The 112,653-nt window shown below is 62.2% G+C and carries 113 protein-coding genes, 1 tRNA gene, 4 pseudogenes and 1 other annotated feature (2 of these 119 running past the window's edge); of the genes and pseudogenes, 53 read left to right on the forward strand and 65 right to left on the reverse strand.

Features of this window, described 5'->3' with window-relative positions; translation table 11 throughout:
- Both DNK59_RS10915 and DNK59_RS10920 read right to left on the reverse strand, forming a co-directional pair.
- Nucleotides 1–381: the start of a Gfo/Idh/MocA family protein gene (locus tag DNK59_RS10915; RefSeq protein WP_110723350.1), read on the reverse strand. The gene continues 588 nt to the left of window position 1, outside the view; only the first 381 of its 969 coding nucleotides appear in the window; it begins with the start codon at nt 379–381; its stop codon lies off the left edge, out of view.
- 17 nt (nt 382–398) lie between these two features.
- Nucleotides 399–1,286 (reverse strand): Dyp-type peroxidase, encoded by an 888-nt coding sequence (locus DNK59_RS10920; RefSeq protein WP_110723199.1) that lies wholly within the window; start codon nt 1,284–1,286, stop codon nt 399–401.
- A 443-nt stretch (nt 1,287–1,729) separates the two neighbouring features.
- Between DNK59_RS10920 and DNK59_RS10925 the strand changes: the two genes are divergently transcribed.
- A complete protein-coding gene (locus tag DNK59_RS10925) occupies nt 1,730–3,355 on the forward strand; it encodes an NADP-dependent glyceraldehyde-3-phosphate dehydrogenase (protein WP_092313575.1) in 1,626 nt (541 codons plus the stop codon).
- Nucleotides 3,356–3,473: 118 nt separating this feature from the next.
- Complete coding sequence (locus DNK59_RS10930; RefSeq protein ID WP_092313572.1) at nt 3,474–4,517, forward strand: FUSC family protein; 1,044 nt, start codon at nt 3,474–3,476, stop codon at nt 4,515–4,517.
- Between the two features lie 146 nt (nt 4,518–4,663).
- On the opposite strand, the gene glp is transcribed toward DNK59_RS10930, so the two are convergent.
- The gene (gene glp, locus DNK59_RS10935; RefSeq protein WP_110723200.1) at nt 4,664–5,869 is read right to left on the reverse strand and encodes a gephyrin-like molybdotransferase Glp; all 1,206 of its coding nucleotides are present in this window, start codon (nt 5,867–5,869) and stop codon (nt 4,664–4,666) included.
- The gene (moaB, locus tag DNK59_RS10940; protein ID WP_092313565.1) at nt 5,866–6,405 is read right to left on the reverse strand and encodes a molybdenum cofactor biosynthesis protein B; all 540 of its coding nucleotides are present in this window, start codon (nt 6,403–6,405) and stop codon (nt 5,866–5,868) included. Before moaB ends, glp begins: the two co-directional genes overlap by 4 nt.
- A 225-nt stretch (nt 6,406–6,630) precedes the next feature.
- Here moaB and mobA point away from each other — a divergent pair, with 225 nt between their 5' ends.
- The 3 genes from mobA to fdhD all read left to right on the forward strand — a co-directional run bounded on the left by mobA (nt 6,631) and on the right by fdhD (nt 9,133).
- The gene (mobA, locus tag DNK59_RS10945; RefSeq protein ID WP_177431232.1) at nt 6,631–7,248 is read left to right on the forward strand and encodes a molybdenum cofactor guanylyltransferase MobA; all 618 of its coding nucleotides are present in this window, start codon (nt 6,631–6,633) and stop codon (nt 7,246–7,248) included.
- 109 nt (nt 7,249–7,357) lie between these two features.
- Nucleotides 7,358–8,248 (forward strand): LysR family transcriptional regulator, encoded by an 891-nt coding sequence (locus DNK59_RS10950; protein WP_060840021.1) that lies wholly within the window; start codon nt 7,358–7,360, stop codon nt 8,246–8,248.
- Between the two features lie 57 nt (nt 8,249–8,305).
- Nucleotides 8,306–9,133, forward strand: coding sequence for a formate dehydrogenase accessory sulfurtransferase FdhD (gene fdhD / locus DNK59_RS10955; RefSeq protein WP_092313559.1), 828 nt, complete (start codon nt 8,306–8,308; stop codon nt 9,131–9,133).
- A gap of 162 nt (nt 9,134–9,295) precedes the next feature.
- Here the strand turns inward: fdhD and moaE are convergent, their stop codons facing one another.
- Genes moaE through moaA form a run of 5 tightly spaced genes read right to left on the reverse strand, consistent with a single transcriptional unit; the run spans nt 9,296 to nt 12,455 of the window.
- The gene (gene moaE, locus DNK59_RS10960; RefSeq protein ID WP_110723202.1) at nt 9,296–9,751 is read right to left on the reverse strand and encodes a molybdopterin synthase catalytic subunit MoaE; all 456 of its coding nucleotides are present in this window, start codon (nt 9,749–9,751) and stop codon (nt 9,296–9,298) included.
- 3 nt (nt 9,752–9,754) lie between these two features.
- Nucleotides 9,755–10,006, reverse strand: a complete 252-nt coding sequence (locus DNK59_RS10965; protein WP_060840024.1) for a MoaD/ThiS family protein — start codon at nt 10,004–10,006, stop codon at nt 9,755–9,757.
- Nucleotides 10,003–10,485, reverse strand: coding sequence for a cyclic pyranopterin monophosphate synthase MoaC (moaC, locus tag DNK59_RS10970; RefSeq protein ID WP_110723203.1), 483 nt, complete (start codon nt 10,483–10,485; stop codon nt 10,003–10,005). The genes DNK59_RS10965 and moaC overlap by 4 nt, the downstream gene beginning before the upstream one ends.
- A 26-nt stretch (nt 10,486–10,511) precedes the next feature.
- A complete protein-coding gene (locus DNK59_RS10975) occupies nt 10,512–11,411 on the reverse strand; it encodes a bestrophin family protein (RefSeq protein WP_110723204.1) in 900 nt (299 codons plus the stop codon).
- Nucleotides 11,412–11,456: 45 nt separating this feature from the next.
- Nucleotides 11,457–12,455: a GTP 3',8-cyclase MoaA gene (gene moaA, locus DNK59_RS10980; protein ID WP_092313548.1), complete on the reverse strand. Its 999-nt coding sequence runs from the start codon at nt 12,453–12,455 to the stop codon at nt 11,457–11,459.
- A 458-nt stretch (nt 12,456–12,913) separates the two neighbouring features.
- Here moaA and DNK59_RS10985 point away from each other — a divergent pair, with 458 nt between their 5' ends.
- The 4 genes from DNK59_RS10985 to DNK59_RS11000 all read left to right on the forward strand — a co-directional run bounded on the left by DNK59_RS10985 (nt 12,914) and on the right by DNK59_RS11000 (nt 17,947).
- The gene (locus DNK59_RS10985) at nt 12,914–15,238 is read left to right on the forward strand and encodes an FdhF/YdeP family oxidoreductase (protein ID WP_092313545.1); all 2,325 of its coding nucleotides are present in this window, start codon (nt 12,914–12,916) and stop codon (nt 15,236–15,238) included.
- Nucleotides 15,239–15,365: 127 nt separating this feature from the next.
- Nucleotides 15,366–16,787: a cytochrome ubiquinol oxidase subunit I gene (locus tag DNK59_RS10990; RefSeq protein WP_092313542.1), complete on the forward strand. Its 1,422-nt coding sequence runs from the start codon at nt 15,366–15,368 to the stop codon at nt 16,785–16,787.
- A 16-nt stretch (nt 16,788–16,803) separates the two neighbouring features.
- The gene (cydB, locus tag DNK59_RS10995; RefSeq protein WP_110723205.1) at nt 16,804–17,820 is read left to right on the forward strand and encodes a cytochrome d ubiquinol oxidase subunit II; all 1,017 of its coding nucleotides are present in this window, start codon (nt 16,804–16,806) and stop codon (nt 17,818–17,820) included.
- Nucleotides 17,807–17,947, forward strand: a complete 141-nt coding sequence (locus tag DNK59_RS11000) for a DUF2474 family protein (RefSeq protein WP_092313536.1) — start codon at nt 17,807–17,809, stop codon at nt 17,945–17,947. Before cydB ends, DNK59_RS11000 begins: the two co-directional genes overlap by 14 nt.
- Before the next feature lie 56 nt (nt 17,948–18,003).
- Here DNK59_RS11000 and DNK59_RS11005 read toward each other — a convergent pair whose 3' ends face one another.
- From DNK59_RS11005 to DNK59_RS11015, 3 genes are all read right to left on the reverse strand, one after another.
- Entirely contained in the window at nt 18,004–18,978 is a 975-nt protein-coding gene (locus DNK59_RS11005) for a Dyp-type peroxidase (protein ID WP_092313533.1), read from the reverse strand.
- 201 nt (nt 18,979–19,179) lie between these two features.
- Nucleotides 19,180–21,453, reverse strand: a complete 2,274-nt coding sequence (locus tag DNK59_RS11010; protein ID WP_110723206.1) for an FdhF/YdeP family oxidoreductase — start codon at nt 21,451–21,453, stop codon at nt 19,180–19,182.
- Nucleotides 21,454–21,701: 248 nt separating this feature from the next.
- Nucleotides 21,702–22,595, reverse strand: coding sequence for a DMT family transporter (locus tag DNK59_RS11015; protein ID WP_110723207.1), 894 nt, complete (start codon nt 22,593–22,595; stop codon nt 21,702–21,704).
- 132 nt (nt 22,596–22,727) lie between these two features.
- On the opposite strand from DNK59_RS11015, the gene DNK59_RS11020 reads away from it, so the two are divergent.
- From DNK59_RS11020 to gspM, 17 genes are all read left to right on the forward strand, one after another.
- Complete coding sequence (locus DNK59_RS11020) at nt 22,728–23,165, forward strand: Lrp/AsnC family transcriptional regulator (protein WP_016963354.1); 438 nt, start codon at nt 22,728–22,730, stop codon at nt 23,163–23,165.
- A gap of 302 nt (nt 23,166–23,467) precedes the next feature.
- On the forward strand, nt 23,468–24,109 hold the full coding sequence (locus DNK59_RS11025; protein WP_060840035.1) for a response regulator transcription factor: 642 nt from the start codon (nt 23,468–23,470) through the stop codon (nt 24,107–24,109).
- Nucleotides 24,110–24,140: 31 nt separating this feature from the next.
- Nucleotides 24,141–27,785, forward strand: a complete 3,645-nt coding sequence (locus tag DNK59_RS11030) for an ATP-binding protein (protein ID WP_110723208.1) — start codon at nt 24,141–24,143, stop codon at nt 27,783–27,785.
- Between the two features lie 199 nt (nt 27,786–27,984).
- On the forward strand, nt 27,985–29,541 hold the full coding sequence (gene gbpA / locus DNK59_RS11035) for an N-acetylglucosamine-binding protein GbpA (RefSeq protein WP_110723209.1): 1,557 nt from the start codon (nt 27,985–27,987) through the stop codon (nt 29,539–29,541).
- Between the two features lie 318 nt (nt 29,542–29,859).
- On the forward strand, nt 29,860–31,398 hold the full coding sequence (gene gbpA, locus DNK59_RS11040) for an N-acetylglucosamine-binding protein GbpA (RefSeq protein ID WP_110723210.1): 1,539 nt from the start codon (nt 29,860–29,862) through the stop codon (nt 31,396–31,398).
- 66 nt (nt 31,399–31,464) lie between these two features.
- Nucleotides 31,465–31,971, forward strand: a complete 507-nt coding sequence (locus tag DNK59_RS11045; protein WP_110723211.1) for a cytochrome b/b6 domain-containing protein — start codon at nt 31,465–31,467, stop codon at nt 31,969–31,971.
- Between the two features lie 44 nt (nt 31,972–32,015).
- Nucleotides 32,016–32,516: a type II secretion system protein N gene (locus DNK59_RS11050; RefSeq protein WP_158288748.1), complete on the forward strand. Its 501-nt coding sequence runs from the start codon at nt 32,016–32,018 to the stop codon at nt 32,514–32,516.
- Nucleotides 32,513–34,432 (forward strand): type II secretion system secretin GspD, encoded by a 1,920-nt coding sequence (gene gspD / locus DNK59_RS11055; protein ID WP_110723213.1) that lies wholly within the window; start codon nt 32,513–32,515, stop codon nt 34,430–34,432. Before DNK59_RS11050 ends, gspD begins: the two co-directional genes overlap by 4 nt.
- Nucleotides 34,429–35,922, forward strand: coding sequence for a type II secretion system ATPase GspE (gspE, locus tag DNK59_RS11060; RefSeq protein WP_110723214.1), 1,494 nt, complete (start codon nt 34,429–34,431; stop codon nt 35,920–35,922). Before gspD ends, gspE begins: the two co-directional genes overlap by 4 nt.
- Before the next feature lie 2 nt (nt 35,923–35,924).
- The gene (gene gspF / locus DNK59_RS11065; RefSeq protein ID WP_110723215.1) at nt 35,925–37,142 is read left to right on the forward strand and encodes a type II secretion system inner membrane protein GspF; all 1,218 of its coding nucleotides are present in this window, start codon (nt 35,925–35,927) and stop codon (nt 37,140–37,142) included.
- A gap of 16 nt (nt 37,143–37,158) precedes the next feature.
- Nucleotides 37,159–37,593: a type II secretion system major pseudopilin GspG gene (gspG, locus tag DNK59_RS11070; RefSeq protein WP_092313500.1), complete on the forward strand. Its 435-nt coding sequence runs from the start codon at nt 37,159–37,161 to the stop codon at nt 37,591–37,593.
- 3 nt (nt 37,594–37,596) lie between these two features.
- On the forward strand, nt 37,597–38,091 hold the full coding sequence (gene gspH / locus DNK59_RS11075) for a type II secretion system minor pseudopilin GspH (RefSeq protein WP_167365648.1): 495 nt from the start codon (nt 37,597–37,599) through the stop codon (nt 38,089–38,091).
- Nucleotides 38,075–38,461 carry a type II secretion system minor pseudopilin GspI gene (gspI, locus tag DNK59_RS11080; protein WP_256596333.1) on the forward strand — a complete coding sequence of 129 codons (387 nt, stop codon included), beginning with the start codon at nt 38,075–38,077 and terminating at the stop codon, nt 38,459–38,461. Before gspH ends, gspI begins: the two co-directional genes overlap by 17 nt.
- The gene (gene gspJ / locus DNK59_RS11085; protein ID WP_110723216.1) at nt 38,458–39,057 is read left to right on the forward strand and encodes a type II secretion system minor pseudopilin GspJ; all 600 of its coding nucleotides are present in this window, start codon (nt 38,458–38,460) and stop codon (nt 39,055–39,057) included. The genes gspI and gspJ overlap by 4 nt, the downstream gene beginning before the upstream one ends.
- Entirely contained in the window at nt 39,050–39,937 is an 888-nt protein-coding gene (gene gspK / locus DNK59_RS11090; RefSeq protein ID WP_158288750.1) for a type II secretion system minor pseudopilin GspK, read from the forward strand. Before gspJ ends, gspK begins: the two co-directional genes overlap by 8 nt.
- Before the next feature lie 6 nt (nt 39,938–39,943).
- Entirely contained in the window at nt 39,944–41,083 is a 1,140-nt protein-coding gene (gene gspL / locus DNK59_RS11095; protein ID WP_110723217.1) for a type II secretion system protein GspL, read from the forward strand.
- A gap of 3 nt (nt 41,084–41,086) precedes the next feature.
- On the forward strand, nt 41,087–41,587 hold the full coding sequence (gspM, locus tag DNK59_RS11100; RefSeq protein WP_092313491.1) for a type II secretion system protein GspM: 501 nt from the start codon (nt 41,087–41,089) through the stop codon (nt 41,585–41,587).
- A 75-nt stretch (nt 41,588–41,662) separates the two neighbouring features.
- Here gspM and DNK59_RS11105 read toward each other — a convergent pair whose 3' ends face one another.
- Nucleotides 41,663–42,334 (reverse strand): Bax inhibitor-1/YccA family protein, encoded by a 672-nt coding sequence (locus DNK59_RS11105; protein WP_011062013.1) that lies wholly within the window; start codon nt 42,332–42,334, stop codon nt 41,663–41,665.
- Nucleotides 42,335–42,457: 123 nt separating this feature from the next.
- On the opposite strand from DNK59_RS11105, the gene DNK59_RS11110 reads away from it, so the two are divergent.
- From DNK59_RS11110 to DNK59_RS11115, 3 genes are all read left to right on the forward strand, one after another.
- Nucleotides 42,458–42,545: transfer RNA gene (locus DNK59_RS11110), tRNA-Ser, on the forward strand.
- Between the two features lie 579 nt (nt 42,546–43,124).
- Nucleotides 43,125–44,117, forward strand: a complete 993-nt coding sequence (locus DNK59_RS31635; RefSeq protein ID WP_146249901.1) for a hypothetical protein — start codon at nt 43,125–43,127, stop codon at nt 44,115–44,117.
- A gap of 504 nt (nt 44,118–44,621) precedes the next feature.
- Nucleotides 44,622–47,024, forward strand: a complete 2,403-nt coding sequence (locus DNK59_RS11115; RefSeq protein ID WP_110723218.1) for a membrane-bound PQQ-dependent dehydrogenase, glucose/quinate/shikimate family — start codon at nt 44,622–44,624, stop codon at nt 47,022–47,024.
- Nucleotides 47,025–47,296: 272 nt separating this feature from the next.
- Here DNK59_RS11115 and DNK59_RS11125 read toward each other — a convergent pair whose 3' ends face one another.
- The 23 genes and pseudogenes from DNK59_RS11125 to DNK59_RS11240 all read right to left on the reverse strand — a co-directional run bounded on the left by DNK59_RS11125 (nt 47,297) and on the right by DNK59_RS11240 (nt 64,285).
- Nucleotides 47,297–47,818: a lysis system i-spanin subunit Rz gene (locus tag DNK59_RS11125; protein WP_110723220.1), complete on the reverse strand. Its 522-nt coding sequence runs from the start codon at nt 47,816–47,818 to the stop codon at nt 47,297–47,299.
- A complete protein-coding gene (locus DNK59_RS11130) occupies nt 47,815–48,366 on the reverse strand; it encodes a glycoside hydrolase family 19 protein (protein WP_110723221.1) in 552 nt (183 codons plus the stop codon). Before DNK59_RS11130 ends, DNK59_RS11125 begins: the two co-directional genes overlap by 4 nt.
- Nucleotides 48,367–48,417: 51 nt before the next feature.
- On the reverse strand, nt 48,418–48,855 hold the full coding sequence (locus tag DNK59_RS11135) for a tail fiber assembly protein (RefSeq protein WP_110723222.1): 438 nt from the start codon (nt 48,853–48,855) through the stop codon (nt 48,418–48,420).
- Nucleotides 48,839–49,930, reverse strand: coding sequence for a hypothetical protein (locus DNK59_RS11140; protein ID WP_110723223.1), 1,092 nt, complete (start codon nt 49,928–49,930; stop codon nt 48,839–48,841). Before DNK59_RS11140 ends, DNK59_RS11135 begins: the two co-directional genes overlap by 17 nt.
- Nucleotides 49,931–50,539 carry a YmfQ family protein gene (locus DNK59_RS11145; protein WP_110723224.1) on the reverse strand — a complete coding sequence of 203 codons (609 nt, stop codon included), beginning with the start codon at nt 50,537–50,539 and terminating at the stop codon, nt 49,931–49,933.
- Nucleotides 50,527–51,567 (reverse strand): baseplate J/gp47 family protein, encoded by a 1,041-nt coding sequence (locus tag DNK59_RS11150; RefSeq protein WP_110723225.1) that lies wholly within the window; start codon nt 51,565–51,567, stop codon nt 50,527–50,529. The genes DNK59_RS11145 and DNK59_RS11150 overlap by 13 nt, the downstream gene beginning before the upstream one ends.
- Nucleotides 51,557–51,955: a phage GP46 family protein gene (locus tag DNK59_RS11155; protein ID WP_110723226.1), complete on the reverse strand. Its 399-nt coding sequence runs from the start codon at nt 51,953–51,955 to the stop codon at nt 51,557–51,559. Before DNK59_RS11155 ends, DNK59_RS11150 begins: the two co-directional genes overlap by 11 nt.
- Nucleotides 51,956–51,957: 2 nt before the next feature.
- Nucleotides 51,958–52,464 (reverse strand): phage baseplate assembly protein V, encoded by a 507-nt coding sequence (locus tag DNK59_RS11160; RefSeq protein ID WP_110723227.1) that lies wholly within the window; start codon nt 52,462–52,464, stop codon nt 51,958–51,960.
- Complete coding sequence (locus tag DNK59_RS11165; protein WP_110723228.1) at nt 52,461–53,576, reverse strand: phage baseplate assembly protein; 1,116 nt, start codon at nt 53,574–53,576, stop codon at nt 52,461–52,463. The genes DNK59_RS11160 and DNK59_RS11165 overlap by 4 nt, the downstream gene beginning before the upstream one ends.
- 3 nt (nt 53,577–53,579) lie before the next feature.
- Entirely contained in the window at nt 53,580–54,830 is a 1,251-nt protein-coding gene (locus DNK59_RS11170; protein ID WP_110723229.1) for a DNA circularization protein, read from the reverse strand.
- A gap of 4 nt (nt 54,831–54,834) precedes the next feature.
- Nucleotides 54,835–56,889 carry a phage tail tape measure protein gene (locus DNK59_RS11175; RefSeq protein WP_110723230.1) on the reverse strand — a complete coding sequence of 685 codons (2,055 nt, stop codon included), beginning with the start codon at nt 56,887–56,889 and terminating at the stop codon, nt 54,835–54,837.
- 130 nt (nt 56,890–57,019) lie between these two features.
- On the reverse strand, nt 57,020–57,316 hold the full coding sequence (locus tag DNK59_RS11185) for a phage tail assembly protein (protein WP_110723232.1): 297 nt from the start codon (nt 57,314–57,316) through the stop codon (nt 57,020–57,022).
- Nucleotides 57,313–57,660: a phage tail tube protein gene (locus tag DNK59_RS11190; protein WP_110723233.1), complete on the reverse strand. Its 348-nt coding sequence runs from the start codon at nt 57,658–57,660 to the stop codon at nt 57,313–57,315. Before DNK59_RS11190 ends, DNK59_RS11185 begins: the two co-directional genes overlap by 4 nt.
- Nucleotides 57,661–57,717: 57 nt before the next feature.
- Nucleotides 57,718–59,214: a phage tail sheath subtilisin-like domain-containing protein gene (locus DNK59_RS11195; RefSeq protein ID WP_110723234.1), complete on the reverse strand. Its 1,497-nt coding sequence runs from the start codon at nt 59,212–59,214 to the stop codon at nt 57,718–57,720.
- Nucleotides 59,214–59,414: a DUF2635 domain-containing protein gene (locus tag DNK59_RS11200; RefSeq protein ID WP_110723235.1), complete on the reverse strand. Its 201-nt coding sequence runs from the start codon at nt 59,412–59,414 to the stop codon at nt 59,214–59,216. Before DNK59_RS11200 ends, DNK59_RS11195 begins: the two co-directional genes overlap by 1 nt.
- Nucleotides 59,411–60,001 (reverse strand): hypothetical protein, encoded by a 591-nt coding sequence (locus DNK59_RS11205; protein ID WP_110723236.1) that lies wholly within the window; start codon nt 59,999–60,001, stop codon nt 59,411–59,413. The genes DNK59_RS11200 and DNK59_RS11205 overlap by 4 nt, the downstream gene beginning before the upstream one ends.
- A gap of 57 nt (nt 60,002–60,058) precedes the next feature.
- Nucleotides 60,059–60,595 (reverse strand): hypothetical protein, encoded by a 537-nt coding sequence (locus DNK59_RS11210; protein WP_110723237.1) that lies wholly within the window; start codon nt 60,593–60,595, stop codon nt 60,059–60,061.
- A 75-nt stretch (nt 60,596–60,670) separates the two neighbouring features.
- On the reverse strand, nt 60,671–61,228 hold the full coding sequence (locus tag DNK59_RS11215; RefSeq protein WP_110723238.1) for a hypothetical protein: 558 nt from the start codon (nt 61,226–61,228) through the stop codon (nt 60,671–60,673).
- 94 nt (nt 61,229–61,322) lie between these two features.
- The gene (locus DNK59_RS11220; RefSeq protein WP_110723352.1) at nt 61,323–62,378 is read right to left on the reverse strand and encodes a linear amide C-N hydrolase; all 1,056 of its coding nucleotides are present in this window, start codon (nt 62,376–62,378) and stop codon (nt 61,323–61,325) included.
- A gap of 44 nt (nt 62,379–62,422) precedes the next feature.
- Nucleotides 62,423–63,367 (reverse strand): hypothetical protein, encoded by a 945-nt coding sequence (locus tag DNK59_RS11225; protein WP_218281272.1) that lies wholly within the window; start codon nt 63,365–63,367, stop codon nt 62,423–62,425.
- A 119-nt stretch (nt 63,368–63,486) separates the two neighbouring features.
- A pseudogene (locus tag DNK59_RS11230) lies at nt 63,487–63,786 on the reverse strand (transposase domain-containing protein); the annotation flags it as partial.
- 22 nt (nt 63,787–63,808) lie between these two features.
- Nucleotides 63,809–64,024 (reverse strand): annotated as a pseudogene (locus DNK59_RS11235) (acyl-CoA thioesterase); the annotation flags it as partial.
- Nucleotides 64,025–64,045: 21 nt separating this feature from the next.
- A complete protein-coding gene (locus DNK59_RS11240) occupies nt 64,046–64,285 on the reverse strand; it encodes a hypothetical protein (protein ID WP_092313299.1) in 240 nt (79 codons plus the stop codon).
- A gap of 307 nt (nt 64,286–64,592) precedes the next feature.
- Here DNK59_RS11240 and DNK59_RS11245 point away from each other — a divergent pair, with 307 nt between their 5' ends.
- Entirely contained in the window at nt 64,593–65,354 is a 762-nt protein-coding gene (locus tag DNK59_RS11245) for an SDR family NAD(P)-dependent oxidoreductase (protein ID WP_110723239.1), read from the forward strand.
- A gap of 77 nt (nt 65,355–65,431) precedes the next feature.
- Here DNK59_RS11245 and DNK59_RS31640 read toward each other — a convergent pair whose 3' ends face one another.
- On the reverse strand, nt 65,432–65,830 hold the full coding sequence (locus tag DNK59_RS31640) for a hypothetical protein (protein WP_146249902.1): 399 nt from the start codon (nt 65,828–65,830) through the stop codon (nt 65,432–65,434).
- A gap of 594 nt (nt 65,831–66,424) precedes the next feature.
- Here DNK59_RS31640 and DNK59_RS11255 point away from each other — a divergent pair.
- Complete coding sequence (locus tag DNK59_RS11255) at nt 66,425–66,694, forward strand: hypothetical protein (RefSeq protein ID WP_016963335.1); 270 nt, start codon at nt 66,425–66,427, stop codon at nt 66,692–66,694.
- A 327-nt stretch (nt 66,695–67,021) separates the two neighbouring features.
- Here the strand turns inward: DNK59_RS11255 and DNK59_RS31805 are convergent, their stop codons facing one another.
- From DNK59_RS31805 to DNK59_RS11265, 3 genes are all read right to left on the reverse strand, one after another.
- Nucleotides 67,022–67,426, reverse strand: coding sequence for a hypothetical protein (locus DNK59_RS31805; protein ID WP_158288751.1), 405 nt, complete (start codon nt 67,424–67,426; stop codon nt 67,022–67,024).
- 43 nt (nt 67,427–67,469) lie between these two features.
- Nucleotides 67,470–68,306: a bifunctional allantoicase/(S)-ureidoglycine aminohydrolase gene (locus tag DNK59_RS11260; RefSeq protein WP_092313290.1), complete on the reverse strand. Its 837-nt coding sequence runs from the start codon at nt 68,304–68,306 to the stop codon at nt 67,470–67,472.
- A gap of 187 nt (nt 68,307–68,493) precedes the next feature.
- On the reverse strand, nt 68,494–69,378 hold the full coding sequence (locus tag DNK59_RS11265) for a LysR family transcriptional regulator (RefSeq protein ID WP_092313287.1): 885 nt from the start codon (nt 69,376–69,378) through the stop codon (nt 68,494–68,496).
- A gap of 219 nt (nt 69,379–69,597) precedes the next feature.
- On the opposite strand from DNK59_RS11265, the gene DNK59_RS11270 reads away from it, so the two are divergent.
- On the forward strand, nt 69,598–69,792 hold the full coding sequence (locus DNK59_RS11270; protein ID WP_092313284.1) for a hypothetical protein: 195 nt from the start codon (nt 69,598–69,600) through the stop codon (nt 69,790–69,792).
- 107 nt (nt 69,793–69,899) lie between these two features.
- Here the strand turns inward: DNK59_RS11270 and DNK59_RS11275 are convergent, their stop codons facing one another.
- The 13 genes and pseudogenes from DNK59_RS11275 to DNK59_RS11330 form a co-directional block, all read right to left on the reverse strand.
- Entirely contained in the window at nt 69,900–71,306 is a 1,407-nt protein-coding gene (locus DNK59_RS11275; RefSeq protein WP_110723240.1) for an aldehyde dehydrogenase family protein, read from the reverse strand.
- A 9-nt stretch (nt 71,307–71,315) separates the two neighbouring features.
- Entirely contained in the window at nt 71,316–72,359 is a 1,044-nt protein-coding gene (locus DNK59_RS11280) for a homoserine dehydrogenase (protein ID WP_092313278.1), read from the reverse strand.
- A 458-nt stretch (nt 72,360–72,817) separates the two neighbouring features.
- Entirely contained in the window at nt 72,818–73,219 is a 402-nt protein-coding gene (locus tag DNK59_RS11285) for a hypothetical protein (RefSeq protein ID WP_110723241.1), read from the reverse strand.
- A gap of 208 nt (nt 73,220–73,427) precedes the next feature.
- A pseudogene (locus tag DNK59_RS11290) lies at nt 73,428–74,632 on the reverse strand (IS3 family transposase).
- Nucleotides 74,238–74,354: a sequence feature (AL1L pseudoknot), on the reverse strand. It overlaps the preceding pseudogene by 117 nt.
- A gap of 541 nt (nt 74,633–75,173) precedes the next feature.
- Nucleotides 75,174–75,425, reverse strand: a complete 252-nt coding sequence (locus DNK59_RS31645; RefSeq protein ID WP_146249903.1) for a hypothetical protein — start codon at nt 75,423–75,425, stop codon at nt 75,174–75,176.
- On the reverse strand, nt 75,400–75,714 hold the full coding sequence (locus DNK59_RS11295) for a papain-like cysteine protease family protein (protein WP_110723242.1): 315 nt from the start codon (nt 75,712–75,714) through the stop codon (nt 75,400–75,402). Before DNK59_RS11295 ends, DNK59_RS31645 begins: the two co-directional genes overlap by 26 nt.
- Nucleotides 75,715–76,593 (reverse strand): VENN motif pre-toxin domain-containing protein, encoded by an 879-nt coding sequence (locus tag DNK59_RS11300; RefSeq protein ID WP_371920277.1) that lies wholly within the window; start codon nt 76,591–76,593, stop codon nt 75,715–75,717.
- A gap of 132 nt (nt 76,594–76,725) precedes the next feature.
- Nucleotides 76,726–76,986 (reverse strand): hypothetical protein, encoded by a 261-nt coding sequence (locus DNK59_RS11305; RefSeq protein ID WP_110723244.1) that lies wholly within the window; start codon nt 76,984–76,986, stop codon nt 76,726–76,728.
- A gap of 251 nt (nt 76,987–77,237) precedes the next feature.
- Complete coding sequence (locus DNK59_RS11310) at nt 77,238–77,675, reverse strand: Lrp/AsnC family transcriptional regulator (RefSeq protein WP_060840062.1); 438 nt, start codon at nt 77,673–77,675, stop codon at nt 77,238–77,240.
- A gap of 22 nt (nt 77,676–77,697) precedes the next feature.
- Nucleotides 77,698–79,074: a threonine synthase gene (thrC, locus tag DNK59_RS11315; RefSeq protein WP_110723245.1), complete on the reverse strand. Its 1,377-nt coding sequence runs from the start codon at nt 79,072–79,074 to the stop codon at nt 77,698–77,700.
- Nucleotides 79,075–79,090: 16 nt separating this feature from the next.
- The gene (locus DNK59_RS11320) at nt 79,091–79,981 is read right to left on the reverse strand and encodes a LysR substrate-binding domain-containing protein (protein ID WP_092313272.1); all 891 of its coding nucleotides are present in this window, start codon (nt 79,979–79,981) and stop codon (nt 79,091–79,093) included.
- A gap of 41 nt (nt 79,982–80,022) precedes the next feature.
- Entirely contained in the window at nt 80,023–81,459 is a 1,437-nt protein-coding gene (locus DNK59_RS11325; RefSeq protein WP_110723246.1) for an amino acid permease, read from the reverse strand.
- A gap of 152 nt (nt 81,460–81,611) precedes the next feature.
- Entirely contained in the window at nt 81,612–82,886 is a 1,275-nt protein-coding gene (locus tag DNK59_RS11330; RefSeq protein ID WP_110723247.1) for a cystathionine gamma-synthase family protein, read from the reverse strand.
- Nucleotides 82,887–83,125: 239 nt separating this feature from the next.
- Between DNK59_RS11330 and DNK59_RS11335 the strand changes: the two genes are divergently transcribed.
- From DNK59_RS11335 to DNK59_RS11350, 4 genes are all read left to right on the forward strand, one after another.
- Entirely contained in the window at nt 83,126–83,662 is a 537-nt protein-coding gene (locus tag DNK59_RS11335) for a DinB family protein (RefSeq protein ID WP_110723248.1), read from the forward strand.
- 118 nt (nt 83,663–83,780) lie between these two features.
- A complete protein-coding gene (locus DNK59_RS11340; RefSeq protein ID WP_092313259.1) occupies nt 83,781–84,101 on the forward strand; it encodes a YceK/YidQ family lipoprotein in 321 nt (106 codons plus the stop codon).
- Nucleotides 84,102–84,164: 63 nt separating this feature from the next.
- Nucleotides 84,165–84,419 carry a YceK/YidQ family lipoprotein gene (locus DNK59_RS11345; RefSeq protein WP_371920278.1) on the forward strand — a complete coding sequence of 85 codons (255 nt, stop codon included), beginning with the start codon at nt 84,165–84,167 and terminating at the stop codon, nt 84,417–84,419.
- A gap of 61 nt (nt 84,420–84,480) precedes the next feature.
- Complete coding sequence (locus DNK59_RS11350; RefSeq protein ID WP_256596335.1) at nt 84,481–84,870, forward strand: YceK/YidQ family lipoprotein; 390 nt, start codon at nt 84,481–84,483, stop codon at nt 84,868–84,870.
- Between the two features lie 36 nt (nt 84,871–84,906).
- On the opposite strand, the gene DNK59_RS11355 is transcribed toward DNK59_RS11350, so the two are convergent.
- Nucleotides 84,907–85,683, reverse strand: a complete 777-nt coding sequence (locus DNK59_RS11355; RefSeq protein ID WP_110723250.1) for an EAL domain-containing protein — start codon at nt 85,681–85,683, stop codon at nt 84,907–84,909.
- Nucleotides 85,684–85,933: 250 nt separating this feature from the next.
- On the opposite strand from DNK59_RS11355, the gene DNK59_RS11360 reads away from it, so the two are divergent.
- Nucleotides 85,934–86,935, forward strand: a complete 1,002-nt coding sequence (locus DNK59_RS11360) for an AraC family transcriptional regulator (protein WP_110723251.1) — start codon at nt 85,934–85,936, stop codon at nt 86,933–86,935.
- A 56-nt stretch (nt 86,936–86,991) separates the two neighbouring features.
- Here DNK59_RS11360 and DNK59_RS11365 read toward each other — a convergent pair whose 3' ends face one another.
- On the reverse strand, nt 86,992–87,510 hold the full coding sequence (locus DNK59_RS11365) for an SgcJ/EcaC family oxidoreductase (RefSeq protein WP_047305201.1): 519 nt from the start codon (nt 87,508–87,510) through the stop codon (nt 86,992–86,994).
- 172 nt (nt 87,511–87,682) lie between these two features.
- Between DNK59_RS11365 and DNK59_RS11370 the strand changes: the two genes are divergently transcribed.
- From DNK59_RS11370 to DNK59_RS11385, 4 genes are read left to right on the forward strand one after another with little or no spacing between them, the layout of a single operon-like run.
- Nucleotides 87,683–88,843 carry a sensor histidine kinase gene (locus tag DNK59_RS11370; RefSeq protein ID WP_110723252.1) on the forward strand — a complete coding sequence of 387 codons (1,161 nt, stop codon included), beginning with the start codon at nt 87,683–87,685 and terminating at the stop codon, nt 88,841–88,843.
- Complete coding sequence (locus tag DNK59_RS11375; protein WP_110723253.1) at nt 88,840–89,508, forward strand: response regulator transcription factor; 669 nt, start codon at nt 88,840–88,842, stop codon at nt 89,506–89,508. Before DNK59_RS11370 ends, DNK59_RS11375 begins: the two co-directional genes overlap by 4 nt.
- Nucleotides 89,505–91,832: an ATP-binding protein gene (locus tag DNK59_RS11380; protein ID WP_110723254.1), complete on the forward strand. Its 2,328-nt coding sequence runs from the start codon at nt 89,505–89,507 to the stop codon at nt 91,830–91,832. The genes DNK59_RS11375 and DNK59_RS11380 overlap by 4 nt, the downstream gene beginning before the upstream one ends.
- Entirely contained in the window at nt 91,829–92,281 is a 453-nt protein-coding gene (locus DNK59_RS11385; protein WP_092313235.1) for a response regulator, read from the forward strand. Before DNK59_RS11380 ends, DNK59_RS11385 begins: the two co-directional genes overlap by 4 nt.
- Before the next feature lie 146 nt (nt 92,282–92,427).
- Here DNK59_RS11385 and DNK59_RS11390 read toward each other — a convergent pair whose 3' ends face one another.
- Nucleotides 92,428–93,225, reverse strand: coding sequence for a helix-turn-helix transcriptional regulator (locus tag DNK59_RS11390; RefSeq protein WP_110723255.1), 798 nt, complete (start codon nt 93,223–93,225; stop codon nt 92,428–92,430).
- Between the two features lie 85 nt (nt 93,226–93,310).
- On the opposite strand from DNK59_RS11390, the gene DNK59_RS11395 reads away from it, so the two are divergent.
- From DNK59_RS11395 to DNK59_RS11415, 5 genes are all read left to right on the forward strand, one after another.
- Nucleotides 93,311–94,309: a bile acid:sodium symporter family protein gene (locus tag DNK59_RS11395; RefSeq protein WP_110723256.1), complete on the forward strand. Its 999-nt coding sequence runs from the start codon at nt 93,311–93,313 to the stop codon at nt 94,307–94,309.
- Nucleotides 94,310–94,405: 96 nt separating this feature from the next.
- Nucleotides 94,406–95,434, forward strand: a complete 1,029-nt coding sequence (locus DNK59_RS11400; protein WP_110723257.1) for a hypothetical protein — start codon at nt 94,406–94,408, stop codon at nt 95,432–95,434.
- 166 nt (nt 95,435–95,600) lie between these two features.
- Nucleotides 95,601–96,284, forward strand: a complete 684-nt coding sequence (locus DNK59_RS11405) for a hypothetical protein (RefSeq protein ID WP_110723258.1) — start codon at nt 95,601–95,603, stop codon at nt 96,282–96,284.
- A 93-nt stretch (nt 96,285–96,377) separates the two neighbouring features.
- Nucleotides 96,378–97,100, forward strand: coding sequence for a CPBP family intramembrane glutamic endopeptidase (locus DNK59_RS11410; protein ID WP_110723259.1), 723 nt, complete (start codon nt 96,378–96,380; stop codon nt 97,098–97,100).
- A gap of 100 nt (nt 97,101–97,200) precedes the next feature.
- Nucleotides 97,201–97,821, forward strand: coding sequence for a LysE family translocator (locus DNK59_RS11415; protein WP_110723260.1), 621 nt, complete (start codon nt 97,201–97,203; stop codon nt 97,819–97,821).
- 12 nt (nt 97,822–97,833) lie between these two features.
- Here the strand turns inward: DNK59_RS11415 and DNK59_RS11420 are convergent, their stop codons facing one another.
- Nucleotides 97,834–98,712 (reverse strand): LysR family transcriptional regulator, encoded by an 879-nt coding sequence (locus DNK59_RS11420; protein ID WP_102881744.1) that lies wholly within the window; start codon nt 98,710–98,712, stop codon nt 97,834–97,836.
- Between the two features lie 101 nt (nt 98,713–98,813).
- Here DNK59_RS11420 and DNK59_RS11425 point away from each other — a divergent pair, with 101 nt between their 5' ends.
- The 3 genes from DNK59_RS11425 (at nt 98,814) to DNK59_RS11435 (ending at nt 103,143) form a co-directional block, all read left to right on the forward strand.
- On the forward strand, nt 98,814–100,205 hold the full coding sequence (locus tag DNK59_RS11425) for an aldehyde dehydrogenase family protein (protein ID WP_110723261.1): 1,392 nt from the start codon (nt 98,814–98,816) through the stop codon (nt 100,203–100,205).
- A 268-nt stretch (nt 100,206–100,473) separates the two neighbouring features.
- Nucleotides 100,474–100,722, forward strand: coding sequence for an Arc family DNA-binding protein (locus DNK59_RS11430; RefSeq protein ID WP_092313208.1), 249 nt, complete (start codon nt 100,474–100,476; stop codon nt 100,720–100,722).
- Between the two features lie 234 nt (nt 100,723–100,956).
- Nucleotides 100,957–103,143 (forward strand): TonB-dependent siderophore receptor, encoded by a 2,187-nt coding sequence (locus tag DNK59_RS11435; RefSeq protein ID WP_110723262.1) that lies wholly within the window; start codon nt 100,957–100,959, stop codon nt 103,141–103,143.
- A 162-nt stretch (nt 103,144–103,305) separates the two neighbouring features.
- Here DNK59_RS11435 and DNK59_RS11440 read toward each other — a convergent pair whose 3' ends face one another.
- The 5 genes from DNK59_RS11440 to DNK59_RS11460 all read right to left on the reverse strand — a co-directional run bounded on the left by DNK59_RS11440 (nt 103,306) and on the right by DNK59_RS11460 (nt 106,452).
- Nucleotides 103,306–103,590, reverse strand: a complete 285-nt coding sequence (locus DNK59_RS11440) for a DNA-binding transcriptional regulator (protein ID WP_015636246.1) — start codon at nt 103,588–103,590, stop codon at nt 103,306–103,308.
- Nucleotides 103,580–103,897, reverse strand: coding sequence for a transcriptional regulator (locus tag DNK59_RS11445; RefSeq protein ID WP_110723263.1), 318 nt, complete (start codon nt 103,895–103,897; stop codon nt 103,580–103,582). Before DNK59_RS11445 ends, DNK59_RS11440 begins: the two co-directional genes overlap by 11 nt.
- A gap of 347 nt (nt 103,898–104,244) precedes the next feature.
- Nucleotides 104,245–104,727, reverse strand: coding sequence for a DUF4265 domain-containing protein (locus DNK59_RS11450; RefSeq protein ID WP_110723264.1), 483 nt, complete (start codon nt 104,725–104,727; stop codon nt 104,245–104,247).
- Between the two features lie 70 nt (nt 104,728–104,797).
- Entirely contained in the window at nt 104,798–105,484 is a 687-nt protein-coding gene (locus tag DNK59_RS11455) for a hypothetical protein (protein WP_110723265.1), read from the reverse strand.
- Nucleotides 105,484–106,452 (reverse strand): hypothetical protein, encoded by a 969-nt coding sequence (locus tag DNK59_RS11460; RefSeq protein ID WP_110723266.1) that lies wholly within the window; start codon nt 106,450–106,452, stop codon nt 105,484–105,486. The genes DNK59_RS11455 and DNK59_RS11460 overlap by 1 nt, the downstream gene beginning before the upstream one ends.
- A gap of 309 nt (nt 106,453–106,761) precedes the next feature.
- Here DNK59_RS11460 and DNK59_RS11465 point away from each other — a divergent pair, with 309 nt between their 5' ends.
- The gene (locus DNK59_RS11465) at nt 106,762–107,043 is read left to right on the forward strand and encodes a fructose-bisphosphate aldolase (RefSeq protein ID WP_110723267.1); all 282 of its coding nucleotides are present in this window, start codon (nt 106,762–106,764) and stop codon (nt 107,041–107,043) included.
- Nucleotides 107,044–107,088: 45 nt separating this feature from the next.
- On the opposite strand, the gene DNK59_RS11470 is transcribed toward DNK59_RS11465, so the two are convergent.
- The gene (locus tag DNK59_RS11470) at nt 107,089–108,132 is read right to left on the reverse strand and encodes a restriction endonuclease (RefSeq protein WP_110723268.1); all 1,044 of its coding nucleotides are present in this window, start codon (nt 108,130–108,132) and stop codon (nt 107,089–107,091) included.
- Between the two features lie 554 nt (nt 108,133–108,686).
- Here DNK59_RS11470 and DNK59_RS11480 point away from each other — a divergent pair.
- From DNK59_RS11480 to DNK59_RS11490, 3 genes and pseudogenes are all read left to right on the forward strand, one after another.
- Nucleotides 108,687–109,079 (forward strand): DUF6124 family protein, encoded by a 393-nt coding sequence (locus tag DNK59_RS11480; protein WP_110723270.1) that lies wholly within the window; start codon nt 108,687–108,689, stop codon nt 109,077–109,079.
- A gap of 19 nt (nt 109,080–109,098) precedes the next feature.
- Nucleotides 109,099–109,305, forward strand: a pseudogene (locus DNK59_RS11485) (DarT ssDNA thymidine ADP-ribosyltransferase family protein); the annotation flags it as partial.
- Nucleotides 109,302–110,390, forward strand: a complete 1,089-nt coding sequence (locus DNK59_RS11490) for a macro domain-containing protein (RefSeq protein WP_110723272.1) — start codon at nt 109,302–109,304, stop codon at nt 110,388–110,390. The pseudogene DNK59_RS11485 and the gene DNK59_RS11490, both read left to right, overlap by 4 nt.
- 83 nt (nt 110,391–110,473) lie before the next feature.
- Here DNK59_RS11490 and DNK59_RS11495 read toward each other — a convergent pair whose 3' ends face one another.
- Both DNK59_RS11495 and DNK59_RS11500 read right to left on the reverse strand, forming a co-directional pair.
- A complete protein-coding gene (locus DNK59_RS11495; protein WP_110723273.1) occupies nt 110,474–112,507 on the reverse strand; it encodes an LTA synthase family protein in 2,034 nt (677 codons plus the stop codon).
- Between the two features lie 49 nt (nt 112,508–112,556).
- On the reverse strand, nt 112,557–112,653 hold the 3' portion of the coding sequence (locus tag DNK59_RS11500) for a hypothetical protein (protein ID WP_110723274.1). 515 nt of this gene lie beyond the right edge of the window; 97 of the gene's 612 nt are visible here — the last part of the coding sequence; its start codon lies off the right edge, out of view; the stop codon is at nt 112,557–112,559.

A 112,653-nucleotide genomic window follows, 5' to 3' on the forward strand; every position in this document is an offset into this window, starting at 1 on the left:
ACGCCGGTAATAGGCGACGAACAGGTGCAGCCCGGCCTGCTGGAATGCCTGCTGCATGGCCTGGCTCTGCCCGGCATGCAAGGCCATGGGCTTTTCCACGCAGCAATGCTTGCCGGCGGCGGCCACTTGCAGGCTGTAGGCGTAATGGCTGTCGGGGGGCGTGGCGATGTACACCGCGTCCACCTCGGGGTCGTCGATCAGGGCCTGGGCATCGGTGTAGCTGCGGGCAATGCCGTGGCGCTGCGCGTAATCGCGCACCGCCTCGGCGCGGCGGCCCATCACCGCCACCAGCGCCGAACCCGGAACCTTGTAGAAGGCCGGGCCACTCTTGCGCTCGGTGACGCTGCCGCAACCGATCATGCCCCAGCGCACGGTGCGCAGCGGCCCGGCCCCGGTGTTCATTTCGCCGCTTGCAGCGCGCGCAGGTCGAGCCGGCCGTTGTGCAGCGGCGGGCACCAGTAATAGCCACCGGTGAGCGGCCGGCTCATGCGGTACAGACCGTCGACGATGCCATCTTCCAGGCCGCTCATGCGTCGCAGTTGGACTTCGAAGGCGTTCAGGCTGTGACCGAAGGCGAGGAACATCAGGCCGCCCTGCTCACCTTCGATCCAGGGCATCGAACGGCGCACCATGAAAGCCTCCGGGGTGAAGCTTTCCTGGGCGGTGCGCTTGACGTGGGCCGATTCCGGCGCGTCGTCCAGTTCTTCGTTGTCGCTCAGGCGCCGGCCGATGATGTGGTCGCGCTCTTGCTGGTGCATCGCGGCAAAACCCTTGAAGTCGTGCTGCCACTGCTGGATCGCGGCAAAGCTGCCACCGCGCAGGCCGTCTTCACCCTCGGCCAATGCGGCGGCCGCGGCGGCTTCATCCTGGGGGTTTTCGGTGCCGTCTTCGTAACCGGTGAGGTCATGGCCGGTCTTGTGGCGGAAGGTTTCGTTCATCGCCACCAGGCGCAAGGCCGGGGCCAGGGCCGCCTCCAGCTCGTTGCTGCGGTGCAGCAGCTCGCCGCGATCATCACCGTGCAACCAGACCCACAGCGCATGCTGGGTCGAAGGGTTGTCGACACCAACGCCGGTCAGTGCCGGGAACGCCTTGAGCCCTTGCACCCGGCCACCCAGGGCCTTGACCAGCGAGGCGCCAAAACCCGCCACCGCCGTGGCGCCATCCACCCGCGCCAGCAACTGGTCGAGGGCCTGGGGCAATGCCTCAAGGGACTCAAGAGCAAAGAACAAATGACGGGCCTGGGATGGAACGGGGGCAGCGAGGATGCCGGACTGGTAGTAACTCATGGGAACTCCTGAATAAAGGCGAGGGAGTTTACCGCCAAGGGCCCGCGGCGTCAGCGTTGCAACCGTCACAGCAGGTGTGGCAGCGACAGACAACCTCGATCCGCGGCGGGGTAGCCGCGGTCCCAGGCGGCGAACACTGGCTCAGGGCTGGCGAGGACCTTAAGGCCAGCGCGGCGATCAGCCGCCCGGAGCGACGCAAGCCAGCAGGCAAGATCAGCCTCAGCGCACCCGGAATCGACTGTTGCCCGATACAAGCTGAAACGTTTAATCTCAAGTCGCGATCGCTGATCCGCCAGCGGCCCGCCGTCCCGCGCCATGAGCCGCCGCGTCCGGCGCCCGAGCGTACAAAGCGCTAAAACCGCAGCCCATTCAGGCGTATAAACCTGGGAGCGATGGCGCCACTGTCATCCGCGCCGCCGCCATTTCCAACACGGGGTAGAGTCATGACCACAGCCAATGTCCTCACCAACCTGTTTCCCGCTGCCACCGACATCCCCGAAGCCTATCGCCTGCCCGATCCGGTGGAGCAGCGCGACTACCTGGTGGACGGCGAGCTGCGCACCTGGAACGGCCCCCTGGCCCAGGTTCGCAGCCCGATCTACCTGAGCGGCGCCGACGGCGACCGGCAAGTGATCCTCGGCAGCACCCCGCTGCTGGACGCCGACACCGCCCTCACCGCCCTGGACGCTGCCGTGCGCGCCTACGACCGTGGCCAGGGCATCTGGCCGACGATGCGCGTGGCCGAGCGCATCCAGCACGTGGAAGCCTTCCTGGCGCGCATGCGTGAACAGCGCACGGCGGTGGTCAGGCTGCTGATGTGGGAAATCGGCAAGAACCTCAAGGATTCGGAGAAAGAGTTCGACCGCACCTGCGACTACATCGTCGACACCATCGGCGCGCTCAAGGAACTGGACCGGCGTTCCAGTCGCTTCGAACTGGAACAGGACACCCTCGGCCAGATCCGCCGCGTGCCCCTGGGCGTGGCCCTGTGCATGGGCCCCTACAACTACCCGCTGAACGAAACCTTCACCACCCTGATCCCGGCGCTGATCATGGGCAACACCGTGGTGTTCAAGCCGGCCAAGCTCGGCGTGCTGCTGATCCGCCCGCTGCTCGAAGCCTTCCGCGACAGCTTCCCGGCCGGGGTGATCAACGTCATCTACGGCAGCGGCCGCGAGACCGTCAGCGCGCTGATGGCCAGCGGCAAGATCGACATCTTCGCCTTCATCGGCACCAACAAGGCCGCCAGCGACCTGAAGAAGCTCCACCCCAAGCCCCATCGCCTGCGCGCGGCCCTGGGCCTGGACGCGAAGAACCCGGGGATCGTGCTGCCCGACGCCGACCTGGACAACGCGGTCAGCGAGGCCGTCACCGGCGCGCTGTCGTTCAATGGCCAGCGCTGCACCGCGCTGAAGATCCTGTTTGTCCACGAAACCGTGGTCGAGCGCTTCATCGAACAGTTCAACGCCAAGCTCTCGGCCCTCAAGCCGGGCATGCCCTGGGAACCCGGGGTGGCCCTGACGCCGCTGCCGGAAAACACCAAGGTCGACTACCTGCACGCCCTGGTGGCCGATGCCCAGGCCCACGGCGCCCAGGTGGTGAACCCCCATGGAGGCGAGTCGCGGGCGTCGTTCTTCTACCCGGCGCTGCTGTACCCGGTGACCCCGCAGATGCGCGTCTACCACGAGGAACAGTTCGGCCCGGTGGTGCCGATCGTGCCCTACAACGATCTGGACACGGTGATCGACTACGTCCTGGAATCGGACTTCGGCCAGCAACTGAGCCTGTTCGGCAGCGACCCGGCGGTGATCGGCCGGCTGGTGGACACCTTCGCCAACCAGGTCGGGCGGATCAACATCAACGCCCAGTGCCAGCGCGGCCCGGACACCTTCCCCTTCAACGGTCGCAAGAACTCCGCCGAGGGCACGCTGTCGGTGCATGATGCGCTGCGCACCTTCTCGATCCGTACCCTGGTGGCGACCAAGTTCCAGGAGCGCAACAAAGCGCTGATCAGTGACATCATCCGCAACCGCGACTCCAGCTTCCTGACCACCGACTACATTTTCTGAAGCACCCTGCCGGGGCTCGCCACGCGGCGAGTCCCGGCCACTGCGGCAATCACTCGAACCACTGGGAGAAACCTGTCTGGGCCCGTTCAACCTCCTACGGGGCATCACCCTGCCCCCCTTGCTGCGCCGCCTGCTGCGTCCCGTGCTGGACCCGTACCGGCGCTACCGTCACGCCCGGCTGATCCACGCGGTGCGGGTCGCCCTCGGCCTGATCGCCACCATCCTCCTGACCACCGGCCTCAACCTGCCCCACGGCGAATGGGCCTCGGTGACCATGCTGGTGGTGATCGGCGGCCTGCAGCACCACGGCAACATCGGCAAGAAAGCCGCCGAGCGGGCCATCGGCACCCTGGTGGGCGCCGGGGTCGGCCTGGTGCTGGTGGTGCAGCAGGCGTACTTCGGCCAGCCCTGGCTGACCTACCTGGGGATGTCGGCGGTCTGCGGCTACTTTTCCTATCACGCCATCGGCAAGGGCGGCTACACCGCGCTGCTGGCGGCGATCACCGTGTTCATCGTCGCCGGCCACGGTGACAACCAGGTCAGCGACGGTCTGTGGCGCGCGGTGGACATCCTCATCGGCATTGCCCTGGCCCTGGCGTTTTCCTTCGCCATTCCGCTGTACGCGGTGTACTCCTGGCGCTACAACCTGGCCAGCGCCCTGCGCGACTGCGCCCAGCTGTACGGACGGATCGTCCAGGGCCAGTCGGTGACCGACGACGAACACCTCAAGCTGCTGGGCCGGGTCAACGCCGCCATGCTGCAACTGCGTTCGCTGATGCCGTCGGTGTCCAAGGAAGTGCGCATCTCCATGACCGAACTGGACGCCATCCAGCGCAACCTGCGGATGTGCATCAGCACCCTGGAGATCCTCGGCAACACCCGCCCCGACGCCAGCGACCGGCAGGCCATGGCGCAGATGCAACTGGCGCTCAAGGCCGAGCACCGGCAGATTCGCGTGCAACTGATCGGCATGGCCCGGGCCCTGCAAACAGGGGTCACCCAGCGCCTGGAAAAAGCCGTGGAAGGCAGCCCCGAGAACGCCCTGGAAGCGCCGGTGTATTCGGCGCTGGATGGCTACCGGCTGCTGACTCGGCAGCTGGCGGCGACCCTGGGCGAGATGCGCCAGCGCCTGGGCAAGAGTGCCCGGCATTGGAAGATCTAGGCCCTAGGCTTTGTACGAAAAGCCTTGATACTCGGTGATGCTGCGTTGAAAACGGTCTCGGAATGCTCATTTACAACCCGTAAACTCCGCTTCCTCGACCGTTTTCGCCTTGCCTGACCTTCGTCTCAAAACTTTTCGCACAGAGCCTAGAACAGCTCGCTGAAGGGAATGAAGCGCGCCGGGTCACCCACTTGCAGGGTGTGGCCCTCAAGCACCTCCACCAGGCCATCGGCCCAGCTAGCCCCCAGCAGCACCCCGGAGCTCTGGTTCGGATAGAGCACGGCACGCCCCTGTTCCAGGCGCGCCCGTAGGTATTCCCGGCGGCTGCCGGCCTTGGGCCAGGCGAAGGCCACCGGCACCTCGACGCTCAGCGGCGCCACCTCCTGTACCCCTTGAATCCGCAGCAAATAGGCCCGGGCCAGCAGGCCGAAGGTCACCAGCGCCGAGGCCGGGTTGCCCGGCAGGCCGATCATCGGCACCTGGCCAAAGTGGCCCACGGTCAGCGGCTTGCCGGGCTTGATCGCGAGCTTCCAGAACAGTGGCCGACCGTTGCTGCGCAGCACCTGGCCAAGGCAGTCGGCGTCCCCCGCCGAGACGCCGCCGGTGCTCAGGATCAAGTCCGCGCCGTGCTGCAACTGCTCCAGCCGCAGCCGGGTCTGCTGCGGCTGGTCGGGCAGAATCCCGGCGTCGATGACCTCGCAACCCAGGCTGTCGAGCCAGTGGCGGAGCAAGGTGCGGTTGCTGTTGTAGATGCAACCGGGGCGCATCGACGTGCCCGGTTCCAGCAGCTCATCACCGGTGGACAGCAACGCCACCCGCGGACGGCGCACCACGTGCAGCTCGGTGCAGCCCTGGGCCGCGGCCACCGCCAGTTCGAAAGGTCCCAGGCGCTTGCCGGCCTGCAACAGCACCTGGCCGACACGGTTTTCCTGGCCCTGGGGGCGGATGTTCTGCCCCGGTTTCAGGGTCTGGGTGAAACGCACCCGGCCATCCTCCAGCAGCTCGACGTTCTCCTGCATCTCCACGCAATCGGCGCCGGCCGGCAGCGGCGCGCCGGTGAAAATCCGCGCACAGCTGCCCGGCGGCAAGGGGTCGCCGGGCTGCCCGGCGAAGATCGTCTGCGACACCGGCAGTGGCTGGCCATCCCAGTGCTGCAGGTTCAGGGCGTAGCCGTCCATGGCGCTGTTGGGCCAGGGCGGCAGGTCCAGGGTTGCCACCAGGTCAGTGGCCAGCACCCGTTGCCGGGCTTCATCCACGGCGAGGGTTTCACTCTCCGGCAGGCGCTGGGCATCGGCCATGGCCAGCAGGCTGGCCAAGGCATCTTCCAGCGGCATCAGGCAACCCTGGCTCATCCGCGCGACTCGCAGGCCTGCACCGGCTTGAGGTGCGGCACGAAATTGCACGGCCGATGGCGGGCATCCAACTGCTCGGCGAGGATGCCTTCCCAGGCGGTGCGGCAGGCCCCGGTGGAGCCCGGCAGGCAGCACACCAGAGTGCCGTTGGCCAGTCCGGCCAGGGCCCGGCTCTGCACCGTGGAGGTGCCGATATCGAGAATCGAGATGGCGCGGAACAACTCGCCGAAACCGTCGATGTGCTTGTCCAGCAGGCAGCTCACGGCTTCCGGGGTGCTGTCGCGGCCGGTGAAGCCGGTGCCGCCGGTGATCAGCACCACCTGGATGCGCTCGTCGGCGATCCAGGTCGCCACCTGGGCGCGGATCTTGTACAGGTCGTCCTTGAGCAGGTTGCGCTCGCTCAGGGTGTGACCGGCTTCCAGCAGGCGACTGACCAGCAGTTGCCCGGAGGTGTCCGTGGCGTATTCACGGGTATCGCTGACTGTCAGCACGGCTATGTTCAAGGGTACAAACAACGCATCCGACTTCACGCTCATGTCATTCTCCGACCGGCAAGATAAAAACCATGGGCTCAGGCTAAGGGCGCCAAAGCGCGGCTGTCTAATCGTTCTGGCTGACCGGATTATCGATCCGCTCTATCGTCGCCAGGACCTGGCGGCCCGTCCGATAAGCCGGATCGATCGGCCATTCGATACTTGCGATTGGACGTGCTCGAAAGACAATGCGATGGTTTGCGCCACCCACCGGATATGCACCCGAACATGACCCCGACCCGCCCTGCCCCGACCCTCTGCGCACCCTGCTCGATCCTGCTGCTGGCGGGGGGACGCGGCGCGCGCATGGGCGGTCGCGACAAGGGCCTGGTGGCGTGGCAGGGCCGGCCCTTGATTGCCCATGTACAGGCCACGGTGCGGCCCTTCAGCGATGACCTGATCATTTCCTGCAACCGCAACGCCGAGCAGTACCGGCCCTATGCCGATCGCCTGGTGGCGGATGAGCAGGCGGACTTTCCCGGCCCCATGGCCGGCGTGCTGGCGGGCCTGGCAGTGGCCCGGCACCCCTGGCTGCTGGTGCTGGCCTGCGACGCGCCGCGGATCGACGGCGCGCTGATCCAGGCGCTGCTGGATGCCCGCCCGGCGGACAGCCCCGGCCCGTTGATGGTGCAGCAGGACGGACAGTGGCAACCCATGTTCAGCCTGATACCCACGGCCCTGGCAGCCGACTTGCGCGCCGCCTGGGAGCGCGGCGAGCGCAGCCTGCTGCGTGCCCTCGCCGCCCACGGCCTGAAGCCTCTGCCCTGCGCCGCCGACGATCCGCGGCTGAGCAACTTCAACACCCCTGAACTACTGTCTGAAACAGACCCCGGGCCCTTGGCTTGAATGCCGACGGTGTGCCCCGAGGGTTCGGCCCGGGAGGATTGAACGTCTTTCCACGGACCGGACTCCTGCGTTAATACTGACTCCGATTCCCTTCACCACAGGTGCCATTGTGGACATCAAGCAACTCAAGTTTCTGATCGCCCTGGAGCAGACCCGGCACTTTGGCCAGGCTGCCGCGCGCTGCCACATCACCCAGCCGACCCTGTCCATGCGCCTGCGCAACCTGGAGGACGAACTGGACCTGATCCTGGTGACCCGCGGCCAGCGTTTCGAAGGTTTCACCGAGGCCGGCGAGCGGGTCCTGGCCTGGGCCAAGACCCTGCTGGCGGCCCATGACGGACTGTTCGCCGAGGCCGCCGCCTGCCGCGGGCAACTGGTGGGTAACCTGCGCCTGGGCCTGGTGCCGCTGAGCGGCTTCAATCCCATCAGCTATGTGCAGAAGCTTTCGGCGAGCTTTCCCGAGCTCAAGTTCAGCCTGTCGTCCGCCAGTTCCGACCGGATCATCGAGGACATCGGCAACAACCAGCTGGACCTCGGGGTCTGCTACCTGGACCACGTCAACCCCAACTACCTGGACTTCTTCGAGATCGGCGAGACCCGGGTCGGCCTGCTCTACGACACCCGGCACTTCCATTTCGAAGGCAGCGAGATGAGCTGGGAAGATGCCGCCGAGCTGCCCCTGGGCATGCTCAGCACCGGCATGCACTATCGCAAGTCCATCGACCTGAGCTTCCGCAGCCGTGGCCTGAACCCGACGCCGATCCTGGAAAGCGATTCCACCTACCAGCTGTTCCAGGCGATCCACGAGGGCTTCTGCTGCTCGATCATGCCCCTGGACAGCGGCCTGGATTCGCCCATCGACAACCTGGCCTTTATCCAGCTGCCGGATGCCAGCGTGCTGGCGCCCCTGGGGCTGGTGATGCGCAAGACCGAGCCGCGCTCGGCGATTGCCGAAAAGTGCTTCGCCGAAGCCAGGAAGCTGTTTGCGCTCAAAGACTGAATGAATGCCCCGGGCCGCCCGTGGCCCGGGGCGAATCGACTGTATCGAGGTGTAGTCATGGTGTGCCGGATCGAACAACCGGAGCAACAACCCGAAGCCAACGCGCCGGCGCCGGCGCCGCAGCGCGTGGCCTATCGCGAATACGGCCCCGACGGCGTGGTGGCCGAGGCGCCGCTGGCCGCCGAGATCGCCCTGGCGATCACCTACAACGGCCTGAGCCAGGCGGTGATGATGGTGTCCCCCGGTAACCTGGAAGACTTCATTCGCGGCTTCAGCATCACCAACGACATCGTCAGCGACCTCAGCGAAATCTACGATATCCGCCTCAGCCACTTTCCCCAGGCCTGCCAGGCCGACGTGCAGATTTCCAGCCGGGCCTTCTGGGCCCTCAAGGACCATCGTCGGCAGATGGCCGGCACCAGCGGCTGCGGATTATGCGGCGTCGAAGCCCTGGAACAGGCGCTGCCGCAACTGCAGATCCTCGAACCTTCGCCCCTGCCCCCGGCCGAGCACCTGCAGGGCCTGCGCGAGCGCATCGAACAGGCCCAGCACATGGCCCGCAGCAGCGGTGCCCTGCATGCAGCGCTGTACTTCGACGCACAGGGCGAGGTGCGCCTGTGCCAGGAAGACATCGGCCGTCACAACGCCCTGGACAAGCTGATCGGCGCGCTGTTGAACGCCGGGATCGACGGTCGCCAGGGCTTCACCGTGGTCACCAGCCGCTGCAGCCTGGAGCTGATCCACAAAGCCGTGCGCGCGCGCCTCGGCACCCTGGTCAGCCTCTCGGCGCCCACCGCCCTGACCGTGCAATGGGCCAACAAACACCACCTGAACCTGATCCACGTGCCCCATCGCAATGCCCCGCGGATCTACAGCCCGATCTGAAGTGGCGAGGGAGCTCGCTCCCGCTCGGGCGCGCAGCGGCCGCCAAGCCTGAATCCGCAATCCACCTGACAAACCACGGATTCAGGCCCTGGGAAGGCTAAGCCTTCCAGCGCCAGCAAGCTCGCTCGCCACTGGCCTTGTACGACCGCTTTCGGCTGCCCTTCAGGGCCGGACCCAGCGTTGAGCGGCTTGCCGGTCGCTCTCGCGCCCGTCGATCCAGCGTTCGCCGCCAGGGGTGACTTCGCGCTTCCAGAACGGCGCCTGGGTCTTCAGGTAATCCATGATGAAGGCGCAGGCCTCGAACGCCGCTTGCCGATGGGCACTGGCCACGCCGACGAAGACGATGGGCTCGCCCACCTGCAGCAACCCGACCCGATGCACCAGGCGCACCCGGTTCAGCGGCCAGCGCGCCTGCGCCTGTTGCACGATGCCCTGCAGCGAGCGTTCGGTCATGCCCGGGTAGTGCTCCAGGAACAGGCTCTGTACCGCCTCCCCCAGGTTGAGGTCGCGCACATAGCCAACGAAGGTCACTACGCCACCGACACTGGAGTCGCCGGCCTGCAGCCCGGCATTGAGTTGATCCAGGTTGAAGGCCTGGGTCTGCACCTGAATGTCCATGCCTCAGCCCCCGGTCACTTGGGGAAAGAAGGCGATTTCATCGAAGTCCTCGATCACCGCGTCGAGCTTGCACAGGTCCTGGTTCAGCGCGCACATCAGGCTGTTCTCCCCCAGCACCGCGGCCCAGGTTTCTCCCCGGGCCATCAGCCGCCGACGCAGGTCATCGACGGTGCGCAAGCCGGCGTCCAGCGGCAGCTTCTCGCCGCCGCTGCCCAGTTGTTCGCGGTAGCGGGCAAAGTAATTGACCAGAATCATGGTGCGTCTCCTGCGATGAAAACCCCTGACTTGCCGCCCTGCTTGCTCAGCAGGTGCAGGCCCTCGATGAGCATGCCGCGATCCACCGCCTTGCACATGTCGTAGATCGTCAGCGCCGCGACGCTGGCGGCGGTCATGGCTTCCAGTTCGACCCCGGTGGCGCCGTTGAGCCGGCAGCAGGTGGTGATCTGCACCCGGTCCGGCGGCAGCGCCTGCAGCTCGACGTGGATAGCGCTGAGCAACAACGGGTGGCACAGGGGGATCAGCTCGTGGGTCTTCTTCGCCGCCATGATTCCGGCGATGCGCGCCACGGCGAACACGTCGCCCTTGGGATGCCCCTGGTCCTGGATCAGTTGCAGGGTGCTCGGGTGCATGCGCACCCAGGCCCGGGCCCGGGCCTCGCGCTCGGTGGCCGGCTTGGCAGTGACATCCACCATGCTGGCCCGGCCCTGGGCATCCAGATGAGTGAGTGGGTTCATGTGCAACCTCGGATAAGGACAGTGGTTCAGCTCAGGACATAGTCCACCGGCAACAGCACCGGCGGCAGTTCGGTGGCCCCCTGGGCCTCGAGAATCTCGCGCTCGATGTTGCGCACGATGGCGTTCAACGGCAGGTCGTTCTCGTCGTGGCCAAAGGGGTCTTCCAGCTCGTCGCCAATGGCGTCCAGGCCGAAGAAGGTGTAGCTGACGATGGCGGTGAAAATCGGCGTCAGCCAGCCCAGGGGCTCGGCCATGGCAAAGGGCAGGAGGATGCAGAACATGTAGCTGGTGCGGTGCAGCAGCAGGGTGTAGGGAAACGGCAGCGGCGTGCTCTTGATCCGCTCGCAGGTGGTTTGCGCGCCGGTCAGCGTCGCCAGGTGATTGGCCAGCAGCTGGTAGCGCCACTCGCTGATCCGGCCCGCCAGGGCCTGGTCCGAACACTGGCGCGCCACCTGGCGCAGGAGACTGTCCGGCAGGTTGCTGGTATTGGCCGGCGGCAGCTGGCTGAGCCAGGTTTCGGCGGCGCCCAGTTCATCTTCCTGGCGCAGCCGGGCCTTGAGGGCGTGGGCGAAACCGCAGAGGTCGCCGAGGATCGCGCGGCGCGCTCCGGGCTCTTCCAGCACCTGGGTTTCGCGGATCAGCGAGCGCACCTCGGTCACCACCGTGCCCAGGGCCTTGCGCGCCTCGTACCAGCGGTCGTAGCAGGCGTTGTTGCGAAAGCTCATGAAGATCGACAGCGACAGGCCGAGCAGGGTGAAGGGCGTGGCGTTGACCTTGGAAAAGTACGCCGGGTGCAGAGTCTCGATCAGCACGATGGCCGAGGCCAGCAGGGTCACCAGCAGGCTGCGCAGGGCGATGCGCTTGGCAATCGAGCCCTTGAGGGAAATCAGTACGCTGATCAGGTTGGGTTTGGATCTGACGATCATCGGGGCGAAACCTGTGCACGAAGGAAAACGGCAAAGACCGGTGCTTCAACCGCCGGTCATGTTCATGAAGCGCACCACCTGCACCTCGTCGTTGAGTTCGAAGTGGTGGCGGTAAGGCTTGAGTTTCATCGCCTCGACCACGGCCCGCCGCAGGCGCTCGGAGTCACCGGGATGGGCCCGCAGCACGGCCTTGAGGTCCACCGAATGCTCGTTGCCCAGGCACAACAGCAAGCGCCCTTCCACCGTCAGCCGTACACGGTTGCAGGTGCCGCAGAAGTTGTGGCTGTGGGGCGAGATGAAGCCCAGGCGGATCTGCGGCGCCTCGGCCAGGCGCCAGTAACGCGACGGCCCCTGGGTCGACTCGGCGGACTCCATCAGGGTGTAGCGCTCGGCGATCCGCTCGCGGACCTGGGCGCTGGAAAAGAACGCGTCGCGACGGCTGTGCTCGCTGATGCTGCCCAGGGGCATCTCCTCGATGAACGAGAGGTCCAGGCCGCGGTCGATGGCGAAGGCCACCAGCTGATTGATCTCGTGGTCGTTGCGGCCTTTCATCACCACGCAATTGAGCTTGGTGCGGACAAAACCCGCGGCCAGCGCCGCGTCGATGCCGGCGATCACCTGGCTCAGCTCGCCGGTGCGGGTCAGCTGGCGAAACAGCCCCGGGTCGAGGCTGTCGAGGCTGATATTGAGGCGCTTGACCCCGGCGTCGAACAACGGCGCGGCGAGCTTGCCCAGCTGCGTGCCGTTGGTGGTCATGCACAGCTCCCGCAACCCGGGCAATTGCCCGATGCGTTGGCACAGTTGCACCACCCCGGGACGGATCAACGGCTCGCCACCGGTGAGGCGGATCTTGCGCGTACCCAGGGCGACGAAACCCGCGGCCAGCTGGTACAGCTCCTCCAGGGTCAGGATGCGTTGGCGCGGCAGGAACTGCATGTCCTCGGCCATGCAATACACGCAGCGCAAATCGCAGCGGTCGGTCACCGACATGCGCAAGTAGTCGATCCGTCGGGCAAAGCCATCCACCAATACTTGATCTGACATCACAGCCTCTGTCGACGGTTAGGACCCTGGGGTCTTAGTTATTGTTTGTGGCCATGAACGGCCATTGAACAAGTTGTTGGCGGCAAGACTAAGAGTGATTAAAAGTGGCGTCCAATCGCTATTAACAACCGATTGATCAATGCAATCTATCAGATGAAAAAGCCCCCTCTCCCGACATGAATATTTAAATACAAACCATTGATTCATATCGAGTTAAAGACTTGATAGAGGCTTTCGATCAACCGGTCATTAATTGCGATTAGACAGCCAATACAGGCGCCGAATAGGCTTTATTCGTGGCCCATAGAAAGGGCCTTATAAGTGATTCCGTTACCCCAAGCAGATCCGAACTTGAACGGCTTCACCACAAAACCGCATTTAGCCTGTGCAGTTAAACAATCACTGACATCGATTATTGGTCGGGCGGTTGCCTGCGTGCGCTGTATTGGAGAAATATCATGAGCGAAGTTGATCGATATAAACCCTACAAGGGGGCGGCCGCCGGTTGGGGGGCACTGATCGCGGTGACCAGGAACTGGCTGGGCAGCGAGAACGCCTTCAAGAACATCCGCGCCATGCTCAAGACCAACCAGAACGGCGGCTTCGACTGCCCGGGCTGCGCCTGGGGCGAGTCGCCGGAAAACGGCATGGTCAAGTTCTGCGAGAACGGCGCCAAGGCGGTCAACTGGGAAGCCACCGGGCGCCTGGTCAACCCGGCCTTCTTCAACAAGTACACGGTCTCGGCCCTGGCCGCGCAGAGCGACTACTGGCTTGAATACCAGGGCCGCCTGACCCACCCGATGCGCTACGACGCCACCCAGGACCGCTATGTGGAAACCACCTGGGACGAAGCCTTCGAGCTGATCGCCAGCCACCTCAAAGGGCTGGACTCGCCGAACCAGGCGGAGTTCTACACCTCGGGCCGGGCCAGCAACGAAGCGGCCTACCTGTATCAGCTGTTCGTGCGCGCCTATGGCACCAACAACTTTCCCGACTGCTCGAACATGTGCCACGAGGCCAGCGCCGTGGGCATGTTCGAAAGCGTGGGCGTGGGCAAGGGCACCGTGGTGTTCCATGACCTGGAAGAAGCCGACGCGATCTTCGTCATCGGCCAGAACCCCGGCACCAACCACCCGCGGATGCTCGAACCGCTGCGCGAGGCGGTGAAGCGCGGCGCCCAGGTGATCTGCTTCAACCCGCTGAAAGAGCGCGGGCTGGAGCGTTTCCAGCACCCGCAGCACCCGCTGGAGATGCTCACCAACGGTTCCGAACCCACCTCCTCGGCCTATTTCCGCCCAGCCCTGGGCGGCGACATGGCGGCCTTTCGCGGCATCGCCAAGTTCCTCCTGCGCTGGGAACGCGAAGCCCTGGCCAGCAACGGCGAGCCGGTGTTCGACCGGGCCTTCATCGCCGAACACACCTCGGGGCTGGACAGCTACCTGGCCGAGGTCGATGCCACGTCCTGGAACCATATCCTCGAACAGTCGGGCCTGAGCATGGCCGACATCGAGCTGGCGGCGCGCATGTACCGCAAGGCCAAGCGCACCATCATGTGCTGGGCCATGGGCCTGACCCAGCACACCCACTCGGTGCCGACCATCCAGGAAGTGATCAACGTGCTGTTGCTGCGGGGCAACATCGGCCGCCCCGGCGCCGGCCTGTCGCCAGTGCGCGGCCACAGCAACGTGCAGGGCGACCGCACCATGGGCATCAACGAACTGGCGCCCACCGAACTGCTGGACGCCCTGGAGGCGCGCTTCGGCTTCAAGCCACCGCGCGAGCACGGGCACAACACGGTGATGGCGATCTCGGCCATGGAACAGGGCCGGGCCAAGGTGTTCATCGGCCTGGGCGGCAACTTCGCCCAGGCCACCCCGGACACCCCGCGCACCCACGCCGCCCTGCGCAACTGCGAGCTCACCGTGCACATCGCCACCAAGCTCAACCGCAGCCACCTGGTGACCGGGCGCGAAGCGCTGATCCTGCCGTGCCTGGGCCGCACCGACATCGACATCCAGGCCAACGGCCCGCAAGGCATCACCGTGGAAGACACCTTCAGCATGGTGCACATCTCCCACGGCCAGCTGAAACCCAAGTCGCCGCACCTGCGCTCGGAACCTTCGATCATCGCCGGCATCGCCAACGCCACCCTGGGCCCACGCCCCATCGACTGGCTGTGGGTGGTCGAAGACTACGGGCGCATCCGCGACCTGATCGCCGACACCATCCCCGGGTTCGAAGACTTCAATCTCAAGCTGCTGCACCCCGGCGGCTTCCACCTCGGCAACGACGCCAGCCAGCGGCGCTGGAACACCGCCACCGGCAAGGCGCGCTTCATTCCCAGCGTACTGCCGGAACACCTGGTCAGCGCCGGGGTGCGCAAGCTCAAGGTCAAGCCGGACCTGATCCTGCAGACCATGCGTTCCCACGACCAGTACAACACCACCCTGTATGGCCTGGACGACCGCTATCGCGGGGTCTACGGCATGCGCGAAGTGCTGTTCGCCAACGAGCAGGACATTCGCCAGCTGGGCTTCGAACCGGGACAGAAGGTCGACATCGTCTCGCTGTGGGATGACGGCCGCGAGCGTCGGGTCAGCGGTTTCACCCTGATCGCCTACGACATTCCCGCCGGCCAGTCTGCCGCCTACTACCCGGAGACCAACCCCCTGGTGCCCCTGGAAAGCTATGGCGACCGCACCTACACGCCAACGTCCAAGTTCATCGCCATCCGCCTGGAGCCGGCGGCGGCCAGCAACCTGATCCAGTCCGTCGGCGTTTGATCCGGCCGGGGCGGCCAAAGCGCCGCTCCAGCCCGCCCCGCGCAGCCTCCTTCGGTGCGCCGCGAACCCAGGTTCGTGGCGGCCGCACGGCGCCTGCACGGCCACCAGCCATCACGAGGGTTTCGTCATGTTTCATCTACAGGCGCTCGACCTGGCACGCATCCAGTTTGCGTTCACGGTTTCGTTCCACATCATCTTTCCCGCCATCACCATCGGCCTGGCCAGTTTCCTGGCGGTGCTCGAAGGCCTGTGGCTCAAGACCCACAACAACACCTACAAGGACCTGTATCACTTCTGGTCGAAGATCTTCGCCGTCAACTTCGGCATGGGCGTGGTCTCGGGGCTGGTCATGGCCTATGAGTTCGGCACCAACTGGAGCCGTTTCTCGGACTTTGCCGGAAGCATCACCGGGCCCTTGCTGACCTACGAAGTGCTCACCGCGTTCTTCCTCGAGGCGGGCTTTCTCGGGGTCATGCTGTTCGGCTGGAACCGGGTCGGCCGCGGGCTGCATTTTTTCGCCACGGTGATGGTGGCCATCGGCACCCTGATCTCGACCTTCTGGATCCTCGCTTCCAACAGCTGGATGCAGACGCCCCAGGGCTTTTCCATTGTCGACGGGCGAATCATGCCCATGGACTGGCTGGCGATCGTGTTCAACCCATCGTTCCCCTTCCGCCTGATGCACATGGCGATCGCCGCCTTTGTCGCCACGGCGTTCTTCGTCGGGTCCAGCGCCGCCTGGCACCTGCTGCGGGGCAACCACACGCCGCCGGTACGCAAGATGCTGTCGATGGCGCTGTGGATGGCGCTGATCGTGGCGCCGATCCAGGCGGTAGTCGGTGACGCCCATGGCCTCAACACCCTGGAACATCAACCGGCGAAGATCGCCGCCATCGAAGGCCACTGGGAAAACCACGGCAACGAGCCGTCGCCCCTGGTGCTGTTCGGCATTCCCAATATGGACACGGAGAAAACCGACTACGCCGTGGAAGTGCCCTACCTGGGCAGCCTGATCCTGACCCACAGCCTGGACAAGCAGATCCCCGCGCTCAAGAGCTTCCCCAGGGCAGACCGGCCCAACTCGGCCATCGTGTTCTTCAGCTTCCGCATCATGGCCGGCCTGGGCATGTTGATGATCCTCACCGGCTTGCTGGGCCTGCTGCTGCGGCGCAACGGCGCGCTGTACCGCAATCGCCTGTTCCTGCGCCTGGTGCTGTGGATGGGCCCCAGCGGCCTGATCGCCCTGCTGGCGGGCTGGATCACCACCGAAGTCGGGCGCCAGCCCTGGGTGGTGTACGGCCTGCTGCGCACCAGCGACGCCGCGTCCAACCACAGCGTGGCGCAACTGAGCATCTCCCTGGCGCTGTTCGTGGCGATCTACTTCTCGGTGTTCGCGGTGGGCATCGGCTACATGATGAAGCTGGTGCGCAAGGGCCCGCAGCCCCATCACGAACATCCGCCGAGCGGCCCTTCCAGCCAGGAGCCGACCCCGCGCCGTCCGCTGTCCGCCATCGCCGAGACCTTTGCGTCCAGCGACCACCACCACTGAAACAAGGGATATCGACATGACGATTCAAGGCATAGACCTGTCGTTGATCTGGGGCGTGATCATTGCCTTCGGGGTGATGATGTACGTGATCATGGACGGCTTCGACCTGGGGCTGGGGATTCTCTTTCCGCTGATCCCCGATGCCCGGGAACGGGACGTGATGATGAACACCGTGGCCCCGGTCTGGGACGGTAACGAAACCTGGCTGATCCTCGGTGGCGCGGCGCTGTACGGGGCCTTCCCCCTGGCCTACTCGGTGATCCTCGAAGCCCTGTACCTGCCGCTGATCTTCATGCTGGCGGGGCTGATCTTCCGCGGCGTGGCCTTCGAGTTCCGTTTCAAGGCGAGCCCCGAACAGCGGCCTATCTGGGACTGGGCGTTTATCGGCGGCTCGCTGCTGGCGACCCTGTGCCAGGGCATTGTCATCGGCACCTACATCAGCGGCATCCCGGTGCTCAACCGGCAGTTCGCCGGCGGCGCCCTGGACTGGCTGGCGCCCTTCCCGCTGTTCTGCGGCCTGGGACTGATCGTGGCCTACGCACTGCTGGGCAGCACCTGGCTGCTGGTCAAGACCGAGGGCATGCTCGAAGCGCGCATGCGCCACTACACCCGGCCCCTGGCGTTCGCGCTGATGGCGGTGGTGGCGGTGCTCTGCGTCTGGACCCCAGTGCTGCACCCGGACATCGCCACCCGCTGGTTCAGCCATGCCCATGTGGTGATCTTCGGCGCGTTGGCGGTGCTGGGCCTGCTGGCGTTGTGCGGGCTGCTGGGGACCTTGCGCCAGCATCATTCCCACTGGCCGTTCGTGTTCACCCTGGTGCTGGTGTTCCTCGGCTACATCGGCCTGGCGTTGAGCATCTGGCCAAACATCGTGCCGCCGTCCATCAGCCTGTGGGACGCGGCATCGCCCCTGACCAGCCAGCTGTTCATCCTGATCGGCACCCTGTTCATCCTGCCGATCATCCTGATGTACACCTGCTGGAGCTACTACGTGTTCCGCGGCAAAGTGAGGATTGGCGATGGCTACCATTGATCGAGCAAAGACCCTGTCGCGCCTGCTGTGGATGCTCGGCCTCTGGCTGGCCAGCGTCCTCGGCCTGGGGCTGGTGGCCGGCCTGCTGCGCCTGCTGATGCAGGCTGCCGGCATGCACAGCCACTGAGGATGGGCGCTCACCGCTGAAACCCCGGCCCGCAGCAGCGGGTCGGGGTTTTGCGGTTATTGGCCGGTCGGCGCGCGCTCGGCCAGCTGTTCCAGCAGATCGGCGGAAGGCACGAAGAACAGCCCGCCGGTGACGGCCGTGCTGAAGTCCAGCAGGCGATCGTAGTTGCCCGCCGGGCGACCGACGAACATGTTTTCCAGCATCTGCTCCACAGGGCGTGGCGAACGGGCGTAGCCGATGAAGTAAGTGCCGAACTCGCCGGCCCCAGGACGGCCAAAGGGCATGTTGTCGCGCAGGATCTTCACCTCCTCGCCGTTCTCTTCCAGGGTGGTCAGCGAGCTGTGGGAGCAACTGGGCTTGACCGACTCATCGAGCTCGATATCCGACAGCTTGGTACGGCCGATGATGCGTTCCTGGGCTTCCACCGTCAGTTGGTTCCAGGCCGTCATGTTGTGCAGGTACTTCTGCACCAGCACATAGCTGCCATTGCAGAACGACGGATCCTCGTCGCCGATCAGGGTGAAATCCACCGCCTCGCGGCCTTCCGGGTTCTCGGTGCCGTCGACGAAGCCGACCATGCTGCGCATGTCGAAATAGCGAAAGCCCTGGACTTCGTCCACCACCGTGACCGCCTGCCCCAGGGGCTTGAGCAGTTGCGTGGCCAGCTCGAAGCACAGGTCCATCTGCTCGGCGCGGATGTGCAGCAACAGGTCACCGGGGGTCGACGGCGCGCGCCGCCCCTCCACGCCCACCTCCATGAACGGGTGCAGCGACGCCGGCCGCGGACCGCCGAACAGCCGGTCCCAGGCTTCGGAGCCAAACCCGCAGACACAGGACAGATTGCCCCCCGGCACGCGCTTGCCCACCGAACGGGTCAGCGCGGCGACGTCGGCGCACCAGTCACGCAGGGTTTGCGCGGCAGCGGCACCGGGGGCCAGGGTGGCGACGATGAAAATTGCACTGCGGGTGATGGGATTGCAGATGGCTTGCGGCTCGGGCTTGCGCTCGGCCAGGGAGGAAGACTGGGTCATTGTGGGTTCCACGGGCTGCGGTCGGAAAAATCACCGACAGGAAAATAGCAGATTGCGCCGCCCCCGCGGCAACCATGATCTGGCCTGCATCACCTCGTCGTCCGTGGAGTCGCGGCCGAGGCGGCACCAAGGTCCGCAGGACAGTGCCTGAGGACCTCCCGCCGCACACCCGCACCCTCACCCGGCCCCTCGTGGAGCCGGTCAGCCCAGGGTCGAGCGCATCACCCGCACCGGCACCGATTTGTAGGACGGCGTGCCGCTGTCCACATCCAGGTAGTCCAGGGGCACCAGGCGGTTGGCCTCGGGGTAATAGGCGCCCACGGTGCCCGGGGCGATCTTGTACTCGATGGCGGTGATGTTTTCGTAGCGCAGCCGACGCCCGCCGATGACCGTCTCGATGTCCACCAGGTCACCGTGGGCCAGGCCACGGGCGGCCAGATCTCCGGGGCTGATGAACAGCACGTCGCGACGGCCGAACACCCCGCGATAGCGATCGTCCAGGGCGTAGATGGTGGTGTTGTACTGGTCATGGCTGCGCAGGGTGATCAGCCGCAGCACATCGGCGCCGTCCACTTCCTTGTCCTCGTGCAGCCCGGGGAAGACGAAGAACTCGGCCTTGCCCGAGGGTGTCAGCCACTGCCGTTCGGCCGCCGCCAGGGGCATGCGGAAGCCGCCTGGTACGCGAATGCGGGCGTTGTAGTCGTCGAAGCCGGGCACCGTCTGTTCGATCAGGTCGCGGATCTTGTCGTAGTCGGCCACCAGTTCCAGCCAGGGCACGCGGCTGCCGGGCAGCGTGGCCTTGGCCATGCCGGCGACAATCGCCGGTTCCGAGAGCAGCAACGGCGACGCCGGGGTCAGCTTGCCCGCCGAGGCGTGGACCATGGACATCGAGTCCTCCACGGTGATGGCCTGGCGCAGGCCGTCCTGCAGATCCAGCTCGGTGCGGCCCAGGCAGGGCAGGATGAAGGTCTCCCTGGCCACCAGCAAATGGCTGCGGTTGAGCTTGGTGGCCACGTGCACGCTCAGGTCGAGCCGGGCCATGGCCGGGAAACACTGGCCCGGGTCCGGCAGGGCCACGGCGAAGTTGCCCCCCAGGCACAGCAGCGCCTTGGCCCTGCCGTCGATCATCGCCTGCATGGCCTGCACCGCATCGTGGCCATGGGCCGAAGGCGGCGTGAAGCCGAAGGTCTGCTGGAGCTTGTCGAGAAAGGCCTGCGCCGGCTTCTCGGTGATGCCCACGGTGCGGTTGCCCTGCACGTTGGAGTGGCCGCGCAACGGACAGATGCCGGCCCCCGGCTTGCCCAGGTTGCCGCGCAGCATCAGCAGGTCGCAGATCAGCCGCACATTGGCCGTGCCTTCGTTGTGCTGGGTGATGCCCATGCCGTAGGTGACGATGGTGGCATTGGACTTGGCGTAGGCCGCGGCGACCATTTCCAGGTCCGCCTGGTGCAGGCCGCTGGCCTGCTCGATGTCCGCCCAGGCGGTGGCGTGCAGGTCCGCCGCCAGGGCCTCGAAACCCTGGGTGTGCTCGGCGATGAACGACTTGTCGAGGACTTGCCCGAGGCTGTCCTCCAGGGCCAGCAGGGCCTTCATGATGCCCTTGATTGCCGCCGCATCGCCGCCGGCCTTGACCTGGAAGTAGGACGAAGCGATGCGGGTCGAGCCGTAGGTGGCCATTTCCACCATGTTCTGCGGGTCGGCGAAGCGCTCCAGGGCGCGCTCGCGCAGCGGGTTGAAGACCATGATCGGCACTTTGCGCCGCGAGGCTTCATGCAGGGTGCCCATCATCCGCGGGTGGTTGGTGCCCGGGTTGTGGCCGATGGAAATGATCAGCTCGCAAAGGTCGAAATCCTCCAGGGACACCGTGCCCTTGCCGATGCCGATGGAGCGGGGCAAACCGACGCTGGTGGGTTCGTGGCACATGTTCGAGCAGTCGGGGAAGTTGTTGCTGCCGTATTCCCGAGCGAACAGCTGGTACAGGTAGGCCGCTTCGTTGGAGGCGCGGCCGGAGGTGTAGAACTCCACCTGCTCGGGCTGCAGGCCCTGCAGGATCTGGCCAATACGCTCGAACGCCGCCTGCCACGCCACCGGCTTGAAGGTGTCGCTGGCGCGGTCATAGATCAGGGGCTCGGTGAGGCGGCCCAGGTCTTCGAGCTGATAGTCGGAACGCTGCAGCAGCGAAGTCAGCGGATGCTCGGCGAAGAAGGCCGGGGTCACCCGTTTGTTGGTGGCTTCCCAGGTCACCGCCTTGGCGCCGTTTTCACAGAACTGGAAGGTCGACTTGTGCTCCTTGTCCGGCCAGGCGCAGCCCGGGCAGTCAAAGCCATCGGGCTGGTTGGTGCGCATCAGGGTCAGGGGCGCCTTGAGCGCGTCCATCTGTTCGCGCACCGCCGTGGCGGTGGCCTTGAGCGCGCCCCAGCCACCGGCGGGACCATCGTAGTTGCGGATTCCGGGAACCTTGCGTCGAGTGCTCATGATCGCTCCAGGGCCGACCCGGCACGACGCGAGTCGGTGGTTGCGGATGGTCGAGGCGTACCCGGGCGGGCTGCCAGGGGCCTGGATCACAGGGGGGTAGTGCGTGGCAACTGTGCCGACACTGGATAAAAGCTAGCGCTGCGCCCCGGCCTGTCAAGCTCAGGCGCCGACCGGCACAGACGCGACGCGGGCGCCCGGGCCAGCTGGCGTGCAAGCCATTGCCGGCCCCCGCCCTGCCGCCCCGCTGCTCATTGCAAAACCCTGCGCCGGCGCTTGAGGGTCCAGCCCTGCTGCATGCCGGCGGCGGCCAGCAGAATCGCGGCGACGCCCAGCCACTGCAACAACCCCAGGCGATGCCCGAAGGCCAGCCAGTCGACCAAGATCGCCGCGATCGGATAGATGAAGGACAAGGCGCCGGTCAGCGCCGTTGGCAGTTTCTGGATCGCCCCATACAACAGCACATACATCACCCCGGTATGCACGATGCCCAGGGTCAGCAGGCTGGCCCAGGCCGTGGCCTGCTGGGGTGGCTCGGCCAGGTTGGCCCAAGGCGCCAGCAGCAAGACTCCGGTACAGACCTGGATCAGCGCGATCAGGTGTGGCGGCGTACCGCTCAGGCGCTTGATCAGCAGCGCGGCGAAGGCATAGAGCAACGCCGCGCCCAGGGCCAGGGCGATGCCCAGCAGGTAGTCGCTGCCGGCTTCGCCTGCGCTGCCATGGGCGCTGACGATGGCCAGCATCCCGGCAAAGGACAGGCTCAGCCAGACCAGTTTCTGCGGGGTGATCTTCTCTCCCAGAAACAACGCGCCCAGGGCCACCAGAATGAACGGCTGGACGTTGTACACCGCGGTGCCGATGGCGATCGAGGCCCGGGAGTAGGAGCCGAACAGCAGCACCCAGTTGCCGACAATCGCCACGCCGCTGAGCACCGCCAGAAACAGGCTGCGTCGAGTCAGAATATTCCTTCGAAAAAAACCGAAAGCGCCGCAAATCAGCAGCAACGCGCCGGCACCGAACAGGCAACGCCAGAACACCACGTCCAGCACCGGTTGTCCGGACACCAGGACGAACCAGCCAATGGTTCCGGAAATCAGCATCGCGGCGGTCATTTCCAGTGATCCGCGACGGGTCAGTGCATCCATCATCAATCTCCTCTGACAGTGGCCAAATTATGCCCAGCGGCACACGGCCATCGCCAGTTCAAAACCTGGGCTAGTATGCATTCAGGCCTTTTTTATCAAGGCATAAACGCCCATTCACCTAACGAGGTTGCCATGCTCGACGCCATTGACCAGGCCCTGATCAGTGCCCTGATGCAGGACTCCCGCCGCTCCCTCAAGGCCCTGGCGCAGATCAGCGGGCTGTCCGCCCCCAGCGTGGCCGAACGCTTGAAAAAGCTCGAAGAACGCGGCGTTATCACCGCCTATACCCTGGAAATCGACCCCAAGTCCCTGGGCTATCAATTGCAGGCGATTGTCCGGATTCGTCCGCTGCCGGGCCGCCTGCAGGAGGTGGAGCGGCAGATCCTGGCGATTGCCGAGTTCACCGAATGCGACAAGGTCACCGGTGACGACTGCTTTATCGCTCGCTTGCAGGTACGCTCCATGGAACAGCTGGACCGCTTGCTCGACCGTCTCAACCATGACGCCGAAACCAACACCGCGATCATCAAGAAATCGCCGATCAAGCGACGTTTGCCGCCCATGAATTAACCCCGTGAAAGGGGCTTTTTCACCCTGGAAAATGCCCCTGGAACAGGCCTGGAACTGTGGGATGAAAAGGCCGTTCTAGAGGCTTTTCTTACAAAAAAACACCTGACTTCCGGGCCTCTTTTCAGAAAGTTTCCCCTTAGGCATAAGACGATTCTTAAAATCCCCCGGACGTCTTTTTGGCGTCAATTTCAGTGATACCCTGCGAATCCTCTGACGACCCCACTAGCAAAATGCCTGCTCCTTTGCGGAAGCTGCGCATTGTCGTGGGCTCATGCCTGTCGAAAAGCCGAGTACAAGAACCCATGCCGATCCGCGTGCAGATAGCCGATGACCATCCCTTGACCCTGATTGGGATACATACCCTGCTGGAAAACCGCGCCGAACTGGAGATCGTTGCCCAGGCCCACAGCGTGGAAACCCTGTTGGAGAACCTGCAGCGCCAACCCTGCGACCTGCTGCTGACCGACCTGATGATGCCCGGCGGCGATCAGGTGGATGGGATTCGTCTGATCAGACGCCTGCGTTCACGCTACCCGGAGTTGGCCATCGTGGTGATCACCATGCTCGACAACCCGGCGCTGATCAGCAGCCTGCTCAAACTCGGCATCCAGGGGCTGGTGAGCAAGCGTGGCTTGCTCAACGACCTGCCCAAGGCGATTGCCGCCAACCCGCGTGCGCCCTTCGTGTCGCCGTCGATCCAGCATCTGCTGGACACCAGCACCGCCCTGCATGGCAAGCCGCTGCTGCAGCCCGAACAGTTGTCGGCCAGGGAGATCGAGGTGCTGCGCCTGTATGGCACCGGCATGAGCATCGGCGCCATCGCCCAGCACCTGTGCCGCAGCAAACAGACGATCAGCACGCAAAAGAGCAGCGCCATGCGCAAGCTTGGCCTGGACACCTCGGCCAGCCTGTTCCTGTACATCCAGGAACATGGCCTGAGCTGAGCGGTCCTCAAAACTCCGGAGCTTCCCCCCTATGCCCCTGATTTCCCGTCCCCCCCAGTTCTGGAGGCTGATCCGTGTCTGCCTGCTGTTCAGCTTCATGGTCCTGGTCAGCCTGTTCTTCAGCCTGCCCGCCCACTGCACCGAGCCGCAGGAGCCGGGCAATCCGTCGCTGGCCCGGCTGCTCGACATGCGCAGCACCCTGCCCCACAAGGTGCTGCGGGTAGCGACCATCGTGCCTCCCGAGCGGCCCCTGGAAAGTGCCGGTAACCAGGTGCTCAAGGTGATCTCCGACGAGTACCTCAAGCTCATCGGCAAGCAGTTGGGCCTGCGCTTCGAGTACGTCGAGCTAGCCTCGCCCCAGGACGCGATCCGGGCCCTGCTCGAACACCGTATCGACCTGCTGCCCCGGGCCACCGCGCTTGAAGCGCAGAACCCCGGCCTGGCCCTCAGCCGTCCGTACCTGAACAACCAGCCGATCATCGTCGGGCGCATCAACGACAAGAGCCTGCCACCGGACCTGGAAGGCAAGCGGGTCCTGGTGCTGGACAACTACCTGGACCTTGAGACCGTCCGCAAGACCTATCCCCGGGCCGACATCAGCGGCGTGCACACCACTGCCCTGGCCCTTGAGCAACTGGCCGGCAAACAGGCCGACGCCTTTATCAGCGATCGCTTCCGCACCACCCTGTACATGCAGGCCCGCCCGGACCTGCGGCTGCACAGCAAGTTCTATCCACAGCTGCCCGACGCCGGCTTCGCCTTCGCCGTGCGCCATGAGGACGCCACCCTGCGGGCACTGATCGACTACGTACTCAACGCCATTCCCGAGGAGCACAAGCGGCGGATCCAGAACCAGTCGAGCCAGGAGCCCTTTCCCTTCGCCCCGACCGAGTCCTTTTCCCTGACTCCCGGCGAGCTGAACTGGCTCACCGCACACCGGCAGATCAATCTGCTGGCCGAGGAAGCGCCGCCCTACATCTACCGCAATGCCGAGGGCCAATGGGCCGGACTGAGCATCGATATCCTGCGCACCCTGGCCAGCTCGTTCCGCCTGCAACTCAACATTCAGCCCAGTCTTTCCCGGGCCGGCGACCTGGAACAGCTGGCCGCCGGCAGCGCCGACCTGACCACCCGCGACCTGGGTCTGCCCGACAACGCCCGGGGCATCGGCCTGAGCCAGAGCTACGGCACCCGCAACTGGGCCTTTGTGGTGCGTCATGGCGACAGCTCTCCCAGCTCCCTGGACGCCATGCTGGGGCGGCAACTGGCGCTGCCGCGCAACCACCCGCTGCTCGAACACCTGAAACAGCGCTACCCGGACATCCATCTGCTGCTCACCGACGATCATCGCCAGGCCCTGAACCTGGTGCTGCAACGTCAGGTCGATGCCACCCTGGACACCCCGGTGGGCACCGAAGCGCTGTCCGGCTCCGGGCTGCAGTTCGGTCTGGCCTTCGACGCCCTGCCCACGCCCCACCGCTTTGCCGCGGCCCCAGGCTCCAGGGAGTTGCTGAGCGTGCTCGACAAGCTGCTCGATTCCATGGCCAGGAACCCGCAAAGCGACATCCAGCTGATCGCCGAACAGCAGTCCAGCGCCGCGCTCTGGAGCTGGGTCGCCGAGCAGGCCTGGCATGTGGGCGTGGTGATCCTGATCATCTTCGTGCTGTCGCTGATCTGGAACTGGCGCCTGAAGATCCAGGTGCGGGAAACCATCTGCGTGCAGACCCGCCTACAGGACAAGCTGGCCTTCCAGTTTTCCCTGCTCAACGGTCTGCCGACGCCGCTGTATGTCTGCGACCTGGACGGCCGGCTGAGCACCTGCAACCGCGCCTACGAGGAGTTCTTCGCCACCTCCCAGGAACAGGTCGAGGGCTGCCTGCCCACCGAGCAGCCGAACATGCCGCGAGACTTCGCCGAAGTGCTGCAAGAGGAACATCAACTGCTGCTGGCCAATCACCGGCCACGCTTTCTCGACACCAGCCTGTGGATCAAGGAGCAGCAGTACTGCCTCTATCAGTGGCTGGTGCCGTTCTACAACGCCCGCGGGGTGCTGCAGGGGTTGCTGGGGGGCTGGCTGGACATCTCCGAGCGCAAGAACCTGGAACTCAAGTTGCGCGAGGCCAAGCAGATCGCGCAGAAGGCCAGCGCCGCCAAGAGCGAGTTTCTCGCCTCCATGAGCCATGAGTTGCGCACCCCGCTCAATGCCCTGGTGGGCCTGCTGGAGCTGGAAACCAGCGCCAGCCAGACACCCTCGCACAACCTGCGGGTGGCCCAGCAATCGGCGACCTCGATGATCGACCTGATCGGCAACATCCTGGACCTGGACAAAATAGAGAGTGGCCTGATGCAACTGGCACCCCACCCCACCGCCCTGGAACCCCTGCTCGCCAATGGCCTGGGACTGTTTGCCGTACAAGCCCGGGAGAAACGCCTGCAGCTGAATTTCGACTATCAGGCCAGCCCCAGCCGGCTGTACTGGGTCGACTCGCTGCGCCTGCAGCAGATTCTGCACAACCTCTTGAGCAATGCCTTGAAGTTCACCGACCGCGGCCACATCCAGGTCACCCTGCGCGAAACCCATGTGCAGGGCGACAGCAGCCTGCTGACCCTGAGCGTGCGCGATACCGGCATCGGCATTCCCCTGGCCAACCAGGCGGGGATTTTCGAGCCCTATCGCCAGGCCACCGCGCGCACCGCCCACCTGTACGGCGGCTCGGGCCTGGGCCTGAGCATCTGCCATCAGCTGGTGCAACTGATGGGCGGGCGCATCTGGCTGGAAAGCGAGCCCGGCCAAGGCTGCTGCATCCACGTCGAACTGCCGGTGAGCTGGCAGACGACCAACGTGGAAGTGGCGCAGACACCGGAAGTGCCACCGATCACCGGCAAAGCCTTGCGGGTGCTGGTGGTGGACGATGTCTCTACCAACGGCCTGGTACTGACCCTGCAGCTGGAGCGCATCGGCCACTTTGCCGAACACGTCAGCAGTGGCGAAGAAGCCCTGCAGCTGCTGCGCCACCGCCATTACGACGTGTTGATCAGCGACTGCAACATGCCGGGCATGGACGGCTACAGCCTGGCCCGGGCGGTGCGAGAAGCCGAACAACAGAGCGGGGCCAAGCCGCGGCTGATCGTCGGCTACACCGCCAGCGCCCTGAGCAACGAAGCGACCCAATGCTCCAACGCCGGGATGAACGACCTGATGATCAAGCCGGTGACCCTGGCCCGCCTGCAGGAAGTGCTGGGCAGTCACACCGGGGCCGGCGAAGAGCGGGTGCGCGCCTTCGACATCGACCACCTCAAGGACCTGGGAGAAAACAGTCCGACCCTGCATCGGCGCATCCTCAACGAACTGACCAAGAACCTGCAGCAGGAAATCGCCGAACTGCGCACCTGCGTCCTGGCCAATACCCCGCACCTGATCAACGACCTGACCCATCGCCTGAGCGGCGTGGCCTGCCTGATCAACGCGCCGGACATGACCAGAACCTGCGAGGCCCTGAGAAAGGTCGACCCCGGCCATCCAGCGTCGGTGCGCAGTTGCCAGCAGGCACTGCTCAATGCCATGGAGCAGGTGTACGCCGAGGCCCGACAGCAGCTGGCCAGCTTGCGCGAAGCATCCGACGCCGACAGCGACCCCCAGCCCCAGACACCCCAGGCCCAGGGTTCGCCGCCCTGAAGCGGACGCCGGTGCCGGGCTGCCCGCCCCGGCCCCGGCGCCACTCTCGTACTTGTCTCATTCAACCGCCGCCCCCTGCTGCCTAACCTTGCGCCGGCTTTCGAGCACTGACAGTCAATGGCGCCAGACTCCCGATGAGTCGCTACGCCAGCTCTCGATTGCTTGTTGAATCCAATAACGTCCAATCAGGGAACAATCGATGATCACGCGGCATACCTTCCATTCATTCCTCAAGCTTCCGCTGGCGATGGCCATCGGCATGGCGGCGCTCAGCGCGCAACAGGCGGCGGCGCACGGCTATATCGAAAACCCCAAGTCCCGCTCGTACATGTGCAGCGCCAAAGGCGGCAACCTGAACAGCAACTGCGGTTCGGTGGCCTACGAGCCACAGAGCGTCGAATACCTGGCCAACGGCAGCCGCGACGGCTTCCCCAGCACGGCCCAAGCCTGCCACGGCGCGTTCACCCAGTGCGGCCCCGCCAACGGCACCATTGCCTCCGGTGGCCTGCGCAACTTCGCCGCGCTTAACGAGCAGACCGCCAGCCGCTGGACCAAGGTCAATATCAAGCCCGGGCTGAACACCTTCGACTGGCGCTACACCGCAGTGCACGCCACCCGCAACTGGCAGTTCTACATCACCAAGAAAGACTGGAATCCCAACCAGCCGCTGACCCGTGATTCGTTCGAAGCGGCGCCGCTGCTGACCGACAACTGGAACAACACCCTGCCGACCAAGACCGGCGGCATCACCAGCCACAAGGTCAACATTCCGGCCGACCGCAACGGCTATCACATCGTCCTGGCCACCTGGATGGTGGGCGACAACACCAACACCTTCTATCAGGTGGTGGACGTGAACATCGAGAACAGCGAAGTCGCGCCGTCGAGCTGGAAGAACATCGGTGCCGTCCAGCCCGAGCCCCTGAGCATCGGCGACAAGGTCATGACCCGGGTGTTCAACGACCAGGGCGAACTCGCGGCCAAGCAGGTCACCCTGAACATCGACAGCGCGGAGCTGGCCAAAGACAGCGTCTGGCCCAAGGCGCTGGCGGAAAAGGTCAACCAGGCCAAGCTCGGTTACCAGATCGGTGAACTCAACGACAAGGACCAGGTGGTGCCGCAGTTCGGCAAGAACAGCATCTTTGTCAACCAGAACAGTGACATCAACAGCGTGCTGATCGCCAAGGAACAGGCCGCCAAGCCGGCTGAACTGAAGGTTTCCGGCATGCAGCCCGAGTACAGCCTGAAGGACGGCAAGGTCGACCTGCACTTCAACGCCATCGCCCTCAACGGCGACTTCACCATCACCGCCAGCGTGCTCAATGCCAAGGGCGAAACCGTCGCTCACCAGCAAGCCGACAGTGGCAACAATGCGCCGCACTTCAGCCTCGCGCTCAAAGGCGTGACGGCGGGCCAGTACGATCTGGTGGTGGTGGCCAAGTCGAAGAAAGGCGAGCTGCTGCAAGAGACCATCAGTTTCAAGCTCAAGGCCGAGCCAGAGGTTGAGGAAACCCCGGGCGGCGGTGGCAACGAGGGCGGCACCACCCCCGAGACGCCAGCCAAGTACGACCACGTCTTCCCTGAGGGCCTGAAGTCCTACAAGGCCGGCACCCTGGTGCTGCAACCCAAGGACGGCAAGACCTACCAGTGCAAGCCGTTCCCGTACAGCGGCTACTGCGTGCAGTGGAAGGCTGGCGCGACCCAGTACGAGCCAGGCACCGGTTCTCACTGGCAGATGGCCTGGAACCTCAAGTAAGCCAGCAACTCCCCAGTTGCTCCTTGGGGCGTGACGCGCAAGCGTCACGCTCATTTTTTTTGCTGGCCAGGCCGCGCCGCACAAGGCGCAAAAGGCTCACCCGAAGTGCCGCACGAGCCGCTGTCGAACCCACCAAATGCTTGTTCTAGAGCCTTGCGACTCTCGTACTCGTCCCATGTGAACACCCGGGAGCAGCACGTAGCCTGTGCTCGCTGGCAAGGCTGCCGGAGCAGCGGACATCCAGGGTGTCCCACTGCCCCATCACCGGCCCCTCGCAGCGCTGCAACACTCATTTTTCAATTGCTCAAGGCATACACAATGATCAACTCCAACCGGACTCGTTCCTTCCTCAAACTGCCAATCGTCATCGCCATGGCCGCCGCCGGACTGGCCGCCCAGCAAGCCTCCGCCCACGGCTACATCGAAAGCCCCAAGTCCCGCGCCTTCATGTGCCATGCCGATGGCGGCAGACTGAACGCCAACTGCGGTCCAGTGATGTACGAGCCACAAAGCACCGAGTACATCGGCGTGCCTGGCCGTAACGATCTCGAGCACTTTCCAAGCAACGCCCAGGCCTGCACCGGCGACTTCAAGGTATGCGGCCCAGCCAACGGCACCATCGCCGCCGCCGGCCTGGTGCGCTTCTCCCAGATCAACGAGCAGAGTGCTACCCGCTGGGCCAAGACCACCATCAAGCCGGGCCCGCAGAACTTCACCTGGCACTACGAAGCCGGTCACGCCACCCGCTACTGGCAGTTCTACATCACCAAAAAAGACTGGAATCCGAACCAGCCGCTGACCCGCGACTCGTTCGAAATGACCCCGCTGCTGGATCAGCCATGGCCGTCCGGCACCGTCCCGGCCCCAGCCAAAGGCAAAACCCATCACACCGTGAACATCCCGTCTGACCGCTCCGGTTACCACGTGCTGCTGGCCACCTGGAAAGTCAACGACACCGACGCCACCTTCTACAGCGTGGTCGACCTGAACATCGACAATGGCGCGGTCATCCCTTCGAACTGGGACACCGTTGGCGCGGTACAACCTGAAGCCCTGAGCATCGGCGACAAGGTCAAGACTCGCGTCTTCAACGCACAGGGCGAGATCAACGCCAAGCAAGTGGTGCTGAACATCGATAGCGCCGAACTGGCCAAGGCCGACGTCTGGCCGCACGAGCTGGCGAAGAAGGTCAATGCCGCCAAGCAGGGCTACCAGATGGGCCTGCTCAACGACAAGGACGAAGTGGTGCCGAACTTCGGCAGGAACGAAATCCTGGTCAAGAAAGGCAGCGACATCGTCAACGTGATGATCGACAAGGAACAGGCCGCCAAGCCGGGCGAGCTGTCCATCACCGGCATGCAGTCCGAATACACCCTGAAAGACGGCAAGACCGAGCTGCACTTCAACGCCATCGCCAAGAACGGCGAATACACCGTGAAAGCCACCGTGCTAAACGCCAAGGGCGAAAGCGTGGCCTTCCAGCAGGCGCCGGCCGGCAACACCCCGCACTTCTCCATGCCGCTGAACAATGTCAGCGCCGGGGTCTACGACCTGGTGGTCGTGGCCACCTCGAAGAAAGGCGAAGTGCTGCAGCAATCCGCCCGCTTCACCCTCAAGGCCGAAGCCGGCGGTGGTGAAGGTGGCAACGAAGGCGGCAACGGCAAGTACGACTACGTGTTCCCCAATGGCCTGAAATCCTACAAGGCCGGCACCGTGGTCCTGCAACCCAAGGATGGCAAGACCTATGAGTGCAAGCCTGGCGCCGTCGCCGGCTGGTGCACCCAGTGGACCAGCGGCTCCAACGCCTACGAGCCGGGCGTAGGTTTCGCCTGGCAGTCGGCCTGGAACCTCAAGTAAGTCATAGCGTCAACCACCCGAGCGTGGCGCCACGGCGCCACGCTCCTTGTTAGCGGTCAAGCCCCCATGAGCTCAACCCCCTATTCAAGAATCCACGTGCTGCTGCACTGGACCTTCGCCGCGATCATTCTCTGGGCAACGCTCAGCGGTTTCGGCAACGCCCTGTTCGACCTGCCAACCGGTATCGCCGAGGGCATCGGCTTCATCAATGTGTCGTTGACCTTCATCCTGATTCCGCTGTTCGTACTGCGCATTGTCTGCGCCCTGAACCATCAGCGCCCCGCATCGCGCCAGCCCCTGGCAGACCTGCTGGCCAAGGCCGGGCACCTGGCGCTCTACGTCGTGACCGGAGTCGTGCTGGTGACCGGCGTGCTGATGATGGAGCGCCCGATCGACCTGTTCGGCCTGCTGCAGATCAGCCAGCCACTGCATGAGCCAGTGCTCACCGGCTTTTTCAACAGCACTCACCGCTATGCCTGCATCGCCCTGGCCCTGTTGGTCGCCGGACACATGGCGGCCGTGGTGCTGCACCACTGGCGAGGTGAAAACCTGCTAAGGCGCATGTCCTTGTGAGTTCCCTTCGCCCCTCGCTTCGCGCTGGCCTCATGGCCGGCGTCTTGTTGTTTCTGAGTGCCTGGCTGGCCTGGCTGGCCCATGACAGCTGGCAGTTGCGGCAAGGCTTGAACGCGGCCACTCACCAGGCGCCCTCCGCCGTGGAGTTGCCGGCTCGCGCCCAGCCCGACCCGCAAGCCATCGCCCGGCTGTTCGGCGTCCAGCTGCAGGAACCCAACAGCGATCAACCCCGGGTGCCCCTGGCCCTGCTGGCCAGCCTGGTGGCAGCCCAACCGGAGCTGTCCCGGGCCCTGATCGAATCCCCGGAAGGCCGCCGCTTCTATGGCATCGGCGAGCCCCTGCCGGGCGGCGGCAGCCTGCGCCAGATCGGCACCGACCAAGTGCGGGTGCAACGCTTCGGCGAAGAGCTGGTCCTGAGTCTGCCCCTGCACGAAACGCCGTTGCTGACCCCGCAGGCAGAGGATGCCGCCACAGCCCAACCCCATCCGCAGCCAGGCAGCGGGAGCCTGCTGCAACCGTCTCTGCAATCCCCTGGAGCATCATGAATCGAGCCTTTATCGCCGGGTCCCTGCTGACCCTGGGCACCCTGATCAATCCCGTGCATGCCACGGAAAAAGCCACCGCCGCCCAGCAGTGGACCCTGAACATGAAGGACGCCGAGCTGCGCGACCTGGTCAACGAAGTGGGCCAGATCACCGGCAAGACGATGATTCTGGACCCTCGCCTGAACGGCAAGGTCACGGTGCAATCCAGCACCGCCATGGATCAGCAGGGCATCTATTCGCTGTTTCTTACCGCCCTGCGCAGCCAGGGCTTTGTCGCCATGGACCAGGGCGACCGGGTGCTAATCCTGCCGGTGGCCGAAGCCAAGACCAAGGCCCACGCCGAGCCCAGTGGTGCCAGCGAAGAGTTCGTGACCCAGGTCATCGAACTGAACAATGCCAACGCCAGCGAGGTGGCCAGCGCGGTGCGCCCGCTGGTGGCTGCGGACGCCTACATGGCGCCCTCCACCACCTCCAATGCCCTGGTGATTTCCGACAGCGCCAACAACGTCGAGCGAGTGCGCCTGGTGATCAACGAGCTGGATAACGCCGGTGGCCGGCAGTTCAGCATCGTGCAACTCAAGCACGCCTGGGCCACCGAGGTGGCCAAGACCCTGACCGACAGCCTGGCCGACAGCAACAGTGCCATGACCAGCGCCAAGGCCATTGGCGACTCGCGCAGCAATCGCCTGATCCTGGTCGGCCCGGCGCCGGTTCGCCAGCAGATGCAGCGTCTGGCGCAAAGCCTGGATGTGCCGACCAATGTCGGCGACACCGCGCGGGTGCGCCGGCTCAACCACAGCGATGCGAAGAAGCTCGAAGAACTGCTCAGCGGCATTGGCAAGCGCATGGAATCCGGCAACCGTGGCGGCGACAGCCAGAAGCCCGACAGCCCGGTACTGGTCAGCGCCGACACCAGCCAGAACGCCCTGGTACTGATGGCCTCGCCGGCCCAGCTGGCAACCTTCGAAAGCATCATCAACGAGCTGGACCGACCCCGGGCCCAGGTGCTGGTGGAAGCGGCGATCGTCGAGGTCAGCGGCGACATCAACCAGGCCCTCGGCGTGCAATGGGCCGGCAACCGCGGCAAGCTGTCCGCCGCCAGCAATTTCAACAGCGCCGGCCTGTCCATTGGCACCCTGCTCAACAACCTGCAGGACGACAAGCGCCCGAACCTGCCCGATGGCGCGATCATAGGCATCGGCGGCAGCAACTTCGGCGCGCTGATCACCGCGCTGTCCAGCGACTCCAACAACAACCTGCTGTCCACCCCGAGCCTGCTGACCCTGGACAACGAAGCGGCGGAAATCCTCGTCGGCCAGAACGTGCCGTTCCAGACCGGTTCCTACACCACCGACACCGCCGGCGCCAGCAACCCCTTCACCACGGTGGAGCGCAAGGATGTGGGGATCACCCTCAAGGTCACCCCGCATATCAACGAAGGCAACTTCCTGCGCCTGAACGTCGAACAGGAAAGCTCCGAGCTGGCCGCCGCGCCGCCGGGCATCAACACCAGCGACGTGATCACCAACAAGCGCTCGGTCAAGAGCACCATCCTGGCCAACGACGGGCAGATCATCGTCCTCGGCGGGCTGATCAAGGACAACGTCAAGGTCCAGGTCAGCAAGGTGCCGCTACTGGGGGACATTCCCTGGGTTGGCCGCCTGTTCAGCAGCAGCAAGGAAGTCAACGAGAAGACCAATCTGATGGTGTTCCTGCGTCCGACCCTGTTGCGCAGCGCCGCCAGCACCGAGCAGATGAGCCAGCACAAGTACAACAACATGCGCTCGCTGCGCGCCCCGGACGGCAAGAGCGGCGGCCAGTTGCCTGCCGACGCCAACCGCCTGTTCGACGCCAACCGCCAGGGCGATGCGGACCTGATCGACATGCGCGCCCCGGGCGCCCAGCGCCAGCCATGATCGCCAGCCCCGAAGACGCGCGTCTGGCCTTTGCCTACGCGCGCCGCCACGGCGTGGTGCTGGACCCTCAGGAAGGTGGCGCGGTGCTGTATTGCCGCGCCAGTACGCCATTGTCGGTGGTGGCCGAAGTGCGCCGTTTCAACGGCTCGTTGCTGCGCAGCGAGGTGCTGGACGACGAGGCCTTCGCCCAGCGCCTGGCCGCCCACTACCGCGACGGGCAGAACGGCGCCAAGCAGGTGGCCGACGGCCTGGGCGAGCAGTTCGACGAAGAGTTCGATCTCAACAGCCTGGCCGAGCAACTGCCCAGGACCACCGACCTGCTGGAACAGGAAGATGACGCGCCGATCATCCGCCTGATCAACGCGATCCTCAGCGAGGCGGTCAAGAGCAAGGCCTCCGACGTGCACCTGGAAGCCTTCGAGGAACACCTGTCGGTGCGCCTGCGGGTCGACGGCCTGCTGCGTGAAGTGCTGCGCCCACGGCGGGAACTGGCGACCTTGCTGGTGTCGCGGATCAAGGTCATGGCCAAGCTGGACATCGCCGAAAAGCGCATTCCCCAGGACGGCCGGATCGCCTTGCGCATCGCCGGTCACGAGGTGGATGTACGGGTTTCGACCCTGCCCTCCAGCCACGGCGAGCGAGTGGTGATGCGTCTCCTGGACAAGCAGGCCGGGCGCCTCAACCTGAGCCACTTGGGGATGAACGAGACGGTGCGCCAGCGCCTGGAGATCGCCCTGCACAAACCCCACGGCATTCTCCTGGTCACCGGCCCCACCGGCTCCGGCAAGACCACCACGCTGTATGCCGGGCTGGCCAGCCTCAACAGCCTGGAACGCAACATCCTCACCATCGAGGACCCGGTGGAGTACCACCTGACCGGGATCGGCCAGACCCAGGTCAACGCCAAGGTCGACATGACCTTCGCCCGGGGCTTGCGGGCCATCCTGCGCCAGGACCCGGACGTGGTGATGGTGGGCGAGATCCGCGACCGCGAAACCGCGGAAATTGCCGTGCAGGCGTCCCTCACCGGGCACCTGGTGCTCTCGACCCTGCACACCAACAGCGCCATCGGCGCGGTGACCCGGCTGGTGGACATGGGCATCGAGCCCTTCCTGCTCTGCACCTCGCTGCTGGGGGTGTTGTCCCAGCGCCTGGTGCGCCTGCTGTGCCCGGAGTGCAAGGAGCCCCACAGCGCCGATGCCGCCGCCTGCGAACGCCTGGGCCTGAGCGCCGATACCGCGCCGCAGCTGTACCGGCCCAAAGGCTGCAGCGCCTGCCAGCACTCGGGGTATCGCGGGCGCCGTGGCATCTATGAACTGGTGCTGTTCGACGACACCTTGCGCCAGCTGATCCACACCGGCGCCGGCGAGCATCAACTGCTGGAGCATGCCCGCAAGCACAGCGCCAGTCTGTTCGACGACGGCCAGGCCATGGTGTTGCAAGGGCAGACCAGCCTGGAAGAACTGCTGCGCGTGACCCAGAGGGACTGATCATGGCCGCTTACGAATACCTGGCCATGTGCGCCGCCGGCAAAAAATCCACCGGCGTGGTGGAAGCCGACAGCCCGCGCCATGCCCGGCAACTGTTGCGCGAGCGCCAGCTGGTGGTCCTCAAGGTCAGCGCCGCGCAGAGCAAGCGCGTGCGTGGCAAAGGCTTGCTGCAGGTGTCCGGCGGCGGCTTGAGCAGCGCCGAACTGGCCTTGCTCACCCGCCAGTTGTCGACCCTGGTCCAGGCCTCGCTGCCCCTGGAGGAAGTACTGGCGGCGGTGGCCGCGCAGTGCGAGAAGCAGCGAATCAAGAGCATGCTGCTGGCCATCCGCTCCAAGGTACTGGAAGGCTACAGCCTGGCCGTGGCGCTGGCGGCCTACCCTCGGGCCTTCCCCGATCTGTACCGGGCCACGGTAGCCGCCGGCGAGCGCTCCGGGCACCTGGGCCAGGTACTGATGAACCTGGCCGACTACACCGAAGCCCAGCAGGCGGCCCGCCAGCAGATCCAGCTGGCCATGCTCTATCCGAGCATCCTGATGCTGGCGGCGGTGAGCATCGTCGGCTTCCTGCTGGGCTTCGTGGTGCCCGATGTGGTCAAGGTGTTCATCGATAGCGGTCAGGAACTGCCGCTGCTGACCCGGGGCCTGATTGCCAGCAGCGCCTTCCTGCAAGACTTCGGCCTGCTTCTGCTGCTGTTGCTGGCGGCCCTGGTGCTGGCCGCCCGCGCCGCCGTCCGCAACCCGGCCACCCGCGAGCGCTGGCACGCCCTGGTGCTGCAATTGCCGCTGCTGGGAAGGCTGATCCGGGCCAGCAACTGCACGCGTTTCGTCAGCACCCTGGCGATTCTCGGGCGCAGTGGCGTGCCGCTGCTGGACGCCCTGGGCATCGCCAGCGAGGTGGTGGCCAACCAGAAAATTCGTACCGGTCTGAAAGACATCGTCCGGGGGGTACGCGAAGGTATCAGCCTGACCCGGGCCCTGGAACTCAACGGCAGCTTCCCGCCGATGATGCTCTACATGATCGCCAGCGGTGAGCGCTCCGGCGAGCTGGACAGCATGCTCGAACGCGCCGCCAAGCAGCAGGAAGAACAACTGGCCAACCGCATCGCCCTGCTGGTGGGCCTGTTCGAACCGGCGATGCTGGTGTTCATGGGGGCCTCGGTGCTGATCATCGTGCTGGCGATCCTGATGCCGATCCTCAGCCTGAACCAACTGATTACCTGAATCCGGAACCCCCTACGTGCAGACTCAGAACAAGCAACGCGGTTTTACCCTGATTGAAATCATGGTGGTGGTGGTTATTCTCGGGGTCCTCGCGGCCCTGGTGGTACCGCAGATCATGAGCCGCCCCGATCAGGCCAAGGCCGCCGCCGCCCAGAGCGACATCAAGGCCATCGCCATGGCCCTGGACATCTACAAGCTCGACAACCACCAGTACCCCAGCAGCCAGCAAGGGCTCGAGGCCCTGGTCAGCAAGCCCAGCGGCAACCCGCCGGCGCGCAACTGGAACCCCGACGGTTACCTCAAGCGCCTGCCCATCGATCCCTGGGGCAACGCCTATCAGTACCGCCTGCCGGGCACCCGCGGCAGCGGTTATGACCTGTTCTCCTTCGGCGCCGACGGCAAGCTCGGCGGCGACGGCCTGAACGCCGAGATCGGCAACTGGGACCGCTGAGTGGTGCAACGCTCCCACAACAAGGGCTTCACCCTGATCGAAGTGCTGGTGGTGGTGCTGATCATCGCCCTGTCCGCGGGCATGATCGGCCTGATCAACCCCGACTCCGCCAGCCGGCAGGCGCGTCGTGAAGGCGATCGCCTGCTGGCGCTGCTGCAACTGCTGCGCCAGCAGGCGGTGTTGAGCAACAGCGACTACGGCCTGCGCATCGAACCCGACGCCTACTCCGTGCTGCGCCTGGATGAACAAGGGCAATGGCTGGCCGACCGTGACTGGCGCAGCCAGACCCTGCCCGCCAACCTGCGCCTGCGCCTCGAAGTGGCCGAAGCCGGCCCGAGCCTGGGCCAGGCCGGCAGCCGCAGCGCCATGCCCCAACTGCTGGTGTTGTCCAGTGACGAAACCAGCGCCTTCAGCCTGTGGATCGAGCACCGCAACACCCCGCTGCTGGTCCTGTCCAGCGACGGCCTACAGGAGCCCCGACTTGAAACCGCGAACTGAACGGGGCTTCACCCTGCTGGAAGTCATGGTGGCGCTGGCGATTTTCGCCACGGTGTCGATTGCGCTGTTCAGTGCGATCCAGCATGTGGCGATCAACAGCGGCAACCTGGCCGAACGCACCCAGGCCACCTGGATTGCCGACAACTACCTGAATGAACTGCGCAGCGGCATGCAGCCGCCCAGCGTTGGCCGCCAGCAACGCCAGGTCGAGTTTGGCGGGCGCAGTTGGTGGCTGTTCAGCGAGATCGAAGCGGCGCCGGACTCGCGGCTGCTCAAGGTCAACCTGCGGGTTTCGGCCGAGCAGGACCCGCAACGGGCCCGGCAATACAGCCGCGCGCAGTTGCTGGGTTACATCGAGGCCAACCCATGAACCAGCGCGGCTTCACCTTGCTGGAGGTGGTGGTAGCGATCGCCATATTCAGCCTCCTGGGGCTGGCGACCTATCAGTTGCTGGACCGGGTGATGCGCAGCGACCAGCGCATCCAGACCCAGGAGCTGCAATTGCGCCACCTGCAACGGGCCCTGAGTCTGCTGGAGCGGGACCTGGTGCAGGTGCAGCGCCACGCCCTCAAGGACGACCATAGCCATAGCCAGGCGCTGATCAGCCAGCCCCAGGGGCTGCGCCTGCTGCGCGGCGGCTGGCGCAACCCCCTGGACTATCCGCGCAGCGAGCTGGTGCAGGTCAGCCACCGCTTCGGCGACGGCCAGTGGCTGCGAGAAAGCCAGGGCCTGGAACAAGGCAGCATCAGCCAGGCGCAACCCTTGCTCGCTGGTGTCGAGCTGATCCACCTGCGCTTCATCGACGCTGCGGGCCAGCCCCACGACAGCTGGCCCATCAGCGGCGAAGCCCTGAGTCTGCCGGCCGCCGTGGACATCGAGCTCAGCGCCCCGGGCTTCCCGAATATCCGTCGGGTCATCCTGTTGCCGGGCGGCGCCGAAGCGGACGAGGACGCACCCGGTGAATAAGCCTCGCGCCCAGCGCGGCGTCGCCCTGCTCAGCGTATTGCTGATCACCGCCCTGGTGACCCTGGTGGTGAGCAATATGCTTGCCCGCCAGCGGCTCAGCCTGGCCAGCAGCAGCCACCTGGTGCAGCACCAGCAGCTCTGGCAACTGGCCCTGAGCGGCGAGAGCTGGGCCCGCAGCCAATTGCGGGAGGATGCCCGTAGCGAAGGCGGCCTGCTGGTGACCCATCTGGGCCAGCACTGGGCCCGGCCGGCTCCGGCGTTCCCGATCGACGGCGGCAGGCTCAGGATTCACATCAGCGATCTAGGCTCCCGACTCAACCTCAACAGCACGCTGGTGCAGGATGATGTGATTCCTCGCGCCCGCTACCAGCGCCTGCTGGCCCTGGCCGAGATCAAGCCCCACGACCCGGCGGCGCTGCTGCGCCCCCGGGACCGCCTGGGCCGCCCTTTGCCCCTGAGCGACATCAGTGAACTGCGGCCACTGCCGGAGGTGGGCCCCGACACCCTGCAACGCCTGGCGCCGCTGGTGGCGGCCTACGAGCCGGGATACATCAACCTCAACACCGCCGATGCCCTGGTGCTGGCCAGCATCGAAGGCATCGATCTGCCGACCGCCCGGACCCTGGCCCAGACCCGCCCGACCAAGGGCTACCCGACGGTCGCCGCGTTTCTCGCCAATCCCATGCTTCAGGGCCGGGACATCACCGCACGCGGGCTGAGCGTCAACAGCCGCCAGTTCCGCGCCACCATCGATGTTGAGCTGCATGGCCGACGCCTGCGCCTGGTCAGCGACCTGCGGGTCATGAGTGCCGACCAGGTCCGCGTGCAACAGCGCACCTTGCTACCCGCGCCGCTCAACGACCCTTCGCTTACCGAGTAACCCGTGATGAGCCATTGGCTTTACCTTTCACCCCATACCCCGGGCGACCGCCCCTGGCATTGCCACTGGTGGTCTGTCGACAGCGCCCCTCTGGAAGGCGATCTGGAGCAGGCCGCCGAACACTTGCGCGGGCATGCCTTCGCCCTGCTGCTGCCGATGGAAATGGCCAGCTTTCATCAGGTCAGCGTTCCGGCCCGCAGCGGTCGCTGGTTGCGCCAGGCTCTGCATAGTGCCCTGGAAGAACAACTGATCGACGATGTCGAGGATCTGCATCTGGCCCATGGCCCCTTGCGCGAGCGACGTCACTGCGCAGTGCTGGTCATCCACCGCGAGCGCCTGCAGCGTTGCCTCAAGCGTCTGGCCGAGCACGGGCTGCAACCGTCGCGCATGCACATCGACGCCGACTGCCTGCCCCAGGACCGGCCACGCGCCCTGGCCTGGGACGGCCGCTGGCTGCTGGGCGGCGGCGCCGCGCTACGCCTGACTCTCAACCCGCAGGAGCTCGGCGAACTGGGTCGACTGTTGCCGGATGGGCTGCTGTGGCAAGGCGCCGAGCCCCCGGGCATCGACGGCCTGGAGCCGGAGCACTGGCAAGCCGAAGAGCAGCCCTGGCAAGTGCTCAGCCAGGGCAGCCTGCAGGCGATCGACCTGTGCCAGGGGCAATTCCAGCGCCGCACCCGCAAAGCGACGCCCTGGCGCCTGGCGCTGCTGGTGCTGGCGATTGCAAGCGGCGCGCAACTGCTGCAGAACGTCGGACACCGGCTGTACCTGGAGCAGCGCAGCGATCAGCTACACGCGGCCAGCCAGAGTCTCTGGCAAGAACGCTTCGGCGATGAACCGGCCAGCGCCGACCTGGCGCATCAGGTGCGGCTCAAGCAACGTCAACAGGTGCAGGAAGCCCCAGGCGTGGCCCTGCGCCTGTCGCAACTGGCGGAGCAATGGGCCGCCAGCGGTGGCGCCCTGTCACAGATCCAGCGCCTGGATTACCAGGCCGAGGAAGGCTGGAGCCTGCAAGTCAGCGCCCCGGCCTTTGCCGATCTGCAACTGCTGCGCGAGGGCCTGATCAACCAGGGCCTGAACGTCAGCACCGACTCATCCGTGCGTGACGCGCAAGGCGTCTCCGCGCGCTTTCAAATCAAGGAGTAAGCGATGAAGCTTCCCATCGCCTCGATCCCGGCCCGAAACGCCCTGACGAACCCACTCCGGCACCGCTGGCAGCGCTTGGCAAAACGCGAACAACGGGCGCTACAGGCCCTGACCGTGTTTGCTGGCCTGACCAGCCTCTACCTGCTCTGGCAACCGCAACAACAGGCTCTGGCCCAGGCCGAGCGCCGCTATACCGAGGAAACGCAATTGCTTCACGATCTGCAACAGCTGCCCGCCAGCACCTCTTCCCTCCCAGGCCCGGTCATTTCCGGCGATGCCCTGCCGGGCCTGCTGGCACGCTCCAGCAGCCAGGCCGGACTCAACCTGGAACGCATGGATCAGGAGGATGAAGGACGGGTCAACCTCAGTCTGGAGGGGCCTCTCAACGGCCTGATCACCTGGATCGACCAGTTGGAACAGCAGCACGTCTCGGTCCTGTCGTTCTCCATCGAGGTCAACAAGGACGCCATGGCCAGCGCACGCTTGCAGCTGCACAGCCCTTGAACCCCTGTCACGCCGGAAACCCGGACAACAAAAAGCCCGCCGAAGCGGGCTTTTTCATGGGTTCAACAACCGGGATCAGTCGTCGCGACCCATGATGCCGAACAGCTGCAGCAGGCTGACGAACAGGTTGTAGATCGATACATACAGGCTGATGGTGGCCATGATGTAGTTGCGTTCGCCGCCGTGGATGATGGCGCTGGTCTGGAACAGGATGCACACCGAGGAGAACAGCACGAAACCGGCGCTGATCGCCAACTGCAGGCCGCTGATCTGGAAGAACAGGCTGGCCAGCACGGCGCCCATCAGGACGAAGAAACCGGCGGTGATGAAACCACCGAGGAAGCTCATGTCCTTGCGGGTGATCAGCACATAGGCCGACAGACCGCCAAACACCAGGGCGGTCATGGCGAAGGCCGAGCTGACCACTTCAGCGCCGCCCTGCATGCCCAGGTAACGGTTGAGGATCGGACCGAGCAAGAAGCCCATGAAACCGGTCAGGGCGAAAGCCGACACCAGGCCCCAGGCCGAGTCACGGAGTTTGTTGGTGAGGAAGAACAGACCGTAGAAACCGATCAGCACCACGAAGATATTCGGGTAGCCGACCCGCATCTGCTGAGCCACATAAGCCATGACACCGCTGAACGCGAGGGTCAGGGCCAGCAGGCCGTAAGTGTTGCGCAGGACGCGGCTAACCTCTAGCTGCTCGGCCTGCACGCCGTTGTTAACTGCGTAATCCTGTTCGCGCATGGCGACACTCCTGTTGGGGGAAACATTTAGTGGCAAGGATAATAACAGAGGCTCTGTAACTCGCGACGCAGAGAGTTTGACAGTGTGTTTCATTCGGGTATTATGGCGCCCGCAATGCGATCTGGAGGTGTGGCCGAGTGGTTTAAGGCAGCGGTCTTGAAAACCGCCGACTGTAACAGGTCCTAGAGTTCGAATCTCTACGCCTCCGCCAAATCTCAACGAGAAAGCCCTGATTTTTCAGGGCTTTTTTGTGCCCGTCAGTCACAGAGGTCTGCCATCAACAGCTGGCCGTTTCCGCATCTTTTCTTTAGTTTCCGCAACCGCCCTCCTGCGGCACCCTGCCGACAGAATGCCTAAATTTGTAGTCCGACATGGGTGCTGTCCTGGATTCTGCTAACCTCAGGATGGCCGATTCTGGCCACACACCACCGCCAACAGCTACTGGTCGGAAGTAGTTGCTGTATCGCTCCGATAATGGATTGGGCGCACTCTAGTTAAAACCCTCTAAATTCAAGGCCTACAGACATGCAGCCCCTTATCCGGACCATCCACAACTGATGCATAAATCTTTTCCCCTTGACACTCTCTTAGGGCACCGTGATACCAATCGCAACCGACCTTGCTCAAGCAACCGTTGTAGCCGATCAGTTCAATCTATTGCATAATACGGCTTGTCATGACAAGGACCACTTTCAGTCCCTGCATCATTAAGATAAAACTTGTTAACCGTGATAGCACCGAAAATCTGCTTAGACAGGCGGTGCGAATTGATATAATGGACGAGTAAACTGTGAAGGACTCTGTAAAGATAGCCCTAATAACAGCCGGCCTTACTGGTGTATTCACAGTAGCTGCAAGTTTTGCTACGTACTGGCTCACTAATAAGTCGCCAGAAATGGTATACACCCTTGTTGGCGGACCAAGCTTCAGCAGCCCAGATGGGGCCAAACGTATTTTCGTCCTAGAGGTGAACAATAAAGGGTCGAAAGAAATAAAAAATGCCTTCATCCAAATTAGACTTCCAAGTGGAGAGCTGAGTGAAGTCGCAGCCGATGCAACGGCAGGGGTTAAAATTGACGAAACAAGATCAAAATCAACATTCGAGTTGAATGCAGATATCTTGAACCCTGAGGACACTATAAAAATATCGCTTCTGACCACCCAGCAAAATAACAACTCCGCTCCCGTAGTAGTTGCCAGGGCGCCCGGAATCAAAGCCACAGACGTCAGCAACAAGACCGAAAAAACAAGTTTTGATTACATCTTCGCAGCCATTACATTAATAGCTGTACTAGCTCAACTGCTTAGCAGTTTTGTCACTAGCCGCTACAAAAAGAAAGCCCCAAAATCATTTTCTTCAAATATCGACCCTAAAGAACAATCATGCTTTATTTTTGGTGCATGCGGCTTAGCAAACGAAACCCCCAAGCTTGGAACTTCCTACCGAAGCACAGCAGACCTTCTCTACTTATTAAGCAAACAATCTGAGAAGCACCAAATCCAAGCGATGATCGCACTTAAAGCCCACTTATTTATAGGGAACATTGCCGACGCTTCATTACATCTCTTTCGAGACTATATAGAAAAAATAAATCACGCCCCGCTTACGGAGGCAGATTATAAAAAAATCAGAGATGCGGCAACAGAAGAAAGGAGCGACCCTGTAAAATGGAGAAATACTATATCTAGCTTCATCAAGGCAGAACTACTCGACCACTCTTCCCAGCTGCCAGATGAAGTTTTTACAGAGTTCGCAGAACAAAGCATTATCAACAAGCTTTGAAGCCCAGAACCACTACACCTATAAACCACCTGGCAAGACAGCCGATTGTTTAAGTTATATGTAGCTGTACTGCTGAGCCCACTCTACAAACAGGGCTACTGCAATAGGATTAAGAGAAGGCACCTACGCCTCTGTATAGGAGGTGTTGGACGCCTTTTACATGCCGGTACTCACACACATAGAATAGCGCCCGATTTTCCTAATGATTGCCAATATATATCAGCACGATGATGGATCGGGCACATCAAAAATATAAATCCTTATATTTCATTAACTTAATTAAATTATCATGCTTGCTGTAGCAAAAATTCAGCAAAGAAAAATGAAAGAACACCGAACATTTCGCACTGGAATAATTTGTTAATAAATTTCGCATCTAACGCAAATTGTCTTCCTTCGTGAAAACACACTAATCAAAATACTGACTGTGACGTTCAGTACCACTTCTTACCTCAACCGGTAGTGCGCTCAAAGACCCTCGCTGCCGGTTACAGAGATCACTTAATGAAAAATGCTAAACAAGAGGCCAATGCCTCCCGAGGAAAATCTTTGATTGTGGCGGTGTTCGGGACCCTACTTGGACTCAGCGGATTATTTCTGACTGTAAAAGGCTGGCAACTGATTACCCTAGACGGTTCCTGGTACTACCTGCCTGCAGGGCTGGGCATGGCTGTTTCAGGCGTGCTTTACCTGTGTAGAAAACCCGTCGCCACAATAATCATATTCGCAATATTTGTAGCCACAGTACTGTGGTCTGTCTGGGAAGTTGGCTTTGCGTTCTGGCCAATGGTGCCGCGCATTGCACCGTTCCTTGTGATCGGCTTGCTGGCCTCGCTGTTACACCCGTGGCTGGTACAAGGGCGCAATCGAGCCGTCAGCTATGGCAGCGCAACGCTGTTTGCAGTGGCGTTGGTAGCAGGTATATACGCAGCGTTTATCCCACATGGTGTTATTGAAGGTGAGCCGGCTGCGCAAACGAAAAAACTGGAGAGTGATTCTGTTGCCGACTGGAGCCATTACGGCAGCACACCGGCAGGCACACGCTTCTCCCCACAAACTCAGATCAACAAAGACAACGTAGATCAATTACAGGTCGCCTGGACCTATCGCACCGGCGAAATCGCCAGAGGTGCGTCCGAGTACCAGAACACTCCTATCCAGGTCGGCGACACTCTCTATACCTGCACACCAACCAGCAAAGTCATTGCCTTGGATGCCGATACCGGAAAGCAGCGTTGGGTGTTCGATCCCAAGCCAAGCAATATCAACATCTGGAACCGTTGCCGTGGCGTGAGCTATTACGAGCCAGCCAAGGTCGAGCATCCGCTGGTGTTCACTGATCTCAAACCTGTGGCGGCTGCGAAAGACAACAGCTGCGCCCGGCGCATCGTGCAAGTAACAATGGATGCGCGCTTGCTGGAAATCGATGCCGACACCGGCAAGCCCTGTGAAGCGTTCGGCGACAAGGGCTCGGTTGACCTGACTACCGGCCTTGGCGAAATAACCAAGGACAGTGTGACGTACTACGCCTACACATCGGCCCCCACCGTATCGCGCAACTTGATTATTCTCGGCGGCTGGGTCGTTGACGGTCTTTCCACCGACGAACCCTCTGGCGTCGTGCGTGCGTTTAGTGCAGATACTGGCCAGCTGGTCTGGGCATGGGACTTGGGCAACCCGACCATCACCAAACTACCGCCGGAAGGCGATACCTATACCCGCGGCACCCCCAACATGTGGTCAACGCCTGCGTTCGACGACGAGTTGGGCCTGGTATACCTGCCCACCGGCAACCAGACACCCGACTTCTGGGGTGGTAATCGCCCGGAGCTGAGCGAGAAGTACTCATCAGCAGTGGTAGCACTAGACATGGCCACCGGTCGAGAACGCTGGACCTTCCAGACCGTCCACCACGACATCTGGGACTACGATCTTGCGGCTCAACCCACGCTGTACGACGTGCCTGACGGAAAGGGCGGCAAGGTCCCAGCACTGATCCAGCTGACCAAACGCGGGCAGATCTTCATGCTCGACCGCCGCACCGGCAAACCGATTGCCGACGTAGTCGAACGAACCGTACCTCAGGACGTAGCCACCGGCGACTGGGTCGCCAAGACTCAACCCTACTCGGTGGGCATGCCGTCATTCGGCGCGCAGCCGTTAACTGAAAGAGACATGTGGGGTACAACCTTTTTTGACCAGTTGCAGTGCCGTATCGACTTCAAAAAACTAAACTACAAGGGTGAGTTCACCGCACCGAGCACCCAAGACACGCTGATTTATCCTGGCTATTACGGAGGATTCAACTGGGGCGGCGGTGCCATCGACGAGAACACAGGTTACCTGTTCATCAACGATATTCGCATTCCCCAAGTAGTAAGGCTCCAGCCTCGTGAAACGGCCAAACCGCAGCCTAGGTCCATCCATACCGTTGGCACCACCCCAATGGAAGGTACGCCGTTTGTGATCGACCACAAAAACTTCAACTCAGTGCTAGGTATCCCGTGCCAAAGCCCTCCCTGGGGCGTGTTCGCCGCCATTGACCTGAACACCCGCAAGAAGGTTTGGGAGCGTCCTGCCGGTACCACGCGAGACATCGTGGTTCGCCGTGTGCGCCCCCACCTGCCGATACCGTTGGGCATGCCAACCCTGGGCGGCGGCGCGGCTACAAGCGCAGGTCTTGTATTCTATGCTGGGACTCAGGATTACTACCTACGGGCTATGGACATGGCAACCGGCAAGGAAATCTGGAAAGGTCGGCTGCCAGTCGGTGGGCAAGCCACACCGATGACGTATCGCTCACCCAAGAGCGGTCGCCAATACGTGGTGGTGGTCGCTGGCGGGGCGCGCCTGTCTCCGGACCGAGGCGACTACGTAATAGCGTACGCACTCCCCAAGAAAGAGTAGCCAAAATATCGCAGTTGCAGCCCGCGCATCCTCCTATCCCCAGCCGGAGCGAGAAAAAGCGGCGCAAACTGCTCACCATTTAACAGCCAGCTGTTTCTGCAGCAAGGCTCCGACTGCCTCAGCAAGGACGCCATCGTAGCGACAGCCCAAGGTTCAAAGGCCATGGTCTATCGGAACTTCGACAGCAAGAAAGCTTTGGCTGGACTTGCAGGAGCACTCTGCGGGTCGGCGGGTCGGTGGATGTTGTCGCACCCCACCGGCCCGCTCCTCTTTCACTTCGTTGAAACCATTTCTTTGACGTAGCTCTGGCAGGCCGCCAGCGCGCTCAATCCTTGGTCACCGTCTCCGGCGATGGTGATAATTCGTTGAGCAGCCGCTGGGTCAAGTTCGGCTCGCGCTCTTCCATGAACCACGCCGCAGGTGCCGGCTGTGGCTGGCAACCCACCGCCACCACCCGAGGCGGCGGGGTTGAGTAGGACTGACAGCCGCAGGTCAGCAGTAGCAAGCCGATCACGCAGGCGAGCTTGATTCGTCTGAGCATCACGCAGTTCCTTGTAATGGGTTTCGTCATTCGCCTGCAGGCGGTCCTCCAGAGCCCGGCGGGCGTCCTGCTGAGTTCCCTGCCAGTTGATCACTGCCGTGGCGGCCTGCTCGCGGTCCGTGCTGTACGCCTTGGCCTGGTCAGCCAGAGCCTTGCCGTAGGTGTTGGCCTGCCACGTCCAGGCCAGCCAACCACCCAGGGCGAACCCCAGTACCAGGGCCAGGACCGGCAACAGCCAGCCCGGGGACTTCAAGACAGCACCTTCAACGCACTCTCATACAGAGCCTCGCGATCCGCCAGGCCATTGGTGCCACCGTTGATGCGCTTGGTGATGGTGAGAAAGTCGCCCTTATCGGCCAGGGTGTTCAACCCCGCCCGCTGCCAGAACCACCCTGCAGACAGCGCTGCATAGACTGGGTTTTCCAGTAGTTCGGGGGTGTTGAGCAATCGAGCATCGCTGAACAGAGCGTCACTGCAGGCTTCATAGTTGGCCCGACCGGTGATCTGAATCAGCCCCCGGCCCCGATACTTCTGGCCATCGCCATCCGCTTCGGGGGTGTTGCCCAGGCGCTTGGCCAGATTGCCGGTGTCGTACTTGCTCAAGTACTGATTGCTGCCCAGCTCGCGCACCCATTGCAACTGGCCGGACTCATGGCCGATCTGCGCGATGAATGCCGCCATGCGCAGGCGGGTGACGATGCCGTACTTGCTCATGGCCGCGTTGAGAGCAGGAACAAAAACGCCGGCTTTAGCGCCGGCGTTGGGGAGGATCTGCAGCAACTGCTGCTGTGTGATAGGCATAGGGAAAACCTCATAGGCCGTAAATGAAAACGCCCCGTAAATGCGGGGCGTTTATTGGTCAGTGCCAGAGTCTGGCGATAGTGGCCAGCCGATAGCGGTGGGGAATCCTTTTTGCTGCTCAATCCGCATCAAGTCAATGCGGTAGCCCTTCCATTGCAGCAAGCTCGCAGCCTCCTCTTCGGTAGCACGCCCTACGTCTACAGCATCCTGCAGAGGTCCAATGCGCAGTGCGGCGATGCTCAGCTCTCGATCACGCTGTAAAAGCGCCGCTTGGCGAAACTGCTCCACCGTGGGCGGCGGTCGATCAACCAGAACCGGCCTGTCTCCACTGAAGTCGATTGCCTTACCAGCCGCTACGCCTGCATACAGGACGGCATGCTCAAGCGCACTAATAACTTGGGCGTCATCTGGCAGAGCTGAGCTCAAATTATCATCAATGAATGTCAGCTCTTTTTTACTGAAAAAAATCAATTTAGAACCCCCAAGCATTATAAAAAACCGTTGATGGTCCCGAACCGCTGGCGGTGAGAGAGGCGAACGAAAGAGAGGACTTTGTAGAGGCGGGAATATCGACGCCGATAGCCGTGTTAGTCAGCCTCGAAGGAGCGCTAACAGTGCCGGAAAGAATCCCATTGGGGAATTGAATCGGTAAAGGTATAGCAACAGACTGAGCGCCGACTGCGGTATAGGTAAAAATCCCCCACTGGTGGATCTTTCCGCCAGGCGTTCTGTCATACCCTGCCGCCTGAATAAGGGACTGCCCACTCGTAAACAACTGCGCGACTGCCTGCGCAACAAAATTGTAGGTGCAATCAACCGAGATAACCCAGTTTGAGGTGCCATCCGACGTGCAAACGACAGAGTCACCACTGCGCATCACCCCGGCAGGCACCATAAACTGCAGCATCCCTGACAAAGTGTCGCCCGCTACAGCCCTCAACGTGTTGGTACCCGCAACAGCACTGGCAGCGTGGATGGTGATAGACGCACCCGCTCGCACGGTGTTTGCTTTCGGTAGCGTCAGTGAGCCACCACCAGAGCCACCAAACACCACCAGCGAACCAATATCCGCCGCAGCCAATGCCACGTTTGCGTTGCTCAGATCCTCTGTCCGAATCCCGCTTAACCCCAGGCCTGCAGCTCGGTGCTTTTTCGGCGTGACAAATGTCGCATCGTCGGTGCCAGCAGCCATTTGCACCGATGTCGCACTCTTTGCAATGCCACGTACACTCTCGGACGCCTGCGGGACCGCTTTCGCAATAGCTTGAAAGACTCTAAGTGCACTCATTACTTTTACTGTATCAATACCTGCCTCTGCATCTTCCTGACTTGCAAAGACTAAAGGGTCAGTTTCGGCCAGCTTTTTGATAGCAGCCACCAACTGACTATGATCAGCCTCGGCAGGAACAATGCCAGCCGCACGAATAACGTTCAGCAGCTCATCAGTAACAGCGTTCCCCCAAACTGAAGGAATCAAAGAACCGACTTGCCCGGTCGCGGTGTTTTCGTCAACAAACTTGCCGTTGACCAGGCCCACGTTCGGTACGCTTTTCGGATAGTCCATCTACACACCCACCCCATAGTTGATTGATTCCAATGCATGCGCCGGAGCGCTGCGACGAATGACGCACTCCAGGGCGCCGCTCGGGTTGACCCCGAAGCGCTCACCCCAATAGCTGGCACCGAAGCGCCGACCCAGGCGGCGGCGCGGCCCCGTGTTGAGCGTCCACATAAACTGAGCGGACCAGGTACCGAAGTGGGCGGCGCCAAATCGGGAGCGACCAAACCGCGGGGCCCGACGCTCTGTGATGGTGGCCTCGGGGTAGCCGAGGCGCACCGCGATCTCGATGAAGTAGCCACAGGATTGCCCGCCGACTGCCGTCAGCCGTTGGCGCACTGCCAGACGGCGATCCTCAAATACGGGCTCAAGCCCAATGCAGGGATCCGGCAGCCCCATGACCCGCTCCCAATCCGGCACCAGCTCATTCACGCCGCCGGCATCCATCTCATTCAGCAAGGCGAAGGCCCGTGCTTCGATGCGCGCCAGCTCCTGCGACAAGCCCGTTAGAACTAACGCCAACTCAGGCACGCGCTCAGGTTCCCAGGCCGGGCCCGCGGGGAGCAACGCCCTCAACTGGGCTCGGTACTGCTGCGCCGTTCTTAAGCCAGCCATAGGCAGCCCCCATACGTCAGCAGCTCGTTAGGCTTGGCTGCTACGTCAGCAACGGGTGCCACCAGTTGGTGGTCCCACTCACCAGCGGATCCACTGATGGCCTCGGCGATATGAGTCAGCAAAAGGGACTCACCCAGTGCCGCCTCCCGCGCATGCAGGTCACGCAATTGCGCCTCGACGGCCGCCCGGACAGCAGAGGTATCCGGATTCAGCCGGATGCTGTACACCACCGATTTGCGCGTGGGGGCCAAGACATACACCTCAGCCGTTACCGGTCGCCGGGGCTCGATGTACTGCTTCACCTCGGCCAGCTGTTCGACCGTTGGCACCGGATCGGTATCGTCGTCACGCATTACGAACACCGCCACCGTACCCGGCCCCATATACAGCCGCCGGGTCCAGGCCCGGGTAATACCGGGGCATTCCAACGCCCAGGTTTCATAGTCATCCGCCGAGCCGCCATGAGGTACCACGCGATAGGACTGAATGACCCGGGCCCGCAATGACTCAACGCTTTCCTGGGCCACACCGCCCAACAGACCGGGAGCCAGGACAGTGAACGAGTCCGCCACTCCCTGGACCGGCTGAACGAGGTTTAGCACCAGGCCGGCGTCCGCGTTGCCCAGCGTTCCAGCGTCCACCGCTTCAAGCGTCGCGGTGTTGGTACCAGCAACCGTGGTCACTCCTGCAGTGACGCGGTAGGCCCGGCCATCCCTGGCCTGCAATACGGTGTCAGCGTCCAGCACAGCGCCTGCAGCTGCGGTAAAACTGGCAATACCTTGGGTCGGCTGGGCAGCTTTCCTTGGCTGATTGAGGCGAAGGGAGGCGATCCGCTCCAGCGTTTCGACTTCAGCCGTGTCCGGCAGAATCTGCTCGGCGATCCAGCCCAGGTAACCGTACAGGCCGAAGGCAGCACCGCTCAGCGCTCGGGCCAGCACCTGAGCATCGGAGCGCCGCAACGCATCGCCGGCCAGGTCGCTTTGTGTGCGATTGACAAGCACGGGAAGCGTAGGAGTTTCAAACGGCATAAATCACCTGCCATAGCTCTGTTGGGTGGATCTCCAGGCGTTCGCCGGTGGAGATGGTCAGGATTACACCGAGGTTCAGGCGGCTGTCCGTGGCCCGCTCGCTGCGGATCTCGATGCGAATCACATCGCCATCATCGAGCAGCCATTGCAGAGCCTCCCGGGCATAGAACTCGGCATCGAGCTGGGTTTCTCGGGTGAGCTTGACCCGGCGCAACAGCCACAGGCGGGAGCCGATCCGGTCATCGACCACCTCCGGGAAGCTGTCACCCCACCAGCCGAAGCGCTCTTCATCGTCAATCGGGTCATCGGTCGCGGCGCGGCGCCAGGTAAACAGGCTAATCACCACCGCCCGAATCAGCGAGGTTTCAAGGGTTCCCGATATGATCATCGTCAGCCCCCTGGAACAGGCACAGTTGTCTGGCCCGGGCCCGGCATGACGCCGCCGTGAACGTGATTAATCTGGCTGACCCCGCCGGCTATCTGGTCACCCTGTGAAACGATCTTCCCTGTCTGGGTGAGCAGGGGTGTATCGATGTTCACGGCGCTACTGGCAGTTATGTTCAGCGTCTCTGTGACAACCTCGATCACCCGTCCACGCTTGAGGTGCACCTTGTCGCCTTCGTCGCTGTAGATGGCGACCTCGCCGGGCTTCAACTCCTGCACCCGGTAGCGACGATCCGAGGCCACCAGCACCACCCCATGGGACCGATCCCCACCGAGGAACGCGGTCAACACTTCAGCCCCCGCCAGCGGGTTACTGGTGAGGCCATAGGGTTCGAAGTGTTCAACCTTGTCCTTCACTTCTCCAGCCGTCAGCCGCACCTGCAGGGTTTGCAGCTTCTTCGCCGCGTCAGCCAGTACCACCGTGCCGCGGGCAAGCATCTTCATCAGGCTCATTTTTTAGGCTCATAGTCAGCGGGAATCAGGTATTCGAAGTTGTCGCCCTTGCCGCCCTTCTTCAGCTTGCGGTTCTTGTGGGAGTCGTCCGGCTCGGGCTCGAAACCATCCGGCGGGCCGACCAGCATTTTCGTGGTCATGCCCTGGTCGCTCAGGCTGTAAGTGATCTCGGCGATCAGCATGTCGCGGTCGAAGCCAATGATCGGATCCACAACACGGACGATCATGTTGTGCTTCCACAACTGGCCGTTCGATTGCCGCCAGCCCTGCACCGTGTAGGTCGCGGAAAGCGCCTTGCCCATCCGCGTGCTGCGCTCCCAGTTCGCCCGGGCCTGGGCCAGCTCCTGGGTGACCTGCCCCGACTCCTGAATGATCTTCACGCGCCGCCGAGTCGTTCGTTCGTCCGTGACCTTGGCCGACACTTCCGCCGCAGCTTCGCCGAACTCTTCATCGGTACCGGTCTTTTGTCCCAGCACCTGGTACTCCGAATACACCCCAGAGAAGTCGAGCGGCGCATCGCCCGCCTTGATGTTCCGCCCCGCGGCCAGCGCATCGAAGGCCCGCCCCTCGCTACCCGGTTTGGCGAGCACCGCCATACCGCGGGCGTCATCGGTGGAGAACACCCGGAACAGCGTCAGCAGCCGGTCAATGGACTCAAATGCCGACTCGCCGGGCTCGATGGTGTGGTCGGACAGCTTTGAGCTTTCGGGGATCTCGCTGCGCACGGCGATCTTGTAGGGCGCGGCCAGCGCCTTGACGATCGACAGCACGCCCTGGCTGTTCCACTGCCCGGGCTTGTTCACCGCGGCGCAGTCCACCAGATCCGCCGGCAACGACCGCCCGGTGACCGACCGAGTAATCTGCTTGTCGTCATAGCTGATCGGCGTACCGAACACCCAGCCGGTCAGCACCAGGTCATCACCGATGCTCACCTGACACTTTGCGCCCTGCTTGATCGGCCCCTCGATCTTCTGATCCCCCCCCTCCCAGGTAATCCCCGGGTTGAAGCCCGGGGCCGGGCGCCCCAGCCCCGCCGATATTTCCACTGATTTCCAGCCGCTGTAATCCACACCGTCAACCGTGAGGCTAACGACGTTCTGTGTATCGAGCATGGGTTACTCCCGAGCGATCTTGAGCGGGACCGGCGGCACAAAGCCGGGGTGCTGAATGCGGTTGCGCTGCACAACCTCCCCCGCCCGCGTGGCGTCGCCGAAGCGCCGGTAAGCCAGCACCAGGGCCGGCAGCGCTTCGGCGGGGGTGATCTCCACCAGGCGCACGCCAGACTGGGCGACGGCGGTCAGGTGCTTCACCAGCGTCTGGCGAAGGTTGGTCAGGGCCTGATAGTGCTGCGGGTCGGCCTTGAGGGAGGCCTCATAAATCGCCTCGCTCAGGCTGTCCCGCAGTTCAATGACATCATCCGCCACAGGTACCTCGGGCCGTTCAACCGGCTGCACAGCCTGCTGATCAACCGATGGGGTGGAGTCGTTCGATACTGGCTGACTCGCCACCGGCATCTCACTGACGATCAGCGCCACCTGTACCAGCAGAGCGTCCTGCACCAGATCAGCCGTAGCCTGTGCGGCTGCGTTCGTGTCAGCCCCTGCGGCCTGGCTCACCGTGTTGATGCCCGTCACCGCTTCGCTGTGCTGCGTCGCCGAAGCAATGGAACCGCGATAACTGGATCCAGGGCTTGAGAAGTCCAGGCCGGTGAAGTCGCTGAAGTAGCTGGAGAACAGCGCCCCCAGCGCTCCGGGCGAATTGATCAGCGACTGCACAAAACCACTGAGGTTCGTGAACAGCCCTACCAGCGGCGCGAACTGCTGCTGAATCACGCTGTAGACGCTCGACAAGCTATTGCGCAAACCGATAATGCCCAGGCGGGCCTGATCAACTTTCGCCATAGCCGCCTTGTACCGGGCCAGCGCGGAGTCCAGCAGACCTTCCGACGACTTGACCACCTGCTGCTGGGTGTTGACTCGGGCCACCGGGAATTGCAGCGGCTTATCCGGATAAAACACCACGTCGAAGGCGACCAGGCCACCCTCGCGCCGGCTGTGGTTCATCTCACATTCGCCGGCCTTGACCTGCATTCGCCCGAGCCAGGGGTGCACCAGCTCGCCAGCGCCCCGGGTCTGGACTGCCTCAAGAAACTTGTCACGCCGCTCGAAACAGTCGTCACCGATGATCCACACTGTCAGGGCGTGAACCTGCGACTGCCGGCCCAACTGCTCAAAATACGGATCATCCCGCTGGGGGAATTCGTGCAACTGGCCTTTCATGCCCACCAGCACCGCGGCCCGGTCAACCAGAAAGCTGATGCCCCTGAATGACGCCGGCAGCAGTTCGTCGCGCCATGTCCTTTCCATTCTGCTACCTCTCTGCGCCGACAGTGCGCCGCCCAACGTTCGGCTTGATGTTCAGGCCGCGCTGGTTGCTCTTCGACTCTTCGACCGTGGATCCGGGCGGCGCGCCGTTGAGGTTGATATCGATCTGGCCCTTCAGGCTTTGGGCGTTGGCTGCGGCAGTCTGCTGCAGCAGGCTACCCGGCGGCGGAACCTGGCCCGGCGCCCGCAACAGATCGCCGGCACTGGCTCCGCCCTGGGTCTTGTTCAAGAACGATTGCCGCTCTTGCATGACCTTTGCAGCGTCCGAGCGCAGGAAGTCACCGGTACCGCCCCCCTCCCCCGCATTGCGCTTGCGCTGTTCTTCAGCGAAGGCGTTGGCCTTGTCCGTCGCGGACTTGATGATTCCGTCGCCACCCTCCCCCGCGCCCATGAAGTTCAGGATCGGCTCAATGATGGGTTTGATTTTTTCCCACACCCCCTTGAACCAAGCGGTGATTGGCTCCCAGTTCTTGATGATGATCCCCAACGGGGACCAGTCGAACATGTGCTTTATGAGATCCCAGGCCGGGCCAGAGATCGCAACCAACACACCCCAGATGGCCTTGAAGAACTCAGTCAGCGGCCCCCAGTTTTCGATCACCAAGCCCAGCGGAGTGAAGGCGAAGGCTTGTTTAAACCAGCCCCACAACACCATCGCCGGCCCCTTGATCTTCTCCCACAGTGCCTGGAAGTAAGGCCCGACGGTTGACCAGTTGGCGATCAACAACCCCGCCGCCAACGCGATACCCCGCACGATCAGCCCCACGGGAGAAATGGACGTCACGGCGCCGAACACCTTCATGGCCACCGTACTGGCCAACACCGCCAAGCGAAGGACGCCAAAGGCAATACCGGCCCCGAGAACGCCCTTGATCACCTCGGGGTGCTCCGCCGCCAGGGCGGACACTTGAGAAATCAGCGGGCCGATGGTGGTCAGGACATCATTGAGCGGCGGCAACAGTACGCTGCCGATCTCAATACCCAAACGGGTCACCTTGTTTTGCATGAGCAGCAGGGCGTTGGCGGTCGTCTTGGATCGCGTCTCATACTCAAGCTGCATCGAGCCAGCGAACTTGCCCTCTTTCCCTACCGCAGCAAAGCTGGTTTTCAGCAAATCCAGATTGGTCAGCATGGGCGCAATCGCCGACACCGACTCTGTGCCGAAAAGCTGCGTGAGCAAGCCAGCCTGCTTTGCTGGATCAACCTTCGCGATGCGATCAAGAACGTCCTGAATCGTGCCCTGGGCGTCTTTCTGCATGCCCTTGGCTACTTGCTTCACATCGAGGCGCAACGACTTGAACGCCTGGGATTGCTGCTTGGTTGCCGCGCCGCCCTTGGTCAGGGCGAGCATGAAGTTCTTCATCCCTGTTGCGGCAACTTCACTCGGCACACCCACCCCCGCCAGGGTGGCACCCATGGCAGCGATCTGACCCGAGGAAAGCCCCGCGATGCCACCCAGCGCGCCAATGCGGGTCACGATTTCCGCGACCTGCTGCGCCGATGAAGGCCCTGTGTTGCTCAGGTAGTTGATCTTGTCGGCCAGGGCTACCACTTCCGGCTGAGTCATTTTGAAAGAGGTTCGCCACTTGGCCATCATGTCGCCGGACTGGTCGGCGGTCTGGTCAAAGGCTACCCCCATCTTTACCGCGTCTTCAGCAAACTGCTTCAGCTCTTCCCGAGCAAAGCCGGCCTGCCCGCCTGCAGCAACAATCGCGGCAATGCCGCTCGCCGCCATCGGCATCCGCTCAGACATCCCGAGCACATCCTGGCCCATCTGCTTGAACTGTTCCGGGGTGTCGAAATCCACCACCTTGCGCACGTCCGCCATGGACGACTCAAAGTCGATGGCCGCCTTCGCCCCAGCAACAAAGGGCGCGGCGAATGCCCCGCCCTGCAGCAGATCCCGAAAGCCAATCTTGCCCAGGCCGGAGCTTTCCATCTGTTTGCGAAAGCCCGCGACGTTCTTGCGGATCCCAGTGAGCGTTGGCGACAGCTTGTCAACGCCCGTAATCAACGCCTTGAGCTGGAACTTATCCGCCATCACTGCACCTGCTGGGATTGGTTTATCCGCTGGGCGTGGCTCAGCGATTCAAGAATGAGGTCCAGGGGCCTGGCCATCATCTGTTCGGGATCGATCTTCCAGAACCAGGCCAGGTCGTAGGCCAGTGCGATCAGGTCGGCGACGGCGTGGACGCCGCAGTCATGAAAAAACCGGCCACCGCCCAACTCAAAGCGTTCAGATCGACCAGGTCCAACTGATTGACCGACGAAGGCGGGATACCTGCACACACCGCGATATATTTGGCGGCGACATCCATGTCGAGGCCGACCTCTTCGCTTTTGTCGATCTTGTAGGGCAGCGCCTTGATGGCCCGCACCTCCTGCACCGTCGGGCGGCGCAGGGTCAGCTCGACCAGCGTTTCACCGTGGGCCTCAATCGGCGCCTGCAGCTTGATTGCTTGACTCATTGCCAGGTCCCCTTGATGCCGTTGAACTCGAATTCGGCGGTGCCGTCGTCACCCTTGTAGGAGGGCTCACCGACCAGATAGGCCCCCGCCAATACGTACACCTTGCCGTTCTTGAACTCGCAGGTGACCGTCATGTCACGCCCGTTGGCGATCTTCTTGAAGTCCAAATCCGGGGCCAAGATGGCCGTCATCTTCAGGTACGCCGGCAGGTCTTCTTCCTTATAGAAACCCGGTGCGACCGTTTCTCGCTTCACCGCCATCAAAGGTGCCTCAGCCCCACCGGTGACCGTGAACTGAGCCCCGTCAACTTTGACGTAGGTGGTACCCGCAACTAATTGACCCATGGTCTTCTCCCGAATGAAAAAGCCCGCTCATGGCGGGCTGTAGGTGCAATGGCTCCGTTACGCCGCCGCGTCGTACTGCAGACGGAACTGATTGAGCAGCGCGAAGATGCGCAGGCCGTTGATGTAGTCCGGCGGGAACAGGACGTTTACGCGGCTCGGGTCACGCGAATCACGCTCGACCACCAGGTGCTCGGCAAACAGCTCGGCGTTCTCCACGTGCCCTTCCAGCTCCAGCTTGGCGTACTGGGCAATCAACTCACCGCGGATAGTGCTCGGCGTGACAATCGGCTGGCCGGCGCCGAACCGGGTACCGTCGTTCGCCAGCTTGTGGCGCCCATATTTACTGGTGATCACGCTTTGCATCCGGCGGATGATGAATGCCGACTGATGCATGGTTTCGCTGTCCAGGTAGGAGTTATCCGCCTGGCCGTAGGCGTTCTTCTGGTAGGTGGTGATCGAGCGCTGAATGCGCACATAGCCCCCCTCGTAGTACGCCGTGGCGATCCCATAGCTCAGCAGCGACTGACGCTCAGTGAGGGTGAAACGCTCACTGGCCGGGGCCGGATCCAGGCCCGGCAGCGAACCGCTTTGAGTGGGGCGACTGGCATCGGCAGAAATGAAGACTGACGTTCGTGCCGCCAGAGCCGCGGCCTGGACCCACACCGGCTGCGGCACACCGTTTTCCAGGGCCTGGATGGTGATGTGCTGATCGTTGCGCGCCTGACCAGCGGCCACCAGGGTACCGACAGTGCCACGCTTCGCGCTGTACACATGACCGAACAACTGCTTGGCCCAGCTCCAACGCCCCACATTGTCATCCATGACCGCCTGCCACTGATTCAGCGTTGTGGTATCGGACCAGGGCACACAGATAAATTCGAAGGGCTCATCACCCAACGCGGCAATGGCGTCTACCTGATCTGGAACACCCGCACCGCCCAGCATCTGGGTCAGCTCAACGGTCAACCCCGCCGGGGTAAACTCGCCATTGGTCTTGCCCAGGCGGTTCAGGACGATGCTGATGTCGTTGCCGCTCTCGCCCGACCATTTACAGGTCAGCGTCACGACACCGGCAGTAGCAGCCGCAGTCACTGGCAGATCTGCAGCTGCGTTGATTTTTACCGCAAGTGCCGAGGCAGCCACCGCGGCAGTTGCTGCCGCTGTGACGGTGGCCTGAACACGAACACCGCCGACATACAGGCTCAACAGACCAGCCTCGGTGGCAGTGCCGGACAGAGTGACCTTGGCTGCCGCCTTGACCCCCTCAGTGCTCAGCAGCGGCAAACACCAGATCTCGCCGACGGGATCGGCCTTGCGCCAAGTGTCGTACATCGCAGCAAGCATCGACCCTTGGCCGCCGATGCTTTTCGCCAATGCCACGCTGGGCACCAGCACCAGCTTGCCAGCACCTTCGCTGGGTGCGTTGTCGTTCACCTGGGCGACGATCAAGCGGCGCATGGCCGAGGCCGCGGTATTTGCTGCGGAGTTGTCCATTTCCGCATAGAACAGCGGAACGCGGATATCCGCGGGGATGTTACTGAATCCAATAGCCATTACTTCGGCCCCTCTTTAGTCGCCGCGGCGACGGCCTTGGCGGGTTTGGTTGGCTTGAGCGTCACGTCGTCATCCAACAAACGGCGGCGCCACCAGGCGTTATCCGGAACTTCCCGCCCCTCAGCCGACAACAGATCGCCGGCTTCTGGGTCAGGCACTGCACGGCCCGGGGCCGGTACCACTGTGATGCGCTGGGTCATGGTGTTGCGTCTCCTGAAAATTTGACTTCAATGCGCCCATCCGGGCCGGGCTGGCGCAGGTTGGGATCCGCCGGATCGATGCAGTCCATGTTGAACGTCGCCCCCTCAAACGGCACTAGGCCATCCGCCGCCAGCTCGGCCCAAGTTTCGGCAGGCCCCTGGGGAAGATTGCGGCCAAGCTGGAAGGCCGCGACGAAGGTCATCTGATACACAACCCGAGCGCGGCTGATGTGGAGCAAGGCGCCCTTGCCATACTCCAGGGGCGTGTACTCGGGCGCCGGTTTCCAGCCAATCAGCGAACGCCACAACTCGGCCCTGATGTCGTGCAACAGGTCGTTGGCTTCCTGCCCTCGTTCGTCCGTGGCCTCAAGAACAACGACAACGGCGAACTGGTCCGTGATTCGCTGAACCACCGTGTTCTGCGCCTGGTTATCGTCTGCCGCATCGGCGGATGCGATCACGTAGGCGGCAGGCAAATCCAACTTCGCGCTTTCCGCCACAGCATCCCAATCAATGCCGCCCGTGACCCGATGGGCAAAGGTCGGACAGGTCGCCCGCAACTGAGCAACAACAGGGTTTAATTTCATGTGGGATATTCCAGGCATAAAAAAGCCCCGCTTGTGCGAGGCTCTTTTGAAAAACTGTTATCGCCGTCCTGAAAAATCTGAAACCTCTCCAAGAGCATTCTCAGGATTGCTTACAAATTGAACTTCAACAGTCTGCAATGTTTTTTGAGTCTGTAAGAATTCCTTTTCTTCCTGTTGCTGGTCACTCTCTTGGTGCTGTTTGGAATTAGCTTTGTATGAAATCAGTGCCCCAAAAAGCTTCATGACGTCCAGTCCGGTTCCACCTCCTTCAAACTCAGCAGGCAGCGCATTAACACTTGGCGACTCCCGTTCTCGCTGTAAGCGCTCCTGAGCCTCCAACTGCCGAACGCCCTCGCGGTAAGCCTCGTAATCAAGCGCATAAGGTGCCGCCATCATACAAACCAGCGTAGCTGCCACACCCGCAACCCCGCCCGCCAACAGATTTGCCCAAAAGATCGGAATGCGGCCACGGAAACGAATGATCAGCATTGTGACCATAACCCCAACCCAGACAAACAGCTGAAATGGGATAGAAGTTATTGCAAGTGATTCCCAAACCTCCCAATTGAGCAACATCCACAACGTCTGTAACACCGATAACTCTCCAGAATCTAAAAGCCGAAGAAACCCAGAGTCCGCTGGATTTACTTTTCAACCGAGCCGCAAACTTCAGTAGACGTTCATCTCAAAGGGCACGTACTGGGTTTTGATCTTGTTGAAATAGAAGACCATTTCAAATGGCTTTTGCTTTGACAAAGTCCACGCTTGGGAGGAGCTTTTCAGAGCAGCTTCAGACGACTCCAGTTCAGGCTGCAAAGTGCGCATAACGGCGTAGGTCGAGCACATCATGAGACGAAGTTCGGGATCGTCCTTTGCTCCCTTGCTACCCAGGAACTTGGCATTACCTACCTTTCCAGCACTGTTGATTTCAACAAACATCTCCAGTTGTGCCCCCTTCAAGCTCAAGGTTTGGTAAATCACCTCATCATTCTTCATGGCTTGGGCCTTACCAAACGCAACGCCTGAACACTGCGGAACCTCCTTGAATCTCTTTTTCATTCCAGACTCAAGTTCCTTCGAAGTCAGTGGCAAGCCGCCGGCAGGCTTAGCCTCGTCTTTTTTCGAATCCCAGTCCTCCGGGATCAAATACTCGACTTCATCCTTTGCCGCGAGTGCAGGCACCACTTGCGCAGCCAGAAGAGCGCACACAGCTAAACGACCGATCATTCCTTTTGACCTCCTTCCAATGGACCGCGGATCGTAGCGCATCTTCAGAGCAGGCATCACTCGCTTTCGAAATACTACGAGTCTTGGCTGAGGTTCATTCAACGGCCATAAAGTCGAACGGCTTTTCCGTAACGAATTGGCCTGATGCCTCCCCGGTAAGAATACGGTCCATGTCCACACCGAGGTCGAGTTTGCGGACAGGTGCACCTTCAGAGAAATCGAGCTTCTTCAGATCCACCCAGAAAATGTTGGGTGAAGTTGCCGACTCACCATAGAAAAGCATGCCTTTCTGGTCAGCCACCACACGCCAGCGGGTCGTGGAAAGGTTCGGTGATTCAGGAAGGCTTACGCCGTAGGGTACCGAAGCGTTGCGAATAACGCTGAACACTGCGGCGGCGGAGATCCGGGGATCGTCGCTTTGGGTCACTGCATTAATGTAAAAACCGGCGCGTAGGTAACGGTCTTCGGAGCGGCCACTACCGGGAAGGAAACTGAGAGGGTCTACCGCGCTCCAATATTTCTGGTTAGCGAGTTGACTGTCGTAGGGTGGGTCGTTCGTCACTACTTGATACTTGCGATCATGATGAATGCTCAGCTTCCCGCCGATCCACTCCAGTACAGCACTGTCGCCAGAAGCATCGGAGAGCGTCAAATGCAGCGGCGCTAGGCTGCCGGGTCGACCGGGTACTTCACCACTTACGACCTGCACGGGATGGCTGCGCGTATATTCGACCGCCTCTGACACCGTCGCGAATTGATCAAGATAGAACTGTGCCCAGATCGAGAGCGACATGCGAGGCGTCTTCCCGTCGTCCTTGGGAAACTCTGTGGCGTTGAGCCAAAGCAGGCTGGCATTGAGGCCGGCTTCATTCATGCCGTCTACCGTCGAAATGTCATAGCCAGACACGGCCAGGCTGCCGAATTTCGATGTCCATTCAAGTGAGCGCGAACCGGCGGCTCCATTGCGCTTCATCCCGCGAGGGAAGACCCAGAAGTTGCTAACCATGGCGTCCTTGAAGTCCATATTGCGGCCGGTGATATTCCTGCCGTCAGGGCCATGATAAACAGCCCTTGTACAGGCCTGGACTTCGGCGCCCAGCAGAGCGACGGCTGCAGTTAAGGTGGCGAGCGTGAGTACGAATTTAGACATAGTGAGTACCAATCCTTGGAACGGCTGTGCGAAGCCTTTGCTGATCAAAACCGATAGGTCATTCCGAGTGCCGGGCCGCTGAGGCGCGTGTCGTAGACATGGCCGTTGTAATCGTAATCGACGTCGAGCAACTTATAGCCTACGGAGGTGGAAAGGTTGTCTCTGAAAGCATAATTGACGGTAACCAGGGTCGACCATGTGAAGTCGGAGCCTGCACCAAACCCACCGATATCGGCCTGCCCCTGAACGGAGAGCTTTTGCGTGATGGGAAGGAACGCACGCAGGCCGACCAGCGGGTCGACCCAGCCAAAGCTTTCGTGATAGCTGACAGACTTGCTTAGGCCGCCAAGGCTCCCGGTAACCTTCACCCTGTTGGAGATGTGCCAAACGCGGGCACCGGCCAGGGCATCGAGGCTGAACCCAGGTGCATCGATGACCCGGTAGCCGCCCATGAGTGTTGCGGTGAATTGTTTCGTGTCGACCTTCGCATCGATGTTGCCTCCCGGCGGTATTACACCAAGGCCGGGAATCGAGAATGCAGGCAGCGGGCCGACATCATGGATATCTGTCGTATCGACATACATGATGTCGCCCGAGAGAACGAAGCGCTCGTAGCGTCCCCAAATATTTATGAAGCCACCAAAGTTCAGATCATCCACCACGTCAGAGAACGGCTTCTCGACGCTAATTGTTGGGCCTCGCTGGAATGGCGAAACGCGACCATCCAGGCGGGCAGCCCAAATATAAGGCGTGACCTGCAATGCCGAATTTTGCTGTTCCAACGGGGCATGCTCTGGCGCCACGTCGAGGGAGGCACCCTCACCATGCGCGGCATGTGCGCTACCGATGGACAAGGCAATGACGACGGCATACCCCGACGATAGAGCCCTGCCGACGCAGGTGAAAATCGCCTTACCTTCAGCCCTGTGACGGGGGCTGTGCCGACGATGGAGCAGACTGCGTAATGGGTTGCCGTATCGAAATGGCATGATGCCTCCTTTTTGCATCTGCGTTAGCTAAACGCCTAATGCTCCTTGGTAAATCAGCGATGTCGAACACTATAGTTTCGAGAAAGCGGTCATACGTCGTGGCATCACGCCTTGCGTGATTAAATCGCTTGCCACTTATACGGCAACAACCAATCGAACTCACTCGGCCGATGTGTCGGCAGGCGCGCGAGGACGTCCTTCAAACAAGCATATGGATCATGCCCATTCATGCGCGCCGACTGGACCGGGCTCATGATCGCCGTCGCCCGCCTGCCTCTGCGCAAAGCCCCGGCAGACAACCAGTTCGAACTTCAGAGTGCCCATGGTCGTATCTGGCTCTCGACCTGATTGTTGTCGATGGAACTGTAATCAAGGGCTTTGGCCATGGCTGAGCCGTTGGACAGCAGATCGCGCTGGGCCCTGTCCAGGCAACTACAGCTCTCAAGACAGGAGTAGCGCCCTCAGTTGCCCGGGAACCTCAATCACTTCTCTGGTAACCGGCGAGACGCAAACGTGCGTAAGGCTAGAAGTAAATGCCATGACATCTGGCGCTACATAACCCTCGACTTGAAATGTGAACGAGTGAAGCCCAACACTGGAAACACTTACTTTCATCGAAAGTTCTTCATCCCAAGTGACCGGACGAAGAAACTCCAACGGACGGTAAGCGAAGCCGCGTTAGCGTAATTCAGCCGGCGCCTTCATGAGTTCTGTCAGTGGCCGAACAGGATTGGCCTGCGCGCGTTCAAAAATGGGTGGGGTTTCACCTCTCATTCGATAGATGCACGCCTTGATCAGTCGCGCCTGTCTGTCGTCCTTCGGTAGCTCAATAAAATGCCCGAATGTGCAGTTTTTTTCGTTAACGACATAGGCGGGGTCCTCCGCCCAGAGCGAGAGAACCATCACTAGCAGAAACATTGATTGCAGTCCTTGGCGACACTTTGGGCCGGCTTTTTAACAGTCGTCGCCTTCAGCGGCAAGCCTGCCCCACCTTTGCGCATTTAGGGCTCCGACAACCTGCCCAACGGACAGGATGCTGGACTCGGAATCGGTAGCCCTTATCATACGACGCTCTACTCAGCCCTCAGGGAAGTAGACGCTGATGAACAAGGCGCATTACTGGTTACGCCCAATTGCCTCGATGCCCATCGTCACCACCTGACGCCGAACTTGCCCGTTTGACACTAGGGTGACGGTTTTCCAGCAACCCATCAGAGAAGTCCATATGAACTCCAATCCGACAATCGATAACGGATTACGCGTCGCGTTGGTTACAGGATCCACTTCCGGTATCGGTGCAGCCATTGCGCGTGCACTAAGCCAGGCAGGTTATGCAGTAGTGCTCCATTCGCGAAGTTCTGCGGATACGGGACGCGCCATGGCTGCTGAAATGAAGCAAGCTGTTTACGTACAAGCCGATCTTGCTGTCGAAGCGGACAGGGTCAGGCTTGTCAACGAGGCGATCGCCGCGTGGGGGCAACTCGACGTATTGATCAATAACGCTGGCATTAGCAGAGTCATTCCCCACGGCGACCTTGCCTCGGCCAACTCGATGGTGTGGCACGAACTTAACGAGGTGAACGTCGTGGCACCGTTCCACCTCGTCACATTGACCGAGTCGGCATTGCGCGACGCCGCCCGTCACCGGCGAGCCGGTTGTGTCGTCAACATCAGTTCGCATGCCGGTATCCGTCCTAAAGGCGCATCGATTCCCTATGCGGTGAGCAAAGCCGCGCTTAATCACATGACCCGCTTGCTCGCGTTATCGCTGGGGCCGGACATTCGCGTAAACGCTGTGGCGCCAGGCCTGGTCGACACGCCCATGACCGCAGAGTGGGCCGATGCCCAAGAGGTGTGGCGAACTCGCGCCCCTATGCGCAGGGCTGCCAGCCCAGGCGACATCGCCCATGCTGTGGTGATGCTGGTCGAGTCGGACTACTTGACCGGCGAGATACTCCTTTCGGACGGCGGGTTGAATCTGACCTAGGCTCCTCGTACAGAGCCCAGGTTTAGCGTCGCCACTCGACGCTTGATTCAGGCAATTGAAAATTCATTTTTTTCAGATCAGCCCTCAAACTCATAAACCTCAATATCACGACCAATAATATACAGATCTCCATCCTGTCGTATTTCATCAACCGATGCTGGATCAGCATCCAAAGCGTAATTCCCATCAATATCGACACACCAATAATCACCAAACTTCAACAACCGAACCCCTGAACAAATTGAATTAAATTGATAGCCTCTAACTTTCGCACTCAACTCCTCAACACCATTGACAACTACTTTAACCTTCTTCCACACATTGCCATCAGCCCGATGATCTCTTGCATGAAATAAAACCTGCGCTGCAAGTTTCTCTCCTGGCACGTAATTAAATTCAAATGACAATAGCAACCCGTCTTCAAAACGATGAAAAGCTTGCAATATCTCACTTATTCTTTCTGCAGACTCTGACATTCTCATTTACCTGTAGGTATCGAAGGTTGTATGCCGCCCGGTATCTTCGCCCACCCTTTGGGAACCTTACATGGTTCAAGGCGGACGTCTCGTTTCTGCCTTCGTTTCTCCCTGCCATGGTTGCGTCCGCTTACCAGGCAGCGGGGAAGCAATCAGGAATGGCCCCATGGAAAGCTCTGGCTGTCACGCCCTTGCTGTCAGTCAGCATTAAAGTCTCGGCCTATGAAATACATGAGCCTGAGGAAAGGACTCCAGTGGCTACACGCTCGCTCCTAGCTTCCTCGTCGTAGCAACCAAGGGGCTCACCTCACTTGCTTCGCAGAGCCTAAAGTCCGCCTCGGCATCAATCTTTGGACTTGGCTAGTCCCCTCCCCCTTCCCCTTCCCTGCCTTGATCCTCCTTGTTCCTGATCTACACTCCCCCGGGCCGGCAGTAGGCTCGTATCGGTGTTTTCCCAAGCACCCGGGTTCACAGTAAATAGGAGTAGGGATGCTAGGAAAACCATTCAGGAAATGGATTCCGGAAACCATTCAATAGACGGGGCGAAATCCGAAAAGCCAGACGAGTAGGAATTTAAATATGGAGATTTAATTCATGACTGCTCAAGAACATCTTGTTGGTGGATGGACCGCTTACCACAAACTGACCCCAAAGGATCAGGAAGTCTTCAAAGAGGCCTTGGCCGGGTTCGTAGGTGTTAACTACACACCCGAACTGGTTTCGACCCAGGTAGTCAATGGCACCAACTATCGCTACCAGACCAAAGCAACGCTACCGGGCTCGTCCAGCAGCTGGCAAGCGATCGTTGAAATCTACGCGCCCATTAACGGCAAGCCGCACATCACGCAGATTCACCGCATCTAAGTAAGCTACAAGCCCTTCGGGTCCGCAGCAGTTGCGAGACCCGAAGACTGTCCACAGCGCCCTCTTCCAAACCTTGTTCTCGCGGCCTTCGCCACTGCGCTTCCCGCCCCCCTCCAGTCATCGACGCTCCGCCACGCCAGGCCCGCAGACCTCCACGGGTAACGCGGTCAATGCCCAGTACCTGAAACCCGCCACGGTATTCGGTCTCTGTGGCACCGGCTGGGGTTAGGAGGTGATCGAAGAACGTTTCGACAAAAGAGGAATGCTCCTGGTCCAACCAGCAAAGTCCTGTAGCTAGCGGCGACTGCTATCCGTTACGCCGGCTCATCAGGAACCTTTTCCCGGAACAGGGATCAGTGCTGCACACGCCCCCATCCACCCTTCAGCGGGCACCGGCATGATCTTGAGAAAATCGATTCTATACACGGCCTTGGTAATGGCAGGCTTCCTCGCCGGGTACAGCGCGAAACCCAGCAATGGGCTCCAGGTCACCGCGGGGCAACTCATCAGCTGCGGCAAGAGCACCATGCCGACCATCGAGATGTGATGGCGCTGCAACCAGGCTCGCTCTTGCATCGCTGCCGGTTTCAGAAAGCCCGCAACGATCCTGGACGTGAAGGGGATTGAGCAAGGCAAAGATGAGGCCTGTTGCGGCGCTGAATATTCCCGGCGGGCGCAGCCCGCAGAAAAAAGAAAACCGGCGAATGGTCGCCGGTTCTCGTGATTGGCCATCCAGCCATGCAGAGGCCTTAAGCGCCCCTGCCCTGTCGTTGGATCAATGCGGCGCGTTGAGGGTCAGGCGCATCTGGCGGTTCACATCCTTGTACAGCAGGTAGCGGAAGCGACCCGGGCCACCGGAGTAGCAGGCCTGCGGGCAGAACGCGCGCAGCCACATGAAGTCGCCGGCCTCGACCTCGACCCAGTCCTGGTTCAGGCGATACACCGCCTTGCCTTCCAGCACATACAGGCCGTGTTCCATGACATGAGTCTCGGCGAAGGGAATCACGCCGCCCGGCTCGAAGTTGACGATGTTGACGTGCATGTCGTGGCGCATGTCGCTCATGTCGACGAAACGGGTGGTGCTCCAGCGACCGTCGGTGTCCGGCATCACACGTGGTTCGATGTCCTGCTCGTTGGTGACGAACGCGTCCGGGTACGGCACGCCGTCGACTTTCTGGTAATGCTTGCGGATCCAGTGGAAACGCGCCTCGGTGCCGCTGGTGTTGCGCAGCTTCCAATCAGCCGCCGGCGGGATGAAGGCGTAACCGCCGGGCTTGAGGACGTGCTCCTGGCCCTTCAGGGTCAGGTTGACTTCGCCTTCGACGACGAACAGCACCGCTTCGGCGTTGGGGTCCTGCTCGGGCTTGTCGCTGCCGCCATTGGCGCCGACTTCAACGATGTACTGGGAAAAGGTTTCGGCAAAACCCGACAGCGGACGGGCAATCACCCACATGCGCATGTTGTCCCAGTGCGGCAGGTGGCTGGTGACGATGTCGCGCATCACGCCCTTGGGGATCACGGCGTAGGCTTCGGTGAACATGGCACGATCGGTGAGCATTTCGGTCTGCGCCGGGTGCCCGCCGTGGGGTGCGTAATAAGTGGTTTTGGACATCGAGACTCTCCTCATTGTTGTTTTGCTGCCCCGTGCAGCAGTGCCGCCGGGGTGAACAAAGCTGCGGGTCGACGCACCACGGAGCGCGGCGCGGACCACGGCTGGGCACCACGATATCCAGGGCCGCCTTCATGCACAAATTAAATACCAAAATCCGGCATATTCATTTATCAAATACCAAACAGGCTCAGCCCCGGGTGTCCTGGGCCAGTACCCGAGACAATACCCGGGCCAGCTCCTTGACCATGGGATCCGCCGCCGGACGGTGCAGCAACGCCACCTCGAACACATCCACCGATGGCAGCCCGGTGCTGCGGGCCAGCACCTGATGCCCCGCCGTCACCGCGCGCAACGGCAGCAGGCCGATGCCCATGCCATCGGCAATCGCCGACTGCAGGCCACTGAGGCTGGAACTGGTGAAACTGATGTGCCAGCGCCGTCCGATGGACTCCAGGGCATTGATCATTTCATCGCGGTACACCCCACGCGGCGGGAAGGTGACGATAGGCAGCGGGTCGAGGTCGATGCAGGGGTTTTTCGCGCTGTCCACCCAACGGGTCTTCTCCGGCCAGCAGCCGAGGGCCTCGCGGCTGTTGCGCAGTTGCTTGAGCACCACCAGGTCGAGTTCGCCGCGGTCATAGCTGGCGCTCAGGTCGCGACTCATGCCGCTGGTGACTTCCAGCTTGACCTGGGGATAGCGGCGGTTGAAAGCGGCCAACTGCTCGGTGGTGCGCCCGGCGGCAAAGTCATCCGGCACGCCGATCCGCACCGTCAGCGCCACCGTCGCGCCGGACAGCGCCTCAAGCATCTCGTCATTCAGCGCCAGCAGGCGCCGGGCATATCCCAGCAGCGTGGCGCCGGCATCGGTGGGCAGCACGTCGCGATTGCCGCGTTCCAGCAGCCTATGCCCGGCCATTTCCTCCAGGCGGCGGATCTTCTGGCTGACGGTGGATTGGGTCGAGTGCAGGCGACTGGCCGCCGTGGTGAAACTGCCGCAATCGGCCACCGTGACAATGGCTCGCAGCAAGTCGAGGTCGAACAGGCGGCTATTGGGTTTCTCGATGTTGCTCATACCGGTATCTATTTTCTGAATGCGTTGCGCCTTTCTACCGGGTCTCGCCCGGGGAAACAATTCCATGGGCTACAAGAGGCACGCCGGGCAAAAAAGCAGCCGACGGCTGCGAAAAGTATTTTTCGGGCCGGCATCATTGGCAATCTGTATCAGTATGTAACAGAGTAAGATGACGTCCTACTTGGATCGATCCGTGGTTCTGGTCTGGAGATGCTGAAAATGAAGTTGAGCTGCCTCAAGGTGCTGCTGGTCAGCGCCACCCTTCTGCTGGGCGCCTGCTCCAGTGCGACAACCCACAGCTGCTATTCGGACAAGTGCCGGCTTGGCGGTGGCGTGAGCAATCTGAACCCCAATGGCAACACTGCCCTGGGCAATAGCTTCAACCAGTACGGCTCGACCCTGCTGCACGACTGAACAACGCTCCCCGGGCCTGGACGCCGCACCGTGGCCAAAAAAAAACACCGGGCAGGTGACCAAACCTGCCCGGTGCCCGACGACCTGTCGTGTTGCTGCAATCGACCTCAGCTCAGGCGGTTGAGGCACACCACCTTGGGCTGGGTCATTTCCTCATAGGCGAAACGCACCCCTTCGCGGCCCAGGCTGCCGTACTTGAAACCGCCAAACGGCATGGCATCGAAACGGTAATCGGACGAATCGTTGATCATCACCCCGCCTGCCTCGATCCGCCGCGCAGCGTCCATGGCGGTGCGCAGATCGTTGGTGAAAATCCCCGCATGCAGGCTGTATTCGGGCTGGTTGGCCAAGGCGATGGCCTGATCCAGATCGTCGAACGGCTGCAAGACCACCACCGGCGCAAAGACCTCGTCCTGCCACAGCCGACTGCCGTGGTCGACATTCTCCAGCACCGTGGCGGCGTAGCAGGAACCCCGACGCTGATGCCCGCAGAGCAGCCGCGCGCCCTGCTGCAGCGCTTCATCCACGACCTTCTGCGCGTTCTGCGCCGCCTGCAGGCTGATCATCGGCCCGATATCCGTGCTGTCGGCCAACGGGTCGCCGCTGACCTGCTCCCGGGCCAGGCGCACAAAAGCCTCGCGAAACGCCTCGTAGATCGAGGCCTGGACCAGCAGGCGCTGGGTGCCGATGCAGTTCTGCCCCGCCGCCCAAAAAGCGCCGGACACGCAGCTTTCCACCGTCGCCTCCAGGTCGCAGTCGGCCATGACGATCACCGGCGCGTTGCCCCCCAGGTCCATGGCCAGCTTCTTCAGGCCGGCGCTGCGGGCGATCTGCTCGCCGGTGACAAAGCCGCCGGTGAAGGAAATCATCCGCACCTCGCGGGCCGCCAGCAGGGCCTTGCCCAGCTCCGCGCCGCCGGTGGCCAGGGTCACCACCGAAGCCGGCAGCCCGGCATCGCGCAAGTAGTCCAACAGCTTGATCGCCGACAGCGGCGCCAGCTCCGACGGCTTGAGGATCACCCCGTTGCCCCCGGCGATGGCCGGGCCCAGCTTGTGCGCCACCAGGTTCAGCGGATCGTTGTAAGGGGTGATCGCCAGGATCAGTCCCAGAGGTTCGCGGGAGAACCAGCCCTGACGGTTTTCCGAACCTTCATAAGCATCGAAGGGCAGCACCTCGCCCGCATTGCGCTTGGCCTCCTCGGCCGACAGCCTGAGGGTGTTGACGCAGCGCTTGACCTCCTTCTGCGCCTGTTTCAGGGTCTTGCCCGCTTCATCGACGATCAGCCGGGCGAAGTGCTCGGCATCGCGCTCGATGTTCAAGGCCGCCCGCTCCAGAATCCGTGCCCGCTGATAACGCGGCAGCGCCGCGCAGTCGCTGACGCCCTGGCGGGCCTGCTGCAACAGGTAGGGCACGGCACCGGCCTCGAGGCGTGGCACGCTCCCGATCAGCCGACCATCGAAGGGGCTGCAAACGTCAATCGAATCGGCGACCGGCGCCAGGCGTGACAGGTTCATGGGAGGCTCCTAGCGGCAGGTGCGCGACTGATGGATGTGGATGATGTCCGAGAGCAAGGCAAAGGCCGTCTCGATGCGCCCGGCGCCCGGCCCGGACACCGTCACCGCGCCCAGCAGTTCGGTGTTGAACGACACCGCGTTGATCGCCCCGCCAATCCCCGCCAGCGGATGGGCCAGGGGCAACAGCCGCGGCTCGACACTGGCCTGCAGCGAGCCATCGGCCAGGCGTTGGGCCGACCCGATGAGCTTCCAGCGCGCGCCCTCGGCCCGAGCCTGCTCCAGGTCCGCCGCCGTCAGGCCGGAGATGCCGCGGCAACTGACGTCGCTGACGGTCAGCTGTGCACCGAGCAGTTCGTTGGCCAGGATCACCACCTTCAAGCGCACGTCAAAACCTTCGACATCCGCCGTCGGATCAGCCTCGGCATAGCCCAGGGCCTGGGCCTCGGCCACCGCCTCGGCAAAGCCCAGGCCGGCGTCCATGCGGGTCAGCACAAAGTTGGAAGTGCCATTGAGAATCCCCTCGAAACCCGACAGCTCGCTGCCCGCCAGGGACTGCTTGGCCATGCGGATCACCGGAGTGCCGCTCATCACCGCGCCTTCGTACTCGAACGCCGCCTGATTGCGCTGGGCCAGGGCCTTGAGCTCGGCGCCGTGCAGGGCGATCGGCCCCTTGTTGGTGGTCACCACATGCTTACCCTGCTCCAGAGCCCAGCGGCAGAAGGTGCTGGCCGGCTCGCCGTCCACCGGATTGGTGAAGGTGGCCTCGGCGATGATGTCGGCGCCGGAATCCTTGATCACCTGCTCGTTGAGCGCCTCCACCTGGCCGCCCGGCAGTTGCGCCAGGGCACCTTTGGTTGCCGGCAGCTTGCTCAGCAGACCAGCATCCAGCCCCTGGGGAGCGACGATGGAACCGAGGAACAGATCGCTGATGCCGACGATTTTCAGGCTGAAGCCCAGTTGTTTTTTCCATGCCTGATTGCGCTCGGCAATCAGTTGCGCCAGGGCCCGATTGACCCCGCCGAAGCCCACCAGGGCAATGTTGTATTCAGTCATTTTTGTTGTGTTCCATCCGGGTTGAAAGCTGATGGACACAAGGTTAGGGGCCCGGGCCGGGCAGTGAAATATGCCGTTTTGCTGTATTTGCTGAGCATTTTGCTCAAGCCTGGAGCCAGGTGAGCGGGCATGGAACATGGGGGGTAGTGTAGTGGTCCAATGAAACCGGACACCCATTTAGGCGAGAGTGCTCGCCATATATGGAGTTCATTCCTGGCTGCCAGTAATAGGTCTTGGGCAAACCTATTACGCCAGGTATCTCAGCCATATAAAAAAGTGGGGCGCCGGCAAGCAAGTAGTCTACCGCCTTAGGGAAAATCGCCTGATCCAGGTCGTGAACACTCCTTACGGCGGACACCATCAATATATAGCCAATGTTTCCTCAGACTAAAAAAGACCACACAACAATCAAACCAGCTCAACTCTATTGAAACATACACTCAGCCAGCATTTATAACTTACCACTCCACACCAAACTCTTGATAGCGACCACTCACTTGAGCATAGGAAAGCAACTCGTCATTTACATCATACAAGATCGAGTTCCATTTTTTTCCAAAAACAAAAGCAACCCACAAGTAGAGAAGCTTAGCGCGAGGACTATGATCCAGGCGCAGTTCCACAATAATCTGCGGTGCCGCCCCTAACTTCGCCTCCCACTCAGCGACATCCCTGTCACTGTACATTTCATGAATCATATCTTCATCCAACAGCCCCAGCCATACACTCGACTCCCCCTTATCAACTCCTCCACGCGAAGCTCCCAAGTGCGGGATATAACCACCTACACCCTTAACAAAATTACAAAACTCCTCAGTACTTACAATTTCAGACGAAATAATCATGGCCGAATCACTCATACTCAAAACCCACCTTTGTTCGCTGCATACTCGAAAAGTTGCTCCATGTTACTTACCACTTTTACCCCTAACTTCTCGTACGTCTTTATCTGCTGCGAACTTGACATATTTGGCGCAAACAAAACAACCTCCTTACGATCAGGATTAAGCAATGTATTGTTCTTCAAACTGAATCGCCCCGGCCTTTGTGGAGGCTGTTTCATTTAAGTCAGGCCGCCATGGCCTGACCTGTTTGTTGCTGGTAGAAGTTTGCCTCAGCCTCCGCAGGCGGGATATAGCCGATTGAACTTAGCAACCGTTGGTAGTTGTACCAGTGCACCCATTTCAGGGGCGCCATTTCTACAGCCTCGCGGCTCTTCCATGACTGACGGTCAATCAACTCAGCCTTGTACAGACCGTTGATGCTCTCAGCCAAGGCGTTGTCGTAGCTGTCGCCCTTGCTGCCAACAGAAGGCTCGATGCCGGCCTCCGACAGCCGCTCGGCGTAACGAATCGAGACGTACTGGCTGCCACGGTCGCTGTGGTGAATCAGACCACCCATACGATGTGACTGACGGGCATACAGGGCTTGTTCCAGGGCATCCAGTACGAAGTCGGTCTTCATGCTGGTACTGACTCGCCAGCCGACGATACGGCGTGCTAAGACGTCGATCACGAACGCCACGTACAGCCAGCCCTGCCAGGTCGACACATAGGTGAAGTCCGACACCCACAGCTGGCTTGGGCGGTCGGCATGGAACTGACGCCGGACACGATCCAGCGGGCAAAGGGCCTTGTCGCCAGCCACCGTTGTCCGCACAATCTGGCCACGTCTGATGCCCTGCAATCCGGCCCGACGCATTAAGCGCTCCACCGTGCATCTGGCGACCTCAATGCTTTCTCGCCGCAACTGCTACCAGACCTTCACCGCGCCATAGCACTGCATGTTGGCATACCACACTCGCTGGATTTCCGGGATCAATGTGTCGTCGCGCAGTGCTGGGTTACGAAGTTGGGCCGCATGCCTGCGGTAACCGGACGGGGCGATCTGCAAGACGCGGCAGATCGACTCGACCCCGAGACGGTCACGATGCTGATCGACAAATGTCCTCAGGACTTGGTGCGGCGGTCGAGCTCCGCCTGGGCAAAATACGCACTGGCCAGGCGCAGGATCTCGTTTGCCTTACGCAGTTCGCAGTTCTCGTGCTCCAGGGTCTTGATGCGTTCACGCTCTTCGCTGGTTGGCCCAGGACGTTGACCGGCATCAGTCTGGTGGCGACGAATCCAGCCATGCAGCGTTTGCGGAACACAGCCGATCTTCGGCGCAATGGCCTCAATGGCTGCCCACTCGGAGGAGTAATCGTTCAGGTGCTCCAGAACCATGCGCACGGCACGTTCACGGATTTCAGGGGAGTAGGTCGTGGTCTTTTTCATAGCCTCATCTTCTCAAGAGTTGAGGCCTCCACGAAACTCGGGGCGATTCATACGTTGTTTTTAGAGTTCAGCATATAAACCCCCTCAACACTTCTCAGGTTACCCACCCTTTCCGGAGCCCCGAAAGTATCTTTGTTCTTTACAAGGTTGCCTGAGCTGTAGACCCGTTTGAATCCACGACCAAGATCAGCACCAAGATCTCCAACGCCCGCCACAGTAATCCTTACTACACTTTTCCCAAGATCTTGTGCGATTGCCTTTTGCAAAGCTCCGTTGTTTCGCACCGCTTGACCCGCAACTACTAACAAATCATCGCTATGAAAAGCTGACGAGAGCGGCGGTACGGAAGGCCCTACATTTGCAACCGGCTTAATCGCCGATTTTGCACGTTAAATCAGTTCTCCATCTGTAACGCTTCCTCCATGTACCGATATTGCATGAGCATTCTTGTGACTGGTAACAAGCAGCCAGCTGCTTGGGGTCAATTGGCGCTTTGATGCCTGCGGCATCATTCGCAACTTTAATTCCCCCCTCAGCCTAACTAAAAATCACCGACATAAAAAGGGAAAGTCACATCCTCCCCACGATAAATCTCAAACACCAATCGATGCATACTTTTCACACTCTCTGCATTTTTATGCAATACCTCCTGAAGATCTAAACCATACTCAACAGATAACACGACACCTTGACACACCTTTACTTCATCTAAAAAAGACTGCTCTCCATATTTTAAAAAAAACGAATACACTCCTTTATCTTTTGCCTCACAACCAATAACCATTAATTTCATAATCTACTGCCCCCCAGATTGAATAACCATTCCACGTCCTTTGAAATTCTTTCATATCCATTTTGTAGCTAGTTCCTTTCCACGGATCACGAATCATCACACGCCCGCCGCTATCCAAGCCATCTACCACAACCCAATGCCCAATTTTACTACCTCTTTCCCAAAGCTGAGCAGCCCACGCCCCTGTTGAACTCAACCCATGAAAAGTCCCAATATCGTCCGCATCAACACCAGACCCAACCCACTTACGAGAGCCAGAAGAGTCTAGTTTATTCAGTACAGATGCCAACTATGTCTCATAAGTTTCCCCGTCACCTACAAGTTCTGAAATAACACTTTGAGAAGCATTAATTTTTCGATCCCCAAGCATCATTGCAACACAGGCCTGTCCGCAACTAAGACTATTAACTTGCTTAACTACAGAAGGATCCACCACCTCATCTATAACTTTCCAATTACCGCCCGCGCCACCTAAAGTTTTTTCTGAGGTCGATAAACCATCAATACTCCCCCCCTTTCCGGCCAGTGTAGGAGCATCAGGTTTGCCAGTTGTTTTCCCCAAAGCAACAGACAACGCCTCAGAGCTCACCTGTTTCCCAGTCTGCTTTTGCAGCTCCATCAGCGCTCGGACGTCGCTGAGTTGCTCCGCTGTCAATTTGGCCGCTCCACCGGCGACCAATCCGGCTGGTAGTGCCTCACTCGCCACAAATTCGGCTAACCAAATATTGACTTCGTTGACGCACAGCACCGGATTAGCCTTGCAACCAGCCATGGAAGCACGGGCAAGAGCAATGACTTCAGGAGTCGCTGCAGTGGCGGTTAAAGCCACTAACATAGCAGCAGAAAGTACCAGACCACCGCCAGCTCCTTGCTGCGCAATCTTGCCTTTGCACTCGATGTCACACTCTTTGTTATTGGATAACCAAAGCGCGAGGTTAGTGCCAACATCCATGCCCATGGCGTTGTTCTCGGCAGCATTCTTGGCGGTTTCTCCACCTGCCACCGCGTTGGCTAGATCGCCGCCAGCCAAGCAGCCCAACAGACCACCAGCCAACGTCGACAGCGCCGATATCTGCTGCCTTTCGGCCTCTGTCAGTTGATCAACGGATTTGTTCGGGAACAGCTTGGTAGCGACTAGCTCTCCGATACGGGCCCCAGAAGGTGTCACGCGGTTGCAGGGCAGCCGAAGGCTGGCGGGCCAGGAAGGCAAATTGGCGAACGTCCATGTCGAGAATCTCAGGCAAAAAGCGGAATTAGAGGAACAGGTCCAAACGGAAATAGATCGATGCTTCCCGCTCACTCAGGGCATCTGGCCGTTCGAGGGAGTGGGCGAAGGCCAGGCTGGCGGCGAGGTGCTTGCCACAGGCAGGTCGTTGAGCTCTTTGAGACGCTGCTGCTGTTCTTCCAGCAGGCGATTCTGCAGGTCGTGGATCAGGTACTGGTCGCCGGGGTTGAAGGTCGGTGCGGGCAAGGGGGCGGCAATCGCCATGTGCAAAGTGCCGACCAGCAGCAGGCAGGACAGCACACAGCACAGCCTCGTCCTGAGGGTGGAGATGGACATACTCGATCCTTCGAAAGGGCAGCAAGGGTCATGACAGGGCGAGCGATGTTAATGTGCCACTATCTTGGCGTCAAATAAGCACTCAACACCCCGACAAACTGCATATCTCCTCGAGAAACCAGGCCCTGCAGCGGGTGCCGATATTAGGATTGCCCCGGTAAGCGACACATCAGACGCTTCTGAATCTTCAGGAAGGATTTCAAGACAAAAAAGCCAACACTGGTTGGCTTTTTCAAGCAGCCGGACGCGCCCTAGCTCACCGACGACAAGACAAAGGAAGTCACGGTATTTTCCACCCCCGGCAAGGCGGCGATGTCGTTCCATACCCGGTGCACCCGCTCCGCGGTGGCGGCGCTGACCCGCACCAGCACGTCGAACTCGCCGCTGAGCACTTCGCACTGGACGATCTCCGGCATGGCCCGCAAGGCCTGCAACACCTCGGCGCCACGCATGCGGTCGTAGCGGTAGACGAAGATCAGCGCATTGATCCGGGTGTCCGCCCCGCGCCCCTCGCCCACGCGAATGGTGTAGCCCTGGATCGCGCCGTCGCGCTCCAGGCGTTCGATGCGCTGGCGCACGGCGTTGCGCGACAGGTTGACCTTGGCCGCCAGCTCGGCGTGGGCCGCCCGGGCATTGACGCTCAGCTCGGCCAGGATGCGCTCGTCCAGAGGATCGAGAATCCGCTTCATGCAGCCCCCTTGAACCGGTCCATCACAGTGCCTTCAGGCTATGCAGCAGCGCGGCAAAATCATCCGCCGCCAGGGTCTGCCATTGCTGCGTCGAGGGGGCGGCCACCGCTGGCGGGACCACTCCGGGAATGCCCAGCTCACCCAGCAGCCGTGCCGACTTGGCCGGGGCGATTTCCCCCAGGGTGACCATCGGCGCCACCAGGCTGCGGCGGTACAGGCGCGCCGCCAGAACCCCGGTGGCGGCATGGGGATCGATGACGTAGCCGGTGTCCCGATACAGGCTGACGATCTCCTTGCCGGTCTCTTCGTCGCTCACCGAATAGGAGTCGATGATCATCCGCGCCTGCAGCCAGGCCTCGTTGTTCAGGCTCATCTCGCCGCTGTCCTCGAACCCGCGCATCAGCGCCGCCACCGCCTGCGGGTCCTGGCCATACAGCTCCCAGACCAGGCGTTCGAGGTTGGCGAACAGCGACAGGTCCATAGCCGGCGACAGGCTCTGGCGGGCCTGCCCGCGGGAGTAGCGGTTCTTCAGGAACAGCTGATGCAGCGCGTCATTGCTATTGGTGGCGACAATCATCTGGGTGATCGGCAGGCCCATCTTCTGCACGATGTAACCGGCATAGACCTCGGCGAAACTCGCCGCCGGCACGCTGAACCCGATGGGCCGCTGGCCGCCGCCCAGTTGCAGCACGGCATGGAAATACAGCACCAGCTGGGCCATGACCCCCACCCAGTTGCTGGAGTTGAAGCCGATGGCCTCGTGCTCGGGCAACGGCCACTGGCGCAGCAGGCGGCTGACCAGGGTCTGGCAGTCGTCGAAACTGCCCTGCACCGCAAAGCGCCACAACCCCGGGTGATGCGCCGCCTGCAACTGCCGCCCCTGCTGCTCGGGCACTGCGTTTTGCGGATAGAACACCAGCACCTGGGTCTGCGGGCAGTCCTTGAAGGCGTCGATCGCCGCCAGCCCGGTGTCGCCGTTGCTGGCGCCCACCAGCACCCCGCGACGCTGCCGGCGCTGGAGAAAGTAGCTCACCAGCTGGGCCTGCAGGCGCGCGGCAAAGTCCTTGGCCGAACCGCTGGGGCCATGAAACAGCTCCAGCAGCCATTCGTTGCGATCGATCTGCCGCAGGGGCGCCACCGCGCGATGGCCAAAACCGCTGTAGGCCTTGTGCAGCAGCGCCTTGAAGTCGGCCTCGGGCAGGCTGTCGCCGACAAAGGGGCTGAGCACGCGAAAGGCCAGTTCGGGGTAATCCAGGGTCGACCAGTTGGCGATTTCCTGGGGGCTGAAACACGGCAGCCGCTGCGGCACATAAAGCCCGCCGTCGGCGGCCACGCCGGACAGGACCACGGTTGCAAAATCCACCTGTTCGGCGGCACTGCGGGTACTCACATAGCGCATGCTTGGCTCCGGCCAGTCATTTGTAGCGATGGGCCTGCTCCACCAGCCAGGTGGAAAACTTCAGCGCATCGGGGTGTTGCTCGGCATCGGCGCCGCGCACCAGGTAAAAGGATTCGCTGGCCTCGATACGCTGCTCGAAGGGCTCCAGCAGACGCCCGTCGGCCAGCATGTCGGCGACCATCGAGGAACGGGCCAGGGCCACGCCCTGCCCCAGCTCGGCCATGCGCAGGGTCGAGATCAGGGTGTCGAACTGCATGCCCCGGGACGAGTCCACGCGGCTGGCGCCGGCCCGTTCAAGCCAGTAGCCCCAGCCCTCTTCATAGCCCAGCACATGCAGCAGTTGATGGCGGGCCAGATCGTCCGGCACCTGCAGCGGCAGGCGCGCCAGCAAGGCCGGGGCGCAGACCGGGAACAGGCTGTCCCAGGTCAGGCGCTGGGCCACCAGCCCCGGCCAGTGACCGCGGCCCCAGCGGATTTCCAGGTCGTCCTCGCCATCCAGTTCCTTGACCCAGATGTTGCTGATGTAGCGGATATCCACCAGCGGATGGCCCTGCTGGAAATCCGCCAGCTTGGGCGCCAGCCAGTGGACGAAGAACGCCAGGCTGCCGCGCACCTTGATCGGCCGGTGCTGGTGCTGGCCGAAAATCTCGTTGGTGCCCACCGCCAGCCGGGTGATGGCGTCCTGCACCACCGGCAGGTAGGAGCGTCCCTCCTCGGTCAGGTCCAGGCCCCGGGGCAGGCGCTTGAACAGCGCCACCCCGAGGTGGCTTTCCAGCTGGCGGATCTGCTGGCTCACCGCCCCCTGGGTGAGGAACAGCTCCTCGGCGGCGTGGGTGAAGTTCAGGCAGCGGGCGGACACTTCGAAGGCGCGCAGCCAGTTCAGCGGGGGCAAGCTTTTCTGCTTCATGGCCTGGCTCTCATCAACACCCTGGATGCCGTTGCCGGCCGTCAGCCCGGCAGGGCATCGGACGAGCGTGCCAGGGGTGCCAGGGCCAGGCGCCGCTGGCGGCTACTGCGGGTAATGTAATACACGAAGTAGCACCAGGCGATGAACGGCACACCGAAGTACAGGGCCACCCGCTGCTCGGGATCGAAGCCGATGCCGATACAAGCCAGGGCGCAACAGAACAGTGCACCCAGCGGCACCCAGGGGTAGCCACGGACACGGAATTTCAAGTCGCGCACATCACCGCCGTTGGCCACATAGTGACGGCGGAAGGCGATCTGGCTGGCGGCGATGCTCATCCACACCACCACTACCGCCAGCCCGGAAATCGACACCAGGGCCAGGTAGATGGTGTCCGGGGCGAACACGCTGCTGAGCAGCGAAGCAGCACCACCGGCCATGCTCACGATGATCGCGTTGAGCGGCGTGCCCATGCGGGTCAGGGCCGAGAACTGCTTGGGCAAATGGCCCTGGTCGCTCAGGGTCCAGAGCATCCGCGAGGCGGCGTACAGCCCGGAGTTGGCGGCGGACAGCAGCGCGCTGATGATCACGAAGTTCATGATGTCGGCCGAGTAGGGAATGCCGATGTAGGTGAACACCGTGACGAACGGACTTTCCACCAGACCGGCCTGCTCCCGGGGCAACAGGGTGGCGAGAACGAAGATGGTGCCGACGAAGAAGATCGCCAGGCGCAGCACCGTGGTGCGGATCGCCCGTGGCACGTTGCGTTGCGGGTCACGGGTTTCGCCGGCGGCGATACCGATCAGCTCGGTGCCGGAGAAGGCGAAGGCCACCGCCAGCAGGGTCATGGCGATCGGCATGAAGCCGGTGGGGAACAGCCCCTCGCGGGTGAAGTTGCTCAGGCCGATGCTGTGGGCCTGGTCGATGTGCAGAACGCCGAGGATCGCCCCGCCGCCCACTGCCAGGAACGCCAGCACGGTGACCACCTTGACCAGCGACAGCCAGAACTCGGTTTCGGCGAACAGCCGCACCGACACCACGTTGGACAGGAACACCACCATGGCGAACAGCGCGCTCCAGATCCACACCGGGGTCTCGGGGAACCAGCGGGCCATGAGGATGCCGGCGGCGGTGAATTCCGAGCCGATGGCCACGGTCCAGGTCAGCCAGTACAGCCAGGCCACGGTGTAGCCGGTGCCGGGGCCGAGAAAGCGTGTGGCGTAGGTGCTGAAGGAGCCGGTCTCGGGCATCTGCACCGCCAGTTCGCCCAGGCACATCATCACCAGGTACACCATCAGCGCGCCGATGATGTAGGCGATCACCGCGCCCAGCGGACCGGCCTGGTTCACCGTGTAGCCGGAAGTGAGGAACAGTCCGGTGCCGATCACCCCGCCGAGGGCGAGCATGACAATGTGCCGGGTCTGCATTTCTTGCTTGAAGCCGCCGCGCAAGTCGGTCTGTTGTTCTTGTAGGGACATGATGGTTCTCATGAAAGTTGTCAGGGCAAGTCTCAATTTCTGCGACTGTGGAAATGGGCAGAAAACAAATCGGATGCCACCAGGTTTTTATTGTTATTCCTCTTCATGAAGCCCCCACTGGCTGCCTTGCTGTGGGGGTGTTGCGCGCTCTTTCAGTGGGCCACCTCGGCCCGGGCATTCAGGGAAGGGACGGCGCCGGGCGCCGGGTTGTGCTTGAGCGATTGGCGCAGCCAGGCAAAGGCCTGTTGCAGGTCGGCCAGCAGGTCATCGGTGTCTTCGATACCCACCGAGATCCGTACCAGCCCTTCGGAAATGCCCAGGGCCTGACGCTCTTCCAGGGTGTTTTCCACATGGCTGGTGGTGCGCGCTGGACCGTAGATGGTCTCCACCGCGCCCAGGTTGCCGGCGCAGTGGGCATAGCGCAGGCGCGGCAAGAGCAGCTTGACGCTGTCCATGCCGCCCACCAGGACAAAGCTGACGATGGCGCCGAAACCGCGCATCTGCGCACAGGCCACGGCGTGGTTCGGGTGGCTCGGCAGGCCCGGGTAGTTCACCGACTCCACCAACGGTTCGTTGAGCAGGAACTGCGCCAGCTGCGCGGCACTGTGCTGTTGCTGGCGCATGCGCAGGGCCAGGGTCTTGATCCCGCGGATGATCAGGTAGGCCGAGAACGGATCGAGGCTGGCGCCGTTGATTTCCCGGTAGTGACGCACCTGGCTCATCAGCGACTCGCTGCCGCAGGCCACGCCGCCCAGCACATCGCCGTGGCCACTGAGGAACTTGGTGGCGCTGTGAATCACCACGTCCACGCCCAGGGCCAGGGGGTTCTGGTTCAGCGGCGTGGCGAAGGTGTTGTCCGCCACCACCAGGGCACCGACCTGTTTCGCCGCGCTCACCAGACGCTGGATATCAACGATCTTCAGCGTCGGGTTGGTCGGGGTTTCCAGGTACAGCAGGTCGCAGCCCTGGGCGATCTCGGCTTCGATCTGCTGCTGATCGAAGGTTTCGCAGAGGGTCACGGCCACGCCCATGCGTGGCAGGAACTCCTCGAAAATCTTATTGGTGCCGCCGTAGCTGTCCTTGGTCGACACCACCCGCTGGCCGTGGCGCAGGAAGCTGTAGAGCACCCCGCTGATGGCCGCCATGCCGCTGCTGAAGGCCACTGCCGACTCGGCGTTTTCCAGGTCGCACAATTTGGCTTCCAGGGTTTCCACCGTGGGGTTGCTCATGCGGCTGTAGATGAAGCCCGGGGCCTTGCCCAGGGCCACGTCGTACCACTGGTCGATGTCGTCGTAGCCATAAGCGGCGCTGGCGACAATCGGCGTTTGCGTGGCGTTGTAGGGGTGACGGATCTGCTCTCCGCCCCAGACCACCCGAGTGGCGGTCCCGGGGTTTTCCAGCCCTGTGCGTTCAGTTTTTTTATTCATTGCAACGGCTCACCATAAAAGGCGCGCGGCCTGTTGCCGCGCTGGATCTGGTGGCCAATATAGAGAAAACCCAAAGCCCCGAGAAACGATGTTATCGGGGCCAAAGGGGCGGTTTTTTTAATGCCTGCAACCTGTGCAAAACACTCCGTGCACACAGCGTTGGCGACGCCCCTTGCACCCGGGCATCGAGGCTTGCGAAGCTGCTGCGCGCCAGCCCGGCAAATCACGGAGCAACCACAATGCAGCGCACCGAGCACCTGTACCTGATGGCCCGCTACAACCAATGGATGAACGCCAAGCTGTACCACGCCGCCATGACTCTGCCCGAGGCGCAGATCGTGCTCGATCGCCAGGCCTTTTTCGGCTCGATCCTCGGCACCCTCAATCATTTGCTGGCCGGCGACACCATCTGGCTCAAGCGCTTCGCCCAACACCCGGCGAGGTTTGCGGCCCTGGCGCCGCTGCAGCAAGTGGCCCTGCCCCGGGACCTCAAGACCCTGCTGTTCCCAAACCTCGACGGGCTCTGGCAGCAGCGCCAATGGCTGGACCAGTTGATCCTCGATTTCAGCCAATCCCTGAGCGAGGCCGACCTGGACAGCAACCTGCATTACGCCAACACCAAAGGCGTGGCCGCCGAGCGCAATTTCCACGCCCTGCTGGTGCATTTCTTCAATCACCAGACCCATCACCGGGGCCAGGCCAGCACCCTGCTGACCCAGGCCGGGGTGGATGTCGGCGATACTGACCTGCTGCTATTGATTCCATCTGAAATCTGATCGGGCGGCGCCCGCCGATCAGCTATTGGTGCCCCGTTATTGATCAGCGGCCTGTTTTTATTTGCGTCCTGTTATTTATCCGCGCCCTATCTAGCTTGCGCGCTCGGCTTCTGCGACGATGCGCGCGGCAAAAATCCGCTCGCTAAGGAATGGCATCATCAAAGCGCTCAACGCTGTACTGACATTGTCCCTGCTGTCCCTGGCGGGCTGCGGCACCCTGATCGCCCGCACCCCCAATGCCCATAGCGGCTACGACTACTACAAAGGCACCCAGGCCAATATCGAACTGCTGACCATGCGCGGCGCCAGCGGCTACGACGGCTATACCACGGTCTTCTGCTGGATGAGCATCGTCTGCCCGGTGGTAGCCATCGTCAGCCTGCCGGTGGACGCCGTGGCCGACACCGCGCTGCTGCCCTATGACGCGATGAATCACTGATTCTCGCCGGCCCCTGCCTCGACCCTGCGTGGAAGCCTGATCATCCGAAGCATCCTTTGCCTGTTGCTCAACACTCTGCTGCTGAGCGGTTGCGGCACCTACGTGGTTCGTAGCGGCCATGATTGGCGCGACGACCGCTATTACCGCGGCACGACGATGAACGCGCAGATACTCACCGGCTACGACATGGGCCACGCACGCATGATCACTGGCGCCTGCTGGGTCACGGTGGTGTGTCCTGTCCTGATGATCGCCAGCCTGCCCCTGGACGCCGCCGTCGACACCGTGCTGCTGCCCTACGACGCGATGAAGCCATGAGTCTCGCACCCCTGCCACAGCCCTGAATGGAAGCCTGATCATCCGAATCATCAATTACCTGTTGCTGCTCAACACCCTGCTGCTGTCCGGCTGTGGCACCTACATGACTCGCGGCAACGCTCTGGACTTTCGCGACGATCGCTACTACCGCAGCGTCAAGACCAACGCCCAAGTGCTCACCGGCTACGACATGGGCTACGCACGCATGATCACCGGCGGCTGCTGGGTGATGGTGGTGTGCCCGATCCTGATGATCGCCAGCCTGCCCCTGGATGCGGCGCTCGACACCGTGCTGCTGCCCTACGACGCGTTCCAGCCGGAACGGCCCAAGCGCAACATGCACGTGGACATGACGCGTTCGCCCCTGGAAGACCTGCCGGCATTGCCCGTCGCTGCCGAGGTGCAAGACCCGACCGCCAACACCCCGCCCATCACTGTGCAGCCCGACTGAACTGCGCGCCATCCCTGCCCCGCTGCCGCAGCATGGCTACGCCTGATCCGGTGCGCACAGCGCGGCCATCCGCTGCTGTTCCAGGCAGCAACGCCGGCCGAGGCGATCCACCTGCGGACGCCCGAACAGATAGCCCTGCCCCCACTCGCCACCACAGGCGGTAGCCAGGTTCTGGTCGGTGCCCGTCTCTACGCCTTCGATGATCACGCAGGGCGCCAGGGTCTTGCACAGCTGCACCAGGTGGCTGAGGGTCTGGGCGCTGTTGAGTTCACCGCGGGCGCGCTGGATGTAGCCCTTGTCGATCTTGACGATGTCCGGCCGGGTCTGGCGGATGAATTCCAGGGTGCCAAGGCCAGCGCCGAAATCGTCGATGGCCACCCGGCAGCCCAGTTCCCGCAGGCACAGGACGAACTCGCTGGCCGCCTCGATGCTCGGCGGCGTGGCGCTTTCGGTGATCTCGATCACCAGTCGCGCGGCCACTGAGGGGAAGTCCCGGAGCACCTGCAGAATCGGCAACCAGAAGCCGTCGATGATCGCGCTCTGGGCGGAAATATTGCAGCCCAGGCGCAGGCGCTCGTCACGGTGCAGCGCGTCGATCACGCAGCGCACCACGCTGTGATCGAGCTCGCGCATCAGTTGGTGTTTTTCCAGCAGCGCCAGAGGATAGACTTCGCCGCCCTGGGCATCGATGTGGCGCAGCAAGCCTTCGTGGTACAGCACCCGGCTGCTGTCGGGCAGCCACACCACCGGCTGGAACGCCAGCATCAGGCGGCCCTGGGCCAGTTCACGATAAAAGTCTCTGACGCTTTGCATGACAACTCCCCGGGGCAAGACAACGGCACCCTTGCGGCGAACCGGAGGCGACGCGCTGGCCGTCACCCTTCCCAAGGGCCCCTGGCCGAGCATGATCGACCCTGGCACAGGCCTTGAGGAAGTGTTCCTGGATACCTTTCGCTTGTCCTCGGAAACCCGCGGCACTGCCGAATCATCTGTGGCCCCGTGTTTATTGCAATCATGCCAATGGCCTCTGCGGTATCACTTAGCCATCAGTCCAGGAAGACCTATGCATAGAATGACCAGCGCCAGCTTTCGGGTGCTTGCCGATGTCATGAATGAGGGCGGCGCCCACGTCGAAACCTTGCTCAAGCAATTCGGCAGCAGCCTGCGGGATGTGTATGAAAACCCCAAGGGCGTGAGGCTGGAACTGGTCTATCAGGTGATACAGGAAGCCGTGCGCCGCACCGGCAAGCCGGATCTGGGCCTGCTGGCCTACAGCAAGGCCCATCCGGCCAACCTGGAGGCGTTGGGGTATGCGGTGATGTCCTGCGCCACCCTGGGCATCGCGCTGCAACGCCTGGTGGATTACCACGCGCTGATCAGCAACGGCTTCTGCATGTGCCTGGAACGCAAACCGCAGATGCTGACCCTGATCGGCTTCGACGTGACCAGCGAACCCTCGATCATGCCCCGGGCCTTTATCGACGCCGGCGCGGCCCAGACCCTGGGCCTGCTGCACTGGTTGTTGCCGCAGTACAAACTGCGGCCCCTGGCGGCCAGCTTCACCTACCCCGAACCCCTGGACACCACGTCACTGCGTCAGCTCTTGGGGGACAACCTGCAGTTCTGCGCGCCCTACAACAGCCTGTCCTTCAGCAGCCAGGATTGCGCCATTGCCCTGCCCACCGCCGACCCGGCCCTGGACGTGCTGCACCTGGAATACGCGCGCAACCGCCTCAACCTGCTGCACAACGGCTCGATGACCGCCAGGGTCCGCCGAGCGCTGTCCGAACGCCTGGCCCAGGGCGCCCCAAGCGACCTGCCGAACATCGCGCAGATGGTCGGGGTCAGCACCCGCAGCCTGCAACGCCGCCTGGGACACGAAGACGTGCATTTCTCGGCCTTGCTGGACGAAGCCCGCTTGATGCTGGCCCACAGCTTCCTGCGCAACTCCATGCGCAGCGTCAAGTACATCGGCGCGCTGCTGGGCTTTCGCGACCAGAGCAGCTTTCACAAGGCCTGCCTGCGCTGGTTCGGCATGACCCCGGGGCGCTACCGCGAGCAGTGAGCAGCGAAAACGACAACGCCGAGCGAGAGCTCGGCGTGAAGGCAACGCAAGGTGGATCAGTGAGCGGCCAGCTGCGGCTGGACTTCCGGCATGGCCGAGGAGTGATGGTTGAGGATCTTCCACTGGCCATCGATGCGCTCGTACAGGAAGGTGTAGCGCGCCTGGACCTTCTCGGCCTTGCCGGACGCATCGGTCAGGGTGAAGGTGTAGACGCCGCTGTCCAGGGCGGCATCCGGGCCCAGGTGACGGATTTCACGGTAGTTGATCTGCCCTACCGGCTTGGACGCCAGGAAGTGTTCGAAGTAGTCCTGGATCTGTGCGTGGGTGCTGCGCACCTGGTTCGACACGGTCGGCTGCAACACCGCATTCGGCGCATACAGGCTCACCACCGATTGCGGGTTGCCGGTCTGCAAGGCGCTGTTCCAGCGATCGAACAGGCCGGCGATCTCGCGGTCCTGGGCCGCTTGCGGCTGCTCGGCAACGGCGCTGTAGACATACGGCTTGACCTCGGCGGCCACAGCCAGTGGAGCGGTGAAGGCGAAAAACAGGGCCAGGGCAGTGGTTTTCAGTTTCATACGATGTCTCCAGTGGGTTTCAATGAGCCACACTTTGCCCATCGTCGTCGCCCGCGCCATCGGCCAACTGGAGCTTTTGGCCTATGCCATTCGGCAGATAGGCGTGACGTGCAGCAGCGGGTCTAATGCCTGCTTTTGTTCAACCGCAGCGCCGCCGCACTGGAGCACCGCCATGTCCACCCCTTCCCTCGACCCCGCCAGCGCCCTGGCCCTGCGCAGCCAGTATCGACAGTCCCAGAGCCGCGCCGCGCGCCTGCGGCTGCTGGTGGACACCGGCCAGGAACTGCTGCAACTGCCCCCCGAGCAGATGCGCCAGCGGGTGGTGCAGCGGGCTTGCGCCTTTGCCGCCATGGACCACGGGCTGCTGCTGGAATGGGCCGAGGATGGCGTGGTCCACACCCGCGCGGCCCAGGGTCATGAAGAACGCCTGCAAGGCCTGCGCGCCCTGGCCGATCACCCACAGTGGCCAGCCCCCCCGCCCAACCAGGACGCTGCGGTGCGGGTGCTGCTGCACCGCGCCGACGGCCGCGCCTTCGGCGCCCTGCTGCTGGCCAATAGCGTGCCCATCAGCGCCCCGGACAGTGAAGACCTGGAATCCCTGCAACTGCTGGCGACCCTGCTGGCGGCACACCTGGAAAACCAGCGCCTGCTGCGCGACCTGCAAGCCCGTGAGCGCAGCATGTCGGAACTGGTGCAGCGCCTGTTCAGTGCCCAGGAAGACGAACGCAAGCGGGTCGCCTATGACCTGCACGACGGCCTGGCGCAAACCCTGGCCGGACTCCATCAGCGCCTGCAGGGCTTTGCCGGGCGCTGTCCGCCGTTGCCCGCCGAGCTGCACCAGGACCTGCAGACCATCCTGCAACTGGCCCAGGGTTGCGTCGGTGAAGGCCGGCAATTGATCGGCGGCTTGCGCCCCCATGTGCTCGACGACTTCGGCCTGCTGCGGGCCATTGACCGCGAGGCCGACCGCCTGCGCGACGCCGGCCTGCTGGTGTACTGGGGGCAGCGCGCGCCAGAGCGCCTGCCCGATGCCGTGGAAATCGCCCTGTTCCGCATCGCCCAGGAAGCCATCAACAACATCCTCAAGCACGCCCGGGCCTCCCAGGTGCACCTGAGCCTGGCCCTGGAAGGCGGCCAGGCGCTGCTCGGGGTCAGCGACGACGGTTGCGGTTTCATCAGCTCGCCGGCCCCGCTGGCCGATCAACTGGGTCAGGTCGCCATGCACGAGCGCGCCCATCTGCTGGGCGGCCACTTCAGCTGCGAGAGCCAGCCCGGCAGCGGCACCCGCCTGCTCGCCAGCGTGCCCGTGCAACCCTTGGAGCAAACGCCATGAGTAGCCTGATACGCCTGGTCCTGGCGGACGATCATGAAGTGACCCGCACCGGCTTCGTCGCCCTGCTGGCGGGCAATCCGGAGTTCGAGGTGGTGGGCCAGGCCAGGGACGGTGAAGAGGCCCTGGCCCTGTGCGAGCAATTGCGCCCGGACATCGCCATCCTCGACATCCGCATGCCCCGGCTCAACGGCCTGGGGGCCGCGCGCCTTCTGCAGCAGCGCCAGCCCGAGGTCAAGGTGGTGATCTTCACCATGGACGACAGCCCCGACCACCTGGAAGCGGCCATGACCGCCGGCGCCGTGGGCTACCTGTTGAAAGACGCTAGCCGCGACGAAGTGATCGGCGCTCTGCAACGGGTGGCCCAGGGCGAGGAGGCCCTCAATAGCGCGGTCAGTGCGCGCCTGCTGCGACGCATGACCGAACGCGGCAGCGGCCAGCTGCCCCAGGCCCAGGCCCTGACCGCCCGCGAGCGCCAGGTGCTGGGGCTGGTGGCCGGCGGCTTCAGCAACCGCGAGATTGGCGAAAAGCTCGGCATCACCACCGGCACCGCCAAGGCCCACGTCGAGCGGGTGATCGGCAAGCTCGGCGCCTCCGACCGCACCCAGGCGGCGGTGCGCGGCATCGCCCTGGGGCTGGTGGCCCAGCCCAGCGGGCAGTGGCCATGAACCTGCGCAGCGCCCGACGCTGGGCCGACCTGCCGCTGCGCGGCAAGGCGCTGGTGGTAATCTCCCTGCCCCTGGTGATCCTGCTGCTGTCCCTGGTGCTGATCTACAGCGCCGAACGCCAGACCGCCCGCGCCGAAGAGGACGTGCGCCGGGTGCTGCTGGTGCAGGGCGATATCCAGACCGTGCACACCCTGCTGGCCGAGGCCGCGGCCAGCGTGCGCGGTTACTTGCTGACCCGCAGCGAGGATTTCCTGCCCACCTACCTCCAGGCCCGCCCGCAGATCGAAGCGGCCCTGCAACGCCTGGACCACAATGTGCGCGACGCACGCATGCGTGAGTACCTGCACAGCATCACCCCGCTGATCCAGACCAAGCTCGAAGGCCTGGTGGCCCTGCGCAACGGCAGCCGCGACGACAGCGCCACCGTGACCGCGATCCTCATCGACAACAAACAGGTGTTGGACGTGCTGCGTGAGCAGATCAGCGCCATGCGCATCCACGAGGACGCGCTGCTGGCCGAGCGCACCGCGGCCGCGGCGGCGACCCGCATGCGCCTGCTGTTCGCCACCCTGCTGGCCGCCGGTTGCGGGCTGTTCGGCGCCATCGTCGCGGTACTGTTGCTGTCGCGCGGCATCGTCACCCGGGTGCAGCAGGTCCAGGGCAACGCCCAGCGCCTGGCCCTGGGCCAACCCCTGCTGCCACAAGCCCCGGAGCTGGACGAGATTGGCCAGCTGGGCACGCGCCTGGTGGAGGCCGGGCAACTGCTGGCCGAACGCGAGCGCGCCCTGCGCGACAACGAGGAACGCCTGCGGCTGATCATCGAAGGGGTCAAGGACTACGGGATCTTCGCCCTGGACACCGCCGGCATGGTCACCACCTGGAACTTCGGCGCCGAACGGATCAAGGGCTACCGCGACCAGGAAATCATCGGCCGTCACTTCTCCCTGTTCTACCTGCCGGAAGAATGCCCGCAGCACCCGGACATGGCCCTGCGCGAAGCCACCGCCAACGGCCACTACATGGAAGAAGGCTGGCGCTGCCGCAAGGACGGCAGCCGCTTCTGGGCCAGCGTGGTGATCACCGCGCAATACGATGCCAGCGGCGCCCTGCGGGGGTTTTCCAAGATCACCCGGGACATCACCGACCGCCGCGCCGCGGAAATCGCCCTGGGCACCGCCCGCGAAGAAGCCGAAAGCGCCAGCCGTGCCAAGAGCGAGTTCCTCTCGCGCATGAGCCACGAACTGCGCACCCCGCTCAATGCCATCCTCGGCTTCGCCCAACTGCTGGACATGGACTCCAGCGCCGGCCAGCGGCCTCAGGTGGGGCATATCCTGCGGGCCGGCCAGCACCTGCTGGGGCTGATCAACGAGGTGCTGGACATTGCCCGCATCGAAGCCGGGCGCCTGCCGCTGAACGTCGAACCCATGCCCCTGGCGGCGGTGCTGCATGAGGCCCTGACCCTGGTGTCGCCGATGGCCACCGATGCCGGCATCCAGCTCAGCGTCTTGCCGGAACTGCCCGCCGACAGCGGGGTGATTGCCGATCGCCAGCGGCTGATCCAGGTCCTGCTGAACCTGCTGTCCAATGCCATCAAGTACAACCGCGCGGGTGGCCGGGTCAGCATTGAAGTGACAATCGAGCAGTCGCGCCTGCGCCTGAGCGTGATCGACACCGGCGCCGGGATCGCAGCCCATCGCCTGGAGTTGCTGTTCAAACCGTTCGAACGCCTGGACGCCGACCCCAGGGTCGAAGGCACCGGCCTGGGGCTGGCACTGAGCAAGAGCCTGCTGGAAATGATGGAGGGCAGCCTGAGCGTGCACAGCACGCCCGGCAGCGGCAGCCGCTTCACCCTGGAATTGCCTTACGTGAGCCTGCCCGACGCACCTGCGGTCGCCGCCTGCACGGCCCCGGCACTAGCGCCAGCCGCAGTACAGGCCGCCAGCCGTTACCAGGGCAAGGTGCTGTGCATTGAGGACAACCTGCAAAGCCTGGCGCTGATCGAAACCCTGCTGCAACGACGCCCCGGCATTCAGTTGCTGTCGAGCATGCAAGGCCAGATGGGCCTGGACCTGGCGCGCCAGCACGCGCCGCAGATGATCCTGCTGGACGTCCACCTGCCGGACCTGCAAGGCCTGGAAGTGCTGCAACGGCTACGAGCCTCCAGCAGCACCGCCAGCACGCCGATCCTGATGATCACCGCCGATGCCAGCGAACCGACCCAGCGCGCCCTGCGCGAGGCCGGGGCCACGGCGATCCTGAGCAAACCGATCCACATCCCGGTGTTCCTCGCCCACCTCGATGCCTGTCTAGCGGAGCCCCTATGAGTGCCGATATGCGCATCCTCATCATTGATGACCAGCGCCCCAACCTTGACCTGATGGAGCAGCTGCTGGCCCGCGAAGGCCTGCACAACGTCCTGAGCAGCACCCAACCACTGCGCACCCTGGAGCTGTTCAACAGCTTCGAGCCGGACCTGGTGATCCTCGACCTGCACATGCCCGAGTTCGATGGCTTTGCCGTGCTCGAACAGCTCAACCGGCGGATCCCGGCCCACGACTACCTGCCGATCCTGGTGCTCACCGCCGACGCCACCCGCGACACCCGCCTGCGGGCCCTGGCCCTGGGCGCGCGGGACTTCATCAGCAAGCCGCTGGACGCCCTGGAAACCCTGCTGCGGATCTGGAACCTGCTGGAAACCCGGGCCTTGTACAAAAGGCTGCGCACCCTGGTGCCGCCGGAGCAGATCGAACTGCTGCGCCCATCAAGAACCTGAGGACCGCACTCTGTAGCCGCTGCCGCAGGCTGCGATGGGCTGCGCAGCAGCCCCCTACCCGCGTCCTGACAATCCTCGACGCCTGCCCGGCGTCGCTTCGTCGCACATTCGCAACCTGTGGCAGCGGAGGAATTGGCAGCCAGCCGTCATAAATCACGGAAGAATTCACCCGGTGTGGCATCGAACTGCTGGCGAAACGCGGCGATGAACGCCGAGGTCGAGTCATAGCCGCAGGCCAGGGCCACATCGGTGACCCGCTCGCCCTGCTCCAGCGGGGTCAGCGCGCCGAGCAGACGCAGGCGCTGGCGCCAGGCGCGAAAGGTCAGCCCGGTGTCCTTGAGAAACAGGCGACTGAGGGTCTTCTCCGTGACCCCGAGCTTCTGGCCCCACTGGCCCAGGGTGGTCGCCTGCTCCGGATGTGCCTGCAGGCTGCGGTAGATCGTGCGCAACCGCGGGTCCAGGGGTAGCGGCAGCATCAGGTCCAGCTGCGGCGCAGCGGCCAACTGGTCCAGCAGCACCTGGGCCAGGCGCCCGTCGGCGCTGTTCTCGACATACTCCACCGGCAGTTCGCTGAAGGCGCGGATCAGCTCGCGCAGCAGGCTGCTGACCGCCAGCACCTGGCAGCTGTCTGTCGCAGCCCAAGTGGTAACGCTGCAATCCAGGTACAGGCTGCGCATTTCGGTGCGGGGCGAGCTGAACACCCGGTGCGGTACGCCGGCGGGAATCCACACCGCGCGCTGCGGCGGGGCGACAAAGCGTCCGTCACTGGTCTGGATCTCCAGCACGCCGGCAATCGCATAAGACAACTGCACCCAGGGGTGGCTGTGGCGCCGGGTCAGGGCCCGGTTGGGCAAGGATTCGGTGCGCCCGTACACCGGTCGCGGCAGGCTCGGCAGCCCGGGAATACTGCGGCGGACGATCTTTTCATGTCCTTTAGGCGGCATTAATGGGCTCCTTGGCGTTAGTCGGTAAAGCGCAGCCACGTTAGAGTCGCCCCACTGCACTTGGCAACCCCCGGATGAAACCGCTATGACTCGCTCCCGTCTTTTGCCCGACAACTTCACCCTGACCCTGATCGGCGTGGTGCTGCTGGCCAGCCTGCTACCCGCCAGCGGCGCGGTCGCGGTGGGCTTCGGCTGGCTGACCAACCTCGCCATCGGCCTGCTGTTCTTCCTCCACGGCGCCAAGCTCTCGCGCGAGGCGATCATTGCCGGGGCCGGCCACTGGCGCCTGCACCTGCTGGTGTTCAGCCTGACCTTCATCCTCTTCCCGCTGCTGGGCCTGGCGCTCAAGCCACTGCTGTCGCCGCTGTTGGGCAACGACCTGTACCTGGGCATGCTCTACCTGTGCGCCCTGCCGGCCACGGTGCAATCGGCGATCGCCTTCACCTCCCTGGCCCGGGGCAACATTCCGGCGGCCATCTGCAGCGCTGCGGCGTCGAGCCTGTTCGGGATCTTCCTCACTCCGCTGTTGGTGACCCTGTTGCTGAACGTGCACGGCGATGGCGGCTCGACCCTGGATGCGATCATCAAGATCAGCGTGCAACTGTTGCTGCCCTTTATCGCCGGGCAGATCGCCCGGCGCTGGATCGGCGCCTGGGTCGGGCGCAACAAGCACTGGCTGCGTTTCGTCGACCAGGGCTCGATCCTGCTGGTGGTCTATGGCGCCTTCAGCGAGGCGGTGAACGAAGGCATCTGGCACCAGATCCCGCTGTGGGAACTGGGCGGTCTGGTGGTGGCCTGCTGCATCCTGCTGGCCCTGGTGCTGCTGGCGTCGAGCTTTCTCGGCAAGCTGTTCGGTTTCAATCAGGAAGACCGCATCACCATTTTGTTCTGCGGCTCGAAAAAGAGCCTGGCTACCGGCGTGCCCATGGCCCAGGTGCTGTTCGCCGGCAGCACCCTGGGCGTGCTGATTCTGCCCTTGATGCTGTTCCACCAGATCCAGCTGATGGTCTGCGCGGTGCTGGCCCAGCGTTATGCCAAGCGCCCGGAATCGGTGGCCGAACTGATGGGCCAGGTCGACCCATGACCTTGGCTGCCGGGCGGCCCGGCAGTTGGCCGGGTCGATGGCCGTGAGGATTGTGCAATGGCATGATGCCGCGGCGAAAATCATCAAGGACCGCTGATGTTTCCCCATCGAATTCAAGCCCCCAGCCAAGCCGACCTGGAACCGCAGGTTAGCGCCCGCCTGGAGGCCGATGACCAGGCCCAGGTCATCGTCCAGTTCGCCAAGGCCGAGCAGTACGACGGCGAACTGCTGAGTCAGCTCGACACACTCTGCGCCCGTTTCGGCGAGCGCCTCAATGTGCGTTTCTATAGCCATTACCCGGGTAGCGCGTTCGATGCCCGGGTGTTGCTGGCCCTGCCCCATGTCCAGTCCCTGAGCCTGGATTGCCTCGATGCCCTGGAGCATTACGAGGCTATTGGCAGCCTGCCCCTGCTTCGGGAATTTGCCCTGCAGGTGATCAGCGCCAACCTGCCCGGGCTGCTGGCCCTGCCCAACCTCAAGCACCTGCAACAACTGCGGCTCTCCCTGGACAAGGGCCCCGCCATCGACCTGGCACCGCTAGCCGCCATGCCCGAGCTGCACAGCCTGTCCCTCAGTGTGCAAAGCCATCACCTGGACGTGCTCAGCCAATGCCCGGGCATCAGCCACCTGGACCTGCACCGCATGCCGGCCAAGACGCCCCTGGGCATGGTGGCCGGCATGTCCGGCCTGCACAGCCTGTCGGTGAGCTTCGGCAGCCGCGAGGGCATGCCGGAACTGCGCAACCCGTACGTTAAGGAACTGGACATCCTGCGGGTCCGCGGCCTCAACCGCCTGGACCTGGATGGCTTTCCACAGCTTGAAGTGCTGAAGATCGAGGACCAGGCGCAACTCGGCCAACTGGACCTCGGCGGTGCGCCGCAGCTGCGCAAGCTGAGCCTGATCAACCTGAAGAGCCTGGGAGCGATCAACCACCTGCACAGCTCGACCATCGCCGACCTGCGCCTGATCAAGACCCCACAGATAGATCTGCTGACCCTGCTCGACACACAACTGCCGGCCAGCGTGCAGCACCTGAAGCTGCACAGCGGCAAACGCGCCGTGGACCAACAGATCGAGGCCCGGCAACAGCAACTGGGCATCCCTGAACCTCGCGTCCCATACTGAACACCGGCGGCCCCTGTAGGAGCGAGCTTGCTCGCGAAGAACCTCAACGATAACCCGCGCTCACAGGGAACCTGCAGCGCTGTCGAAGCCATCGCGAGCAAGCTCGCTCCTACAGATAGGTATCCACCTCACCGCTCCACCTATTCGGACCTGATAAGGAGATCCCATGTCCTTCGTTCCCGGCTTTACCGAGCTGCTGCTCAATCACCTGAAAAAAGACGAACGCCAGCGCATCCTCAAATCCATCATGGTCACCACTGCTCCGGAACTGTGGCTGAGCCTGGAATCAGCGGCATTGCTGGACATCCACCGCGAACAATTCGATCTCGGCGGCCTGCTGGATCAACGCGACGACTACCGTCCCTGCAACATCAGCGTTGCGCGCAGCAACGTGCCGCGCTGGCTGATCGCCGCAGAACGACGCAAGGTGGATATCTGGGTCGAGGACAGCTACGGCGAACAGCCCTCGACCGCCATCGAGTTCAAGGTGGTGCACAACAACAAGAATGCCTATTACAAGACCTGGGAAATCCGCAAGGACCTGGTCAAGCAGATCCCCCGCACCAGTCCCGGTGAGCGCATCGAGCGCTGGGGCATCGTGCTGCTGAGCTACTCACGCTTTTACAGCGACCAGCAAGGCAACTACAGCTATGGCCAGTTCGACAGTTGCCAGGCATTTCTCGATGCCTTCGAAAGAGGACTGAACGACAACAACGAATGGTACGAAGGCGCGCCGGAGCTGGAACTGGTGATGAGACCAACCCGGATAGCCGACCTGGACGGCGCGAACTACATAGAACCCGGGAAAGGCTCGGGGGTGTACCTGGCGTTGGTCAAGCGCAAAGGCTGAATGCCCTTTGCAAGTGCCATCTGAAAGCGGTTCCCGGCGACCGCCGACAGTGGCACTATGCCGCCCCGCTTATCCCACATTCATGGAGTGACTGTGACTCATCTGTTTTCCCCACCTGGGGTCTGCGCCCCTGAGCGTTCTACCTACCGGTTCTTTCCCAGGGTCGGCCTGTTCATTCTGGCGACCCTGTTGTACATCCTGTCGGGAGTACCCGGCATCCTGCTGATGCCGACCGTGATGCAGAGTTATCTGGTGTTCGTCATCATCAGTGGTGCTGCCGCCCTCTCCCTGTCCATCCTGTTCGCCATCCAGTACCGTTCCGGCCTGGCCGCGCAGTTGCGCGGGCGAACATTCATCCAGCCATTAAAAATGGGCGCGCTATGCCTCATCGCGCTCTATGCCCTGTGTGGCGTCATCATCATGTTTATTTCGCTGCCTCAAGAAGCATTCATGAACGAATTGCTGACGGGGCTCGACACACGGCAAACCCTGATCAAAGTCGCCTCACTGATTGTGCTGCCACCGATTCTCGAAGAACTGTATTTCCGCCATTACCTGCTGCGGCTGTTTCCGTATGAGAACAGCCAGCTCTGGAAATGGATTGCCGTGATCGCGACGTCGGCCATTTTTGCCGGGTTCCACACCCAGTACGACAACTGGACGTCCATCGCCCTGCTTTTTGCCTGTGGCTGTGTGCTTGCTATCGCGCGCATAGCCAGTGGCGCAGTGTTGGTCCCGATACTGCTGCACATGCTGTTGGAGGTCATCGCGCTGAGCGCTGATTGGGCCTTCAAACTGGCCGACCTCTATGGCTGATCGGCGTTTCAGTCAGGACTCGCCCGGTGCTTGAAACAGCACAAGCGGCGGTGCTCGTGGCCTGTTAACCTGCCCGCAACCTCACGTCGAAACCTGCCCCATGTCGATCACCGAGAATCTCCTGGCCTTCACCCTGGCCGCCACCCTGCTGACCCTGACCCCGGGCCTGGACACCGCCCTGGTGCTGCGCACCGCCACTGTGGAAGGCAAACGCCAGGCCCTACGCGCGGCGCTGGGGATCAACGCCGGTTGCCTGCTCTGGGGTGCGGCCGTGGCCTTCGGCCTGGGGGCCCTGATTGCGGTGTCGGAGCTGGCCTTCAATCTGTTGAAGTACTGCGGCGCCGCCTACCTCGCCTGGCTGGGGCTGAACATGCTGTTGCGCCCGCGCCGCACCTTTGCCCCCGCTGGCACCGCTGAAAAACCCGGGGCCAACTGGTTTCTCAAGGGCCTGCTGGGCAACGTGCTCAACCCCAAGGTGGGGATCTTCTACGTGTCCTTTTTGCCGCAGTTCATTCCCCAGGGGCAGCCACTGGTGCTGTGGACCTTTGGCCTGGTGAGCATTCACGTGGTGCTGGGGCTGGTCTGGTCGCTGCTGCTGATTGCCGCCACCCGGCCCCTGGCGGGTGTGCTGCAGCGGGAAAAGGTGATCCAGTGGATGGACCGCACCACAGGGGTGATCTTCGTACTGTTTGCGGCTCGCTTGGCCTTGAGCAGGCGTTGAACATCGCTCCCCTCAAACCTCAGCCAGCACCGCGCCCCGCTCTTCCAGCAACTTCACAAAACTGCTCAAGCTCTGGGACACGGTACCGCGCCGCCAGACCAGCCAGGTGCGCAGGAAGCGAAAGCGCGGGGACAGCGGCCAAACGCTCACCGTGGCGCAACCGGGCATGCTTTCCAGCATGCTGCGGGGCATCAGTGCCAGCCCGGCGCCGGCGCTGACGCAGGCCAGCATGCCGTGGTAGGACTCCATCTCGTGGATCTTGCCCGGCACCGCCGCGTCCTGGGTGAACCAACTTTCGAAGTGATGGCGGTAGGAGCAGTTGGCGCGAAAGGCGTAGATGCTTTCGCCATTGACCTCCCGCGCCCGGGTAATCGGCGCATGCCCCAGGGGCGCGATCAGCACCATCTCTTCCTCGAACACCGGCAGCCCTTCCAGGGCCGGGTGGCGCACCGGGCCGTCGACGAACGCGGCCACCAGACGCCCGGACAGCACGCCTTCGATCATGGTCCCCGAGGGGCCGGTGGACAGGTCCAGCTCGACCTTGGCGTATTGCTGGTTGTACGCCGCGAGCAAGGCCGGGATGCGCACCGCCGCCGTGCTTTCCAACGAGCCCAGGGCAAACGGCCCCTGAGGTTCCTCGCCGGCCACGGTCAGGCGCGCTTCGGCCACCAGGTCGAGAATGCGCCGGGCGTAGTCGAGGAAGTTCCACCCAGCCGGCGACAGGCGCAGGCGGCTCTTCTCGCGGATAAACAGCTCCACCCCCAGGTCCTGCTCCAGTTGCTTGATCCGCGTGGTCAGGTTCGACGGCACCCGGTGGATCAATTGCGCCGCAGCGCTGATGCTGCCCTGCTCGGCAACGGCCTTGAAGATTTCCAACTGGACCAGATCCACAGCATTCTCCAAACGTGAACGACCTGCTCAATATTATTCAGTTTTCAGCAAAGAGCCAGCGCCGTAACCTGCCGTCATTCCCACCCGAGCAGGACGGTGCCATGAGCCTTGTTTCCAGCCACACCCACGCCTTGTCGATCAACCCGGCCAGCGGCGAGCAGATCGGCGCCTACCCCTACCAGTCCGAGGCTGAAACCGACGCCACCCTGGAGCGCGCCGCCGCGGGTTTCGCCCAGTGGAAACGCCAGAGCGTCGCCGCACGCGCCAGCCATCTGAACGCCCTGGCTCAAGCCCTGCGGGACAACAGCGAAGCCATGGCACGCATGATCAGCCAGGAAATGGGCAAGCCCCTGCCCCAGGCCCGCGGCGAAATCGAAAAATGCGCCCAGCTGTGCCTGTGGTACGCCGAGCACGGCCCAGCCATGCTGGCCCCGGAAGCGACCCTGGTGGAAAACAACAAGGCACACATCGAGTACCGCCCCCTGGGCCCGCTGCTGGCGGTGATGCCGTGGAACTTCCCGATCTGGCAAGTGCTGCGCGGCGCGGTGCCGGCGCTGCTGGCGGGCAATACCTACGTGCTCAAGCACGCGCCGAACGTCATGGGCAGTGCCTACCTGCTGCTGGACGTCATGCAGCGCGCCGGTTTCCCTGAAGGCGTGTTCGAGCTGCTCAACGTCACCCCGGACGGCGTGTCCCGCGCCATCGCCGACCGCCGAATCGCCGCCGTGACCCTGACCGGCAGCGTGCGCGCCGGCATCGCCATCGGCGCCCAGGCCGGTGCCGCGCTGAAGAAATGCGTACTGGAGCTGGGCGGCTCCGATCCCTTTATCGTGCTCAACGACGCCGACCTCGACGAAGCGGTCAAGGCCGCGGTGATCGGCCGCTACCAGAACACCGGCCAGGTCTGCGCCGCCGCCAAGCGCCTGATCATCGAGCAAGGGGTGGTCGCGGAGTTCACCCGCAAATTCGTCGCAGTCACCCGCGCCCTGGTGATGGGCGACCCACTGGCGAGCGACACCTACATCGGCCCCATGGCCCGCTTCGACCTGCGCGATGAGCTGCACGAGCAGGTCCAGGCGACCCTGGCCGAAGGCGCCACCCTGCTGCTGGGCGGCGACAAGGTCGAAGGCGCTGGCAACTACTATCAGCCCACGGTGCTGGCCAACGTCACCGAGCAGATGACCGCCTTCAGGCAGGAACTGTTCGGCCCGGTGGCCGCCATCATCAGCGCCCGGGATGCCGAGCACGCCCTGGCACTGGCCAACGACAGCGAGTTCGGCCTGACCGCGACGATCTTCACCCAGGACCTGGAGCGGGCCCGGCAGATGACCGACGAACTGGAAACCGGCGGCGTGTTCATCAACGGCTACAGCGCCAGCGACCCTCGGGTGACCTTCGGCGGGGTGAAGAAAAGCGGCTTCGGGCGCGAACTGTCGCACTTCGGCGTGCGCGAGTTCTGCAACGCGCAGACGGTGTGGTTGGATCGGCGTTGACGCCGGGCACAGGGCCTCAGCCATCGGCCAGAGGCCTTGTTGCAAACGGACATTCAACGGTGGCGAGAGGGGGCTGGCGCCCTCTCCCCCGGCTCTTGATTGAGCGGCCTGGATTTATGCGGCGCAATGCCCAGATTCGACCCGGCGGATGGCCAAGCCTGCTCGGCGAAACCAAGCCCGATCCTACTGTTTTTTCAGAATTTTCTTGAAGCCCTGCCTGCCCCGACCTTTCTATGATGTTTCTTTTTGATATCACCCGAGGTCCGGCATGTGCGCCCCCGCCCAAAAGTTCATTGTTCGCCTGCCTGGTGAGCTTCACACCCAAGTCAAGCGCATCGCCAAGCAGGAAAACCGCAGCATGAACCACGAAATCGTCGACCGCCTGGAAAAGTCCCTGGTCGCCTCCGACGCCCGAGGCCACGACGAAAAGCTCATCACTATCCTGCTGGGCAAGATCGAATCCCTGGAACAGCAGATCGAATCCCTGCAGATGAATTCCGATCAGCCCACCTCGTAGCCCAGCCTGTTCCAACCATCAGGGCCGGCATCCGCCAGTGCGGCCAGCCGGCCCTGTGCCTTTACCCTCTCGCCACAGCTTGTATGATGGCGCCCGTCCGATGCTGCGAACCTGCAATAGCCGCCTGTAAACCGGATACCCGCTGCGCTGCCCCGCTACTGCCCAAGCCCACCCGCTGCTTCAAGGGCCTGCCCGGCCTTACGCTGCTGGCTGTGGTGCCCTCAAGGAAAATTCATGCCCCCCGCTCCCCCGACGTCCCGCTCATCCGTCCTCAGCGTCGGCTTACCCGGCCATCGCCTGACCCTGGGCCTGCTGCTGGCCGGCAGCCACGCCGTGGCCAACGCCGCCACCGAACTGCCAACCCAGACCATCAGCACGCAAGCGCCTTCCGGCTACCAGAGCGACAGTGCGTCGGTGGGCGGCTTCAGCGAAACGCCGCTGCTGGACACCCCGGCCGCCATCAGCGTGATCAATGAAGACATGATCCTCGACCAGCAGGCCCGGTTGCTCAGCGACGTGCTGAAGAACGACGCCTCGGTGGGCCAGAGCTACGCGCCGGTGGGCTACTACGAGAACTTCGAGGTGCGCGGCTTCTCGCTGAACGCCGCCAGCAACTACAAGATCAACAACCGCACCATCACCGGCGAGCAGAACGTGGCCCTGGAAAACAAGCAGCGGGTGGAACTGCTCAAGGGCCTTTCCGGCCTGCAAAGCGGTGTCAGCGAACCGGGAGGCCTGATCAACTACGTGACCAAGCGGCCCACGGATATCCGCTCGGTGACCGTCGCCACCGACGATCGCGGCAGCGGCTACCTGGCCACCGATGTCGGCGGCTGGTTTGGCAGCGAACAGCAGTTCGGCCTGCGCGCCAACCTGGCCCATGAAGACCTGCACTCCTACGTCGAGCACACCAACGGCCAGCGCGACTTCGCCTCCCTGGCCCTGGACTGGAACATCAGCCCCAACGCCCTGCTGCAACTGGATGTCGAATACCAGAACAAGCAGCAGCGCTCGGCACCGGGCTATCAGCTACTGGGCGGCACCAGCCTGCCCCACCACGCCTCACCGAAAAAGCTCCTGGGGCATCAGAGCGGGTCGAAGCCTGTGGCCAATGAATCGCTGAACATCGGCGGCAACTTCGAATACCGCTTCAACGACGACTGGAAGGGCAACCTCAGTGCGTCGCGCAGCAAGGTGGTGATCGACGACTACAGCTCGTTTGCCTGGGGTTGCTACGGTTCTCCCAGCTGTGCCGGCATCAAGGTGCCCAACCACTTCAGCCCGGAAGGCAACTACGACATCTACGACTTCCGCAGCCCCGACGACACCCGGCGCAACGATGAAGTACAGGCGCTGCTCAATGGTCGTTTCGATGCCGCGGGCCTGGGCCATGAGTTGACGGTGGGGACCAGTGCGTTCCGTCGAGTGGTGGAACGGCGCGAGTCCATCAACGAGATGATCGGCAGCGGCAACATCAACAGCGACCCGGACAACTTTTCGCGCTTTGATGGAGCCCTCAAGGACTCCCACAAACGCCTCGACAGCCGCCAATACGGCCTGTTCCTCAGCGATCGCATCAGCTTCAACGAACAGTGGCAGACCGTCCTCGGCGGACGCGAAGTACGCCTCGACGAAGAAAGCTTCGACAAGGACGGCGTGCGCAATCGTCACACCCAGCGCTACATGTTCCTGCCCCAAGCGGCGCTGATCTACAAACCGATCAGCGAACTGTCGCTATACACCCAATACAGCAAGGGCCTGAGCCTGGGTGGTCAGGCGCCCTGGTTCGCCAGTAACAGTAGCGACACCCTGGCCCCCACCGTCTCGCGCCAAATTGAAACCGGGATCAAATACGACTGGCAGCGCATGAGTTTTACCGCCGCCCTGTTCCAGATGCGCCAGGCCTACCAGTACTCGCGCCCCGATGCCTCCGGCGGTTTCACCTACGTCCAGCAGGGCCAGCAAAAGAACACCGGCCTGGAGCTCTCCGCCAACGGCTGGGCCACCCAGCGCCTGCAGATTGCCGCCAGCGTCGCGGCGATCCGCTCCCGGGTCGAGGGCAGCGGCACCCCGGCCTACGAAGGCCACCAAAGCCTCAACGTCCCCCGCCTGCGGGCCAGCCTCCAAGGCGACTACGCCCTGCCCTGGCTCGACGGCCTGGCCCTGCTGGGCGGCATGCAATACAGCGCCAGCAAATACGCCGACCGCCAGGGCAACGTCGCCACCGGCGCCTACGCCATCTTCAACATCGGCAGCCGCTACAGCACCCGCATTGATGGCTACGACACCGTGTTCCGCCTGACCGTGGACAACCTGTTCGACAAACGCTACTGGCGCGATGCCGGGGAATACATGGGCGACGACTACCTGTTCCAGGGCGCGCCGCTGACGGCACGGTTGAGTGCTTCGGTGAACTTCTAAGGCAGACGGCCCCTTCCTACCTCTCCCGTAGGAGCCGGCTTGCCGGCGAAGGCAGTCTCAAGGACACCCTCGCAGGCAAACCAGTGACTATGCGAATCTGTCAGGCATACACAAAAAAGCCGGTCATCAAGACCGGCTTGTCAGCGCCTGGTCTACTCGCCATCAAACCGGCTGCAAAGCCCGCAAGGCTTCAGGGTACTGGCTGGCCACACGCAGCAGCGTTTGAGCCGCGCCTGTCGGCTGGCGCCGGCCTTGCTCCCAATCCTGCAGTGTACGCAGGCTGACCCCCAACAGCGTGGCGAACGCACTCTGAGAGAGCCCCACCTTAGCCCGGGCCTCTGCCGCCCCGGACAGTTTTACCACCGTTGCACGCGCCGCCTTGCCGGCTTTCATCTGGCCCACCGAAGTCAGCAAATCCTTCTGAAACTGCTGCAGTTCATGGTCCATGCCTGATTTCCTCTTTCAATTGATTCAGAAAGCCCATGGGCAGGTTGTCTAACTTCGCCTTGGTGTAGACGATCAGCAACCAAATAAGACCTTCCGAAAGCAAGTTGTAGTAGATGACCCGTGTGCCACCGCGCTTGCCGATGCCACTGCACGACCAGCGCACCTTGCGCAGCCCTCCGGCACCGGGGATGACGTCTCCAACCCATGGGTCTGCGACCAACCAGGTGATGAATTCCAAGCGCTCGGTGTCATTCCAGATCGGCTCGGCGTAACGCTTGAAGACCTCGGTTTCGATGACGGCATACATGGCTCCACCATCTACGGCAAGGCCGTACAGACGAACAGACAGGCATTCGTCCGACACAACCTGCTGGCGCTGGAAAGACCAATACCCCTGCCGCAACCAGGCATCGCAAGGGGTGGACGTTTGATCTACTCATCACCGAGGGTGGCCGCAATCATCGAGGGCAGCCACTGCTTACCGAAAATACAGATTTGCCTTACGGGGTCGGAGCCGGGTTACCGGCGAAGGTGTCCTCAAGAGAGCCGTGGTAAGTCTAGGTGCATCACTCTGCGGCGACTCGAAGCTGCCAACCTGCTTGATCGGTTACTTGGTCGGTTACTTGGTCGCTCTGGCGGCAGCCCCAAGGATGATCACACGTCCAACCACCAGTTCAACAGCGTCTCGTCCTCATCGTCATCGAGGTTTTTATAGACATTGGCGTAGTACCACTCGATCCCGGTTTGCTCGCGGAAGCGATCGAACACCGCATTGATACGGTCCATGCCATTCCTCGCGGGAACAGCGAATGACAGGTTCCCCTCGAACAGCACATCCAGGGTTCCGCTCAGTTCACCAGCGACCTCGTTTTCAAGCGCACTGATCACCGCCGGATCAATGTAATCGGCATAGATCTGAATGCAGAAATTCCCGCCCCGGCGCAGCACTTGCGCCGGGGCATCGGGATTGCGGATTGAAACGATATCGCCCCGCGCCAGGTTCTGCGCCAGGCCCGGCGAGGACAGCAACTCGTAGGTATGCTCATCGATGCGTCGCGCCAGCAATTCCTCGCGAACGGCGCCACCGTCATCGGCCATGTACACCTGGATCAGCACAGGGGATTGCTTGTCATCCATACGGGGCTCCACAGTTTCCACGTTCAACACCTGATCCTTGTTCCATTACCCAACGCTTCCATCCCCTGCCTCAAGGCAACGGCTCAAACCGCCCACTGCCCGCATTCCACGCAAACCACGGCAACTTGCAGTCCTGAAAGCCAATCCGCACCTGCTCCCCCTCACCCTGCACCTGCAAGGTATCCACCCCCAGGTTGCGACACCCTGGCGCCGCAACCGCCAGGCTCTGCAGCAACTTGCCGGTGGCCTTGTCCATCACCTCCACCGTCGTGATCCGCTGATCATTGCCCGGCATCGGCACCTGGAAATACCAGCGTTTAGTGGAAGCACTCTGCAGCAGCGTGGTGACCGGCTGCGGCCACGAGCGATCCGAATCCACCAGGCCCACCAGCTTCAGCGCAATGGGCAACGTCTTGCCCGTGCGATAACTGGTCCAGGTGCCGCGCACCTGCTCCTGCTGGCGGGAGTTCAGCAAGTCATTGAACTGCAGACGCGCCACCGGCAAGCCCTGCTCGTCCAGCTCATCCATGGCCAGCGTCTTGTTGCTGTAGCTGAAGGTCGGCTTGAGGCGGATCGGCGTGCGATAGCGCTGATAGGCATAGGTGCCCTGATACACGGCATTCTGGCTGCCCAGGGTCAAGACAATCGCCTGCTTGCCCAAGGTCCCCTCATACACCCCATGGGACGCCTGCGCCGGCAACAGCCACAGCGCCAACACCAGCACCGCCAGCCCCCGAGCAACATCAAACCCGCGCATCAGAAACGCTCCTCGCCCGACGACAGATATTCCAAACGCTCAGGGGTAATCACCCGGTAATAATCCCAACGCCGAGTGCGCTGGTCGTAATTGATGAAGTCCTGCTGGCTGAACTCCATCTGGCCACTGGGGGAAAAGCGCAGATCACCCTGCGCGGCAAACTGCTCCAACTGCGGATGGCTCCGGTAGGTCCGCAGATCCCGGTTGTACAGGTAATACCGCGTGGGCGAGCACCACACCCGGCCATCCGACGCTTCCACGCGATAGCCCTGGACCTGAAAATCCATCCGCGCCTCGGCATGAAAATGCCCGAAGGTCAGCGTCTTGGTGCCCACGGACGACAAACACCACTGCCCGCTAATCTCCTGCACCCGCTTACCGGTGGCCCGGCTGATCACCCGGATACTGTCCACCTGCGCCACCTCCTCCCCGGCCTTGCGCGCGGCATGCACACTGAAATAGAAATCCCGATCGAACACCGGCTGCAACAACTCCCCCTCAAACGCCTCCCGCTGACTGCCGCCAAAGCGCGTCACCCGCTGCAACTGCAACGGCTGCTGCGTGCCCGTACGCAGATCCACCAGACTGCCCTGCAACGCATCCGCCCCCTCGGCGAACGGCTGCAACGACACCGCCGTCGCCGGCAGGGTCGGGTTGTCCATGATGTTGATCAAGAGCGCAGAGCCGGAATGGAAAGGCGTGGATTCCAACGCCATCGGCAGGCGCTCGGACTCGGAGAACCAATAGCCGGACATACCGCCGCCGTATTGGGAGTCGTAGGTTAGGGCCAGTTCAACCGGGGTGTCGCCGAGGGTGCCGCGGTAGGTAGTGGTGGGGTTGGCTTGGGCGGTGGGGGTGATGAGCACGAGGCCGAGCAAGAGTGCTGGGGTAAGGCGCAAAACGAGGTGTTGCAGGTGACGCTGTTGGCCAGCCCTTGTTTGCGGACTGCTGCCAATGGGCTGGGTCATACCTGCGTTCCTTGCGGTGGGGAAAAGGGGCGCAGGATAGCAAAATCGCTGGGAGATAGAGGGTATTGCTGATGCTGATCGCCTCTATAGCAGCGGATATGAAATCTTCAGGAAACTCAGCCTGTCCCTACCTGGAAGAGACCGCTCCTACAGAGCTGCCATTGCCCATCATCCACCTCGCCCATATAGTTTTTTAGACCCTCGATTCTGGTCCGCAGCACTTCAGAGCTCCGTCGAAAGGAACAAACTGCACCCCGGTTGATTCGCAGCAACAGGTGGCGACTTTTCACTCTTGGAAGGAACGACACCATGAGCAATATTGACCCGTCCGAACGCTTTATCCCGCTCACCCCAATTGCTAGCGATGGCCCAGTGTCGTTTATCGACAGCCAGGCGCCATTGGTGGATCTGCATGCGTGTGCGAGTGAGCGCTTGGTGACTGCGCTTGATTATCTGAATTTGATGGCCTGCGCTACGTTTCGAGATTCAAGCGACAAGGACCTTGGTACCGTGACCAACACCGCTAGATTGTTGCTGCAAGATGTACGGGATGTGTTGGCAGTGATTGAGACAAGTGCGTTTAGCGTGTGATTTAAATACTAAAAAGCCGGCCACAAGCCGGCTTTTTCTACCTCATCAAATCTCTTCCGACAGTACCGCCGTCCAAACCCGCTTCAACGGCAACTCTGATTTGATCCCCTCATCCAGCCGGTCGTAATACATAAACAGCTGTTCCAGCAGATCGTCCTGGCTCCATAAGCGCAGGCGGAAGAAACTCGACGCCAGCTCCTTTTGCACATTCGCGCGATAACCACCCCACGCCACGAATAGCCCCTGACCAGCATTGAACTTACTCATCGCACCGAGCAGTTTATCGACAGTTGGTCGATCAACCAAACCCGTGCCCGACTTCACTTCAACGCAGATGGCTTGCCCGCCAAAGCCCATCACGCCGTTACTGGCCAAAATATCAACGCCGCCATCGGCGCCTTCGGGGCTTTGCCAGACACTGAAGCCTTGTGCACGCAGTATCGCCGCCACCAGGGTGGTCAGCCGGTGCCCTTTAAAACGTCGTTCAATCAGTCGAACGATATGGTCTTTACCTGTACGTTCTAGATCCGTTTCGGCCTCTTCAACAGCCACCTCATCCGATGCAGTAGCGGTGTCACACACCAACTGCTGCAACGTCTCGGGCTGCCAGTTGTGGCTGGCCATGGAACGAATGCGCTCTTCTGCGTTATTGCGCTGAATGCGGCAAATGGTCATAAACGCGCCGAAGCTGTAGAGCAGGTCTTGGGAGAAATTGGAACGAGGGATTGCTTCGCCGATCCACTCAACCGCTCGCCAATGAAAGAATGGATCAGGTCCGGCGCTGGAGAACTGATAGCCGTCGACAAGTTTGCCGATATAAACCACCGGCTGGGTTTTAAGCGGCAGTACGACCAAATCTCCAGCCTGCATACGCCGAGCGAAGGGCCAAATTTGGCTGCTCCAATTCTGCAGCGTTTTGGGCTTCGCTTCTGGGTAACGTACCGACAGCTCTGCCTGTACTTCTTCGCGATTCTTTAGGGTATTCAAGTCGACATTCAGTCCATCCCATGTCACATAGACACGGCGCTCACTGATGAACTTGTCCTCAAACTCCCCTGCAGACCCTGCCCGGACCAGCCATACGGCCATTGGTGTTTCTCCCTGTTTGTTGTACACAGCCACTATCGAGCTGGTTCTAGCAAGCGCAACTAACCGATACGTATGTGCTCTTTCAGTCATCTAACTCGGCGGATGACCTTTGGTGCGTAGAGCTGATACCTGACGATTGGATCAAGTGCAAGGGTTGGATGGCGTTTCGTTGTCGCTCAATGGCGGGGCCTCGGTTTAACTCAACTCGACTGGCACAAGGTCACCGCCCAATTCACAACTACTTGTAAGGCTAGTCCCTTTCTATTGAGCGACTTTTCCTAGAGAATCCAACCCGCTTGCGCCTGATACTTCGGCTGGCTAGGCTCGGTTCATCACTGCATATCAGTGATCGGGTTTAGCAGCTCGAATCATCACATTGGGCGCATCGACGTCACCTATCAGCAGAGTTTTTCTTCTGCTTTTTATGGTGGCTGTGCGCAGGGCACCTTCGGGTGCGCCGGTTTCCAATGTGACCGGTCTGCTAACCTGCGTACAGCTGCCACTCCTTCGTTTAGCAGCGATAGCTGGCAGCTCCATTCACATTGGAGTGCACCATGAAAAAGCTCGTTCCCGATCCGCCCCTACCCTTACCTGGGCAATTCAGAACTCCCGAACACGATATCGATACCCAGCGCATTCGTTTGGCCTTGGCCACGCATAGCGCCGAAACCTCGATCCTCAATAGCCTGAAAGACACCGTACCTACGTCCGTAGGTCATCAATCCATGTTCAGTGTCCGCCCCGGTATCAATGCCGAAGAAGCGTTGGTGCATGTGTCGTTGCTGCTGGACTGTGCGGTACAGGTCAGCGATGAAATCACCGAACGCGCCAGCGGTGTGGAGCGTGGGTTGATTTGGTCGATGATTCATTCGGTGGAGATGGCTAGAGCGGTGGTGGATTCGTTGCTGGATGCCAACAGACCGGCAGAAAACATTCAGCAAATCTGAGGAAGGAGGAAGCGGGGTAAGACGTGACTTATCCCGCCCCCCCGATGCCCCTAGAAAAATGGAGCGTTATCAGGCTGAAGCGCTGATTCACAATTACCTACCGATTACAGGACTCCTTGGCATCATGTGCTACAGCGATGCAATGAAAAAGCGCATAGAACAAGACTTGGCGGCCCGAGGTTTGGCTCTGTCTGTTCATGCGCGTCCAGGATGGTATTTCCAATGATCCGTTTTACCCAAGGCAACCTTCGGGAAGCCAAAACCGAAGCCCTGGTCAACACGGTGAATACCGTTGGCGTGATGGGCAAAGGAATCGCTCTGATGTTCAAAGAGCGCTTTAGCGAGAATTACCGTCTGTACTCGGCAGCCTGCAAGGCTGGCGCAGTGGAGACAGGCAAAATGCATGTCACCGCTGTCAACGAGTTGGATGGACCACGCTGGATCGTGAACTTCCCTACTAAGCGCCACTGGCGTTCACCCTCTCAGATGGCTTGGATAACTGAAGGGTTATATGACCTGCGACGTTTCTTACTCGAAAACCAGGTGAAGTCCGTCGCAGTGCCTCCGCTGGGTGCCGGTAACGGTGGCTTGAAATGGCCTGAGGTTCGAGAGCAGATCGTTTCGATACTTAGCGATCTGGATGTCGACATTTTAGTGTTTGAGCCTTCTAAACAGTATCTGAACGTCGCCAAACGAAACGGAGTGGAGAAACTCACCCCAGCTCGCGCGCTGATTGCAGAACTGGTTAGGCGTTATTGGGTTTTGGGCATGGAGTGCAGTCTGCTGGAAATTCAGAAACTCGCTTGGTTTCTTGAGCGAGCCATAGAAAAACTGCCAAACACAGAAAACCCTCTTGACCTTAAATTTGTTGCTCACAAATTTGGGCCATACGCCAACCGCCTGGAGCATTTGCTGAATAATTTGGATGGCAGCTATCTGCACTGCAACAAGCGAATCAGTGACGCCGATATTAATGATGTGATCTGGTTCGACGATGTGCGCAAGACTTTTCTGCAGACTTATCTCAAAACCGAAGCCAAAGAGTACGCCCAAGCACTGGAACGCACAGCTGAGCTGATCGACGGTTTTGAATCCCCCTTTGGTATGGAACTGCTGGCAACGGTCGATTGGTTACTTTACCGAGAAGGGATTTCTCCAACTGTGCCCGCCGTGCGAGAAGCATTGAAGCATTGGGACGGCGGGGCCGGCTCCGCCGCTCGCAAGAACAGGCTGTTCGACGATCAGGCGCTTGATATAGCGCTCAAGCGCCTAACCACCAGCAGCTTCAGCCTTGAACTGGTTACCTATTAAATAGAGCTCAGACGGTCTTGCGGCCACCTTCGCTGGCAAGCCAGCTCCTACACGGGCTGGCGTCAACTGATGACTACGCGCTGTCACCGCACATTCCGATAAAGCATCAACCGCGCCCCCTCATGCATCCCCCGCGTCAACTCCAGCAACCGTTCAAACTCCTGCGGATGCTCCTGCGCCACATCCTCTCGCGGGGTGCTCGACGCCAAATCATGCAAGGTCGCGCCACTGCCGTCGTGCTGCATCTGCAACAAAAAGTCCTTGGTCACGCCGCCAATCACCGGGAAGGTCCCTTCCCTCAATACCAGCGGTACCACCCGTTCCCCCTCCGGCGCGGGCTGCTGAATGTCCCGCCCCATAGCGCCATTGGTGAAGGGCATCCCGGCCATGCCGGCCACGGTGGGCAGCAGGTCGGCGAGGCCGACGGCGTCTTCGATCACTCTGGGCTGCAACATCCCCGGGGCATGGATCAGCAGCGGTACGTTGTTGCTTTCCAGCCCTAGCTGTTCAAAGGCGGGGGCCATGTGGGGGATCTGGCTGATGCGGGTGTTGTGGTCGCCAAAGAACACGAAAATCGTGTTGTCGTAGTAGCCGCCGGCTTTGGCGATGTCCATTAGCCGGCCGATGTTGAAGTCCAGCAGGCGCACGGCGTTGTATTGCTCCAGGCTGCGGGAACCTGCGGCCTGGACTTGTTCCAGGGGCAGGTCTTGAGCTTGAAAGCCGTCGTTGTCCTTGGGGATGGTGAACGGGCGGTGGTTGCCGGAGGTTTGCAGGTAGGCGAAGAACGGTTGGTCCTGGGGGATGGCGCGCAGCAGGCGGTCGCTTTCCTTGAACAGGTCGAGGTCGGAGATGCCCCAGACGTCCACCAGGGGCGATTGCCAGTGGCTTTCGTCGTACAGGCGCACGTTGTCGATGCTTTGGCGGATCAGGCCGTTGATGTTGGCCCAGCCGGCGTTGCCGCCGATCAGGTAGAGCTTGTGGTAGTCGCTGAAGGCGTTGATCAGGCTGTGTTGGCGGGTGATCAGCGGCTGGCGGGTGGCGGTCTCTTGGCGGGTGACGTCGGGCACGCCGGTGATGCTGGCCCACACGGTCTTGGCGGTGCCGGTGACCGGGACGTAGAAGTGTTTGAAGAACCAGCTCTGGCGGGCCAGGCGGTCGAGGTTGGGAGTGGGGTTGAGCGGGTTGCCGTAGGCGCCCACGGCGCTGGTGCCGAGGGATTCGAGCATGACGAAGATGACGTTGGGCGGCCGGGGGCGGTCGATGCGGTACGGCTGAATGCCTTGTTGGCGGGTGAAGTTCAGCCGCTGCGGGTCCGGGTGCTCGACACCAAGGTAGCGGGCCAGGGCCGGGTAGTGTTGGCGCACTTGGGCTTCGTCGTACTGGGCCTGGCCGGCCTTGAGGGTGTCGTAGAAGAACAGCACGGGGTTCAGGCCCAGGGCGGCGATCTGGCTGTTGCCGGAGAAGTAGGCATCGCTCCAGCGCAGGGGCACGGGGTTTTCCAGGTTGAGGTTTTCTACCCGGCCCAGCAGGGCGAGGAACACGGCGGCGATGCCCAGGGCGCTGACGCTGGCCAGGGACCAGCGGCCCAGGGGTTGCGCCGGGCGATCGAGGGTCAGGCGTTCCAGGCGCAGCAAGGCGTAGCAGCACAGGGCCAGGGCAGCGCCCCAGGCGAGGACGATCCACAGCACCGGGTAGCTTTCCCAGAGCATTTGCCGGGAGATCTGTGCGTCGTCCAGGTAGCGCAGCACCGTGGCGTTGATGCGTACGCCGAGGTAGGCGTAGTGGCCGAAGTCGATGATGTACAGCAGCCCTACCCCGCCCAGCACCAGCAGCAGGTAGGCCCGGGCCAGCCAGCGCAGGGCCGGCAGGCGCAGCAGGTTCCAGCGCGGCAACCAGGCCAGCAGGGCCAGGGGCAGCAATATCAGTAAGGTCAGGCGCAGGTCGAAGCGCAGGCCGATGCCGAGGGTCTGCAGAATGGCCTCGCGCTGGTCGGCGGCGCTCAGGTCGACCCCGGAAAAACCCACGGCGAACAGCAGCCGCAGCAGTGCCAGCAAGCCGAATACCAGCCCGATTGCGCCCACGCCGTAGCGCAGGCGGCGTGATTGCAAGCCGCCCATCATTGACCTCTGTGTGGTGTTGTCGAAGGCCGCGGCGCGGCCTGTTGGGTTAGCCGGCAAGGGGCTGCCGACGGCTGCGCTGGGCAAAGCGGCGCCACAGCCACAGCAGCAGTGCGCCGCTGCCGGTGATCAGGCAGTAGCCCGCC

This window comes from Pseudomonas sp. TKO26, from assembly GCF_003225665.1.
GTDB classification, from domain to species: Bacteria; Pseudomonadota; Gammaproteobacteria; order Pseudomonadales; family Pseudomonadaceae; genus Aquipseudomonas; species Aquipseudomonas saponiphila.

Bases quoted from the DNA above. Each gene is read 5' to 3' on its own strand.
- DNK59_RS10920 (WP_110723199.1), bottom strand. From the start codon at position 1,286: ATGAGTTACTACCAGTCCGGCATCCTCGCTGCCCCCGTTCCATCCCAG.
- DNK59_RS10925 (WP_092313575.1), top strand. From the start codon at position 1,730: ATGACCACAGCCAATGTCCTCACCAACCTGTTTCCCGCTGCCACCGAC.
- glp (WP_110723200.1), bottom strand. From the start codon at position 5,869: ATGAGCCAGGGTTGCCTGATGCCGCTGGAAGATGCCTTGGCCAGCCTG.
- moaB (WP_092313565.1), bottom strand. From the start codon at position 6,405: ATGAGCGTGAAGTCGGATGCGTTGTTTGTACCCTTGAACATAGCCGTG.
- mobA (WP_177431232.1), top strand. From the start codon at position 6,631: ATGACCCCGACCCGCCCTGCCCCGACCCTCTGCGCACCCTGCTCGATC.
- fdhD (WP_092313559.1), top strand. From the start codon at position 8,306: ATGGTGTGCCGGATCGAACAACCGGAGCAACAACCCGAAGCCAACGCG.
- moaE (WP_110723202.1), bottom strand. From the start codon at position 9,751: ATGGACATTCAGGTGCAGACCCAGGCCTTCAACCTGGATCAACTCAAT.
- DNK59_RS10965 (WP_060840024.1), bottom strand. From the start codon at position 10,006: ATGATTCTGGTCAATTACTTTGCCCGCTACCGCGAACAACTGGGCAGC.
- moaC (WP_110723203.1), bottom strand. From the start codon at position 10,485: ATGAACCCACTCACTCATCTGGATGCCCAGGGCCGGGCCAGCATGGTG.
- DNK59_RS10975 (WP_110723204.1), bottom strand. From the start codon at position 11,411: ATGATCGTCAGATCCAAACCCAACCTGATCAGCGTACTGATTTCCCTC.
- moaA (WP_092313548.1), bottom strand. From the start codon at position 12,455: ATGTCAGATCAAGTATTGGTGGATGGCTTTGCCCGACGGATCGACTAC.
- DNK59_RS10985 (WP_092313545.1), top strand. From the start codon at position 12,914: ATGAGCGAAGTTGATCGATATAAACCCTACAAGGGGGCGGCCGCCGGT.
- DNK59_RS10990 (WP_092313542.1), top strand. From the start codon at position 15,366: ATGTTTCATCTACAGGCGCTCGACCTGGCACGCATCCAGTTTGCGTTC.
- cydB (WP_110723205.1), top strand. From the start codon at position 16,804: ATGACGATTCAAGGCATAGACCTGTCGTTGATCTGGGGCGTGATCATT.
- DNK59_RS11000 (WP_092313536.1), top strand. From the start codon at position 17,807: ATGGCTACCATTGATCGAGCAAAGACCCTGTCGCGCCTGCTGTGGATG.
- DNK59_RS11005 (WP_092313533.1), bottom strand. From the start codon at position 18,978: ATGACCCAGTCTTCCTCCCTGGCCGAGCGCAAGCCCGAGCCGCAAGCC.
- DNK59_RS11010 (WP_110723206.1), bottom strand. From the start codon at position 21,453: ATGAGCACTCGACGCAAGGTTCCCGGAATCCGCAACTACGATGGTCCC.
- DNK59_RS11015 (WP_110723207.1), bottom strand. From the start codon at position 22,595: ATGGATGCACTGACCCGTCGCGGATCACTGGAAATGACCGCCGCGATG.
- DNK59_RS11020 (WP_016963354.1), top strand. From the start codon at position 22,728: ATGCTCGACGCCATTGACCAGGCCCTGATCAGTGCCCTGATGCAGGAC.
- DNK59_RS11025 (WP_060840035.1), top strand. From the start codon at position 23,468: ATGCCGATCCGCGTGCAGATAGCCGATGACCATCCCTTGACCCTGATT.
- DNK59_RS11030 (WP_110723208.1), top strand. From the start codon at position 24,141: ATGCCCCTGATTTCCCGTCCCCCCCAGTTCTGGAGGCTGATCCGTGTC.
- gbpA (WP_110723209.1), top strand. From the start codon at position 27,985: ATGATCACGCGGCATACCTTCCATTCATTCCTCAAGCTTCCGCTGGCG.
- gbpA (WP_110723210.1), top strand. From the start codon at position 29,860: ATGATCAACTCCAACCGGACTCGTTCCTTCCTCAAACTGCCAATCGTC.
- DNK59_RS11045 (WP_110723211.1), top strand. From the start codon at position 31,465: ATGAGCTCAACCCCCTATTCAAGAATCCACGTGCTGCTGCACTGGACC.
- gspD (WP_110723213.1), top strand. From the start codon at position 32,513: ATGAATCGAGCCTTTATCGCCGGGTCCCTGCTGACCCTGGGCACCCTG.
- gspE (WP_110723214.1), top strand. From the start codon at position 34,429: ATGATCGCCAGCCCCGAAGACGCGCGTCTGGCCTTTGCCTACGCGCGC.
- gspF (WP_110723215.1), top strand. From the start codon at position 35,925: ATGGCCGCTTACGAATACCTGGCCATGTGCGCCGCCGGCAAAAAATCC.
- gspJ (WP_110723216.1), top strand. From the start codon at position 38,458: ATGAACCAGCGCGGCTTCACCTTGCTGGAGGTGGTGGTAGCGATCGCC.
- gspL (WP_110723217.1), top strand. From the start codon at position 39,944: ATGAGCCATTGGCTTTACCTTTCACCCCATACCCCGGGCGACCGCCCC.
- gspM (WP_092313491.1), top strand. From the start codon at position 41,087: ATGAAGCTTCCCATCGCCTCGATCCCGGCCCGAAACGCCCTGACGAAC.
- DNK59_RS11105 (WP_011062013.1), bottom strand. From the start codon at position 42,334: ATGCGCGAACAGGATTACGCAGTTAACAACGGCGTGCAGGCCGAGCAG.
- DNK59_RS11115 (WP_110723218.1), top strand. From the start codon at position 44,622: ATGAAAAATGCTAAACAAGAGGCCAATGCCTCCCGAGGAAAATCTTTG.
- DNK59_RS11130 (WP_110723221.1), bottom strand. From the start codon at position 48,366: ATGCCTATCACACAGCAGCAGTTGCTGCAGATCCTCCCCAACGCCGGC.
- DNK59_RS11135 (WP_110723222.1), bottom strand. From the start codon at position 48,855: ATGCTTGGGGGTTCTAAATTGATTTTTTTCAGTAAAAAAGAGCTGACA.
- DNK59_RS11140 (WP_110723223.1), bottom strand. From the start codon at position 49,930: ATGGACTATCCGAAAAGCGTACCGAACGTGGGCCTGGTCAACGGCAAG.
- DNK59_RS11145 (WP_110723224.1), bottom strand. From the start codon at position 50,539: ATGGCTGGCTTAAGAACGGCGCAGCAGTACCGAGCCCAGTTGAGGGCG.
- DNK59_RS11150 (WP_110723225.1), bottom strand. From the start codon at position 51,567: ATGCCGTTTGAAACTCCTACGCTTCCCGTGCTTGTCAATCGCACACAA.
- DNK59_RS11155 (WP_110723226.1), bottom strand. From the start codon at position 51,955: ATGATCATATCGGGAACCCTTGAAACCTCGCTGATTCGGGCGGTGGTG.
- DNK59_RS11160 (WP_110723227.1), bottom strand. From the start codon at position 52,464: ATGAGCCTGATGAAGATGCTTGCCCGCGGCACGGTGGTACTGGCTGAC.
- DNK59_RS11165 (WP_110723228.1), bottom strand. From the start codon at position 53,576: ATGCTCGATACACAGAACGTCGTTAGCCTCACGGTTGACGGTGTGGAT.
- DNK59_RS11170 (WP_110723229.1), bottom strand. From the start codon at position 54,830: ATGGAAAGGACATGGCGCGACGAACTGCTGCCGGCGTCATTCAGGGGC.
- DNK59_RS11175 (WP_110723230.1), bottom strand. From the start codon at position 56,889: ATGGCGGATAAGTTCCAGCTCAAGGCGTTGATTACGGGCGTTGACAAG.
- DNK59_RS11185 (WP_110723232.1), bottom strand. From the start codon at position 57,316: ATGAGTCAAGCAATCAAGCTGCAGGCGCCGATTGAGGCCCACGGTGAA.
- DNK59_RS11190 (WP_110723233.1), bottom strand. From the start codon at position 57,660: ATGGGTCAATTAGTTGCGGGTACCACCTACGTCAAAGTTGACGGGGCT.
- DNK59_RS11195 (WP_110723234.1), bottom strand. From the start codon at position 59,214: ATGGCTATTGGATTCAGTAACATCCCCGCGGATATCCGCGTTCCGCTG.
- DNK59_RS11200 (WP_110723235.1), bottom strand. From the start codon at position 59,414: ATGACCCAGCGCATCACAGTGGTACCGGCCCCGGGCCGTGCAGTGCCT.
- DNK59_RS11205 (WP_110723236.1), bottom strand. From the start codon at position 60,001: ATGAAATTAAACCCTGTTGTTGCTCAGTTGCGGGCGACCTGTCCGACC.
- DNK59_RS11215 (WP_110723238.1), bottom strand. From the start codon at position 61,228: ATGATCGGTCGTTTAGCTGTGTGCGCTCTTCTGGCTGCGCAAGTGGTG.
- DNK59_RS11220 (WP_110723352.1), bottom strand. From the start codon at position 62,378: ATGTCTAAATTCGTACTCACGCTCGCCACCTTAACTGCAGCCGTCGCT.
- DNK59_RS11225 (WP_218281272.1), bottom strand. From the start codon at position 63,367: ATGCCATTTCGATACGGCAACCCATTACGCAGTCTGCTCCATCGTCGG.
- DNK59_RS11240 (WP_092313299.1), bottom strand. From the start codon at position 64,285: ATGTTTCTGCTAGTGATGGTTCTCTCGCTCTGGGCGGAGGACCCCGCC.
- DNK59_RS11245 (WP_110723239.1), top strand. From the start codon at position 64,593: ATGAACTCCAATCCGACAATCGATAACGGATTACGCGTCGCGTTGGTT.
- DNK59_RS31640 (WP_146249902.1), bottom strand. From the start codon at position 65,830: ATGTCAGAGTCTGCAGAAAGAATAAGTGAGATATTGCAAGCTTTTCAT.
- DNK59_RS11255 (WP_016963335.1), top strand. From the start codon at position 66,425: ATGACTGCTCAAGAACATCTTGTTGGTGGATGGACCGCTTACCACAAA.
- DNK59_RS31805 (WP_158288751.1), bottom strand. From the start codon at position 67,426: ATGGCCAATCACGAGAACCGGCGACCATTCGCCGGTTTTCTTTTTTCT.
- DNK59_RS11260 (WP_092313290.1), bottom strand. From the start codon at position 68,306: ATGTCCAAAACCACTTATTACGCACCCCACGGCGGGCACCCGGCGCAG.
- DNK59_RS11265 (WP_092313287.1), bottom strand. From the start codon at position 69,378: ATGAGCAACATCGAGAAACCCAATAGCCGCCTGTTCGACCTCGACTTG.
- DNK59_RS11270 (WP_092313284.1), top strand. From the start codon at position 69,598: ATGAAGTTGAGCTGCCTCAAGGTGCTGCTGGTCAGCGCCACCCTTCTG.
- DNK59_RS11275 (WP_110723240.1), bottom strand. From the start codon at position 71,306: ATGAACCTGTCACGCCTGGCGCCGGTCGCCGATTCGATTGACGTTTGC.
- DNK59_RS11280 (WP_092313278.1), bottom strand. From the start codon at position 72,359: ATGACTGAATACAACATTGCCCTGGTGGGCTTCGGCGGGGTCAATCGG.
- DNK59_RS11285 (WP_110723241.1), bottom strand. From the start codon at position 73,219: ATGAGTGATTCGGCCATGATTATTTCGTCTGAAATTGTAAGTACTGAG.
- DNK59_RS31645 (WP_146249903.1), bottom strand. From the start codon at position 75,425: ATGAAATTAATGGTTATTGGTTGTGAGGCAAAAGATAAAGGAGTGTAT.
- DNK59_RS11305 (WP_110723244.1), bottom strand. From the start codon at position 76,986: ATGTCCATCTCCACCCTCAGGACGAGGCTGTGCTGTGTGCTGTCCTGC.
- DNK59_RS11310 (WP_060840062.1), bottom strand. From the start codon at position 77,675: ATGAAGCGGATTCTCGATCCTCTGGACGAGCGCATCCTGGCCGAGCTG.
- thrC (WP_110723245.1), bottom strand. From the start codon at position 79,074: ATGCGCTATGTGAGTACCCGCAGTGCCGCCGAACAGGTGGATTTTGCA.
- DNK59_RS11320 (WP_092313272.1), bottom strand. From the start codon at position 79,981: ATGAAGCAGAAAAGCTTGCCCCCGCTGAACTGGCTGCGCGCCTTCGAA.
- DNK59_RS11325 (WP_110723246.1), bottom strand. From the start codon at position 81,459: ATGTCCCTACAAGAACAACAGACCGACTTGCGCGGCGGCTTCAAGCAA.
- DNK59_RS11330 (WP_110723247.1), bottom strand. From the start codon at position 82,886: ATGAATAAAAAAACTGAACGCACAGGGCTGGAAAACCCCGGGACCGCC.
- DNK59_RS11335 (WP_110723248.1), top strand. From the start codon at position 83,126: ATGCAGCGCACCGAGCACCTGTACCTGATGGCCCGCTACAACCAATGG.
- DNK59_RS11340 (WP_092313259.1), top strand. From the start codon at position 83,781: ATGCGCGCGGCAAAAATCCGCTCGCTAAGGAATGGCATCATCAAAGCG.
- DNK59_RS11355 (WP_110723250.1), bottom strand. From the start codon at position 85,683: ATGCAAAGCGTCAGAGACTTTTATCGTGAACTGGCCCAGGGCCGCCTG.
- DNK59_RS11360 (WP_110723251.1), top strand. From the start codon at position 85,934: ATGCATAGAATGACCAGCGCCAGCTTTCGGGTGCTTGCCGATGTCATG.
- DNK59_RS11365 (WP_047305201.1), bottom strand. From the start codon at position 87,510: ATGAAACTGAAAACCACTGCCCTGGCCCTGTTTTTCGCCTTCACCGCT.
- DNK59_RS11370 (WP_110723252.1), top strand. From the start codon at position 87,683: ATGTCCACCCCTTCCCTCGACCCCGCCAGCGCCCTGGCCCTGCGCAGC.
- DNK59_RS11375 (WP_110723253.1), top strand. From the start codon at position 88,840: ATGAGTAGCCTGATACGCCTGGTCCTGGCGGACGATCATGAAGTGACC.
- DNK59_RS11380 (WP_110723254.1), top strand. From the start codon at position 89,505: ATGAACCTGCGCAGCGCCCGACGCTGGGCCGACCTGCCGCTGCGCGGC.
- DNK59_RS11385 (WP_092313235.1), top strand. From the start codon at position 91,829: ATGAGTGCCGATATGCGCATCCTCATCATTGATGACCAGCGCCCCAAC.
- DNK59_RS11390 (WP_110723255.1), bottom strand. From the start codon at position 93,225: ATGCCGCCTAAAGGACATGAAAAGATCGTCCGCCGCAGTATTCCCGGG.
- DNK59_RS11395 (WP_110723256.1), top strand. From the start codon at position 93,311: ATGACTCGCTCCCGTCTTTTGCCCGACAACTTCACCCTGACCCTGATC.
- DNK59_RS11400 (WP_110723257.1), top strand. From the start codon at position 94,406: ATGTTTCCCCATCGAATTCAAGCCCCCAGCCAAGCCGACCTGGAACCG.
- DNK59_RS11405 (WP_110723258.1), top strand. From the start codon at position 95,601: ATGTCCTTCGTTCCCGGCTTTACCGAGCTGCTGCTCAATCACCTGAAA.
- DNK59_RS11415 (WP_110723260.1), top strand. From the start codon at position 97,201: ATGTCGATCACCGAGAATCTCCTGGCCTTCACCCTGGCCGCCACCCTG.
- DNK59_RS11425 (WP_110723261.1), top strand. From the start codon at position 98,814: ATGAGCCTTGTTTCCAGCCACACCCACGCCTTGTCGATCAACCCGGCC.
- DNK59_RS11430 (WP_092313208.1), top strand. From the start codon at position 100,474: ATGTGCGCCCCCGCCCAAAAGTTCATTGTTCGCCTGCCTGGTGAGCTT.
- DNK59_RS11435 (WP_110723262.1), top strand. From the start codon at position 100,957: ATGCCCCCCGCTCCCCCGACGTCCCGCTCATCCGTCCTCAGCGTCGGC.
- DNK59_RS11440 (WP_015636246.1), bottom strand. From the start codon at position 103,590: ATGGACCATGAACTGCAGCAGTTTCAGAAGGATTTGCTGACTTCGGTG.
- DNK59_RS11445 (WP_110723263.1), bottom strand. From the start codon at position 103,897: ATGTATGCCGTCATCGAAACCGAGGTCTTCAAGCGTTACGCCGAGCCG.
- DNK59_RS11450 (WP_110723264.1), bottom strand. From the start codon at position 104,727: ATGGATGACAAGCAATCCCCTGTGCTGATCCAGGTGTACATGGCCGAT.
- DNK59_RS11455 (WP_110723265.1), bottom strand. From the start codon at position 105,484: ATGCGCGGGTTTGATGTTGCTCGGGGGCTGGCGGTGCTGGTGTTGGCG.
- DNK59_RS11460 (WP_110723266.1), bottom strand. From the start codon at position 106,452: ATGACCCAGCCCATTGGCAGCAGTCCGCAAACAAGGGCTGGCCAACAG.
- DNK59_RS11465 (WP_110723267.1), top strand. From the start codon at position 106,762: ATGAGCAATATTGACCCGTCCGAACGCTTTATCCCGCTCACCCCAATT.
- DNK59_RS11470 (WP_110723268.1), bottom strand. From the start codon at position 108,132: ATGGCCGTATGGCTGGTCCGGGCAGGGTCTGCAGGGGAGTTTGAGGAC.
- DNK59_RS11480 (WP_110723270.1), top strand. From the start codon at position 108,687: ATGAAAAAGCTCGTTCCCGATCCGCCCCTACCCTTACCTGGGCAATTC.
- DNK59_RS11490 (WP_110723272.1), top strand. From the start codon at position 109,302: ATGATCCGTTTTACCCAAGGCAACCTTCGGGAAGCCAAAACCGAAGCC.
- DNK59_RS11495 (WP_110723273.1), bottom strand. From the start codon at position 112,507: ATGGGCGGCTTGCAATCACGCCGCCTGCGCTACGGCGTGGGCGCAATC.